Annotated in this window: 99 protein-coding genes, 13 tRNA genes, 1 other RNA gene, 1 pseudogene and 1 riboswitch (2 of these 115 running past the window's edge); of the genes and pseudogenes, 56 read left to right on the top strand and 58 right to left on the bottom strand. The window is 70.8% G+C overall.

The genetic code is table 11. The annotated features are described in order from the left end of the window. A protein-coding gene (locus OG883_RS31025) for a PAS domain-containing protein (RefSeq protein WP_266547681.1) crosses the window boundary here: on the bottom strand, positions 1-2471 show its 5' portion. Its footprint begins 1522 nt before the window's first position; 2471 of the gene's 3993 nt are visible here — the first part of the coding sequence; its start codon is at positions 2469-2471; its stop codon lies beyond the left edge, outside the window. Between the two features lie 169 nt (positions 2472-2640). Beyond that, positions 2641-3090 (bottom strand): SSI family serine proteinase inhibitor, encoded by a 450-nt coding sequence (locus OG883_RS31020; RefSeq protein ID WP_266547679.1) that lies wholly within the window; start codon positions 3088-3090, stop codon positions 2641-2643. 204 nt (positions 3091-3294) lie between these two features. Between OG883_RS31020 and OG883_RS31015 the strand changes: the two genes are divergently transcribed. Together OG883_RS31015 and OG883_RS31010 are read left to right on the top strand one after the other, a co-directional pair. After that, positions 3295-3388 (top strand) — tRNA-Ser (locus OG883_RS31015). A 217-nt stretch (positions 3389-3605) separates the two neighbouring features. Beyond that, a tRNA-Arg gene (locus OG883_RS31010) sits at positions 3606-3678 on the top strand. A 77-nt stretch (positions 3679-3755) separates the two neighbouring features. Here the strand turns inward: OG883_RS31010 and OG883_RS31005 are convergent. The 4 genes from OG883_RS31005 to OG883_RS30990 form a co-directional block, all read right to left on the bottom strand. After that, on the bottom strand, positions 3756-4754 hold the full coding sequence (locus tag OG883_RS31005; RefSeq protein ID WP_266547676.1) for a site-specific integrase: 999 nt from the start codon (positions 4752-4754) through the stop codon (positions 3756-3758). 236 nt (positions 4755-4990) lie between these two features. Next, complete coding sequence (locus OG883_RS31000) at positions 4991-5437, bottom strand: cupin domain-containing protein (protein ID WP_266547673.1); 447 nt, start codon at positions 5435-5437, stop codon at positions 4991-4993. A 30-nt stretch (positions 5438-5467) separates the two neighbouring features. Further along, entirely contained in the window at positions 5468-6199 is a 732-nt protein-coding gene (locus OG883_RS30995; protein WP_266547670.1) for an SDR family oxidoreductase, read from the bottom strand. A gap of 207 nt (positions 6200-6406) precedes the next feature. Beyond that, positions 6407-6613 (bottom strand): hypothetical protein, encoded by a 207-nt coding sequence (locus OG883_RS30990; protein ID WP_266547667.1) that lies wholly within the window; start codon positions 6611-6613, stop codon positions 6407-6409. 483 nt (positions 6614-7096) lie between these two features. On the opposite strand from OG883_RS30990, the gene OG883_RS30985 reads away from it, so the two are divergent. The 10 genes from OG883_RS30985 to OG883_RS30940 all read left to right on the top strand — a co-directional run bounded on the left by OG883_RS30985 (position 7097) and on the right by OG883_RS30940 (position 18801). Continuing rightward, positions 7097-7585: a hypothetical protein gene (locus tag OG883_RS30985; protein ID WP_266547665.1), complete on the top strand. Its 489-nt coding sequence runs from the start codon at positions 7097-7099 to the stop codon at positions 7583-7585. 320 nt (positions 7586-7905) lie between these two features. Beyond that, positions 7906-8775, top strand: coding sequence for a DUF2797 domain-containing protein (locus tag OG883_RS30980; protein ID WP_266547663.1), 870 nt, complete (start codon positions 7906-7908; stop codon positions 8773-8775). 87 nt (positions 8776-8862) lie between these two features. Beyond that, positions 8863-9198 carry an antibiotic biosynthesis monooxygenase gene (locus OG883_RS30975; protein ID WP_266547651.1) on the top strand — a complete coding sequence of 112 codons (336 nt, stop codon included), beginning with the start codon at positions 8863-8865 and terminating at the stop codon, positions 9196-9198. A gap of 124 nt (positions 9199-9322) precedes the next feature. After that, positions 9323-10201 (top strand): amidohydrolase family protein, encoded by an 879-nt coding sequence (locus OG883_RS30970; RefSeq protein WP_266549616.1) that lies wholly within the window; start codon positions 9323-9325, stop codon positions 10199-10201. 66 nt (positions 10202-10267) lie between these two features. Then, on the top strand, positions 10268-11005 hold the full coding sequence (locus tag OG883_RS30965; RefSeq protein ID WP_323181012.1) for a response regulator transcription factor: 738 nt from the start codon (positions 10268-10270) through the stop codon (positions 11003-11005). 1 nt (position 11006) lies between these two features. Next, on the top strand, positions 11007-12524 hold the full coding sequence (locus tag OG883_RS30960; RefSeq protein WP_266547648.1) for a HAMP domain-containing sensor histidine kinase: 1518 nt from the start codon (positions 11007-11009) through the stop codon (positions 12522-12524). Positions 12525-12549: 25 nt separating this feature from the next. Next, positions 12550-14073, top strand: a complete 1524-nt coding sequence (locus OG883_RS30955) for a glycosyltransferase (protein ID WP_266547645.1) — start codon at positions 12550-12552, stop codon at positions 14071-14073. Then, a complete protein-coding gene (locus OG883_RS30950) occupies positions 14070-16355 on the top strand; it encodes a glycosyltransferase family 39 protein (protein WP_266547642.1) in 2286 nt (761 codons plus the stop codon). Before OG883_RS30955 ends, OG883_RS30950 begins: the two co-directional genes overlap by 4 nt. Before the next feature lie 72 nt (positions 16356-16427). Then, entirely contained in the window at positions 16428-17966 is a 1539-nt protein-coding gene (locus OG883_RS30945; protein ID WP_266547639.1) for an MFS transporter, read from the top strand. Between the two features lie 70 nt (positions 17967-18036). Beyond that, positions 18037-18801 carry a TetR/AcrR family transcriptional regulator gene (locus OG883_RS30940; RefSeq protein ID WP_266547636.1) on the top strand — a complete coding sequence of 255 codons (765 nt, stop codon included), beginning with the start codon at positions 18037-18039 and terminating at the stop codon, positions 18799-18801. 386 nt (positions 18802-19187) lie between these two features. Here OG883_RS30940 and OG883_RS30935 read toward each other — a convergent pair whose 3' ends face one another. The 4 genes from OG883_RS30935 to OG883_RS30920 form a co-directional block, all read right to left on the bottom strand. Then, positions 19188-19658: a PPOX class F420-dependent oxidoreductase gene (locus OG883_RS30935; RefSeq protein ID WP_266547633.1), complete on the bottom strand. Its 471-nt coding sequence runs from the start codon at positions 19656-19658 to the stop codon at positions 19188-19190. Between the two features lie 10 nt (positions 19659-19668). Next, positions 19669-20490, bottom strand: coding sequence for a YceI family protein (locus OG883_RS30930; protein ID WP_266549611.1), 822 nt, complete (start codon positions 20488-20490; stop codon positions 19669-19671). Positions 20491-20618: 128 nt separating this feature from the next. Further along, complete coding sequence (locus tag OG883_RS30925) at positions 20619-22976, bottom strand: MFS transporter (protein WP_266547630.1); 2358 nt, start codon at positions 22974-22976, stop codon at positions 20619-20621. Between the two features lie 121 nt (positions 22977-23097). Then, entirely contained in the window at positions 23098-23589 is a 492-nt protein-coding gene (locus OG883_RS30920) for a MarR family winged helix-turn-helix transcriptional regulator (protein ID WP_266547628.1), read from the bottom strand. 225 nt (positions 23590-23814) lie between these two features. On the opposite strand from OG883_RS30920, the gene OG883_RS30915 reads away from it, so the two are divergent. Next, entirely contained in the window at positions 23815-24033 is a 219-nt protein-coding gene (locus OG883_RS30915; protein WP_266547625.1) for a hypothetical protein, read from the top strand. Positions 24034-24085: 52 nt separating this feature from the next. On the opposite strand, the gene OG883_RS30910 is transcribed toward OG883_RS30915, so the two are convergent. From OG883_RS30910 to OG883_RS30870, 9 genes are all read right to left on the bottom strand, one after another. Then, the gene (locus OG883_RS30910) at positions 24086-24886 is read right to left on the bottom strand and encodes a hypothetical protein (RefSeq protein WP_266547623.1); all 801 of its coding nucleotides are present in this window, start codon (positions 24884-24886) and stop codon (positions 24086-24088) included. Between the two features lie 50 nt (positions 24887-24936). Beyond that, a complete protein-coding gene (locus OG883_RS30905) occupies positions 24937-25800 on the bottom strand; it encodes an RNA polymerase sigma factor SigF (protein ID WP_266547621.1) in 864 nt (287 codons plus the stop codon). Positions 25801-26034: 234 nt separating this feature from the next. Then, positions 26035-26877, bottom strand: a complete 843-nt coding sequence (locus tag OG883_RS30900; RefSeq protein WP_266547618.1) for an RNA polymerase sigma factor SigF — start codon at positions 26875-26877, stop codon at positions 26035-26037. A gap of 186 nt (positions 26878-27063) precedes the next feature. Further along, positions 27064-27357, bottom strand: coding sequence for a Dabb family protein (locus OG883_RS30895; protein ID WP_266547615.1), 294 nt, complete (start codon positions 27355-27357; stop codon positions 27064-27066). 8 nt (positions 27358-27365) lie between these two features. Further along, a complete protein-coding gene (locus OG883_RS30890; protein ID WP_266547611.1) occupies positions 27366-27530 on the bottom strand; it encodes a hypothetical protein in 165 nt (54 codons plus the stop codon). Positions 27531-27915: 385 nt separating this feature from the next. Next, positions 27916-28000: transfer RNA gene (locus OG883_RS30885), tRNA-Ser, on the bottom strand. Positions 28001-28060: 60 nt separating this feature from the next. Next, positions 28061-28489, bottom strand: a complete 429-nt coding sequence (gene tadA, locus OG883_RS30880; protein WP_266547608.1) for a tRNA adenosine(34) deaminase TadA — start codon at positions 28487-28489, stop codon at positions 28061-28063. 110 nt (positions 28490-28599) lie between these two features. Next, the gene (locus tag OG883_RS30875) at positions 28600-29139 is read right to left on the bottom strand and encodes a hypothetical protein (RefSeq protein WP_266547605.1); all 540 of its coding nucleotides are present in this window, start codon (positions 29137-29139) and stop codon (positions 28600-28602) included. Between the two features lie 153 nt (positions 29140-29292). Further along, complete coding sequence (locus OG883_RS30870; protein WP_266547602.1) at positions 29293-29475, bottom strand: hypothetical protein; 183 nt, start codon at positions 29473-29475, stop codon at positions 29293-29295. Between the two features lie 119 nt (positions 29476-29594). Here OG883_RS30870 and upp point away from each other — a divergent pair, with 119 nt between their 5' ends. Beyond that, a complete protein-coding gene (gene upp / locus OG883_RS30865; protein ID WP_266547599.1) occupies positions 29595-30230 on the top strand; it encodes a uracil phosphoribosyltransferase in 636 nt (211 codons plus the stop codon). A 61-nt stretch (positions 30231-30291) separates the two neighbouring features. On the opposite strand, the gene OG883_RS30860 is transcribed toward upp, so the two are convergent. Both OG883_RS30860 and OG883_RS30855 read right to left on the bottom strand, forming a co-directional pair. Beyond that, positions 30292-30915 (bottom strand): LytR C-terminal domain-containing protein, encoded by a 624-nt coding sequence (locus OG883_RS30860; protein ID WP_266547597.1) that lies wholly within the window; start codon positions 30913-30915, stop codon positions 30292-30294. Between the two features lie 170 nt (positions 30916-31085). Then, positions 31086-31382 (bottom strand): type II toxin-antitoxin system VapB family antitoxin, encoded by a 297-nt coding sequence (locus OG883_RS30855; RefSeq protein ID WP_003955420.1) that lies wholly within the window; start codon positions 31380-31382, stop codon positions 31086-31088. Between the two features lie 96 nt (positions 31383-31478). Here OG883_RS30855 and OG883_RS30850 point away from each other — a divergent pair, with 96 nt between their 5' ends. Next, positions 31479-33128 (top strand): helicase HerA-like domain-containing protein, encoded by a 1650-nt coding sequence (locus OG883_RS30850; RefSeq protein ID WP_266547595.1) that lies wholly within the window; start codon positions 31479-31481, stop codon positions 33126-33128. Between the two features lie 396 nt (positions 33129-33524). On the opposite strand, the gene OG883_RS30845 is transcribed toward OG883_RS30850, so the two are convergent. The 4 genes from OG883_RS30845 to OG883_RS30830 form a co-directional block, all read right to left on the bottom strand. Further along, positions 33525-35060 (bottom strand): M28 family metallopeptidase, encoded by a 1536-nt coding sequence (locus tag OG883_RS30845; RefSeq protein WP_266549608.1) that lies wholly within the window; start codon positions 35058-35060, stop codon positions 33525-33527. A 165-nt stretch (positions 35061-35225) separates the two neighbouring features. Further along, positions 35226-35813, bottom strand: a complete 588-nt coding sequence (locus OG883_RS30840; RefSeq protein ID WP_266547593.1) for an HhH-GPD-type base excision DNA repair protein — start codon at positions 35811-35813, stop codon at positions 35226-35228. Between the two features lie 61 nt (positions 35814-35874). Then, positions 35875-37416: an MDR family MFS transporter gene (locus OG883_RS30835; protein WP_266547590.1), complete on the bottom strand. Its 1542-nt coding sequence runs from the start codon at positions 37414-37416 to the stop codon at positions 35875-35877. 20 nt (positions 37417-37436) lie between these two features. Then, the gene (locus OG883_RS30830) at positions 37437-38078 is read right to left on the bottom strand and encodes an NADPH-dependent FMN reductase (protein WP_266547588.1); all 642 of its coding nucleotides are present in this window, start codon (positions 38076-38078) and stop codon (positions 37437-37439) included. Between the two features lie 90 nt (positions 38079-38168). Here OG883_RS30830 and OG883_RS30825 point away from each other — a divergent pair, with 90 nt between their 5' ends. From OG883_RS30825 to OG883_RS30810, 4 genes are all read left to right on the top strand, one after another. Beyond that, positions 38169-38897, top strand: a complete 729-nt coding sequence (locus OG883_RS30825) for a TetR/AcrR family transcriptional regulator (protein ID WP_266547587.1) — start codon at positions 38169-38171, stop codon at positions 38895-38897. 247 nt (positions 38898-39144) lie between these two features. Continuing rightward, positions 39145-39357: a hypothetical protein gene (locus OG883_RS30820; RefSeq protein ID WP_266547585.1), complete on the top strand. Its 213-nt coding sequence runs from the start codon at positions 39145-39147 to the stop codon at positions 39355-39357. Next, on the top strand, positions 39354-41672 hold the full coding sequence (locus tag OG883_RS30815) for a cation-translocating P-type ATPase (protein WP_266547582.1): 2319 nt from the start codon (positions 39354-39356) through the stop codon (positions 41670-41672). The genes OG883_RS30820 and OG883_RS30815 overlap by 4 nt, the downstream gene beginning before the upstream one ends. Next, positions 41653-42261: a copper chaperone PCu(A)C gene (locus tag OG883_RS30810; RefSeq protein WP_266547579.1), complete on the top strand. Its 609-nt coding sequence runs from the start codon at positions 41653-41655 to the stop codon at positions 42259-42261. Before OG883_RS30815 ends, OG883_RS30810 begins: the two co-directional genes overlap by 20 nt. 347 nt (positions 42262-42608) lie before the next feature. Here OG883_RS30810 and OG883_RS30805 read toward each other — a convergent pair whose 3' ends face one another. Next, positions 42609-43742, bottom strand: coding sequence for a sulfite oxidase (locus OG883_RS30805; protein ID WP_266547576.1), 1134 nt, complete (start codon positions 43740-43742; stop codon positions 42609-42611). Positions 43743-44130: 388 nt separating this feature from the next. Between OG883_RS30805 and OG883_RS30800 the strand changes: the two genes are divergently transcribed. After that, positions 44131-45513 carry an FAD-binding oxidoreductase gene (locus OG883_RS30800; RefSeq protein WP_266547574.1) on the top strand — a complete coding sequence of 461 codons (1383 nt, stop codon included), beginning with the start codon at positions 44131-44133 and terminating at the stop codon, positions 45511-45513. A gap of 25 nt (positions 45514-45538) precedes the next feature. Here the strand turns inward: OG883_RS30800 and OG883_RS30795 are convergent, their stop codons facing one another. The 6 genes and pseudogenes from OG883_RS30795 to OG883_RS30770 form a co-directional block, all read right to left on the bottom strand. Continuing rightward, positions 45539-46771, bottom strand: a complete 1233-nt coding sequence (locus OG883_RS30795) for an RNA polymerase sigma factor (RefSeq protein WP_266547571.1) — start codon at positions 46769-46771, stop codon at positions 45539-45541. Further along, entirely contained in the window at positions 46768-47181 is a 414-nt protein-coding gene (locus OG883_RS30790) for a YciI family protein (protein ID WP_266547568.1), read from the bottom strand. The genes OG883_RS30795 and OG883_RS30790 overlap by 4 nt, the downstream gene beginning before the upstream one ends. 222 nt (positions 47182-47403) lie before the next feature. Then, positions 47404-47607 carry a hypothetical protein gene (locus OG883_RS30785; protein ID WP_266547565.1) on the bottom strand — a complete coding sequence of 68 codons (204 nt, stop codon included), beginning with the start codon at positions 47605-47607 and terminating at the stop codon, positions 47404-47406. 72 nt (positions 47608-47679) lie between these two features. Continuing rightward, the gene (locus OG883_RS30780; protein WP_266547563.1) at positions 47680-48375 is read right to left on the bottom strand and encodes a L,D-transpeptidase; all 696 of its coding nucleotides are present in this window, start codon (positions 48373-48375) and stop codon (positions 47680-47682) included. Positions 48376-48671: 296 nt separating this feature from the next. After that, positions 48672-49223, bottom strand: a pseudogene (locus OG883_RS30775) (DUF234 domain-containing protein); the annotation flags it as partial. Between the two features lie 732 nt (positions 49224-49955). After that, positions 49956-50043, bottom strand: a tRNA-Ser gene (locus tag OG883_RS30770). Between the two features lie 73 nt (positions 50044-50116). Here OG883_RS30770 and ffs point away from each other — a divergent pair. From ffs to OG883_RS30740, 6 genes are all read left to right on the top strand, one after another. Further along, positions 50117-50211, top strand: an RNA gene (gene ffs / locus OG883_RS30765) — signal recognition particle sRNA small type. A gap of 49 nt (positions 50212-50260) precedes the next feature. After that, a complete protein-coding gene (locus OG883_RS30760; RefSeq protein WP_266547560.1) occupies positions 50261-52504 on the top strand; it encodes a DNA polymerase III subunit gamma and tau in 2244 nt (747 codons plus the stop codon). Positions 52505-52563: 59 nt separating this feature from the next. Beyond that, entirely contained in the window at positions 52564-53814 is a 1251-nt protein-coding gene (purD, locus tag OG883_RS30755) for a phosphoribosylamine--glycine ligase (protein WP_266547557.1), read from the top strand. A gap of 213 nt (positions 53815-54027) precedes the next feature. Then, positions 54028-55722 carry a hypothetical protein gene (locus tag OG883_RS30750; RefSeq protein WP_266547554.1) on the top strand — a complete coding sequence of 565 codons (1695 nt, stop codon included), beginning with the start codon at positions 54028-54030 and terminating at the stop codon, positions 55720-55722. Between the two features lie 219 nt (positions 55723-55941). After that, positions 55942-57402 carry a N,N-dimethylformamidase beta subunit family domain-containing protein gene (locus OG883_RS30745; protein ID WP_266547551.1) on the top strand — a complete coding sequence of 487 codons (1461 nt, stop codon included), beginning with the start codon at positions 55942-55944 and terminating at the stop codon, positions 57400-57402. A 112-nt stretch (positions 57403-57514) separates the two neighbouring features. Then, positions 57515-58414 (top strand): phosphoribosylaminoimidazolesuccinocarboxamide synthase, encoded by a 900-nt coding sequence (locus tag OG883_RS30740; protein ID WP_266547548.1) that lies wholly within the window; start codon positions 57515-57517, stop codon positions 58412-58414. A gap of 47 nt (positions 58415-58461) precedes the next feature. Here the strand turns inward: OG883_RS30740 and OG883_RS30735 are convergent. The 8 genes from OG883_RS30735 to OG883_RS30700 form a co-directional block, all read right to left on the bottom strand. After that, a tRNA-Gly gene (locus tag OG883_RS30735) sits at positions 58462-58534 on the bottom strand. Positions 58535-58556: 22 nt separating this feature from the next. Then, positions 58557-59171, bottom strand: coding sequence for a response regulator transcription factor (locus tag OG883_RS30730; RefSeq protein ID WP_266547545.1), 615 nt, complete (start codon positions 59169-59171; stop codon positions 58557-58559). After that, the gene (locus tag OG883_RS30725) at positions 59168-60550 is read right to left on the bottom strand and encodes a histidine kinase (protein WP_323181009.1); all 1383 of its coding nucleotides are present in this window, start codon (positions 60548-60550) and stop codon (positions 59168-59170) included. The genes OG883_RS30730 and OG883_RS30725 overlap by 4 nt, the downstream gene beginning before the upstream one ends. Next, positions 60523-61359, bottom strand: a complete 837-nt coding sequence (locus OG883_RS30720; RefSeq protein WP_266547542.1) for an ABC transporter permease — start codon at positions 61357-61359, stop codon at positions 60523-60525. The genes OG883_RS30725 and OG883_RS30720 overlap by 28 nt, the downstream gene beginning before the upstream one ends. Further along, the gene (locus tag OG883_RS30715) at positions 61356-62291 is read right to left on the bottom strand and encodes an ABC transporter ATP-binding protein (protein WP_266547540.1); all 936 of its coding nucleotides are present in this window, start codon (positions 62289-62291) and stop codon (positions 61356-61358) included. Before OG883_RS30715 ends, OG883_RS30720 begins: the two co-directional genes overlap by 4 nt. A gap of 162 nt (positions 62292-62453) precedes the next feature. Beyond that, positions 62454-62526 (bottom strand) — tRNA-Gly (locus OG883_RS30710). A gap of 81 nt (positions 62527-62607) precedes the next feature. Continuing rightward, a tRNA-Gly gene (locus OG883_RS30705) sits at positions 62608-62679 on the bottom strand. A 99-nt stretch (positions 62680-62778) separates the two neighbouring features. Beyond that, positions 62779-63114, bottom strand: a complete 336-nt coding sequence (locus tag OG883_RS30700; protein WP_266547537.1) for an Lsr2 family protein — start codon at positions 63112-63114, stop codon at positions 62779-62781. A 279-nt stretch (positions 63115-63393) separates the two neighbouring features. Here OG883_RS30700 and purS point away from each other — a divergent pair, with 279 nt between their 5' ends. The 9 genes from purS to purM all read left to right on the top strand — a co-directional run bounded on the left by purS (position 63394) and on the right by purM (position 73190). Further along, positions 63394-63639, top strand: a complete 246-nt coding sequence (purS, locus tag OG883_RS30695; protein WP_215092426.1) for a phosphoribosylformylglycinamidine synthase subunit PurS — start codon at positions 63394-63396, stop codon at positions 63637-63639. After that, on the top strand, positions 63636-64316 hold the full coding sequence (gene purQ / locus OG883_RS30690) for a phosphoribosylformylglycinamidine synthase subunit PurQ (RefSeq protein ID WP_266547531.1): 681 nt from the start codon (positions 63636-63638) through the stop codon (positions 64314-64316). Before purS ends, purQ begins: the two co-directional genes overlap by 4 nt. Next, on the top strand, positions 64313-66562 hold the full coding sequence (gene purL, locus OG883_RS30685; RefSeq protein ID WP_266547528.1) for a phosphoribosylformylglycinamidine synthase subunit PurL: 2250 nt from the start codon (positions 64313-64315) through the stop codon (positions 66560-66562). The genes purQ and purL overlap by 4 nt, the downstream gene beginning before the upstream one ends. 118 nt (positions 66563-66680) lie before the next feature. Beyond that, positions 66681-67205, top strand: coding sequence for a helix-turn-helix transcriptional regulator (locus OG883_RS30680; RefSeq protein ID WP_266547526.1), 525 nt, complete (start codon positions 66681-66683; stop codon positions 67203-67205). 43 nt (positions 67206-67248) lie between these two features. Next, positions 67249-68136, top strand: coding sequence for a M23 family metallopeptidase (locus tag OG883_RS30675; RefSeq protein WP_266547523.1), 888 nt, complete (start codon positions 67249-67251; stop codon positions 68134-68136). 120 nt (positions 68137-68256) lie between these two features. Continuing rightward, complete coding sequence (locus OG883_RS30670) at positions 68257-69048, top strand: maleylpyruvate isomerase family mycothiol-dependent enzyme (protein ID WP_266547520.1); 792 nt, start codon at positions 68257-68259, stop codon at positions 69046-69048. Between the two features lie 174 nt (positions 69049-69222). Then, positions 69223-70044 (top strand): META domain-containing protein, encoded by an 822-nt coding sequence (locus tag OG883_RS30665; protein ID WP_266549602.1) that lies wholly within the window; start codon positions 69223-69225, stop codon positions 70042-70044. A gap of 501 nt (positions 70045-70545) precedes the next feature. Then, positions 70546-72063, top strand: a complete 1518-nt coding sequence (purF, locus tag OG883_RS30660; RefSeq protein ID WP_266547517.1) for an amidophosphoribosyltransferase — start codon at positions 70546-70548, stop codon at positions 72061-72063. Between the two features lie 32 nt (positions 72064-72095). Next, a complete protein-coding gene (purM, locus tag OG883_RS30655) occupies positions 72096-73190 on the top strand; it encodes a phosphoribosylformylglycinamidine cyclo-ligase (RefSeq protein ID WP_266547516.1) in 1095 nt (364 codons plus the stop codon). A gap of 90 nt (positions 73191-73280) precedes the next feature. Here the strand turns inward: purM and OG883_RS30650 are convergent, their stop codons facing one another. Next, positions 73281-73532, bottom strand: coding sequence for a DUF3073 domain-containing protein (locus tag OG883_RS30650; protein WP_266547513.1), 252 nt, complete (start codon positions 73530-73532; stop codon positions 73281-73283). A 280-nt stretch (positions 73533-73812) separates the two neighbouring features. Then, entirely contained in the window at positions 73813-74913 is a 1101-nt protein-coding gene (locus OG883_RS30645) for a Glu/Leu/Phe/Val dehydrogenase dimerization domain-containing protein (RefSeq protein WP_266547510.1), read from the bottom strand. Between the two features lie 156 nt (positions 74914-75069). Between OG883_RS30645 and OG883_RS30640 the strand changes: the two genes are divergently transcribed. Both OG883_RS30640 and bldC read left to right on the top strand, forming a co-directional pair. Further along, positions 75070-75912: a hypothetical protein gene (locus OG883_RS30640; RefSeq protein ID WP_266547508.1), complete on the top strand. Its 843-nt coding sequence runs from the start codon at positions 75070-75072 to the stop codon at positions 75910-75912. A gap of 580 nt (positions 75913-76492) precedes the next feature. Beyond that, positions 76493-76699: a developmental transcriptional regulator BldC gene (gene bldC, locus OG883_RS30635; protein ID WP_003949541.1), complete on the top strand. Its 207-nt coding sequence runs from the start codon at positions 76493-76495 to the stop codon at positions 76697-76699. Between the two features lie 333 nt (positions 76700-77032). On the opposite strand, the gene OG883_RS30630 is transcribed toward bldC, so the two are convergent. The 3 genes from OG883_RS30630 to hrpA form a co-directional block, all read right to left on the bottom strand. Next, a complete protein-coding gene (locus OG883_RS30630; RefSeq protein ID WP_266547506.1) occupies positions 77033-77278 on the bottom strand; it encodes a DUF6274 family protein in 246 nt (81 codons plus the stop codon). A 301-nt stretch (positions 77279-77579) separates the two neighbouring features. Continuing rightward, a tRNA-Asp gene (locus OG883_RS30625) sits at positions 77580-77654 on the bottom strand. A gap of 94 nt (positions 77655-77748) precedes the next feature. Continuing rightward, positions 77749-81699: an ATP-dependent RNA helicase HrpA gene (gene hrpA / locus OG883_RS30620; protein ID WP_266547504.1), complete on the bottom strand. Its 3951-nt coding sequence runs from the start codon at positions 81697-81699 to the stop codon at positions 77749-77751. Positions 81700-81810: 111 nt separating this feature from the next. Between hrpA and OG883_RS30615 the strand changes: the two genes are divergently transcribed. The 3 genes from OG883_RS30615 to OG883_RS30605 all read left to right on the top strand — a co-directional run bounded on the left by OG883_RS30615 (position 81811) and on the right by OG883_RS30605 (position 84144). Continuing rightward, positions 81811-82263 carry a hypothetical protein gene (locus OG883_RS30615; protein WP_266547501.1) on the top strand — a complete coding sequence of 151 codons (453 nt, stop codon included), beginning with the start codon at positions 81811-81813 and terminating at the stop codon, positions 82261-82263. A 304-nt stretch (positions 82264-82567) separates the two neighbouring features. Beyond that, positions 82568-83323 (top strand): DsbA family protein, encoded by a 756-nt coding sequence (locus tag OG883_RS30610; protein ID WP_266547498.1) that lies wholly within the window; start codon positions 82568-82570, stop codon positions 83321-83323. Continuing rightward, entirely contained in the window at positions 83320-84144 is an 825-nt protein-coding gene (locus tag OG883_RS30605; RefSeq protein WP_266547496.1) for a cytochrome c biogenesis CcdA family protein, read from the top strand. Before OG883_RS30610 ends, OG883_RS30605 begins: the two co-directional genes overlap by 4 nt. A gap of 100 nt (positions 84145-84244) precedes the next feature. On the opposite strand, the gene OG883_RS30600 is transcribed toward OG883_RS30605, so the two are convergent. From OG883_RS30600 to OG883_RS30585, 4 genes are all read right to left on the bottom strand, one after another. Continuing rightward, a tRNA-Phe gene (locus OG883_RS30600) sits at positions 84245-84318 on the bottom strand. A 22-nt stretch (positions 84319-84340) separates the two neighbouring features. Further along, positions 84341-84415: transfer RNA gene (locus OG883_RS30595), tRNA-Asp, on the bottom strand. A 39-nt stretch (positions 84416-84454) separates the two neighbouring features. Continuing rightward, positions 84455-84527 (bottom strand) — tRNA-Glu (locus tag OG883_RS30590). Positions 84528-84607: 80 nt separating this feature from the next. Beyond that, on the bottom strand, positions 84608-86170 hold the full coding sequence (locus OG883_RS30585) for a metallophosphoesterase (protein ID WP_266547493.1): 1563 nt from the start codon (positions 86168-86170) through the stop codon (positions 84608-84610). 95 nt (positions 86171-86265) lie between these two features. Between OG883_RS30585 and OG883_RS30580 the strand changes: the two genes are divergently transcribed. From OG883_RS30580 to OG883_RS30550, 7 genes are all read left to right on the top strand, one after another. Next, positions 86266-86616: a metallopeptidase family protein gene (locus OG883_RS30580; RefSeq protein WP_266547490.1), complete on the top strand. Its 351-nt coding sequence runs from the start codon at positions 86266-86268 to the stop codon at positions 86614-86616. Continuing rightward, positions 86613-87101, top strand: coding sequence for a CrcB family protein (locus tag OG883_RS30575; RefSeq protein WP_266547487.1), 489 nt, complete (start codon positions 86613-86615; stop codon positions 87099-87101). Before OG883_RS30580 ends, OG883_RS30575 begins: the two co-directional genes overlap by 4 nt. Beyond that, complete coding sequence (locus OG883_RS30570) at positions 87098-87475, top strand: CrcB family protein (protein ID WP_266547484.1); 378 nt, start codon at positions 87098-87100, stop codon at positions 87473-87475. The genes OG883_RS30575 and OG883_RS30570 overlap by 4 nt, the downstream gene beginning before the upstream one ends. A gap of 181 nt (positions 87476-87656) precedes the next feature. Further along, a complete protein-coding gene (locus tag OG883_RS30565; RefSeq protein ID WP_266547481.1) occupies positions 87657-88232 on the top strand; it encodes a hypothetical protein in 576 nt (191 codons plus the stop codon). A 207-nt stretch (positions 88233-88439) separates the two neighbouring features. Then, complete coding sequence (locus OG883_RS30560; RefSeq protein ID WP_266547478.1) at positions 88440-90731, top strand: DEAD/DEAH box helicase; 2292 nt, start codon at positions 88440-88442, stop codon at positions 90729-90731. Between the two features lie 276 nt (positions 90732-91007). Then, positions 91008-91080: transfer RNA gene (locus OG883_RS30555), tRNA-Lys, on the top strand. A 480-nt stretch (positions 91081-91560) separates the two neighbouring features. Beyond that, the gene (locus OG883_RS30550; protein ID WP_266547469.1) at positions 91561-91959 is read left to right on the top strand and encodes a hypothetical protein; all 399 of its coding nucleotides are present in this window, start codon (positions 91561-91563) and stop codon (positions 91957-91959) included. On the opposite strand, the gene OG883_RS30545 is transcribed toward OG883_RS30550, so the two are convergent. Continuing rightward, positions 91890-92369: an alpha/beta hydrolase gene (locus OG883_RS30545; RefSeq protein ID WP_266547468.1), complete on the bottom strand. Its 480-nt coding sequence runs from the start codon at positions 92367-92369 to the stop codon at positions 91890-91892. The genes OG883_RS30550 and OG883_RS30545 overlap by 70 nt on opposite strands. Before the next feature lie 146 nt (positions 92370-92515). On the opposite strand from OG883_RS30545, the gene OG883_RS30540 reads away from it, so the two are divergent. Further along, positions 92516-92716 (top strand): DUF5988 family protein, encoded by a 201-nt coding sequence (locus tag OG883_RS30540; protein ID WP_266547465.1) that lies wholly within the window; start codon positions 92516-92518, stop codon positions 92714-92716. Between the two features lie 76 nt (positions 92717-92792). On the opposite strand, the gene OG883_RS30535 is transcribed toward OG883_RS30540, so the two are convergent. Then, a complete protein-coding gene (locus tag OG883_RS30535; protein ID WP_266547462.1) occupies positions 92793-93752 on the bottom strand; it encodes a hypothetical protein in 960 nt (319 codons plus the stop codon). A gap of 99 nt (positions 93753-93851) precedes the next feature. Here OG883_RS30535 and OG883_RS30530 point away from each other — a divergent pair. The 5 genes from OG883_RS30530 (at position 93852) to OG883_RS30510 (ending at position 98327) form a co-directional block, all read left to right on the top strand. After that, positions 93852-93925, top strand: a tRNA-Met gene (locus tag OG883_RS30530). 137 nt (positions 93926-94062) lie between these two features. Then, positions 94063-94227, top strand: coding sequence for a hypothetical protein (locus OG883_RS30525; protein WP_266547460.1), 165 nt, complete (start codon positions 94063-94065; stop codon positions 94225-94227). 273 nt (positions 94228-94500) lie between these two features. Beyond that, positions 94501-95688 carry a PP2C family protein-serine/threonine phosphatase gene (locus OG883_RS30520; RefSeq protein WP_266547458.1) on the top strand — a complete coding sequence of 396 codons (1188 nt, stop codon included), beginning with the start codon at positions 94501-94503 and terminating at the stop codon, positions 95686-95688. 257 nt (positions 95689-95945) lie between these two features. Then, positions 95946-96103: riboswitch (cyclic di-AMP (ydaO/yuaA leader) on the top strand. Positions 96104-96114: 11 nt separating this feature from the next. Beyond that, positions 96115-97176: a M23 family metallopeptidase gene (locus OG883_RS30515; protein WP_266547455.1), complete on the top strand. Its 1062-nt coding sequence runs from the start codon at positions 96115-96117 to the stop codon at positions 97174-97176. Between the two features lie 203 nt (positions 97177-97379). Further along, positions 97380-98327 carry an aldo/keto reductase gene (locus tag OG883_RS30510; protein ID WP_266547452.1) on the top strand — a complete coding sequence of 316 codons (948 nt, stop codon included), beginning with the start codon at positions 97380-97382 and terminating at the stop codon, positions 98325-98327. Positions 98328-98390: 63 nt separating this feature from the next. Here OG883_RS30510 and OG883_RS30505 read toward each other — a convergent pair whose 3' ends face one another. From OG883_RS30505 to OG883_RS30490, 4 genes are all read right to left on the bottom strand, one after another. Beyond that, on the bottom strand, positions 98391-99686 hold the full coding sequence (locus tag OG883_RS30505; RefSeq protein WP_266549600.1) for a PrsW family intramembrane metalloprotease: 1296 nt from the start codon (positions 99684-99686) through the stop codon (positions 98391-98393). A gap of 156 nt (positions 99687-99842) precedes the next feature. Then, on the bottom strand, positions 99843-100706 hold the full coding sequence (gene trmB / locus OG883_RS30500; protein WP_266547449.1) for a tRNA (guanosine(46)-N7)-methyltransferase TrmB: 864 nt from the start codon (positions 100704-100706) through the stop codon (positions 99843-99845). A gap of 180 nt (positions 100707-100886) precedes the next feature. Beyond that, on the bottom strand, positions 100887-102086 hold the full coding sequence (gene lhgO / locus OG883_RS30495) for an L-2-hydroxyglutarate oxidase (RefSeq protein ID WP_266547446.1): 1200 nt from the start codon (positions 102084-102086) through the stop codon (positions 100887-100889). 171 nt (positions 102087-102257) lie between these two features. Further along, entirely contained in the window at positions 102258-103676 is a 1419-nt protein-coding gene (locus OG883_RS30490; protein WP_266547443.1) for an MFS transporter, read from the bottom strand. 854 nt (positions 103677-104530) lie between these two features. On the opposite strand from OG883_RS30490, the gene OG883_RS30485 reads away from it, so the two are divergent. Next, entirely contained in the window at positions 104531-106648 is a 2118-nt protein-coding gene (locus OG883_RS30485) for an asparagine synthase-related protein (protein ID WP_266547441.1), read from the top strand. A 142-nt stretch (positions 106649-106790) separates the two neighbouring features. Here the strand turns inward: OG883_RS30485 and OG883_RS30480 are convergent, their stop codons facing one another. Beyond that, positions 106791-108866 (bottom strand): sigma-70 family RNA polymerase sigma factor, encoded by a 2076-nt coding sequence (locus tag OG883_RS30480; RefSeq protein WP_266547438.1) that lies wholly within the window; start codon positions 108864-108866, stop codon positions 106791-106793. Between the two features lie 211 nt (positions 108867-109077). Next, complete coding sequence (locus OG883_RS30475) at positions 109078-109917, bottom strand: TetR/AcrR family transcriptional regulator (protein ID WP_266547435.1); 840 nt, start codon at positions 109915-109917, stop codon at positions 109078-109080. A 326-nt stretch (positions 109918-110243) separates the two neighbouring features. Between OG883_RS30475 and OG883_RS30470 the strand changes: the two genes are divergently transcribed. Together OG883_RS30470 and OG883_RS30465 are read left to right on the top strand one after the other, a co-directional pair. Further along, the gene (locus OG883_RS30470) at positions 110244-111680 is read left to right on the top strand and encodes an NAD(P)/FAD-dependent oxidoreductase (RefSeq protein ID WP_266547432.1); all 1437 of its coding nucleotides are present in this window, start codon (positions 110244-110246) and stop codon (positions 111678-111680) included. 107 nt (positions 111681-111787) lie between these two features. Then, on the top strand, positions 111788-113437 hold the full coding sequence (locus OG883_RS30465) for an ATP-binding SpoIIE family protein phosphatase (protein ID WP_266547429.1): 1650 nt from the start codon (positions 111788-111790) through the stop codon (positions 113435-113437). Here OG883_RS30465 and OG883_RS30460 read toward each other — a convergent pair. Further along, positions 113431-114551, bottom strand: partial view of an MFS transporter gene (locus OG883_RS30460; RefSeq protein WP_266547426.1) — the 3' portion only. It continues 226 nt past the right edge of the window; only the last 1121 of its 1347 coding nucleotides appear in the window; the start codon falls outside the window, past its right edge — the gene reads right to left on this strand; its stop codon occupies positions 113431-113433. The genes OG883_RS30465 and OG883_RS30460 overlap by 7 nt on opposite strands.

The following is a 114551-nucleotide window of genomic DNA, read 5'->3' as shown; positions in this document are numbered from 1 at the left end:
CCCGGCTCCGTACGTACGGGGTCGTGCTGCCCGGGCAGCGAGGCGTCCGCCTCACCCGCCGTCGGCGGGATCCGGTCGGCCTCGGCCGGCGGGAGCGCGAACGCCGTGCGCCCGCCGCTCTCCATCTCGGCCGGCGCTGCGGCCAGGGCCCGCCTGGCCCGCCGTCCGGACGGCGGCGAGTCGGCCGCAGCCGCAGGCAGCTCGGGCATCCCGCCCTCCGGGCCGCGCCGCGCGCGCCGCCCCGACGGACCCGCACCCTGTGCGTCGACCGGTACGCCCTGCGGCGGCACCGTCTCGCCGAGCGCCGCGCGTCCGGTCGAGGCCGCGCTCTCGGCGGCCGTCACCACGGACCCCTCGGAGAGAGCGGGGGCGGGAGCGGGAGCAGGGGCGGGAGCAGGGGCGGGAGCAGGAGCAGGAGCAGGAGCAGGAGCGGACGCGACAGCGGCCCCAGCCGAACTCGCGGCCCCGGCCGAACCCGCGGCAGCCTGCTCGGCCGGGCTCGGCCGACCGCGCCGACGCCCGGTCCCGCCACTGCCACCGCCGTTGCCCTCGCCCGAATCCTGGGCCGGAATCAGTTCCCGCTGCTGCTCCGGATGGGCGGCGCGCCGCCGCCCGGTCGGCTGCGCGGCGACAGGGTCCTCCATGGCCACGGGGCTCTCCAGGAAGGCATCCGTGGAGGACCGCCGCGCGCGCCGCCGCCCGCCACCGGACGTACCCGGGGACGCAGCGGGCGCAACGGGCGAGGCAGCGGGCGACGCAACAGGGGACGGGGACGTGGCAGGAGACGCCTCGGCGGTCTGCTGCGCGGGCAGCGCGAGCGCCGCGCCCGTGGGCGGCGCGGTCTGCGCCACCGTCCCCGCGCCCTCGCCGAGCGGCAGCTCCAGGACGTACGCGCTGCCGCTCATCCCCGGCACCTCGTGCGTCTGCAGGACACCGCCGTGCGCCCGTACGATCCCGCGCACGATCGGCTCGTGCACCGGGTCTCCGCCGGCGAACGGCCCCCGCACCTCGATCCGTACGACATCACCGCGCTGCGCCGCCGCCACCACGACCGTCGAGTCCACATACCCGCCGCCCGGAACCACCCGGGCCTTGCCGGTCGAGTCGACCCCGGCCACGTCCGCGACCAGATGCGCGAGCGCTGTCGCGAGCCGTGCGCCGTCCACCTCGGCCTCTATCGGCGGCGCGTGCACCGCGAACTGCGCCCGCCCCGGCCCGATCAGCTCGATCGCGCCCTCGACGCCCGCCGCCACGACCCCGTCGAGCAGCACCTTCGCCTTGTCCAGCTCTTCCGCGCCCGTGTCGAGCCGCTGGAAGCCGAGCACATTGTCGACAAGCGTCGTCATCCGGGCGTATCCGGCGGCCAGATGGTGCAGGATCTGGTTGGCCTCGGGCCACAGCTGCCCGGCCGGGTCGGCGGCCAGCGTGCCCAGTTCGGCGCGCAGCTCTTCCAGCGGCCCGCGCAGCGACTCGCCGAGCACGGCGGTCAGCTGGTCGTGCCGGGCGGCCAGCTCCTCGTAACGCTCCGCGCGCCCCTCGAGCTCCGCGGCGTACCGCTCCGTCTTGTCCGCGAGCTCCGCCGTGAGCCGCTCGGTCGTTTCCTCGAGCTCCGTCGTGAGTCGCTCGGTCGTCGCGGCCAGCTCCGCCGCGTGCTGCTCCGCGAGCTCCTCGTACGGCCGCCGGTCGGTGAAGGTCATCACCGCGCCGACGAGCTGGTCCCCGTCCCGAACCGGCGCGGTCGTCAGATCGACGGCGACCTTCGTGCCCTTCTTCGTCCACAGCACCTGCCCGCGCACCCGGTGCTTGCGACCGGACTTGAGGGTGTCCGCGAGCGGCGACCCCTCGTACGGAAAGGGCTCGCCGTCGCCGCGCGAGTGCAGGATCAGCGGGTGCAGCTCCTGGCCGCCCAGGTCACTCGCCCGGAACCCGAGGATCTGCGCGGCGGCCGGATTGACCAGCACGACCCGCCCGTCCGTGTCCGTACCGACGACGCCCTCGGCCGCGGCCCGCAGGATCATTTCGGTCTGCCGCTGCGAACGCGCCAGCTCCGCTTCCGTGTCCACGGTGCCCGAAAGATCCCGTACGACGAGCATCAGCAGCTCGTCCCCGGTGTATCCGCTGTGCGAGGCATAGGCCTCGCGCCCGTCCTCCAGGCTCGCGCTGGTCACCTCGACCGGGAACTCGCTCCCGTCCGTGCGCCGCGCGACCATTCGGGCGGGCTTGGTGCGTCCGCGCTCGTCCGCCGCCTCCGGGCGCCGCATGGAACCGGGGATCAGCCGGGAGTCGAAGCCGGGCAGCAGATCAAGCAGCCCGCGTCCGACGAGTGCGGTGCCTGGTGTCTCGAAGAGTTCGAGGGCGATGGTGTTGGCGTTGACGACCGTGCCGTTGCAGTTGACGAGTACGAGCCCGTCCGGAAGGGCGTCGAGTATGGCTGCGAGGCGAGCAGCGCCTCGGGATGGCCTGCTGCTCACGACGACGCTTCCTCCCTGACCTACTGCATATTGCGGACGGCCGGTCTCATCTTGCCCCTCGGGCCTCAGCCTGTCACTGGAGGGAGTCTAAAGGCAGCGGATATGGGCGCGACGGCGGATGAGGGGGAGCTCTCACCAAGGTTGTGTGCACATGGCGGACGCCGTGGGCCTATGACCTGGCGTTCGGCAGTACCGGCTCCAGGTTCCGCCAGCGCGAGATTTCGCAGCCGTTGCCCTGGCTGAAGGCCGCGTCCACCTGCCGGCCCCGCCATGTTCCGGTGATACGAGCAGTGGCCGGCCCACCGTACTGCTGGGTGCACATCCGGTCCTCGGGCACTGGAGCGAACGGGTCTCTCCCCTCCGCCGCCAACTCCTCCAGCCGGTCGCAGGCGGCCTGCGCCGCAAGGTGCGTCCCGCTCCCGCCCTCGGGCCCGCACTTCAGCTGGTACGAGCCGGTGGTCCGCTTGTTCCCGGTCTCGGAGGCGATCACGGTCAGCTCGTCCGCCGGCGCCAGCAGTGTCAGCGGCAGCGGGAGGGGCGAGGCCGACGCGGCGGCGGGCACGGCGGCGGCCAGCGCGGCGACAGAGGCGGTTGCGGTGAGGACGATGCGGCGCAGCATGGGAGCTCCTGGAGAGTCACGGGTCCGGCCGGGGTGCGGGGTCGCCCCCGGCATCTCTAACGCTCCGCACGCCGCGACGTTGCGCAACCGGAGAGATGCTTTGCTCTGTGGCCCACGTGCCTAGTACCGTGGGCAGCGATTGGTGACACGCCACAGGGCTGTGTCATCATCTGCACGCACCACTCGCGCTCGCGCGGGTGTGCTGGAGGCGTCGCCTAGTCCGGTCTATGGCGCCGCACTGCTAATGCGGTTTGGGTCTTAAAGCCCATCGAGGGTTCAAATCCCTCCGCCTCCGCCAGTTCGATCACTGAAGCCCCGGCCAGACGGCCGGGGCTTCAGTGTTTCCGTGCGGTTCCCGCGTTGTTCCCGCGGTCGCTCCGGTGGCCGCCCCTGCGCTCGTTTCTGCATGTTTTCGCAGGTCAGGGGGGGTTTGGCTAATGGATTTCACCTGACGGCGCAGGTCATGTAATGTTGTTCCCGCAACGCCGACCAGGCAGAAAAGCCCGGAACGCCAAGCACTCGTAGCTTAACGGATAGAGCATCTGACTACGGATCAGAAGGTTGCAGGTTCGAATCCTGCCGAGTGCACACAGTTGAGAGGCCCCTCGGAGAAATCCGGGGGGCCTCTTGCGTTGCCTGTACAGCAGCGAAGTACAGCAACCGTGTCAGCCGGTCTCGCCCATGGCGTCCGACAGCTTGCCGATCGCGGCGCGTACTGCTTCCTCGCTCGCTTCGGCGTATACCTCCATCGTCATGGCGATCTGCGAGTGCCGCAGGATGCGCTGCGCCACCTTCGGGTGGACCTTGAGGGCGACCAGGAGAGAGCTGCAGGTGTGCCGGGTGTTCCGCAGCGGGATCACGCGAAGGCCGGCACGGCGAGCGCGCAGGGCGAACATCCGGGTCGGGTTCCCCGGCTCGATCGGAGTGCCGGCCTTCGTCGTGAAGACCAGGTCGTGACTGTCCTGCCAGAGCTCGCCCGCGGCTTTCCGGTCGCCGAGCTGCTGGGCACGGCGCATCCGTAGGGCCTTGAGACAGAGCGCGGGCAGCGGCAGGAAGTCGTCCGAGTCCTCGGTGTCCTCGGTTTTGGTCTCACGGTGGAGGATCTGACGCCCGGCTCGCTGGATCTGGTGATCCACGTACAGCTCGCCCACCTCGAAGTCGAGGGACTCCCGTGTCAGGCCCAGCACCTCACCCCGGCGGAGGCCCAGGGAGAGCATGAGCATCCAGGCCGCGAAGAGGTGGTCATCCCGGGCGGTGGCATCGGTCAGGAACTGCCCCGCCTCGGCGACGGACCACGGCTTGATCCTGCGGCGACGCGGCTTGGGGACCTTCACCAGAGAGGCGACATTCTTGTTGATCTCCTCTTCGGAGGCCACATGGGTGAGAGCGGCTCGCAGAGCCTCGCGGGAACCTTGGATCACCCGGCGGGACGGGTACGACTCGCAGCAGTCCCCGACCGCGCAGCACTTCCGGCGGGTGGGTGCCCTTTTGGCGTCCTTGCCCTGGGCGCAGCACTGGCAGACGGTTGCCAGCTTGGTCAGCCACTCGCGTACGTCCCGCACACTGAGCTTGTCCAGCCGCTTCGCTCCCAGGTATGGGCCCCAGCCTGAGCCGGGGCCCGGGTGCCTGGGAAGGTGGGAGAAGGCCGTGTGCGGACGCGGCATGTTCCCCACAGCCGTGCCGGATCAGGCGGGGAGTCACGGGGAACTGCGGCGGCTGGCAGGAAGCGCGGCCGGCTTCCGCCGAAGACGCCGACCCGCAGAATCAGGGCCCAACTCGCCGCACTTCGCTCCTTGAAGCGGGTGTCGTGGGTTCGAATCCTGCCCGAGGCACAAGCCGAAACGCCCCGGACCGATCATGGTCCGGGGCGTTTGACATCCAGATACGACACAGCGGCGGGTCAGGTGCCCGGACGGGGAGCTCGCAGGTGTTGACGCTGTGCCAGCTCTTCGTCGTCGACCAGGGTGAGCATGGGCTGACCCGGCGCACACATCATGGTGACGAGGAAGCGGCTCCAGGAGTCCGTCCGGTTGTTCCCGTCCTGGTAGTGGATGACATCGCCGCCCGGCTCCCAGAACGTCTCCCCGGCCTTGATCACACGCTCGGGCTCGCCTTCCAGCTCGAAGAGCATCTCCCCCTCCAGCATGTAGCCGAAGGCGGGTCCCGAGTGCCGGTGGGGAGGGGTACCGGGGTCGCCGGGAGGGAACTCGATCAGGACCGTCATCGCCTCTGCCCCATCCGGAATGGACGGCGGTTTCGCCGACTGCAGCACAGTCAGCGCCGTCTTCCATGCTTCTGAGCGCGGTTGGCTCTCAGCGCTGCCTACTGCCGGCTCATTGTTCGACATGGTGAGGCCTCCGGTGATGGGCTGAGCGGTTCAGGAGAGCCAGTCGCTGTAGTGGGTGGGGGCGATGCGGGCGTCGCCCCTGGCGGTGAGGACATCGCCGTGGACGGCGGCGAACATGCCGGCGGTGTCGTCGGTGACGACCGTGCGGCCGTCGGGGTGGGCGTTCAGGGTGATCCGGCCGAGTTCGTCGAGGGGGAAGACGTCGGGCCCGGCGATGTTGAGGGTGCCGTTCAAGGGGGGACCGGCGGCGACTTCGGCGACGGTGTCGGAGATGTCCTGGGCGGCGATCGGCTGGAGCGGGGTGGTGGGCAGGCGGACGGTGTCGCCCTCGGTGGTCCAGGACATGACGGCGTCGATGAACTCCATGAACTGGGTGGCGAGGACGATCGAGTAGGGGACCGGCCCGGCCTTGAGGATGTCTTCCTGCAGGACCTTGGCCCGGTAGTAGACGAGGTCGGGCACCTGGTCCGCGCCGACGATCGAGAGAATGACGACGTGCCCCACCCCGCCTTTGTGGCTGGCGACCAGGAGGTTGTCCATCGAGGTCTGGAAGAACGCCGGGGACGCGTCGTCGAAGGTCGGGGAATTCGTCAGGTTGACGACCACGTCGGCGCCGGCCAACGCCTCCGTCAGGCCCTGGCCCGTGATCACGTCGACACCTGTGGACAGCGAGTGCGGCACGGCCTCGTGCCCGGCCGCGTTCAGCTTCTTCACGACCTGTGACCCGATCAGGCCGGTACCGCCGATGACTGCGATGTTCATGGGGCACCCTTCGTCGCGCACCGATAGGTCATACGTTCAGATTGCGACTGTGCAGTGCGCGGCGCACGCGGACCGTGCGCTCCTGGGCATCCTGGAGGCGCTGCGTGCTGACGTCAGGAGCCGCTCGGGATCATCCCGTGGGGCTTCTGACGTCAGCGGGTGACGTCAGTACACCCGGCAGCCCACGTCACATGCTGAGTAGATGAGTTAAAGCCCCATCAGGCAGTAGGGCACGACGGCGACTATCAAGAGCACGGCGATAAGGAGCGCGACGGCGACGCAGGCAATGATGCCGGTGGCTGTGGATGTGTCGATCCGCGAGATTCGGCGGGTGACCTTCTGGAGGAGCCAGAACTCGGCGGCACCCAACACGCCTACGAAGAGTGCGCCGATGAAGGAGGACGGATCGCACATGATCGCTCCCGTGCGCACCCCATCCCACGCTCCAGCGGACCACTGGGAATCGCGCGTGTCGATGGGGGACACCGGGCCGTGGGTCTGAGCTTTGACCGTGGAAAGTGAGGGCTCAGCCCGGATGGGAGGCCGGGGGATCTGGATGCCTCAAGCGGGGGCGGCCATTCCGGGGTGTGCGGTCGGGGGCTACGTGCCGCATCCGGTACCCCACCGCCGGTCGGTCACCGCCGACCGGAACGACGACAAGCTGACGGCGGAGGGCATCCGCAAGGCGGTCCGCACGTCCGTCGGCGGGCGGGTCACGGTCGGCCTTCTGGTGGTGGCAGTGCTGCTGCGGGACGCGGCGGCCTGCGGTCGTTTCACCTGGATGGGTAGGCGCGAGTCGCGGAACCGTGTGACCTACATGAGGCTGACCTGGGAATCGGTTACCTCACATGACACATGGTCAGTGAGCCGCCCCCCTTGGTCCCACAGGAGCACAGCGTGCGTCACTTCAAGCATGTCGGTCTGAGCGCGGCCACGGGATTGGCCGCCCTCCTTGCCTGCTCTCACCCGGCATCGGCTGCGAGCAGCACTGATCCCGGGCCTGAGAAAGTCCTCAAGCTGGTCGCGAGGCAGACCCAGGCCAGTGCCATCGATGTGGGGTCGCCCGGGCCCAGCCAAGGGGACGAAATCGTCGTCAGCGGGAATCTCGTCCTTGGCAGCGCCACGGTCGGCAACTTCGGCGAGGTCTGCACAACGACCCGAACCGCCCCCGATGATGAGTTCGACCTGCAGTGCGTGGGCTCCCTTACCCTGACCGAGGGGCAGATCACCTTCCAAGGCCGGTTCACCATTACCGCTGCCGGCCCCGGCGACATCAGCTTCGCGATCACCGGAGGCACGGGGTCCTACCGCACAGCCCGCGGCTCCATCCACGCCCTCAACGTCAGTGCCACGGATACGCAACTCACCGTCCACCTCATCCGCTGACAGGCTGGGAAAAGACACCGCCCCCCCAGTGCGCCGACGGTTTGCCTGGGAAGCGGGAGAGGGCCGTGTGCGGAGGTACAGCAACGCCGTACCGCAACCCCAGCAACCGCCCCCGTCCGGTAGCGTCCCTCTGGGGCCTCGAAGCGGCCGGTACGGCCGTCGCCGACCGTTCTGGCCAGAGCTAGGGATCAGAAGGTTGCAGGTTCGAATCCTGCCGAGTGCACAGCCCGAACAGAGTGCACAGCCCGAAGAAGGCCCCGCGAAGATCGCGGGGCCTTCTTCGTGTTCGGCGTGTTCGGCGTGTTCGGCCGGAGGTGTGTATGGCGTGGCGGTGTGCGGGGATCAGCTGGCCGAGGGGGACGCGGATGCCCGTCCTCGTGTGGGAGGGCGGGCGGGTCAGTCCGCTGGCCTCCGGCAAGGAGCTGGGGTTCCGGGCCGAGGGGGAGCGGCGGTGTGTCGGGGCGCGCGGGAATCCCTGTCCCCCGGCGGCCGTGGTGTCCGGGCGGGCGATGCAGGCGCGGTGCGGCGAGTGTGCGCGGCTGGACCGGGCTCACTCGGTGGCCGCCGACACCATGGCCGACGACCCGCGGACGTACCGCGTGTATCTCGCGTGGTTCGGGCCGGGGATGGTGAAGGTCGGGATCACCGCCGAGGAGCGTGGCGCGGCGCGGCTGCTCGAGCAGGGGGCCGTGGTCTTCAGCTGGCTGGGCCGGGGGCCGCTGATGGCCGCGCGGCGGACCGAGGAACTGCTGCGTACGGCGCTGGGGGTGCCGGACCGGATTCCGTACGCCGCCAAGCGGGCGGTGCGCGCCGAGCTGCCGGGGATGGTGGAGCGTGCCGTGGAGATCGAGGCGCTGCACCGGCGCGCGGTGGCGCTCGACGGGTGGGCCGAGTCGCTGGAACGGGTGGCCTTCGAGGCCGTCGACCACGCGGAGGCGTTCGGGCTCGACGGGCTGCCGACCGCGAGCGGGGTGGTGCGCGAGCTGGTGGACGGCGGGGTGGTCGCCGGGCGGCTGGTGGCGGCCGCCGGGCCCGATCTGCATCTGCGGACCGCAGCGGACGCTCTGGTCGTCCTCGATACGCGGCTGATGACCGGGTGGGGACTGACCGGGGCGGATGCCGGGTCGGGGGTGACCGTCCCCGTCGTCGGCACCGGTGGTGGCGGGGCCGTGCAGGACGGGCTCTTCTGACCGTATGGTCAAGAGTTGGATCCCCTTTGGATCCCGTACGGCAATGAGGCTGGACGCCGCCCTGACCGGGAGCGGAGGGTGAGTGGCATGAGCATCGAACTTGTCGCGGGACTCGAACCGCCTTATTGCGCAGTGGTCTTCACCTCCATCGAGACCGGCGAACTGGAGGGGTACGCCGAGACCGGTGAGCGGATGGAGGAGCTGGTCAGGGAAGTCCCCGGATTCCTCGGGTACGAGTCGGCGCGGACGCCCGGCGGGCTCGGGATATCCGTCGGGTACTTCCGGGACGAGGAAGCCATCTCCGCCTGGCAGCGGAACATGGAGCACCAGACGGCGCAGAGGCGCGGGCGGGCCGAGTGGTACGAGAGGTACAGCATCCATGTCGCCAAGGTCGAGCGGAGTTACGGCTTTGAGCGCGGCTAGCGAGGCCGGCGAGGCCCGGGCGGCCGGTGAGGCCGACGCGGCCGACGCGGCCGACGCGGTGGACGAGGCCGACGCGGTGGACGAGGCCCGCGCGGCGGACAAGGCCGGCGGCGTCGGTGGGGCAATCGACGCTGCGGGCGTGCGGAGCTTCTGGGAGCGGCTCGGGCTGCCCGGGCTCGTCGACGTCCATACGCACTTCATGCCGGAGCAGGTCCTCAAGAAGGTGTGGGCGTACTTCGACGCCGTGGGGCCGCTGACCGGGATGGAGTGGCCGATCACCTATCGGCACGAGGAGGAGCAGCGGGTCGCTCTGCTCCGGGAGTTCGGGGTGCTCTCCTTCACCTCGATGCTCTATCCGCACAAGGCCGGGATGGCCGGCTGGCTGAACGGCTGGGCGGCGGACTTCGCCGCGCGGACGCCGGAGTGCCTGCACACGGCGACCCTCTTCCCCGAGGAGGGCGTGGAGCGGTATGTGCGGAAGGCGGTCGAGAGCGGGGCGCGGGTCTTCAAGTCGCACCTCCAGGTGGGGGCGTACGACCCCAATGACTCCCGGCTCGACCCCGTCTGGGGGCTGCTCGCCGAGGCCGGGATCCCCGTGGTGATGCACTGCGGGTCCGGGCCCGCGCCCGGCAAGTACACCGGGCCCGAGCCGGTAGGGCGGCTGCTCGCGCGGCATCCGCGGCTGCGGCTGGTGGTGGCGCACATGGGGATGCCCGAGTACACCGACTTCCTGGATCTCGCGGAGCGGTACGGCGGGGTGATGCTCGATACGACCATGGCGTTCACGGACTTCAGCGAGCGGTTCACACCGTTCCCGGCGGCGGAGCGGGGGCGGCTGCTGGAGTTGACGGACCGGATTCTGCTCGGGACCGACTTCCCCAACATCCCGTATCCGTACGTCCATCAGCTCGAAGCGCTGGAGCGGCTCGGGCTCGGCGACGACTGGCTGCGCGCCGTCTGCCACGGGAACGGCACCAGGCTGTTCGCGCGGTCCGCCGGATAGCTCTTTCTCAGGGAATTCACAGGAAAGCGCAAGAGCCCTCTCAGGGCGGGGTCGCAGGGTACGAGCATGACCGCGACCTCGCCCCACAGGCATACCGAACTGCTCAGGCCCGACGGCAGTCCCGTCCGGGTCCTCGTCGTGGACGACGAGGCGGCGCTGAGCGAGCTGCTGTCCATGGCCCTGCGCTACGAGGGGTGGGAGGTGCGCAGCGCCGGCGACGGCGCGGGCGCGGTGCGCTCGGCGCGCGAGTTCCGGCCCGACGCGGTGGTGCTCGATGTGATGCTGCCCGACATGGACGGTCTTGCGGTCCTGGGGCGGTTGCGGCGCGAACTGCCCGAGGTGCCGGTGCTCTTCCTGACCGCCAGGGACGCGGTCGAGGACCGCATCGCCGGGCTGACCGCGGGCGGCGACGACTATGTCACCAAGCCGTTCTCCCTGGAGGAGGTCGTGGCCCGGCTGCGCGGGCTGATCCGGCGGTCGGGGACGGCGGCCGTACGGAGCGAGTCGCTGCTCGCGGTCGGGGATCTGACGCTCGACGAGGACAGCCATGAGGTCAGCCGGGGCGGGGACTCCATCCATCTGACGGCGACCGAGTTCGAGCTGCTGCGCTTTCTGATGCGCAATCCGCGGCGGGTGCTGAGCAAGGCGCAGATCCTCGACCGGGTGTGGAGCTATGACTTCGGCGGGCAGGCCAATGTGGTCGAGCTGTACGTCTCGTATCTGCGGAAGAAGATCGATGCGGGGCGGACCCCGATGATTCACACACGGCGCGGGGCCGGGTATCTGATCAAGCCCGGTGCGTAGCGTGCGCCGGGCGACCGGGCGCAGACGGTCGCTGCGGACCCGGCTGGTGGTCTCGGCGGTCGCGCTGATCGCGGTCGTCGCGGCGGTGATCGGCACGGTCACCACCCTTGCCTTCCGCACCTATCTGTACGGACAGCTGGACGCCCAGCTGGGCGCGGTCGCGATGCGGGCCGCGGGCCCGCCGGACGCCGGGAACGGTCCGTCGCCCCTGGAGAAGCTGTCCCGGGGGCCGCTCGACTTCGTCACCGTCGGCGGTACGCCGGTGGGCACCGTCGGCGCCCTGCTCGACGATGACGGCCGGGTCGTCAAGGCGGTCGCCAGCACCGAGCCCGCGACGGACGGGATCGGGCCGCAGGAGGCCCCGCTCACCGAGGCGCAGGCCGCGGCGCTTGCCGCGGTCCCGCGCGACAGTGAGCAGCACAGCGTGGAGCTCCCCGGCCTGGGCAGCTACCGGGTCGAGTACGAAGCCGGAGGCCGGGGCTCCTTCCTCGTCGGGATCCCGACGAAGGACGTGCAGGACGCGCTGAGCACCCTCGTTGTCGTCGAGGTATGCGTCACCGGCGCCGGACTGATCGCCGCCGGGATCGCGGGCGCCGCCCTGGTCGGGGTCGCGCTGCGGCCGCTGCGTCGGGTCGCCTCGACCGCCACCCGGGTCTCCGAACTGACGCTCCACAGCGGCGAGGTGGCCCTCCACGAGCGGGTCCCGGACGCCGAGGCCGATCCGCGGACCGAGGTCGGTCAGGTCGGTGCGGCGCTCAACCGCATGCTGGGACACGTCGGTTCGGCGCTCGCGGTGCGGCACGAGAGCGAGACGCGCGTACGGCAGTTCGTCGCGGACGCCAGTCATGAGCTGCGTACCCCGCTGGCGTCGATCCGGGGGTACGCCGAACTGACGCGGCGCGGCCACGACGAGATCGGCGCCGACACCCGGCACGCGCTGGGGCGGATCGAGGCCGAGGCGACCCGGATGACGGGCCTGGTGGAAGATCTGCTGCTGCTCGCCCGGCTGGATGCCGGACGCCCGCTCTCGTACGAGAGCACAGATCTCTCTCCGCTGGTCGTGGACGCCGTCAGCGATGCGCGGGCGGCCGGCCGGGACCACAAGTGGCGTCTCGAGCTGCCGGCCGAACCGGCGACCGTACGGGCCGACGGAGCCCGCCTCCATCAGGTGCTGGTCAATCTGCTGGCCAACGCCCGTACCCACACCCCACCCGGGACAACCGTCACCGCGCGCGTCGTGTGGACGGAGTCGTACGCCGTGCTCGAGGTCGAGGACGACGGGCCCGGCATCCCGCCCGAGCTGCTCCCCCACGTCTTCGAACGGTTCGCGCGCGGCGACGCGTCCAGATCCCGGCACGCCGGAAGCACCGGTCTCGGCCTGGCGCTCGTGCACGCGATCGTCGTCGCGCACGGCGGCACGGTGGGTGTGCGGTCGGAGCCGGGACAGACCGTCTTCGGTGTACGCCTGCCGGCCGCGCGCGACTCACAGACGGGGCACAGGCTGATCACACAGCCGTGACAGCGCGCCCGTCGAGTGTCGGTGTATGCGAACAGACACCCCAAGAGGGACTCTGCCGGCCCGGGAGCATCTGCTCGCCGACCCGGCCGAGCTGCCCGTACTCGATGTGGTGATCCCGGTCTTCAACGAGGAGGACGACCTCGAACGGTGCGTGCTGCGGCTGCACGAGCATCTCGCGCGCACCTTCCCGTACGGCTTCCGGATCACCATCGCGGACAACGCGAGCACCGACAGCACCCCGGAGGTGGCGGCCCGGCTCGACGGCTCGATCGCCGAGGTGCGGGCGTACCGGCTGGAGCAGAAGGGCCGGGGCCGGGCGCTGCGCACCGCGTGGTCGCACTCCGACGCACCCGTCCTCGCCTATATGGACGTGGATCTGTCCACCGACCTCAACGCCGTGCTGCCGCTGGTCGCGCCACTCATCTCGGGACATTCGGACCTCGCGATCGGGTCCCGGCTCGCGCGTTCGTCACGGGTGGTGCGCGGACCGAAGCGGGAGTTCATCTCGCGGGCGTACAACCTCATTCTCAAGTCGTCGCTGGCGGCCCGGTTCTCCGACGCCCAGTGCGGATTCAAGGCGATACGCCGGGACGTCGCCGAACGCCTGCTGCCGATGGTCGAGGACACCGGGTGGTTCTTCGACACCGAGCTGCTGGTGCTGGCGGAGCGCGCCGGGCTGCGCATCCACGAGGTGCCGGTGGACTGGGTGGACGACCCCCACTCCACGGTGCACATCGTGAGCACGGCGACGGAGGACCTCAAGGGCGTGTGGCGGGTGGGGCGGGCGCTGGCGGTCGGCGCGCTGCCGCTGGACCGGCTGGCACGGCCCTTCGGGGACGACCCGAGGGACCGCGGGCTCAGCGGGGTGCCGGGCGGACTGGCCAGGCAGCTGGTCGGCTTCTGTGTGGTGGGCGCCTTCTCCACACTCCTGTACCTGCTGCTCTATTCGGTCTTCCGGGCGGGAGTCGGATCCCAAGTCGCCAATGGGGGCGCCCTGTTGCTGTCCGCCGTGGCGAACACGGCCGCCAACCGGCGGCTCACCTTCGGGGTACGAGGCAGGGACCGCGCCGTACGCCATCAGGCCCAGGGGCTGGTCGTCTTCGGCATCGGGCTCGCGCTGACGAGCGGCTCGCTGGCGGCCCTGGACGCGGCCGCCGGGGATCCCTCCCACGGTACGGAACTGGCGGTACTGATCGCGGCGAATCTGGCGGCGACGGTGCTGCGGTTCCTGCTCTTCCGGGCGTGGGTCTTCGCGGACCGGCGCGATGTGCCCGCGGCGGGCGGGAGCGATGACGGCGGACCGCCGTCGGTGGCCGCGATTTCGGACCCGTCGCGGTCGGCGCATTCCGTGCACCCCGTGCACTCGGCGTACCCCGTGCACCCCGTGCACCCCGTGCACTCGGCGTACCCCGTGCACCCCGCGCACCCGGCGTACCCCGCGCATTTCGCGCCCGAATTCCGCACCGCCGCGACGGCGGATCACACCTGGGACGCGACGGTGCAGCTGCCCGGCCTCCCGCAGGACGACGACTCGAGGACTGCACGATGACGCCTGCCCGCGACGACCACGCCTACCCGCCTCCGGCCCAGCCACCCGGCACGGATGTGCTGATGACCGGCCCGGCTCCGGGAAGCTCCGGGCACGGCGGACCCCATGAAGCCCTGCGCCCGGCAGGACACACGGAAGGACACACGGCAGGACACGCGGCAGGAGACGCGGCAGGAGACGCGGCCGGAGGACGGACCGTCCGGCTGTGGCGCGGGCGGCAGGAGGACGCCCGCTGGGTGCGCCCCGCCTTCCTCGCCCTCCTGCTGGCCACCGCACTGCTGTACCTCTACAACCTGAGCGCGTCCGGGTACGCCAACTCCTTCTACTCCGCCGCTGCCCAGGCAGGCAGCGAGAGCTGGAAGGCCTTCTTCTTCGGCTCGTCCGACGCCGCGAACTCCATCACCGTCGACAAGCCCCCGGCCGCGCTCTGGCCGATGGCGCTGTCAGTACGGCTCTTCGGGCTCGGCTCCTGGCAGATTCTGCTGCCCGAGGTGCTGATGGGCGTCGCGACGGTGGGCGTGCTCCACGCCGCCGTGCGCCGGCGCTTCACCCCCGCCGCCGGGCTGATCGCGGGCGCGGTGCTGGCGCTGACACCGGTCGCCGCGCTGATGTTCCGCTTCAACAATCCGGACGCGCTGCTCGCGCTGCTGATGACCGTCACCGTGTACTGCGTACTGCGCGCGCTGGACGGCGCGCGGACGACGTGGCTGGTGTGGGCGGGCGTCGCGGTGGGGTTCGCGTTCCTGACGAAGACGCTGCAGGCGTTCTTGATCCTGCCGCCGCTGGCGCTGGTGTACGCGGTGTGTGCGCCGACGCCCCTGCGGCGACGGCTCGGCCAACTCGCCCTGTCGGGGCTGGCAATGATTCTCGCGGGCGGTTGGTGGGTGGCCGTCGTCGAACTGTGGCCGGCCGCCTCGCGTCCGTACATCGGCGGCTCGCAGACCAACAGCTTCCTGGAGCTGACCTTCGGCTACAACGGCCTCGGCCGGATCAACGGCAACGAGACCGGGAGCGTGGGCGGCGGTGGCGGTGGAGGCCGTGGCGGTGGCGGTGGGGGCGGCTGGGGCGAGAGCGGCATCGACCGGATGTTCAGCGGGAACATCGGCGGCCAGATCTCCTGGCTGCTGCCCGCCGCGCTGCTGCTGCTCGTCGCGGGGCTCGTCCTCACCTGGCGAGCCGGGCGGACCGACACCGCGCGCGCGGCGTTCCTGGTCTGGGGCGGCTCGCTGCTGATGACCGCAGGGATCTTCAGCTTCATGGCCGGGATCTTCCACGAGTACTACACGGTGGCGCTGGCGCCGTACATCGCGGCGCTCGTCGGTATGGGCGGCACGGTGCTGTGGGAGGAGCGGACGAAGCTGCTCGGCTCGGCGGCGCTGGGCGGCACGGTCGCGGTGACGGCAGTCTGGTCGTACGTGCTGCTGGGCCGGAGTGCGGACTATCTGCCGTGGCTGCGCTGGGCGGTGCTGATCGGCGGCCTGGCGGCCGCGGCGGGGCTGCTGTTGGCGAGCCGGGTGGGGCGTCGACTGGCCCTCGGAGCGGCCGCGCTGGGGCTTGCGGCATCGCTGGCGGGGCCGCTCGCGTACTCGCTCACCACGGTGGGCGAGGGTCATGCGGGCTCGATCGTGACGGCGGGACCGGCGGTGGCGAGCGGCCGGGGCGGTCCCGGCGGCGGTCCCGGCGGCGGTGGCGGCGATGGCGGGTTCGCCGGCCGGATGCAGCCGCCCGGGCAGCAGGGTCAGAACCAGCAGGGGCAGAACCAGCAGGGGCAGAACCAGCAGGGGCAGAACCAGCGGGGTCAGAACCAGCGGGACGGCGGCATGCCGGCGGGCGGGCCGGGACAGCCCCCGACCGGCAGCCTGATGCCGGGCGGCGACGGCCTGGGCGAACGCGGCGCCGGAGGCGGCGGTGGCGGCATGGGCGGTCTCCTCAACGGCGCGAGCGTCGGCTCCGCCGTCAAGGCCGAGCTGACGCAGAACGCCGGTGCCTACACCTGGGTCGCGGCGGCCATCGGCTCCCAGAACGCCGCGAGCTACCAACTGGCCACCGGGAAGCCGGTCATGGCGATCGGCGGCTTCAACGGCAGTGACCCGTCCCCGACCCTGGCGCAGTTCAAGCAGTACGTGACCGACGGGAAGATCCACTACTTCATCGCCGGTGGCGGCCGGGGCGGCGGCCCCGGCGGCAACTCCAGCTCCGGGATCACCACCTGGGTCGAAGCCACCTTCACCAAGGTCACCGTGGACGGCGCAACTCTCTACGACCTGACCGGAAGGAAGTAACTCCTATACAGCGTATGGGAATACTTGTACGGTGTACGGGAAGACTTCCCGTACACCGTACAAGGAGCGTGCATGACGGCGACGACCGCCGAGACCCACCCGTCCCCCACCGGCCACCCGCAGCGCTGGCTGATCCTCGGGGTCATCTGTCTTGCCCAGCTCACCGTGCTGCTCGACAACACTGTTCTCAGCGTCGCGATCCCCTCCCTCACCCGGGAGCTCGACGCCTCCACCGCCGACATCCAGTGGATGATCAACGCCTATTCGCTGGTCCAGTCGGGCCTGCTGCTCACCGCGGGCAGCGCAGCCGACCGCTACGGCCGCAAGAAGATGCTCGTCGCGGGCCTCGCCCTCTTCGGCGTCGGCTCGCTCGCGGCCGGGCTCGCCCAGTCCGCGAACCAGCTGATCGCCGCCCGCGCAGGCATGGGCATCGGCGGCGCGCTGCTGATGACGACGACCCTCGCCGTCGTCGTCCAGATCTTCGACGACACCGAGCGGGTCAAGGCCATCGGCCTCTGGTCCACCGTCAACTCCCTCGGCTTCGCGGCCGGTCCGCTGATCGGCGGGATCATGCTCGACCACTTCTGGTGGGGCGCGATCTTCCTGATCAACATCCCGGTGGCGGCGATCGGACTGTTCGCGGTGGTCGCGCTCGTGCCGGAGTCGAAGGCTTCGTACTTCCGGGGAACGGCCTCCGGATCCCCAGTTCAGGGCGACCGCCCCGATCTGCTCGGCGCGCTGCTCTCCACGGTCGGTATGACCGCTGTCGTGTACGCGATCATCTCCGGGCCCGAGCACGGCTGGACCTCTCTCCATGTGCTGGCCCCGGCCACCGCCGGCGTACTCGTCCTCGGCGTTTTCGTGCTCTGGGAGCTGCGGATCCCGTACCCCATGCTGGACATGCACTTCTTCCGCAACCAGCGCTTCATCGGCGCGGTGGCGGGCGCGATCCTCGTTGCCTTCGGCATGGGCGGCTCACTCTTTCTGCTCACCCAGCATCTGCAGTTCGTCCTCGGGTACGGGCCGCTGGACGCCGGTCTGCGTACGGCTCCGCTCGCGCTGACCGTCATCGCCCTCAACCTCACGGGTGTGGGGGCGCGGCTGCTGCCGAGGCTCGGCACTCCCGGGACCATTGCCGCCGGAATGACCCTGGTGTCCGCCGGCCTCGCGGCGATCGCGGTGCTCGGCGGCGACGGGTACGGAGGGATGCTGCTCGGACTGGTGGTGATGGGCGCGGGCGTCGCGCTCTCCATGCCGGCCATGGCCAACGCGATCATGAGTGCGATTCCGCCGGAGAAGGCGGGTGTGGGGGCGGGGGTGAACGGCACCCTCGCCGAGTTCGGGAACGGGCTCGGCGTCGCCGTCCTCGGTGCCGTACTGAACTCCCGCTTCACCGCGCTCGTACCGGCGGTGGCGGGGGCGGCCTCGCTTCCCACGGCGCTGGCAGCGGCCGGGGACGCGGGGGAACAGGAGCGGATCTCGGACGCCTTCGCCTCGGGGCTTCAGACCAGCCAGCTGGTCGGCGCGGTGGCGGTGCTGCTCGGCGGACTGCTGGCGGCGATGCTGCTGCGGCGGGCGGAGCAGGCAGACTCACCCAAGGCCGCGGCATAGCATCGGAAGGGGGCGGACCAGCCCGTTCCGGCCCGTCCGCCCGGCCGGCAAGAACCGAGGAGGGTGCGCGATGGTGAGTGCGGCCGACCGCGCGAAGGGTCCCGCGCGGACCAGTGTGTGGCTGGACGGCAAGGCGGACCGCGGCCGAAGGTCGGGCCAGCCGGACGGTCTGGACCGCGACAAGATCATCGAGGCGACGGTCCGGCTGCTGGACGCGGAGGGGGCGGCGAAGTTCTCGATGCGGCGGCTGGCCGCGGAGCTGAACGTCACCGCGATGTCGGTCTACTGGTACGTGGACACCAAGGACGATCTGCTGGAGCTTGCCCTCGATGCGGCCTTCGGTACCTTCCCGCTCCCGGACGTGAGCGCGGAGGGGGACTGGCGGGACCAGCTGCGGGAACTGGCGGGCGGATACCGGGCGTTGCTGGTGCGGCACCCGTGGGTGTCGCCGCTGATCGGTACGTTCCTGAACATCGGCCCGCACTCGATGGGGTTCTCGCTCGCGGTGCAGCAGGTCATGCGGAACACCGGGCTGCCACCGCACGGGCAGATGGGCGGGCTCGCGGCGGTGTTCCAGTTCGTGTACGGGTTCGGAACGATCGAGGGGCACTTCATCGAGCGGTGCGCGACGGCGGGGATGAGCCAGGACGAGTACTTCCACCAGGCGATGGGGACGATCAGCGAGCAGCCGGCGTTCAAGAAGAGCTTCGAGCACGCATCGGAACTGATGGAGGCCCGCGGGGGCGACACGGTGGAGGAGATGCGGGAGAGGGACTTCGGGTTCGCGCTGGACCTGCTGGTGGCGGGCATCGAAGCGATGGTCGCTCGCGCGTAGGTTTCCCGGGGCGCCGGGCCCTGTTGGGCCCCGGGTGACCTGTACCCGGGCCTGTACCCCGGGCCTGTACCCCGGGCCTGTACCCCGGGCCTGTACCCCGGGCCTGTACCCCGGGCCTGTACCCCGGGCCTGTACCCCGGGCCCGTATCCCGGGCCGCCTGTACTCCGGGCGCCTGTACTCCGGGTCCGTACCCCGGGCGCCCGTACCCCGGGCGCCTGTGACCCGTCCGGGCCGAGCCGGGTGCGTGGCGCGGGTTCGTGTCCTCGCGCGGGTTCGTGTCCTGGCGTGGCTGCTTGTCCTGGCGCGGGCTCGGGGGTGTGCCGCCTGCCGGTGTCCGGGCCGTGTGCCGCGGGATCCGGTATCGGTGCGGGCTCCGGGGTCCCGGTCACGCCCCGCCGAGTCTCGCCGGGAAGCCGCCCTTCGCGATCGGCCCCCACCGGTCCGGGGTGATGCGGATGATCGACTTTCCCTGCTTCACCATCGCCTGCCGGTACTCGTCCCAGTCCGGGTGCTCTCCCGAGATGTTGCGGAAGTACTCCACCAGCGGCTCCACCGACTCCGGGGAGTCGATCACCTCCGCCGTGCCGTCGATCTGGACCCATGGGCCGTCCCAGTCGTCGGACAGGACGATCACGCTGACCTGCGGGTCACGCTTCGCGTTGCGGGTCTTGGCGCGCTCGGGGTAGGTGGAGACGACGATCCGGCCCGCGTCGTCGACGCCGCACGTCAGCGGGGAGCCCTGGGGGCCGCCGTCCGAGGCGCGGGCCGTCAGCAGGATCGCACGGTGCCGGGGGCGTACGAACTCCAGCAACCGGTCCAGGTCCACCGTGGTGTTGGTGGCGATATTGGGTGCCATGCGCGGCAGCCTATTCGCCCGTCGGCAAGGACTCGCCCTGCACCGCCTGCATGTCGAGCTCCACCTTCAGCGTCGTGCCGATCGCCGAGATCCCCGCCTGCACCACCTGGTTGTAGTTCATCGCGAAGTCCTCGCGGTGCAGCTCCGCCGTCGCGCGGAACGCCGCCCGCACCCCACCCCACGGATCCGGGCCCGTACCCAAGTAGCCGAGGTCCAGGTCCACTGCGCGTACGACACCGTGCAGCGTGAGTTCACCGCGTACCGTCCAGCGGTCGGGCCCCGCCGGGGTCAGGCCGTGGCTGCGGTACGTGATCTCCGGGAACCGCTCCGCGTCCAGGAAGTCCGGGGACGTGAGGTGCTTGTCCCGCAGGCCGTTGCCGGTGTCGATGGAGGCTGCCCGGATCACCGCGTCGACCCGGGACCGGGCCAGGTCGGCCGCGATCTCGATCCGGCCGCCGAACTCCGTGAAACGGCCGTGCACGCTGGAGATCCCCAGATGCTGGGCGGCCGCCCGTACCGAGGAGTGCGCCGGGTCCAGCGACCACGCCCCCGGCGGTGGCAGTTCCACGCCGCCCCGGCGGGCCAGCACCACCGTGCCCACCTCGGCCCGGCCGCTCGCCGTCACCAGCGCGGTGGAGGCGGCGGGCGCGTACCCGAGCGCCGTCACGATCACCGTGTACGGCCCCGGGGCCAGGGGACCGGCCGTGGTCACCACGCCGTCCCCGTCCGCCGCCGCCCGCAGCATCTGTGCGCCGGTCATGTCGGTCACCGTCACGATCGCGTGCGAGACCGCCCAGCCGTCCCGCGTCCGTACCTGTGCGTGAAGTCCCACGCCACCCATCGCGTTTCTCCTTGCCGAAAAGTCGGGGGCGGCAGGCCGTCCCTGCCTGCCGCCCCCATTCCCGCACCGGGCGGGCGCTCGCCTCCGCTACAGGGCGAACGTCCGGCCCGGGGGCTCAATTACTCGCCGGGGTGGGCGAGTTCGATGTCGTGGCCCTCGATCCCGCGGCCGGCCACCGTCAGCACGCTCGCCACCGGCGGGTACCCGGTCGCGATGACCGTGTACTCCCCCGCGTCCAGGTCGGCGAAGGCGTACGCCCCGTCGTCCCCGGTCCTCGCGGTGGCGGCCACGTTCCCCGCGGCGTCCACCAGCGTCACCCGGGCGTCCGCCAGCGGCTGCCCGCCGATGCCGCCGCTGACGGTGCCCCGGACCAGGGCTCCGGCCTGCAGGACGACCTCGATACGGGTCACACCCTGGCCGCCGATCTCCACGGGCAGGGCCAGCGGCCGGTGGCCGACGGCGTTCAGCGCCACCGTCACCGCACCGGGGACCAGCTCGGCGAAAGCGAACTCGCCCTGCCCGGAGCTCTTCCCGGCGGCCAGCACTTCGCCGCGTACATCCGTGACGACGACCATCGCGCCCTCGACCGGTGTCCCGCCCTCGGCTGCCCGCACGGTCCCGGCGAGTCCGCTCGTGCCGGAGAGGAGGATGTCGTACGCCAGCGGCTCATCGCCGACGATCACCGTGGATGCCTGCGGCTGGAAGCCGTCGGCGGAGGCGATCAGGACGTACGACCCCGGGCCCGGGGCGTCCAGCGCGTAGCTGCCGTCGGCCTGGGCGACCGAGCGGCCGAACTGCCGTCCGGCCGGCGAGATCAGGGTGACAGCGGCCCGGGGCACCGCCGCGCCCTCGGAGCCGCGCACCACGCCCCCTACCGGTGTGCCGCCGGCCGTGGGGAGCGGAACGGTCTCGACGGCCACGGCCGGAACGGGTGCCTCGGCAGCCGCGACAGCCTCCGGCGCCGCCGTCTCCGGCGCCGCGTTGCTCTTCAGCGCGACCTCCTTGATGAACACGGTCACCAGGAACGCGAGCAGCGCGAACGGTGCCGAGTAGAGGAAGACGTCGGCGACACCGTGTCCGTACGCGGTCTCCATCACCGTACGGATCGGAGCGGGCAGCTTGTCCAGGTCGGGGATGCCTCCGCCGCCCGTGCCGCCGTGGCCCAGCGAGGCGCCCTGCGGGCCGAGCTCGGTGAGCCCGTCCTTGACGTAGTGCGTGACCCGGTTGGCCATGACCGCGCCCAGCGCGGAGACGCCGATCGCGCCGCCCAGGGACCGGAAGAAGGTGACGACCGAGCTTGCCGAGCCGAGGTCCTCGGGGGCCACCTGGTTCTGTGTGCAGAGCACCAGGTTCTGCATCATCATGCCGAGGCCGAGGCCCAGGACGGCCATGAAGATCGCGATGCGCCAGTACTCGGTGTCGTACCGCATCGTGCCGAGCAGCCCGAGACCCGCCGTCACCAGCACGCCGCCCACGACCAGCCAGGCCTTCCAGCGGCCCGTCTTGGTGATGACCATGCCCGAGACGGTCGACGAGACGAACAGGCCGCCGATCATCGGGATGGTCATGACGCCGGACATGGTCGGCGACTTGTCGCGCGCCAGCTGGAAGTACTGGCTGAAGAAGACCGTGCCCGCGAACATGGCGACGCCGACGAAGAGCGAGGCCAGCGACGCCAGCGTGATGGTGCGGTTGCGGAACAGCCGCAGCGGGATGATCGGCTCGCTCGCCTTCGACTCCACCAGGAGGAAGAGCGCGCCCAGCACGATCGAGCCGCCGACCATGGCGTACGTCTGCCACGAGATCCAGTCGTACTTGTCGCCCGCGAAGGTCACCCAGACCAGCAGCAGCGAGACCGCCGCGCTGATGAAGAAGGCGCCCGACCAGTCGACCTTGACCTGACGCTTCACGACCGGGAGCTTCAGGGTCTTCTGGAGCACGATCAGCGCGATGATCGCGAAGGGCACGCCGACATAGAAGCACCAGCGCCAGCCGAGCCAGTCGGTGTCGGTGACCACGCCGCCGAGCAGCGGGCCGCCGACGGTCGCGACGGCGAAGGTCGCGCCGAGGTAGCCGCTGTAGCGGCCGCGCTCGCGCGGGGAGATCATCGCGGCCATCACGATCTGCGCGAGGGCGGAGAGACCGCCGACGCCGATGCCCTGGACCACGCGGCAGGCGATCAGCATGCCCGCGCTCTGCGAGAGTCCGGCGACCACCGATCCCAGCACATAGATGACCAGAGCTATCTGGACCAGCAGCTTCTTGGAGAAGAGGTCGGAGAGCTTGCCCCACAGCGGGGTGGTCGCGGTCATCGCGAGCAGCGAGGCCGTCACCACCCAGGTGTAGGCGCTCTGCCCGCCACCGAGGTCGGTGATGATCTCCGGCAGGGCGTTGGAGACGATCGTCGACGACAGGATGGCGACGAACATGCCGAGCAGCAGCCCGGACAACGCCTCCATGATCTGCCGGTGTGTCATCGGCGCGCCGTCCGCGGGGGAGTGGCCTCCATGCTTGACGTGGCCGACCGCACCATCGGCTGGATGGGTCCTCCCCGCCGGAGGCAGGGGACGGGTCGTAGCCATGAACTTCCTTACGTTTCTATGCGGGTGTACGGGTCTGTGCAGGTGTACGGGTCTGTGCGGGTGTACGAGTGGCGTGGGCCCGGCAGTCCCCGACGGATTCCCGGAGGCGGGCCAGCAGCGCGTTGAGCTGTCCGACTTCTTCGTCGGACCAGTCCTTGAGGTAGTGGGCGAACATGTCCGTGGTCCGACGGCTGAGGTCGTCGAGCATGTCCTCGCCCGTGGGGGTGAGCCGCAGGATGCGGGAGCGCCGGTCGTCCGGGTCGGGCGAGCGCTCGATCCAGCCGCGTTCCACGACGTGGGCCACATGCCGGCTGGTCACCGACATGTCGACGGCGAGCAGCTCGGCGAGGCGGCTCATCCGCATCTGGCCGTACCGGTCGACGAGGGCCAGTACGGCGGCGGATCCGGAGGGGCACTCGGCGGGCAGAATCCGCGCGAGGCTCCGTTTCACGGCTCCCACGGCACTGACCTGCCGGGCCAGTTCCTCGTACCCGCTTCGCTCGGCCATGGCCCTCCCCGGCATCTTGTTGCTTAGGGCAACCATAGAAGCCGTTGGTTGCTACAGGCAAACGAAAACGGGTGGAGAGGGGTAAAGGAACCCCAAAGCCTTCCCCCGCGCCCGGTCAATGCGGGTCACGGCCCGGTCATGGCTCGGTTCACGGCCTGCTCGGGAACGGCTTCGCCCGCTGCCCGGGGTTGGGCGGGGGACCCGGGTTCGCTAGGGTCCATCCCCATGGCACACAACCCCCATGCTCCCCAAGGTCAGGGCCCCGAGGGCAACTACGACCCCGCGGGCAGCACCCAGATGTTCCGCGCCTTCGTCGACGAGGCCGCGCCGCAGGGCCGGCAGGCGACTCCCGCCGCCCAGTCGGGCTCGCGGGTCGGACTGATCCTCGGTGTCGTCGCGGCCGTCGCGATTCTCGGCGCGGTGGCCTGGCTCGCCCTCCGCTAGATCGCTCGCCAGACCGCTCGGCAGGATCGCTCGCCCGGTCAGGTCGCGCGGATCACTTCCATGCGGCGGTGACGTCCTGGGTCTCGATATGCATGCCCAGCGGCACCCGCCAGGCGTCCACACACACGGTGTACGCCTTCTTCTCGACCGCTCCCGCGGCGATCGGCGCGGGCAGCGGCCGAGCCGACTCGACGGTCGCCCAGTCGATGCCGAGCGCGCCGATGATGTGCGTGGCGAAGGTGACGGTGCCCGAGGCCACCGGTGAGCCGCCGGTGTTGCGGAACTCCACGGTCACCTTCTCGCACCAGCGCTCGTCGAGCGCCGACCGGACCGGCTCGCCGAGACTGAGCGCGGCGGGTCCCGGGGGCGTGGGCCTGGGTGCCGGAGTGGGCGCGGGGGTGGGCTTCGGCGGAGTGGTGCCGGGCTGGGCAGGGGTGGCGGGGTCTCCGCCGGGGCTGCCCGTACCGCCCGTACCGCCGCCAGGACTTCCCGTACCGCTCGTCCCCTCGCTACCGCTACCGCTACCGCTGGTGCCACCGGGTACGGAAGGCAGACCGGTGCTTCCCGGCGTCTGCGGATCGCCCGGATCGCCCGGATCGCCCGGATCGCCCGGCTTCCCCGACGTCTCCGGTGGCTTCCCCGGGCCTCCGCGGCCGGCCGACGGGCCGCCGTCCAGCGGCACCAGCACGACCTTCCCCTTCGGCGGCATGGCAGCCGTGGGTGCCTCCTCCGGCGTGGACCCGGCGGCGCCGACCGCCACATAGCCGCCGCCGCTGCCGCTTCCGCACGCGGTCAGCGCCCCGCCGAGGCAGAGCGCGACCGCGGCGAGAACTGCTCCCTGACGTCGTCGCATCGCGATAGTGTGTCTGACGCACCGTCAATAAGGAACCCCGCCGCTGCGGTTCAGTCGGCGATCAGGCCCTCCCGCAGCTGCGCGAGCGTACGGGTCAGCAGTCGTGAGACATGCATCTGCGAGATGCCGACCTCCTCGCCGATCTGCGACTGCGTCATGTTGGCGAAGAAGCGGAGCATGATGATCTGCCGTTCCCTGGGCGGGAGTTTGGCCAGCAGGGGCTTGAGCGACTCGCGGTACTCGACGCCCTCCAGGGCCGTGTCCTCGTACCCCAGCCGGTCCGCGAGCGAGCCCTCGCCGCCGTCGTCCTCGGGTGAGGGCGAGTCGAGCGAGGAGGCGGTGTAGGCGTTGCCCACCGCCAGACCGTCGACGACGTCCTCCTCCGACACCCCGAGCACCGCGGCGAGTTCGGGAACGGTCGGCGAGCGGTCGAGCTTCTGGGCCAGCTCGTCGCTGGCCTTGGTGAGCGCGAGCCGCAGCTCCTGGAGCCGGCGCGGCACTCGCACCGACCATGAGGTGTCGCGGAAGAAACGCTTGATCTCGCCGACGACGGTCGGCATCGCGAACGTCGGGAATTCCACGCCCCGTTCGCAGTCGAACCGGTCGATCGCCTTGATCAGGCCGATCGTGCCGACCTGGACGATGTCCTCCATCGGTTCGTTGCGGCTGCGGAACCGGGCCGCGGCGTACCGCACCAGGGGCAGATTGAGCTCGATGAGGGTGTCGCGCACATAGGTGCGCTCCGGGCTGGTGCCCGTTCCCTCGGATCCCTCGGAGTCCAGTGCCCGGAGCCGCAGGAACAGGGAGCGGGACAGAGTACGGGTGTCGATGGCTTCCGAGCTGTCAGGTACGACAGGTGCGGGTGCGCTCTTCGTGAGCGTGAGCACCTTCGAGCTGCCCTGTTCTACGGACATGCCACCCCCTTGAGGTCGCGGACGGTCGCGGCGGCCACGACCATCTGAGGAACGCAGCCTCCACCTGAATACCGGAGGTGGAGCTGCGGCAAACGCGGTTCCAGCAGAATGTCACATGTCGGCAACACGCTGTAGTGACATGTCGATAAGTATCGGGCAAATCTCCGCAGGAGACTGGGGGTGTGCGGCTTTCTGACTGCCCGTAAGGGCCCTGAGGCGGTCTACCCGTTCCAGCTACGCTTCGATCCTATTTGCGGATCGCAGTCGTGCGAAGCTTCTGGCCAGAAGTCTTGACACATGCATCTGGGAGACGCCGAGCTCCTGGCTGATCTGGGACTGCGTCAGATTGTTGTAGTACCGGAGCATCAGGATCCGCTGTTCCCGCTCGGGCAGTTGTACGAGGAGATGGCGTACGAGATCGCGGTGCTCGACACCGGCCAGCGCCGGGTCCTCGTAGCCGAGCCGGTCGAGCAGGCCCGGCAGCCCGTCGCCCTCCTGGGCTGCTTCCAGGGATGTCGCGTGGTACGAGCGGCCCGCCTCGATGCAGGCCAGTACCTCGTCCTCGCCGATCTTCAGCCGCTCGGCGATCTCGGCGGTGGTGGGGGACCGGCCGTGAGCCGTCGTCAGGTCCTCGGTGGCGCCGTTGACCTGGACCCACAGTTCGTGCAGCCGCCGCGGCACATGCACGGTCCTTACGTTGTCGCGGAAGTACCGCTTGATCTCACCGACCACCGTGGGCATCGCGAAGGTCGGGAACTGCACCCCGCGCTCGGGGTCGAACCGGTCGATCGCGTTGATCAGCCCGATCGTGCCGACCTGGACCACGTCCTCCATCGGTTCGTTGCGGCTGCGGAACCGGGCCGCGGCGTATCGCACCAGCGGCAGATTTGCCTCGATCAGCGCCCCACGCACCCGGGAGTGTTCCGGGGTGCCCGGCTCCAGTCCCTTGAGCTCGCCGAAGAGCACCTGGGTCAGTGCCCGGGTGTCCGCGCCCCTGCCCTGCGGTCTCCCCGGGGCCGGGGTGTCGTCCGGCCGCTCGTTCTGGGGCGGCACCTGAGGCGCAGTACTGGCCGGCACGGTCACGCCACCCCTTTGCGGTCAACTTCGGTCAACTCATCCGTCAAAAGCGGTCATAGCATCACAAGACATGTGCACTGTGTGCAAGCACCCGATAACACCGTGTTGAAGGGCAAGTTGGGGTAAACAGCAAAAAGCCCCCCGCCGCAGTGGCGAGGGGCCGGGGCCCGGGGAGGGTGCGGGACGTCAGAACTCGTAGTCGGCGATCACCCACGTGGCGAACTCGCGCCACTTTCCGGCGGCCGCCTGATGGGCCGGATGCTCGAGGTACCGCTTGAGCGCATCCTGGTCGGCCACCGCGGAGTTGATGGCGAAGTCATAGGCGATCGGCCGGTCGGTGATGTTCCAGGCGCACTCCCAGAACTCCAGCTCCGGGACGACTCCCTCGAGCTCCTGGAAGGCCTTCACGCCGGCGGTCACCCGCGGCTCGTCGCGATCGACGCCCTCATTCAGCTTGAACAGGACCAGATGGCGGATCAAGGGGACTCCTACTTGATGAGCTCGGTCATGAACTCTCCGACGCTCTGCGCGGCCGTCGAAATGCCTTCGAAGCCTATCTCGACCAGGTCGGCGGCCTCTTTGGGGGACGTGATGATCGTGTACAGCACGAAGACGACGACGATGTACAGAGCGATCTTCTTCGTTTGTACCATCAGCCCCTATCTCCCCTGCTGTCTCCTGAGCATGCGGTCGCGAGAGTCTAACCGAGCCCTCGGGAGCCGAGGACCCGGCCATCGAGGCCCTCGGAGCGTGATCCGAAGCCTTCCGGGCGAGTTCATCTCCGTTCACGGTGCGGGCTCAGGCACGACCCGGTACCAATGGGGCGGAATCCGAGACGGAGCGCCGAATCTGTACGCATACGGCTTCGGCACACACGGCTGACAGTCATACGAGCAGTCATACGAGCAGTCATGCGACCGGGAGGGGCCACCAGTCCGGATGCGGCCCGGTGGGCAGAGGGCTACCGGTTCGCCCGGTCGGACGGACGGAAGATCGCGAAAGGGCGGCCCCATCGGGACCGCCCTTTCGTTCTGCCAGCGGTAGCGGAGGGATTTGAACCCTCGGTGACTTGCGCCACACTCGCTTTCGAGGCGAGCTCCTTCGGCCGCTCGGACACGCTACCGGGAGAGAGCTTAGCCCAAGGTGGGCCGTGCTTTGAAATCGGTATCCGACGAGGGTTCCCTCACCGGTCGCGGAAGAAGCCCGTCAGCTGTTCCGCGCACTCCTGCTCCAGTACTCCGAGGACGACCTCGGGCCGGTGGTTCAGCCTCCGGTCCCGCAGGACGTCCCACAGCGAACCGGCCGCGCCGGCCTTCTCGTCCCGGGCGCCGTAGACCACCCGGCCCACCCGGGACTGCACGATCGCGCCCGCGCACATCGTGCACGGCTCCAGCGTGACCACGAGCGTGCAGCCGGTCAGCCGCCACTCGCCGAGGCGCGCGGCGGCCCTGCGGATCGCCAGCACCTCGGCGTGCGCCGTCGGGTCGCCCGTCGCCTCACGCTCGTTGTGCCCGGCGGCGAGCACCGTGCCGTCCCCGGCCAGCACGACAGCGCCGACCGGCACATCGCCGGACAGCGCCGCGCGCTCCGCCTCGTCCAGGGCGAGGCGCATCGGCCCCTCCCACCGAGTGCGTACGGGATCGGACGGGGGTGGTGCCGGGGGTGGTACGGATCCGGGTGGTACCGGGAGGGGTGGTACGGGATCGTGCGCCGGGCCGGTCACTAGCGGACGGCCTCCAGCACGTCGGCCGCGCCCAGTGAGTCCGCGATCTCCGGCAGTGCGTCCGTGTCCAGTGCCAGCAGCTCCCTCTCCGACAGGCCCAAGTCCATGAGGATCTGGCGGTCGCCGACCGGTCCCGCCGGCACGAACTCGCCGACCGGTCCGGACTCGCCGTCCGCTTCGTCCTCTTCGTCCTCGTCCGGCTCCCCGTCCTCCGTGCCGTCGAGGTCCAGCGCGTCCAGATCGTCGGCCGGGTCGGGGTCCTCCCCGCCGAGCAGTTCTTTGGTGAGGATCTCCCCGTACGAGGAGCGTGCGGCCGCGGCCGCGTCCGAGACGTAGATACGAGGGTCTTCCTCGCCCTCCACGCGGACGAGGCCGAACCACGCGTCCTCCTGCTCGATGAAGACGAGCACCGTGTCCTCGTCCACCGAGGCTTCGCGGGCCAGGTCGGTCAGATCCGACAGGGTCTCCACATCGTCGAGCTCTGTGTCGCTCGCTTCCCACCCGTCTTGAGTGCGCGCGAGCAGTGCGGCGAAGTACACCGTGACTCTCCCACTGATCAGAGGTGTGACGACCGGCGGTGCGCTTGCTCTGTGCCCCGCCCACTCGGAATCGTGGCAGAAACCAGGCCGTTGCGAGAGGTCTTCCGCCGTTGCGTCGGCCACCAGTTCTCCACCAATTCTCCCGAGGACCGGCTACCAGCGGAAGGTCCGCATGCGCATCTGCTGGCGCATCCGGGCCGCTCGGGCCCGTCGTGGCTGGACGCGGTCGCGCAATGCCTTGGCTTCCTTGAGTTCGCGGAGGAAGTGGGCGCGTCGCCTCCTGCGCTCCTCCTCTGTCTCGATTTCCTCGTCACGCTCCGGCTCCGTTTCCGGCATCGGCCACACACCACCCCACGGCTGAGTCCGTACTCCCCCTCGGCCTTGCGGCCTGGGGGTACCCCCACCACCTTCCCTCCGGATTCTGGCTTGATGCGAGCCGGGCTACTGTTGGGCGCATGCGGATCCATGTCGTCGACCACCCGCTGGTGGCGCACAAACTCACCACGCTGCGCGACAAGCGCACCGACTCCCCGACCTTCCGGCGTCTCGCCGACGAGCTGGTCACTCTGCTCGCGTACGAGGCCACCAGGGACGTGCGCACCGAGCAGGTCGACATCCAGACCCCGGTGACCGGGACGACGGGCGTGAAGCTGTCGTACCCGCGCCCGCTGGTCGTGCCGATCCTGCGGGCAGGCCTGGGCATGCTCGACGGGATGGTCCGGCTGCTGCCGACCGCCGAGGTGGGCTTCCTCGGGATGATCCGCAACGAGGAGACCCTGGAGGCGTCGACGTATGCCACCCGGATGCCGGAGGACCTCTCCGGCCGTCAGGTGTACGTCCTCGACCCGATGCTGGCCACCGGCGGCACCCTGGTCGCGGCGATCCGGGAGCTCATCAAGCGCGGCGCGGACGATGTGACCGCGGTCGTGCTGCTCGCGGCGCCCGAGGGCGTCGAGGTGATGGAGCGCGAGCTGGCGGGCACGCCGGTCACCGTGGTCACCGCCTCGGTCGACGAGCGGCTCAACGAGCACGGCTACATCGTGCCGGGCCTCGGCGACGCGGGCGACCGCATGTACGGCACGGTGGACTAGTCGGTGCACCGCTCCCCGGACGCCCTGAGGACCGTGTGCCTCGGCCTCGGGGGGCGGGGGATCAGCACTTTCCCGCGGACGCCGGTGCGGGCTCGGCCATGACGGCCAGGGCCGCGTCGGCGTTCTTCTTTGCGGCCAGGTTCTTGAAGGCCGTGCCGAGGATCAGGTCGACGTCCGCCGTGTCGCGGGTGTCGTTCTTCAGCTGGGTGCCCCTGAGCTGGGTGGCGAGTACCCGGAAGGCGCCTTCGTTCGCCTCGGGCGCGCCCAGCAGTATTCCGGTGCCCGCGACCTTCTTGTCGTACGCGGCCGGGGCGTTGCCCACCTTGCCGATGGCGAAGCCGCGTTTCTTCAGCTCGTCGGCCGCCGCCTTGGCGAGGCCGCTGCGCGGGGTCGCGTTGTAGACGTTCACCGTGATCTGACGGGGCCTGGGTGGCAGGGGGGCCACGGAAGCCTTGGGGGCGGGTTTGCACTCCCCCTTGCGGCCCGCCGTCGAGGTCTTCTTGCCGTCGCCGGCGAAGACGTCGATGAGCTGCAGTGTTCCCCAGCCGGCGAGGGCGAGGGCGACCACCGCGGCCAGGGCGGCCGATACGCTTCTGCGGCGGTTGCGAGGGCGTCGCATGCGCGGGTACTTGTCGCCCGTGATGCGGTACTTTCCACCCATGCCGGGGGGAGTCAGCATGCTCATGGGCGCAGCGTAGTGCGGCCCGGTGCGGATGCCTACTAGATGATCAATAGATTGCGTCCGTACGGTCCGTAAAGGGTCCGAAAGGGTCAGTTGACGCCCTGTCGCCGGGGGCGGGGCGGCCCGTCACGGAAGCCGCCTCGACGAGCCGTCGCCGGCCCGCGCCGGTGGCCTCAGCCCAGCTCGAGAACGCGGGCGTGCAGCACCTGACGCTGCTGGAGCGCGGCGCGCACGGCGCGGTGCAGACCGTCCTCCAGGTAGAGGTCGCCCTGCCACTTCACGACATGGGCGAAGAGGTCGCCGTAGAACGTGGAGTCCTCCGCGAGCAGCGTCTCGAGATCGAGCTGGCCCTTGGTGGTCACGAGCTGATCGAGGCGGACCGGGCGCGGCGCAACATCCGCCCACTGCCGGGTGCTTTCCCGGCCATGGTCGGGATACGGCCGCCCGTTACCGATGCGCTTGAAGATCACACGGAAAGCCTACCGGGCAAGAGGCTCCGGGCGCAGCCACGGCGGCGCAGTGCGATCCTGGGCAAAATTGCGCATACCAGGAAACAGGGGACCCTCATGAGCGAGAGCGAACAGGCGTCGGCCGCCTCCGTGGCCCCCGAGACCGTCTCCTCGGCGCCCGCACTGCCGCAGCCCGCGCTGGAGATCGCCGCCGGATACGCCCTCACCGGCGCCGCGCTCGACCTGGGCGCCCTGCTCTGGGACGGCCAGTGCTACGCCGACGCCCAGATCCGTATCCCCCTGTCCATGCTCAACCGGCACGGGCTGGTCGCCGGGGCCACCGGCACCGGGAAGACCAAGACGCTCCAGCTGATCGCCGAACAGCTCTCCGCCAACGGTGTGCCCGTCTTCCTCGCCGACATCAAGGGCGATGTCTCCGGCATCTCGGCCCCCGGCGAGGCGGGCGAGAAGGTCCGGGAGCGTGCCGGTCAGGTCGGGCAGGAGTGGGAGGGCAAGGGTTTCCCCTGCGAGTTCTACGGACTCGGCGGCATCGGCCCCGGCATTCCGCTGCGCGCGACGGTCACCAGCTTCGGACCCGTCCTGCTCTCCAAGGTGCTCCAGCTCAACCAGACGCAGGAGCAGTCGCTCGGGCTGATCTTCCACTACGCCGACTCCAAGGGGCTGGAGCTGGTGGATCTGAAGGATCTGCGGGCCGTGGTCGCCTTCCTCGTCTCGGACTCCGGGAAGGCGGAGCTCAGGCGGCTCGGTGGGCTCTCCACGGCCACCGCCGGGGTGATCCTGCGGTCGATCACCGCCTTCGAGCAGCAGGGGGCGGGCGGCTTCTTCGGGGAGCCGGAGTTCGACACCGGTGAGCTGCTGCGTACGGCGCCGGACGGGCGGGGGCTCGTCTCCGTACTGGAACTGCCCGCCGTGCGGGACAAGCCGCAGCTCTTCTCGACCTTCCTGATGTGGCTGCTCGCGGATCTCTTCAACGACCTTCCCGAGGTCGGCGATGTGGAGCAGCCCAAGCTGGTCTTCTTCTTCGACGAAGCGCATCTGCTCTTCAACGGGGCGACCAAGGCGTTCCTGGAGTCGATCACGCAGACCGTACGGCTGATTCGCTCGAAAGGGGTCGGCATCTTCTTCGTCACCCAGACGCCGAAGGACGTGCCGACGGATGTGCTGGCGCAGCTCGGCAACCGGGTGCAGCACGCGCTGCGTGCCTTCACGCCCGACGACGCCAAGGCGCTCAAGGCGACGGTGAAGACCTTCCCGAACTCGCCGTACGACCTGGAGGAGGTGCTCACGCAGCTCGGCACGGGCGAGGCGGTGATCACCGTGCTGAGCGACAAGGGTGCGCCGACGCCGGTCGCGGTGACGCGGCTGGCGGCGCCGCAGTCGCTGATGGGCCCGATCGACGCGGGCTCGCTGGACCGGATGGTGAAGGCTTCGCCGCTGTACTCGCGCTATGCGGAGGCGGTCGACCGGGAGTCGGCGTACGAGAAGCTGACCGCCGAGCAGCAGCGGGCGGAGGCGGCGGCGGTACAGGCGGCGGTGGAGGCGGACCGGGCGAAGGAGGCGGTGCACGAGGCGGCGCACGAGGCCAAGGCCTCGAAGGCGTCGAAGGCCGCGCCCAAGGAGGACGAGTCGCTGGTCGGGCAGGTGATGGGCAGCGGCATCTTCAAGTCGCTGGCACGGTCGGTGGGGACGCAGCTGGGCCGCGAAATCTCCCGCTCGATCTTCGGCACGGCCAGCCGCCGGCGGTAGCGGGGGCGGGGTCCGCCGGGCCTGGTGGTGGGCCTGCTTCGCGGCGCGTACGACCGAGTGGTGTCCGGCGGCCCCACCGTCAACCCCTGCCACGGAGTGGCGCAGAGGACGACGGGATCCCACGCGGGGCTCGTGGTGCGACCGCTTCGAGGTGCGTGCGGTGTGGTCCGCCGGCGGGCTGTAGCGCCTGCTCCGCACGGAGGTGCGGGGGCCTGCTGACCGACCGGGGGCGGGTTTTCTTCGCCACCCCGCGGGCGGGGTGGGCCGAACGCCTGGCGCGAGACGGCTCGGGTGGTTGGCGGGGCGGAATCACCTGCACCGCAGGGCTCTTCGCGGGGCCCGCCCGCCCGCCGCCCGCGGACCGTTGGGGCTCCGCGGGCGGGTGGGACGTGGGTGTTACTCGGTCACCTCGTGGTCGTGGCCGTCGTGCAGGCCGCCGCCGCTGCCCGCGTCGCCGTCCGTGGGGACCGTCACGACCGGCTTGCGCAGCGAGCTCAGGTCGTGGGCGTAGGTGCCCACGGCGTTGGCGATGACGCCGATGTTCACGGCGAACGCCTTCATGTTGATGTTGCTCAGGTTGTCGCCGGCCGCGTGGTAGTTCGGGTCGTACGCGACGCCCGCCGTGCCGCCGAACTTCTTCGCCTGGGCCTCGGTCTTGACGCCCTCCGCGCCGGTGAACGTACCGCCGGAGGGGATGCCGACCTCGATGAACGGCCCGTAGTCGGAGCGTCCGGTGAAGTCCGTGCCCTCGTGCGGGGTGCGCCGCTTGTCGAGGAACTCGTTGATGTCGCGCTCCAGCTGGGCCGAGCCCGCCGGGCCGGGGCCCGAGCCCACGCCGTCGGAGTTGTCGCCGTCGTAGACGAACAGCCCGTAGTTCGGCGAGGCGATCATGTCGAAGTTCAGGTAGAGCTTGATCTCCTTCTTGCCCAGCTCGCTCAGGTTGGCGACGTACGCCTCCGAGCCGAGCAGACCGTTCTCCTCCGCCGACCACCAGGCGAAGCGGACCTTGTTGGGCGGCCGCTTCTCCTTCTTGGCGAGCTCCTCGGCGACCTCGAGCAGACCGGCCGAGCCGGAGCCGTTGTCGTTGATGCCGGGGCCCGCGGTGACCGAGTCGAGGTGCGAGCCGAGCATCACGGTGTTGGCCGCGTTGCCGCCGCGGGTCTCCGCGATGACGTTGTTGGTGACGCGCTTCTGCTGGAGCTGGCGAATCTCGAAGGAGATGTTCACCGCGCCCTTGGCGAGGTCGGCGACGAGCTGCTCGCCCTCGGCCTTGGTGATTCCACCGGTCGGGATCTTGCCGGTGGCCGGGTCGCCCAGCGTGCCGCCGAGCGCGCCCTCGGTGTTGTTGTAGATGATCGCGCCCGTCGCGCCCGCGCCTGCCGCGGCCGCCTGCTTCGCACCGAAGGTGCAGCCGCCGCGCTTGATCAGCGCGACCTTGCCGGTGAAGGTGCCGGAGGCGTAGTCGGCCGGCTCGCAGCCGCTGGTGTCGTCCACCGGCACGGCGGCCAGGTCGGCCTTGATGCCGCCCACCGGAGTGGACTTGGTGTACGTCATGGCCGCGATCTTGATGTCCCGTGGCGCGGGGGAGACCACCGCGAGCTTCTCGGCCTGTGTCTCGGTGTAGACGAACTCGAACTGCTCGTACGACACGTCATAGCCGTACTTCTTCAGCTGCTGGTACACGTACGCCGCGGAGGCGTCGTGCCCGAGCGTACCGGCGGCGCGGTGGCCGCCGGTGGTGTCCGCGATCTGCTGGAACTTCTTCAGGTGCTTGAAGGCGTCCTTGGCGGACGACTTCTCGACCAGCTGCCTGGCCAGCTTCGACGCGTCCTTCGCCGCCTGCTTGGCGGGGTCTTGGCGGTGCGCGACGGAGGGGGAGGCAGATGCCAGCAGGAGCGGGGTCGCGAGTGCGGCTGCGGCCAGGGTGGCCACGGCTCTGCGATGGGATGCGTTCACAGAGGTCCTTCCCGGTGAGGACGAGGGTTGAGGGGAAGCTAGCGATCTCTGAAGGTTTTTTGAACAGTTGTGCCGGAAGTCACTGCGCAATTCATCGCATTGACACGGTGAATCCCACCGTCCGCTTCAACACGCCGCTGATCAGGTCTTTTTCGCGGCCTTCGCGGCTCGTTTCATCTCCTGCTTGTACTCCCGCACCTTGGCCAGCGTCTCGGGCCCGGTGATGTCGGCCGCGGAGCGATAGGAGCCCTTCTCGCCGTACGCGCCGGCGGCCTCTCGCCAGCCCGCCGGCTGTACGCCGAACTGCTTGCCCAGCAGCGCCAGGAAGATCTGCGCCTTCTGCTCGCCGAAGCCGGGCAGTGCCTTCAGCCGCGCCAGCAGCTCCGCACCGGTGGCCACATCCCGCCAGACGGCGCTCGCGTCACCGTCGTACTCGTCGACCAGGTACTGGCACAGCTGCTGGATCCGCTTGGCCATGGACCCCGGATAGCGGTGGACGGCAGGCTTCTCCTTGAGCACCTCGGCGAAGGCGTCGGGGTCGTACGCGGCGATCCGGGCAGCGTCGAGATCGTCGCTGCCCATGCGCTGCGCGACGGTGTACGGGCCGGAGAAGGCCCACTCCATGGGGACCTGCTGGTCGAGCAGCATGCCGACGAGGGCGGCGAGCGGACTGCGGCCGAGCAGTTCGTCGGCCTCGGGCTGCTGGGCGAGATGAATCGGGGTGATCATTCCCCGATGATCACCCCGGGGCAGGCGCACCGCCAGCGAACCGCCACCGCCCGGCGACGGTTCAGGCGGCCGACCGTGTGACGGGAGGGACGGGTGCGGGCTGTGGTTCGGCTTCCGCCCGGGTGCGCAGGGGGACCTCCCGTACGAACCAGGACGCGGCGAAGGCGAGCACCGCGATCACCGCGGAGGCGATCAGAACGGCGTGCAGTCCGCCGGTGACGGCCGCACGGAAGGCTTCGCGGAGGGGCGGCGGCAGCGCGTCGACGAGGGCCGGAGTCAGACCGCCGCCCCCGGTGGCCATCCGGTGCGCGGCCTCCGGGCCGAGCTGTCCGGCGAGACCGGCCTCCATCCGGCCCGTATAGGCCGCGCCCAGCAGGGCGATGCCGAGCGAGCCGCCGATGGTGCGCACCAGGGTGACGGTGCCGCTTGCCGCGCCCATGTCGCGGGGGTCGGCGCTGTTCATCGTGAGAATCATGGTGCTCTGCATCAGCAGGCCCATGCCGATCCCGATCACCAGGGTCAGCCCGGAGGCCAGGGCGGTGGCGGTACGGACGTCGAGCAGCAGCAGGACCAGGGAGCCCAGGGTCAGCGCGGCGCCGCCGAGGATCGGATAGCTGCGGTAGCGGCCGTTTCGGCTGATCAGGTGACCGGTTGTCAGCTGGGCGCCGAGCATGCCGAACATCAGCGGCAGCAGCAGCATCCCGCTCGCCGTCGGCGACATGCCCCGAACGAACTGCATGTACAGCGGAAGGAAGTTGCTCACGCCGAGCATGACCGCACCGGCCAGGAGGGCCAGCAGCTGGGCGAGAGCGAAGTTGCCGTCGCGGAAGAGCCGGGGCGGGATGACCGGCTCCTCGGCCCGCCGCTCGACGCGGATGAAGGCGGCTGCCGCGAGGACGCCGACCGCGGCCAGGGCGAGGATCTGCGGAGAGGTCCAGGCGTAGTGGGTGCCGGCCCAGCCGGCGAGCAGGGTCAGGGCGACGATGGAGACGGTCAGCAGGCCGGCGCCGAGGTAGTCGATACGGGCCTTGATCCGCCGGGTCGGCACCTTGATCCTCAGCGCGACGATCAGCAGGGCGATGGCCCCGACGGGGACGTTGACATAGAACGTCCAGCGCCAGTCGAGACGGTCGGTGAGAAAGCCGCCGAGGAGCGGTCCGCCGATGAAGGCGACCGGCATGATCGCGCCGATCATCGACTGGAGCTTTCCGCTCTCCCGCGGCGACACCAGCACGCCGATGATCGAGAGCGCGCCGACCATCAGCCCGCCGGCGCCGAAGCCCTGCACGGCGCGGAACGCGATGAGCTGGCCCATGGACTGCGCCAGTCCGGCGAGTACGGAGCCGGCCAGGAAGATCACGATTGCGGCCATGAACGTGCCCTTGCGGCCGTACAGATCGCCGAACTTTCCCCAGATGGGGGTGGTCGCCGCGGTGGCGAGGAGGTACGCCGTCACCACCCAGGAGAGCTGGTTGAGGCCGCCGAGGTCGCCCACGATCGTGGGCAGCGCGGTGCCGACGATCAGGCCGTCGAGCATGGCCAGGAACATGCCCAGCAGGAGCCCGAAGGCGCCGAGGCGGCTGAGGCCGCTCGTGGTGTCCATCGGAGTGTTCTCCCTTGCCGTCAGGCGGCGTAGGGACGGACAGCCTTGGCGTCACGCAGCGCGTGTGCCCACCAGGCCAGCTGGTCGAGCATCGTCTTGGCCGCGGCGTCGCTCGCCGGGTCGGTCGCCGCGCCGTCCGTGTCGAACTTCGCCCAGCCGCCCGGGAAGCAGACGGTTTCGCGGATCGTGGTGGCGTTCAACTCGGCGAACACCAGCCGGAGTTGTTCGACCGCCCGCAGGCCGCCCGAGATTCCGCCGTACGAGACGAAGCCGACCGGCTTGGCGTGCCACTCCTTGTTGTGCCAGTCGATGGCGTTCTTCAGCGAGGCCGGGAAGCTGTGGTTGTACTCGGGGGTGACGACGACGAACGCGTCGGCCTCGGCCAGCCGCGGTGACACGGCGGCGAGCAGCTCCTCGGTGCCGGCGGCCGGCGGCTGCCCGAAGGCCGGGAACACGGTGGGCAGCGGGGTCTCCACCAGGTCGACGAGGTCGGCGCTCATGTCCTCGCGCTGCTGGATGTGACCGAGGGTCCACCCGGCCACCACCGGGCCGAAGCGCCCGTCCCGGGTGCTGCCGGCGATGACCGCGATGCGGAGCGGCCGCGCGGAGTGGGCGGAATGAGCGGAGTCGGCACAGTCGGCGGAGTGACGGGTGTCGGGCATGGGGATCCCCCTCGTTGTGTACGTCGTATCCGAAGTAAATACAACGTACACAGCGGTGTGTACGTTGTCCACTGGGGATACGATGTACGCATGACGACGCAGAAGAAGGGCGCCGAGTCCTTGTGGGAGCGGCTGGCCCGCCCCGCGCCCACCCCCCGCACCGCGCTGTCGCCCCAGCGGCTCGCGGTCGCAGCGGTCGCCCTCGCGGACGCGGAGGGCCTCGAGGCCGTCACCATGCGGCGGCTCGCCTCCGGCCTCGGTGTCGCGCCCATGGCGGCGTACCGCTATGTCTCGGGCAAGGAGGATCTGCTGCAGCTGATGATCGACCAGGTCTACGGCGAGCTGGAGTTCCCCGAGAACGTCACCGGCTGGCGCGAGGCCATGCGTGCCCTGGCTCTGGGCACCCGCGCCCTGATGCTGAGGCACCCCTGGCTGGGCCGGCTCTCCTCGCCGCAGTCGGTGCTCGCGCTGACCCCCAACCGGATGGCAGTGGCCGAGCGGGCGCTGACCGCCCTCGACGGACTGGGGCTCGACGCCGACACGGCGATGTCGGTGTTCCGCACGGTCGGGGCGTACGCGTACGGCACTGCCCACGCCGAGGTCGCCTGGCTGCAACTGCTGGAGGGCGAGGGCTGGGGCGGCGGGGACGATGCGCGCCTGGGGATGGCTCCGCAGATGATCTGGCTGATGGGCACCGGCCGTTACCCGCACTTCCAGCGCTATCTGACCGAGGCGGGCCGCAAGGACGACCCGCAGTGGCAGTTCGACAACGGTCTCGAGGCCGTCCTCGACGGGATCGCCGCACGGCTGGGCATCTGACCGGACGGCGTCCGGGCGGCTCCCGAGGTCCCGGCGCTCCTGCGGTCCTTCGGACCCGGTTCTCGAGGGCAGCCGGACGCCCGGTGGAGCGTTCAACCCCCTTGCCGCCGGGGCGCCTTGGGCTGGACGTCGTACGACGGGCCTGCAGTCGCACCGCAGCCCCTGGGGGTTCCCGGCGGGGGTGCCGGTCTTTCTCACAGCGTGTAGGGGTGCGCGGCGCCCCTATACCCCCGTACGGTATGGAGGTATGAGGACTTCAGGGATACCCGTCCCCCCGGCTCTGGTCGGGTTCGTGCTCCTGGTGCTCGCGCTGACGGCCGTCTCGTACGGGGTGGGGCGCGCCGTCGGTCCGGTGGCGCCGGGGCTGCACCGCGTCGAGGACCCGGCGGGCCCCGGCGACGGGGATCCGGGCGGGCCGGGCGGCATGCCGGGCATGCACGGGATGCGGGAGAGCCGATGACGGCGGGGGTGCCGGTGACGGACCTGCTGATCGGCGGTATGACCTGTGCCGCGTGCGTGGCCCGGGTGGAGAAGAAGCTGAACCGGGTCGACGGGGTGAGCGCCACCGTCAACCTGGCGACCGGGCTGGCCAGGATCGCCCATCCGCCCGAGGTGAGCACCGACGTGCTGATCTCCACGGTGGAACGGGCGGGCTACACCGCCGAGTTGCCCCCGCCGCCCGAGCGGGCGCCGCAGACGGAGACGGACGACGAACGGGACGTGGACCGCGACCGGCTGCTGGTCACCGCGTTCCTGGCGGTGCCGGTCCTCGTGCTGTCCATGGTCCCCGCCCTGCAGTTCGACTACTGGCAGTGGCTCTGCTTCACCCTTGCCACCCCCGTCGTCATCTGGAGCTCGCAGCCCTTCCACGCGCGGGCGCTCGCGGGCCTGCGGCACGCCACGGCCACCATGGACACCCTCGTCTCCCTCGGCGTCGCCGCGTCCTACCTCTGGTCCGTGTACGCCCTGTACTTCGGCGGCGCGGGCGAGCCGGGCATGCGCATGCCGTTCAGCTGGCTGCCCAGCGCGGAGGGCGGCGCCGCGCATCTCTATCTGGAGGCCGCGGTCGGCGTGCCGCTGTTCGTGCTCACCGGCCGCTACCTGGAGGCGCGCGCCAAGCACGGCACCGGATCCGCGCTGCGGGCGCTGGCCGAACTCGGCGCGAAGGACGTCGAGGTGAAGGGCAACGACGGCCGGGGGACACGCATCCCGGTCTCCGCGCTGCGCACCGGCCAGGAGTTCATGGTCCGGCCGGGCGAGAAGGTCGCCACGGACGGGGTGGTGACCGAGGGCAGCTCCGCGCTGGATCTCTCGCTGGTCACCGGCGAGTCGACGCCGGTGGAGGTGGGCCCCGGCTTCCCCGTGGTGGGTGCCGCCGTCAACTCCGGCGGGCTGCTCGTCGTCCGCGCCACCGCCGTCGGAGCGGACACCCAACTGGCCCGCATCACCAAGCTGGTGACGGATGCCCAGGCGGGCAAGGCGCGCATCCAGCGGCTCGCCGACTCCGTCGCGGGGGTGTTCGTCCCGGCCATCGTGACCGTGGCGGCCTGTGTGCTCGGCTTCTGGCTCGGCGCCGGTGCCGAGGCGGAGTCGGCCGTCACGGCGGCGGTCGCCGTCCTGGTCGTGGCCTGCCCGTGCGCGCTCGGACTGGCGACGCCCACCGCGTTCCTCGCCGCCACCGGCCGGGGCGCGCAGCTCGGCGTACTCATCAAGGATCCCGGGGCACTGGAGCGGCTGCGCCGCGTCGACACGGCGGTCTTCGACAAGACGGGCACCCTCACCACCGGCCGTATGACCCTGGTGGGGACCGCCGTGACACCCGAGGGCCCGGACGTCGCCACCGTGCTCCGGCTGGCGGGCGCGGTGGAGTACGGCTCCGAACACCCCATCGGCCGGGCGGTGGTGGCCGCCGCGCGGCAGGGGACGGGCGGTGGTGCGCTGCCCGAGGTGACGGACTTCCGGGCGGTGCACGGCGAGGGGGTGCACGGCCGGGTGGCGGGACAGCAGGTCTCCGTACGCAGCCCCCGGGCCGGCGTCCCCCTCCCGGATGCCCTGCACGGCGCGCTGCTGCGCGCCGAACGGGCCGCGCACACGGCCGTCGTCGTGGAACTCGACTCCGCCCCCGTAGCCCTGCTGGCCGTCGGGGACACCCTGCGGCCCTCCAGCGGGGCGGCGGTGACCAAGCTGAAACGCCTGGGCATCGAGCCGATCCTGGTGACCGGTGACGGGCCGGCCGCGGCGCAGGCGGTGGCCCGTGAGCTGAGCATCACCGCCGTGCACGCGGGCGTCACTCCGCAGGGCAAGTCGGAACTGGTCGCCGCCCTGCGCGCCGAGGGGCGGCGGGTCGCGGTCATCGGCGATGGCGTGAACGACGCGGCCGCCCTTGCCGCGGCCGACCTCGGAATCGCCATGGGCAGCGGTACGGACGCGGCGATCGGGGCGGCCGACATCACGCTCGTACGGGAGGACATGGCGGCCGTCGTCGCTGCCGTACTGCTCACCCGCCGCACGCTCACCACGATCCGGGCCAACCTCGTCTGGGCGTTCGGATACAACGCCGTCACCGTGCCGCTGGCCGCTACCGGCTGGCTGAACCCGATGTTCGCGGCGCTGGCCATGTCCGCCAGCTCGGTGCTCGTCGTCGGCAACAGCCTGCGGCTGCGCGCCGACCGGGCGGCTGCCGGGCCGCGCACCCGGACCCTGGGCCACGGCCTGGGGTCCGGCCGTCCCGCCACCGGCTCCTGGAAGGGTTCCGATGACCTCAGCCTCCGCTGACCCCGCCGGTCCCCCTGGTACCGCCGAAGGCCCGGGTGACTCCGGGGATCCGGCCGAGTCCGGGAACGTGGCCGACTCCGGCGACCAGTCCGCGGAGTCCGGGCTGCGCGAGACAAGGAACGCGGCGATGGCTGCCGCCGTACTGGTGCCCGTAGGGGCCTGCGCCGTGACGCTTGCCCTGCTCGTGGCCTATGTGAAGAGCGGTTCGGCGGGCGCGCCCCCGGCGGAGATCACCGTCACCCGCGCCCGGATCGTCCAGCCCCTCGCGGCCAGGGACACGGTGGCCTACCTCGATCTGCGCAACACCGGCGGCACCGACGCCACCCTCGTCTCGGTGGAGGCCCCGGTGCTCGGCACGACCACCATGCTGGCCCGCGATGTGGTGGTCGACGGTGCGGGCCGGATGAAGGCGGTGCCCGCGCTGAAAGTCCCCGCCGGCAGCGACGTGAAGATGTCCCCGGCGGTGGCGGATGTGATGGTCCAGGACCCGCCCGAGCTGAAGCTCGGCGAGAAGGTGGAGTTCCTGCTGCGGTTCCGGGACGGCACCACGGTGACCGCCCTCGCGGTGGTCGTGCTGCCCGGCTCCTGACCCCGGCGGGCCCCGCCGGCCGACGGGGAATCCGAGTGCGCGTGCGATCCGGCGGCTCGTACGCTCCGACCTGCGATCGAAGAGCTCGCCGTCACGCATCCCGCCGAGGCGGACTGGCACGATCACCGGTTCTCCGCCCGGACGCTGTGCGTCGTCGTCCCCGAAGTGCCTGCTGTGGACCGCGAGTTGAGCGAAGCCGCACTCCGTGCCGTACTGCGCGGCGCGCCGCACGAGCCCGGCCCCGGGAAGCAGGCCCGCATCGTCAAGGCGCTGCACCGACGTGCGGATCCCCGGGCTCCTGCGCGCGGCGGCTGTGCGGACGGCCCCCGCACCGGCGAGAAGCCGCATCAGCCGTCCCGCAGGCACAGCACGGAGATCCGCTGGACGAGGTTGTTGGCGAAGCCGCCGCGGTTCCACGGCTGGTCCAGCGGCTGGGTGTGGCCCTCGGCGTCCTCGGCGCGGACGCTGAGCACATGACTGCCGGGCGTGGCGGTCCACGATGCCTGCCAGCGCCGCCAGGCCCAGCCGTGTCCGTCCGGCGCAGCGAGCTCCGCCTCGCTCCAGGAACGGCCGCCGTCGGTGCTCATCCGCACCCGGGTCACCGGGGCGTGGCCGGACCACGCCCGGCCCTCCAGCCGCACCCGGCCGGGGCGTACGACACGGGCCCGGGACATGAAGTCGGGGAACCCGGGCGGGATCATCAGGGCCCGTGGCGCGATCCGGGTGACCGGCTCGCCCGGGTCGTCGGCGCTCTGCCGGCAGCGGTACGCCACCGCCTGCTGGAAGCCGGTGAACGGGCTGTCGGTGAGGGAGATGTCGCGCAGCCACTTCACCTGCGCCATGCCGTACCACCCGGGAACGACCAGCCGCAGGGGATGGCCGTGCTGCGGGGGCAGGGGGCGGCCGTTCATCGCGTACGCCACCAGCACCTCAGGATCGCCGCCCGTGGCGACCGGCAACGGCAGACTGCGCTGGTAGTCCTGCTCGACGCCGCGCTCGACGCCATGGTCGGCTCCGGTGAAGACCGCCTCGACGGCATCCGCCGCCACCCCGGCGTCGGCCAGCAGCGTACGCAGGGGCACTCCGGTCCACTCGGCGGTTCCGACCGCTTCGACCAGCCAGGGCTGGCTCACCGGTCGTGGCGTGAGACGCGCCCGGCCGTTGCCCGCGCACTCCATCGTCACGCGCTGGGTGGCGGCGGGGTAGGACGTCAGCGTCCGCATGCCCAGGGTCAGCGGGGTGCGCACGCGGCCGCGCACGGTGAGCTCCCAGGTGGCGGCGTCGGCGGCGGGGATGTCGTAGTGGACGAGTACGTAGTGGAGGCCGGCCGGGGTGAGGTCGTAGCGCAGAGCCTCCAGCGGCAGCCCGTGGTTACGGGTTGCGAGCGCCAGTTCCTCCAGGCTGATTCCCTCGCCGGACTCCGCGAGGCGCCCCGGCGTGCTGATGTCACCGATGTGTCGGTCACCGATGCCGCCGTCCATGACTTCATGGTGCTCCCCGCGCCCGGCGCGGGCACCTCACGGCGCGGGCACCTCACGGCGCGGGTGGCTCTCGGCGCGAGGTCTGTGACGCCCTCGGAACGCGGAATTGCGCGGGTCGCCGACCGGCGGGACGCTGGACATGTCAGCCCTGCGGCGTGCGATCGAGCGCGGCGACCTGAAAGTGCCCCCAGGGCGAGCCGCCGAGCGGAGTTCTCGTACGCCTGAGAGAGCCCGGGCTTCGCGACGGCTCCGGGCGCAGCCCCCTGCCGACGGCGAGTACCGCGACTACGGGGCAATGGATGTTGCGGCCGGAACGGCCGAAAGCCATGGCGGGTTGGGGTTTGCACCCGCCCCGTTGCGGTCCGCACCCCGTCGAGGAGAGGTCGCCATGGACGGCACCATTCTGGAAGCGATGCGGGCAGCGCTGCGCGGCCCCGTCATCGGACCACAGGACGCGGAATACACCAGGGCCTGCAAGATCTACAACGCAATGATCGACCGGCGCCCGGCTGCCATCGTGCGGTGCGCGGACGTGGCCGACGTCATGAACGCGGTCGATTTCGTCCGCGACCACGGTCTCGAACTCGCCGTCCAGGGCGGCGGACACAGCGGCCCCGGCCTGTGCCTGGTGGACGACGGCGTCACCCTCGACCTGTCGCCGATGCGCTGGACGCGCGTCGACCCCGTCGCGAAGACCGCCCGGGTCGGCGGCGGCAGCCTGCTCCGCGACCTCGACCACGCCACCCACGCCTTCGGCCTGGCCACCCCCGCCGGCATCATGTCCACCACGGGCGTCGGGGGCCTCACCCTCGGCGGCGGGCACGGCCACCTCACCCGCAAGTACGGTCTGACGGTCGACAACCTGCTGGCCGCGGACGTGGTACTGGCCGACGGCAGCTTCGTCACGGCGAGCGAGACCGAGCACCCGGACCTGTTCTGGGCGCTGCGCGGCGGCGGCGGCAACTTCGGCATCGTCACCTCGTTCAGCCTGAGGCAGCACCCGGTGCACACCGTGGGCGTCGCGATCAGCGTGTGGCCGGTCGACAGCACCCGCGAGGTGCTGCGGTGGTACCGCGACTTCCTGCCGCAGGCGCCCGACGATCTGAACGGGTTCTTCGCACTGCTTGCCATACCTCCCGGCCCGCCGTTCCCGGAGGAGATCCACGGGCAGAAGATGTGCGGCGTCATCTGGTGCTGGACAGGGGACCTGGCCCGCCTCGAGGAGACCCTCACGGTCGTGAACGAGCCCGGCCCGCCCTCCTTCCACTTCACCACGCCGATGCCCTACCCCGCGCTGCAGACCATGTTCGACGAGCTGATCCCCACCGGCCTGCAGTGGTACTGGCGCGGGCACTTCTTCGACCGGATCACGGACGAAGCCATCGACGTACACCTGAAGTACGGCGAGAGCCTCCCCACCGCCCTGTCGACCATGCACCTCTACCCGGTCGACGGGGCCGCCGGCCGCGTCGACCCGGACGCCACCGCCTGGGCCTACCGGGACGCCGTCTGGTCCGGTGTCATCGCCGGCATCGACCCCGATCCGGACAACGCCGAGACCATCAGGCAGTGGTGCGCCGACTACTGGGAGGAGCTGCACCCGTACTCCATGGGCGGCGCGTACGTGAACTTCATCGGTGCGGGCGAGGGCCAGGAACGGGTCAGGGCCACCTACCGCGACCGCTACGACCAGCTCGCGGACATCAAGCGGACCTACGACCCGTACAACCTGTTCCACGCCAACCAGAACATCGAGCCCGCCCCGCAGTAGTGACGCCGGGGGCCGGCGAGGGCGCCTAGGGGGTCAGCCGGGCGGCGCGCGTCTGGAGGTAACGCGTCTCGGGGACGCTGAGCGTGCGCCTGGCGGCCGACTGGTAGGCGGCCCGCGCAGCTTCGACGTCCCCCGCCTTCTCCAGCAGATGAGCGCGTACGGCATCGAGCCGGTGGTGGCCCGCCAACCGGTCCTCCAGCTTGGCGACTTCGGCGAGCCCCGCCCGCGGGCCGTGCACCATGGCGACGGCCACGGCCCGGCCGAGTTCGGCCATCGGCTCGGGGGCGAGGCGTACGAGGATGTCGTAGAGGGCGAGGATCTGCGGCCAGTCCGTGTCGTCGGCACGCGCCGCCTCGTCGTGCAGGGCCGCGATCGCCGCCTGCAACTGGTAGGCGCCGGCGGGGCCTTCGGACAGGGCCTCCTCCACCAGGGCGGTGCCCTCGGCGATCGTCTGCGGGTCCCACAGGGTGCGGTCCTGCTCGTCGAGCGGGACCAGTTCGCCGTGCGGTCCGGTGCGCGCCGCGCTGCGGGCCTCGGTGAGCAGCATGAGCGCCAACAGCCCGGTCACCGCACCCTCCTTCGGCAGGAGCCGGCGTACGGCCCGGACCAGCCGGATGGCTTCGCGGGCGAGGTCGGAGCGGTGCAGGGCGCTGCCGGAGGTTGCCGTATAGCCCTCGTTGAAGATCAGGTAGAGCACCTGGAGCACGGCGGCGAGCCGCTGATCGCGGTCCTCGGGCCCCGGCTGCCGGAAGGGCTCCCCCTTGACCTTCTGCTTGGCCCGGCTGATGCGCTGCGCCATCGTCGGCTCGGGCACCAGGTGCGCGCGGGCGATCTCGGCCGTGGTCAGACCGCCGACGGCCCGCAGGGTGAGCGCGATCTGCGCGGCCGGGGCGAGCCCGGGGTGGCAGCACAGAAAAAGCAGGGTGAGGGTGTCGTCCTCGGCCGGGGCGCGGCTCTCACCGGGCGGCGGCGCGGTGAAGGCGTCCCGTGGCGTGAGCGCCGCGGCCGTCTCCTCGCGTCTGCGCCGTGCCCCGTCACTGCGGAGCTGGTCCGTCAGCCGCCGCGATGCGACCTTGATCAGCCACCCGCGCGGATTGTCCGGGAGGCCCTGTTCCGGCCACTGCTGCGCGGCGGCGAGGAGCGCCTCCTGCGCGGCGTCCTCGGCCATGCCGAAGTGTCCGTAGCGGCGTACCAACGCGCCGAGGACCTGCGGCGCGTGCAGGCGCAGCAGGTCCTCGACCTCGGTCGTACGTCTCACACATCGCCTCCGCTGTCGAGGATGGGACGGATGACCACGGGGTAGTCGGGGGCGCCCTCGGGGATCGGGCACTGGGCGACGCGCGCGGCGATCTCGGTCACCCGCTCCAGGCTCTCGCACTCGAGCACCCAGTAACCGGCGAGCAGTTCCTTGGTCTCGCCGTACGGACCGTCCGTGATGACGGGCCGTCCGTCCTTGCCCGCACTCACGCAGCGGGTCTGGGCGGGCTCGGCCAGCCCGTTCCCGTCCACGAGTTCACCGGACTCGGCGAGGTCGTTGTTGACCGCGCCCATGAAGGCGAACATCGCCTGCAGATCCTTCTCGCTCCAGGCCGGGCTGTTCGCGGTGGCTGTGCCGCGCATGGCTTCGTAGTCGGCCTGTGAGCCCTGCACCATCACCAGATACTTCATGACCTCGCTCCTCGGATGCGCAGTCGCCCTTGTGGGCAACTTTCACAGGGGACGTCGTGGCCGTCGACGGATTCTCGACACCTCGCGGAAGATTTCCTCGGAACCACTCTCCGGGACTACGCCGGAGCGGTCCGGTCGCATGGTCACTCCCACCGACGCGTCGCTGCGAAGGAGTGCGACCGCCGGATGCGGAGGGGACCGGAACCGGGACAGTCCCGTCCCTCACAGCGATGTGGCGCTGCCGGCAGCGCGCGTGGAGGCGATCAGAAGTGTCTGGGTCAGTGCGGCGGCCGCCAGGACGCCCGCGGTGAGAGAGAAGCCGGAGGCGAAGGCACCGCCCGGCAGCGGGGCCGCCCCGGAGTGGGCGTGAAGGAGTGCCGCCCCCACAAGTGCCGTGCCGAGCGTTCCGCCGACCTGCAGACACATCTCCACAAGCCCGGACGTCTGCCGGCCGGTCGCCCCCTGGGGCCGCGGCGGCGCCCGCGGCCGGGGTGTGTCTCAGGTTCCGGACTTGCGGCCGTAGACGAAGACGTCGTCGCCGTTGCGGAGCAGGCTCCAGTACGTGGCGGCGTCGCTCTTGGTCATGTTCACGCACCCGTGCGAGCCGGGCGGTGCCCAGACGCTGATGCCGACTGAGTGGAAGGCCTGGCCGCCGTCGAAGAACTGGCTGTACGGCATCGGCACGTCGTACAGGCTGGACACGTGGTCGATGTGGCGCCAGTAGATCTTCTTCAGGCCGGTGCGGGTCTGGTGCCCCTTGCGGCCGGTACGCACCGCGACCGGTCCGTGCACCAGCTTCGTGCCGTCCTGGATCCAGCTGAGCTGGAGCGTCAGGTCGACGCAGGCGATACGGCCCTTGTTCGTCGGGCACGTGCCGGCCTTGTTCGGGTTCTTCCCGACAGCTTTCTGCTTGTTCATGAGATCCATGACGCCCCAGGTGACGGGGCCCGCCAGCCCGGCGTTCGGGGTGATCGAGTGCTTCGTCTGGAAGGCCTGGATCGCCTTGCAGTCGCCGGCCGACTGCTTTCCGTCCACCGGGCGGCCGAGGAACTTCTCGACCTGCTTCTGGTACGCCCCGGTCTGCGTCGTGCAGGAGGCTGCCTGAGCAGTCGTGCTCCCCATGGCCAGAGTGAGCGGGGCCACCAGCGCGGTGATCCCGAGTGCGACGACTCCTCGTCGGCGTATGTCCCCCACGGCTGTCGGCTCCTTGTGCGCAGGTGGTGCGAGTTCCGAGTGGTAGACGGCCAAGGGGAGACAGCAGTTGCGCGCGGAAAGAAGACGGTTCGGTAACGGCCGCCCCAGCAGATGCGGGGAGGCGCGGCGACCCGGTGGGACGGGGGCACCGCGGCCCGAGGGGCACCACTTTTCGCGGCTTCATGACGCACCTCACACCGCGGCGGCCTGTCATCGGCCTGGGCAACCCGGGCCGGGTACTGGCCGAGAACTTCCTCGAGAAGGACCACCTGCAACCGCAGGAGCCCGGCCCCTGCTCATGCCCCGCGCCAGGCGCTGAGCAGTTCCTCGGGGCCGTACGCTGCCTGGAGCCCGGAACAACTGGTCCCGTTGCGGGAGACCGCCACGAGCGGTACCGGCTCGTCGGTGATCGCCGCCCGGTGCTTTTGCAGCGCGGCCAGGTCGTGGTTGTCGAACGCGGATTTCTCCAGCCACTTGACCGACCCCAGAAAGAGCAATTGCCCGGCCACCGGCTGCCGGTCGGCGCCCACCAGGTCGATTTCGACGTCGTTGCTCCGGGTCCAGTACCCGCCGATCGCCGGGGTGGCGGGCAGGAGCCCGTCCGGCAGGAGACGGGCGAGGGATTCCCGGACCACGGGCTCGATCGCGCGGCCCCGCCAGCTCGTCCACTGCTCCTTGATCCGGCTCAGAGTGAGATCTCCCCGCATCCGCTCGATCTCCGCCATGTGCGGATCCAGAAAAGCGAGCCAGAACCGCAGGTAAGGGTCTGCCACTCGGTAGCGGCGTTCCTTCGACGGGTGCAGTGAGAGGGGCAGCTCGGCTGCCACCACCCGTTTCTCGGTCAGGACGGTCGGAGGTCGTGCCCGCCAACAGCTCTTCCGACGAAGCGTCGAGCCCCAGGGGTGCGTCCCATGCCTGCCGCAAGGGTGCGGCCATGCGGAACTTCCCCGCGTCATCCGGCCAGACCAGAGCATGATCGGCCAGTACCTCCAGCGCGGCGTCCAGCTCGCGAGCGGCTTCGTCGTCCGTCGCTCCCAGCAGCTTCGCCAGGGCATCGCGCGACGCGGGTGCCCCGAGCGCCGCCAGCGCCTCGGCCACCTGCAGGTGTGGCAGCGCGAGCCGCGGCAGGGCCAGCGCCACCGACCCCGGGCGCTGAAGACGGTCCGCCAACTCCCCCACCGAGCACGGCTCCGGAGGGGACACAGCGTCCTTCCGCGTCACGAGCACGCGCGCCAGACGAGAGCCGTCGAGGCTGCCCAGCCATGTCGGCAGTGTTGATCGGGACGTCATGTGGGGTGCACCTCGCCAGTCCAGGGAGCGCCGCAGCGGGGCCGGAGCCGGTCCGGCGCCGGGTTCAGGATGGCGCATACCCGCGATCCGAGGGGGCGCACGAGAGCAGCTTCCCCCTGGCGGGCGTCGGCGCCTCGCGGGCTGCATCTACTCGCAGCGCGAGGGAGCCATCTGCTCACCGAAATGCCGGAAATCGTCGCTTATGGATGCAACCGGAAATGCAGCCGGTGCACGCCGAAGGGCCCCACCGCGAACGGTGGGGCCCTTCGACATCGTGCCCGGTGAGGCACTGGCGGAGGATACGAGATTCGAACTCGTGAGGGGTTGCCCCCAACACGCTTTCCAAGCGTGCGCCCTAGGCCACTAGGCGAATCCTCCGCGGCAAACAATACAAGACGTTGAGGAGTGCTCGCGAACTCGTTCCCACCCCCGGCCATCAGGTACCCTGTGCGGAGCCCCTCACGTGGCGCTATCTGACTGAACTCCCCCAGGGCCGGAAGGCAGCAAGGGTAGGTCGGCTCTGGCGGGTGCGTGGGGGGCGCTTTGCGTTTGGCGGCGGCGCCGCTTGTCAGTGGGCCCCGATAACCTCGTAGGCGTGTCGTCCCTTGCGCTGTACCGCCGCTATCGCCCCGAGTCGTTCGCCGAGGTCATTGGGCAGGAGCATGTCACTGACCCGCTGCAGCAGGCCCTGCGGAACAACCGGGTCAATCACGCGTACCTGTTCAGCGGGCCGCGCGGCTGCGGAAAGACGACCAGTGCGCGCATCCTCGCCCGCTGTCTGAACTGCGAGCAGGGGCCCACGCCGACGCCGTGCGGCGAGTGCCAGTCCTGCCGCGACCTCGCGCGCAACGGGCCGGGGTCGATCGACGTCATCGAGATCGACGCCGCCTCGCACGGTGGTGTGGACGATGCCCGTGACCTGCGTGAGAAGGCCTTCTTCGGACCCGCGAGCAGCCGCTACAAGATCTACATCATCGATGAGGCGCACATGGTCACCCCGCAGGGCTTCAACGCTCTGCTGAAGGTGGTCGAGGAGCCCCCGGAGCACCTCAAGTTCATCTTCGCGACGACCGAGCCCGAGAAGGTCATCGGCACCATCCGGTCGCGTACGCACCACTACCCCTTCCGGCTCGTGCCCCCGGGCACGCTGCGCGAGTACCTGGGGGAGGTGTGCGGCAGGGAGCAGATCCCGGTCGCCGACGGTGTGCTGCCGCTCGTCGTGCGGGCCGGCGGAGGGTCCGTGCGTGACTCGATGTCCGTCATGGACCAGCTGCTGGCGGGCGCGACCGAGGAGGGTGTGACGTACGCCATGGCCACCGCCCTCCTCGGCTACACGGACGGGTCGTTGCTCGACTCGATCGTGGACGCCTTCGCGGCGGGCGACGGGGCCGCGGCCTTCGAGGTCGTGAACCAGGTGGTCGAGGGCGGCAACGACCCGCGGCGCTTCGTCGCCGACCTGCTGGAGCGGCTGCGGGACCTGGTGATCCTGGCCGCTGTGCCGGACGCGGGCAGCACGGGTCTGATCGACGCGCCCGCCGATGCGGTCGAGCGGATGCAGGCACAGGCCTCGGTGTTCGGGGCGGCCGAGCTGAGCCGCGCCGCCGATCTCGTCAACACCGGGCTCACGGAGATGCGCGGTGCCACCTCGCCGCGGCTGCAGCTCGAGCTGATCTGTGCGCGGGTGCTGCTGCCGGCCGCCTTCGACGACGAGCGGTCCGTTCAGGCCCGGCTGGACCGGCTGGAGCGGGGCGTGACATTGACGACCGGGGGCCAGGGGCCCGCGATGGGGTACGTCCCCGGGCCCGAGGCCCAGGCGCACGCTCCCGTACCGCCCGCACAGCCCGTGCAGCAGCCCGCACCGCCGGTGGCCCAAGACGGCGGACCCGCGGCGGCCCGCGCGGCCGCCCGGGGCGGGGGCGCGCCCCAGGCCGCTCCGGCTCCCGCGCCCGAGCCTGCCTCCGCTCCCACACCGGCGCCGATGGCCGAGCCCGTGCAGCAGCAGGACCCCGGACAGCGCCCGGGTGCCTGGCCCGCCGCGGCCGGAGCGGAGAACGGGCGGCGTCCCGGCGGCTGGCCCACCGCATCGACGCCGGGACAGGGCACGGGACAGGGCGGCGGACAGCCCGCCGCGCCCCAGCCCCAGGAGGCCGCGCCCGCACCGCCGGCCGGCTCCGCAGCCCCCGGCCAGGCCGCGCCGAGCCCGGGCATGGCGCAGGGCGCGGTCCAGGTGCGGAACATGTGGCCGGACATTCTGGAGGCCGTGAAGAACCGTCGCCGCTTCACCTGGATCCTCCTCAGCCAGAACGCCCAGGTGGCCGGGTTCGACGGGACCACCCTCCAGCTCGGCTTCATCAACGCCGGCGCCCGGGACAACTTCACGAGCAGCGGCAGCGAAGAGGTGCTGAAGCAGGCGCTCGCCGAACAGTTCAACGTGCAGTGGAAGGTCGAGGCGATCGTCGATCCCTCGGGCGGCGTGGGCGGCCCCGGCGGCGGCGCGCAGCCCCCGTCCGGTGGAGGAAGCGCAGGCGGAGGCGGTGGAGGGTACGGCGGCAGGCCCCCCGTATCCCCGGCCCCGGGTCCCTCGGTCCCCGCAGCCCCCGCGCCCCGCCCCGCACAGACGGCTCCGTCCGGCTCCCGGCCCGCACCCGGCCACGGCTCCTCGGCCCCCGCGCCCGAGCCCCCGCGCGCCGCGCAGGTGCACACCCCGCCCCCGGTCGCGCTCGAGGACGATGTTCCGGAGGAGGACGACCCGGATCTCGTCGACTCCGCGCTCTCCGGCGTCGACGTGATCGTGCGCGAGCTCGGCGCCACGGTCGTGGAGGAATACACGAACGAGTAGGGGCCTGCCCCTCGGACACCCGTACAAGGACATCCGCCCCGGCGGCTAGGCTGGCTGCCGTGAAGGTCCTTGTCATCGGCGGCGGCGCCCGCGAACACGCCCTGTGCCGCTCTCTCTCCCTCGATCCCGACGTCACCGCGCTGCACTGCGCCCCCGGAAACGCCGGCATCGGCGAGGTCGCCGAGCTGCACCCGGTGGACGCGCTGGACGGCGCTGCCGTGGCACGGCTCGCCGGCGAGCTGGCGGCCGAGCTCGTCGTCGTCGGCCCGGAGGCGCCGCTCGTCGCCGGGGTCGCCGACGCCGTGCGGGCGGCGGGCATCCCGTGCTTCGGCCCCTCCGGCGAGGCGGCCGTGCTGGAGGGCTCCAAAGCCTTCGCCAAGGACGTGATGGCGGCGGCCGGAGTGCCCACGGCCCGTAGCTATGTCTGTACGACCCCCGAAGAGATCGACGAGGCCCTCGACGCCTTCGGTGCTCCCTACGTGGTCAAGGACGACGGTCTCGCCGCCGGAAAGGGTGTCGTCGTCACCGACGACCTCGCCGCCGCCCGCGAGCACGCGCTGGCCTGCGGCCGGGTCGTCATCGAGGAGTTCCTCGACGGCCCCGAGGTCTCCCTCTTCGCCATCACCGACGGCCGTACGGTCCTTCCGCTGACACCCGCCCAGGACTTCAAGCGCGCCCTCGACGGCGACGAGGGCCCCAACACCGGCGGCATGGGCGCGTACTCCCCGCTCCCGTGGGCCGACCCCCACCTGGTCGACGAGGTCATGGCCGGCGTCCTCCAGCCCACCGTCGACGAGCTGCACCGCCGCGGTACGCCCTTCTCGGGGCTGCTGTACGCGGGTCTGGCGATCACCTCGCGCGGTGTGCGGGTCATCGAGTTCAACGCCCGCTTCGGCGACCCGGAGACCCAGGTGGTCCTGGCCCGTCTGAAGACGCCGCTCGCGGGTGTCCTGCTCAACGCCGCCCAGGGCACCCTGGACGTCCAGGCGCCGCTGCGGTGGCGCGACGAAGCAGCCGTCACCGTGGTCGTCGCCTCGCACAACTACCCGGACACCCCGCGCACCGGCGACCCGATCGAAGGACTGGACGAGGTCACGGCGAAGGATGCCCCCGATGCGTACGTCCTGCATGCCGGAACCAAGCGGGACGGTGACGCGGTCGTGAGTGCCGGCGGCCGGGTGCTGTCGGTCACCGCGACCGGCAAGGACCTCTCGCAGGCCAGGGAGCGGGCGTACCGGGCGGTGGCCCGGATCCGGCTGGACGGTTCGCAGCACCGTACGGACATCGCACGCAAGGCCGCGGGGGAGTGAACCCCTAGGGCCCGGAAACCGTCATCACCTTTACCCAAAGCCATTCCATCGAGTGACGGCTGAGCTATCCGGATGACGCCCGCCGAAGCCCCCAACTAGGGTGCGGCGCAGGCGTTCCGGCACTTGGCCCACCGGCATTGCGATGTCAGTGGTGGGTGCCACAGTGGGGGAGTGAGCAACACCGTCGCAGGGCAGAGGGGGTGAGGTCCGGCTGTGTCCGGTACCGGTATCGGTGAGTCGATGGGCGCGCTGGGCGCGCGCTCACGAGCTCTCGCCGTGCTGCGCATCCGCAGTAGGGCACTGGCCGTGGCACTGCTGCCCGCGGCCGTCGCCGTGGTGCTGCTCGCGGGCGGTGCGACGGGACATATGGCCGGCGGGAGTTGGGATGCGGCGCGCTGGGCCGTGACGGTCTGCGCGGTCGTCGTCCTGCTGCTCGCCGCGGCCGTCTCCGCCGTGATCGTACGAGCCAGTCCGGCGCTCAGCCCGACCGTGGAGCTCGCGGAGCGGGCGGCCCCCGATCTGTACCGGCTGGTGCGGGATCTGGCGGAGCGGCTCGAGGTGCCCGCGCCCTCCGCGCTGGCCCTCACCCCCGACTGCGACAGCTGGCTCGAGGACCGTACGCACCCTGCGCATGCGATACGGGGCGGGCGCCGACGCCGGACGGCCGACGCGCCCGTGCTGGTGATCGGCTCGCCCTTCCTGTGGTGGATGCGGGTGGCGGAGCTGCGGGCGGTGCTCGCGCCGGTCGTCGCCGGGACCGGCCCCTCCGCCCACCCCGACATAGCCGCGGCGCGCCGTTTCGTGCGGGGCCTGGATGCCGCGGTCGCCGACGCCGCCCGCCCCGGGCACGGCTTCATACGCACGCTGGCGTTCGGCTTCGTCGGCCAGGTCACGCGGGTGCTGCTGCGCAGCTGCCAGGTCCATGCCGCCGAGATGGAGCGGGGCGTCGCGGCCGCCGCCTCGGAGCGTGCACAGGCTGTGGATTACGGTCTGCGGATCGTCGCCCAGGAGCAGGTGGGCCTCGCCTACGCCGGCTGGGACCGGCTGCTGACCCGGGTGGCACTGCCCGCCTGGCGCATGGGCCGCTGGCCCTCCCGGCTCGACGCGGGCGTCGTCTCCGCCCTGACCGAGCTCTCCCGCCGCGACCGCCTCGCCGAGGGCTTCACCTCCCGGCTGGGCGAGCGCCCCGCCTGCGATCTCCTCGAGGAGCCGGGCGCGGTCGACGAGGCCGCGTCGCTGCTGGCCGCCCGCCTCTTCCACGGCGGCCCGGCCGATGCGGGCCCCGACTGGTCCCCGGTGGACTGGCAGCAGTATCCGGAAGAGGTCGTCGACCGTAAGTGGCGTACGGAAGCGGCCCGTCTCCACCGGGTCCTGGACGGCATGGGCGTACCTCCGTCGACCAGCCCCGAGGGTCCGACTCTCGCGCGGGTGATGGACCATCTCTCCGCCCGCGGTGTCCTCGGGACGGTTCCGGTCGATGCGAGCGAGGCCCTGGCGGCCGGGATCAGCGCGGAGGTCGCCCGCGAGGAGGCGGCCCGCGAGGCCGCAGCGACCCCCTCCGCCGCGTCACCGGCGGCCCTGGCGGCTCCGACGGACGGCACCGGCGACGTCCTGGCGCTGGGGGGCACGGACCCGCTGCCGCTGTTCCCGCTGCAGCCGCCTCGCACCGGCCGCGAGCTGCTCGCCGACCATGTCACCGCGATGGTCTGCTGCACCGCCGTCGACACCGCGGGCGCGGCCCCCGGCCTCGACTGGCTCGACGGCCCGGCCCTCCTGATCGACGGTGAACGCCGGGGGGACCTGGGCAGCCCGGTCCTGAGCCTGGTCGAGGACGGCAACGCGACCCCGCTGCGCGCCTGGCTGCGCTCCCTGGGCGTCCGCCCGGAGAAGCCCGTCCGCCTGGTGTAGAGCCGGGTCCGCCGCCGGGCGCCCCTCCGGCGGTGCGGACGGGGAACTGCTGCCGGTGCCGGGGCGGCGGATGCCCCGCCCGTGCGGAGTCCAACGTTCCATTCACGTCAATTCGCGACGAACGGTGACGGAGTGCGTGCGTTATGTGATGTGCTGGAGACCGGCGCTGAACAATCGGCGCATCACAGCGGTCCCGGGGACACCGAGGGAGGGCGCAGCATGGGGGCGGAGCAGATCCGGCGATGGGAATCGGGCGCTCTCGCCCACGCGGTCACGGACCCCTTCGGGCAGGGCCCGCTCCCCTGGCTGCGCGGCGGCGAGCACTACTTCGGCGACACCGGCCAGGTCGTCCCCTGGTACGCCGACCCCAACCTGGCCCGGGGCGGCTCCGGCGGACCCCGTACCGCCGACGACGTACGCCGCCAGATCAAGGGCTTCGCGTCCACCGGCGCGGCGGCGCCCGGCGAGTCGATCGACTTCCACATCACCGTGGACCCGCCGCAGCAGTTCTCCGTCGACATCTACCGCATCGGGCACTACGCCGGCGACGGAGCGGCCAAGATCACCACCAGCCCCCGCCTCTCCGGCATCGTCCAGCCGTCCCCGCTCACCGCCGACCGCACCGTCTCCTGCCACCACTGGTGGCTCTCCTGGCGGCTGCAGATCCCCTCCTACTGGTCGATCGGCGCGTATGTCGCCGTGCTCACCACCGGTGACGGCTACCGCTCCCACATCCCCTTCACGGTCCGCGACGACCAGCCCGCCGACCTCCTGCTGCTCCTGCCCGACATCACCTGGCAGGCGTACAACCTCTACCCGGAGGACGGCCGCACCGGCGCCAGCCTCTACCACGCGTGGGACGAAGCCGGCCGGCTCCTGGGCGAGGAGGACGCCGCCATCACGGTCTCCTTCGACCGTCCGTACGCGGGCGCGGGCCTGCCCCTCCATGTCGGCCATGCCTACGACTTCATCCGCTGGGCCGAGCGGTACGGCTACGACGTCGCCTACGCCGACACCCGAGACCTCCACGCCGGCCGCGTCGACCCCACCCGCTACCGCGGACTGGTCTTCCCCGGCCACGACGAGTACTGGTCGGCCCCCATGCGCCGCACCGTCGAGCGCGCCCGCGACCACGGCACCTCACTCGTCTTCCTCTCCGCCAACACCATGTACTGGCAGGTCGAGCTCGGCCCGTCCGCCTCCGGCGTACCCGACCGCCTCCTCACCTGCCGCAAGCGCCGCGGCCCCGGGAAGCCCGCGCTGTGGCGCGAGATCGACCGGGCCGAGCAGCAGTTGCTGGGCATTCAGTACGCGGGACGGGTCCCGGAGCCGCACCCCCTGGTCGTACGGAACGCGGACCACTGGCTCTGGGAGGCGGCCGGCGCAGGCGACGGCGACGAGATCCCCGGGCTGGTCGCGGGCGAGGCCGACCGCTACTTCCCGCGCACCGCGCTCCCCGAGCACCAGGGCCGGATCCTGCTCGCCCACTCGCCCTACCAGGACGGCGACGGCGTCACCCGCCACCAGGAGACCTCGCTCTACCGCGCCCCCTCCGGCGCCCTGGTCTTCGCCTCCGGCACCTTCGCCTGGTCCCCGGCGCTGGACCGGCCCGGCCATATCGACACCCGAGTACAGCGCGCGACCGCCAATCTCCTCGACCGCATCTGCAAGCGGGACTAGAGGCTTCGAGAACGGCGAGAACGGCGAAGAGGCTCCGGGCCCCCCTGGCCGGGCCCGCCCTCCCGGCATACGGGAGAATCGGACCCGTTGGACATAACCACGGGGAGGAACCGTGTCCGGATTCGTCGAAAAGCCCGAGCCGCTTCAGGTGCCGGGCCTGGTACATCTGCACACCGGCAAGGTGCGCGACCTGTACGAGAACGAGGCGGGCGACCTCGTGATGGTCGCCAGCGACCGTATCTCCGCCTACGACTGGGTGCTGCCCACCGAGATCCCCGACAAGGGACGGGTCCTCACCCAGCTCTCGCTCTGGTGGTTCGAGCGCCTCCAGGACCTCGTCCCGAACCACGTCATCTCCACCGAGGTGCCCGCGGGCGCCCCCGCGGACTGGGCGGGCCGCACCCTCGTCTGCAAGTCCCTCCGGATGGTCCCCGTCGAGTGCGTCGCCCGCGGCTATCTCACCGGCTCGGGCCTGGCGGAGTACAACGAGTCCCGTACGGTCTGCGGCCTCGCACTGCCCGAGGGCCTCAGCGACGGCTCCGAGCTCCCCGCCCCGATCTTCACGCCCGCCACCAAGGCGGCCGTCGGTGATCACGACGAGAATGTCAGCTACGAGGAAGTGGCCCGCCAGGTCGGCGCGGAGACCGCCGCCCAGCTGCGCCAGACGACCCTCGCCGTGTACGGCAGGGCTCGCGGCATCGCCCGCGACCGCGGCATCGTCCTCGCCGACACAAAGTTCGAGTTCGGCTTCGAGGGCGACCGGTTGATCATCGCCGACGAGGTGCTGACGCCGGACTCGTCGCGCTTCTGGCCGGCCGCGACCTGGGAGCCGGGCCGCGCCCAGCCGTCGTACGACAAGCAGTACGTCCGTGACTGGCTGACCTCGCCCGCCTCCGGCTGGGACCGCAAGTGCGAGCAGCCGCCGCCCGCCCTCCCGCAGGAGATCACCGACGCGACCCGGGCCAAGTACCTGGAGGCGTACGAGCTCCTCACCGGGAACACCTGGTCATAGAGCACGAAGAAGGCCCCGGTCGCGATGACCGGGGCCTTCTTGCACTGAGCGGACGACCAGGTTCGAACTGGCGACCTCAACCTTGGCAAGGTTGCGCTCTACCAACTGAGCTACGTCCGCATGCGCCGTGGCGCGGAGACCACTATACCCAACCTCGCTCCCGTGCGAGCCGTACTGCCGTATGGCGATTCTCGGCCCCGAGCTTGGAGGCGGCCGAGGAGAGGTAATTCCGTACCGTCCCCTGGGACAGCGACGCCCGCTCCGCGATCTCCGCGACCGGCGCCCCGTCCGCCGCCAGCTCCAGCACCTCCGCCTCCCGGGCGGTCAGCGGAGAGTCCCCTGCCGAGATCGCGTCGGCCGCCAACTCCGGGTCCACATAACGGTTTCCGGCGTGCACCGTGCGGATGATCTCGGCCAGCCGCTGGGCGCTGACCGTCTTCGGTACAAAGCCCCGCACGCCCGCCACCAGCGCCCGTTTGAGATGGCCGGGCAGCCCGTGGCTCGTCACGATCATCGTCTTGCACCCGGGCAGTTCCGCTCTCAGAGATGTGGCCACCCTCACACCGTCCGCGCCGGGCATCTGAAGATCCAGCACCGCCACGTCCGGCCGGTGCGCCCGCGCCATGGCGAGCGCCTCGGGCCCTGTCGCGGCCTCGGCGACCACCACGAGATCGTCCTCGAGCCCGAGCAGCGCCGCCAGCGCGCCCCGGATCAGATGCTCGTCATCGGCGAGCAGTACCCGTACGGGCATGGTCATCGTGCCTCCTGCGGGAGGGGGATCTTCGCGGTCAGCCGGAACAGGCCCTTGTCGGTACGGCCGGCGCCCAGTGTGCCGTCGAGCGCGGCCAGCCGCTCACGCAGTCCCGCGAGCCCCGAACCGGGGGTGCCGGGCGCATCCGCCACCCCGCGCACCCCATCCATCCCATCCGCCGCATCCACCCTGGCCATCCCATCCGCCCCGGTCGCCCCGTCGTCGAGTCCGTCGTCGAGTCCGTCGTTCTCGACGACGAGTGCCACGCGTCCCCCCAGTGCCGCCAGGGAGATGGTGCAGCGCCGGGCGTCCCCGTGCCGCAGCACATTGGTCGTCGCTTCCCGTACGACCCATCCCAGCGCCGACTGGACCGCCTCCGGCAGCTCCCTGCCGTCCCCCTCGATCCGGCAGTCGATGCCCGCCGCCTTCAACACGCTCTGTGCGCCTTCCAGTTCCACCCCGAGCGACGCCTCCCGGTATCCGCGTACCACTTCCCGCAGCTCCTTCTGCGCCTCCCGGGCGATCCGCTGGACCTCCACCATCTGCGCCACCGCCTCGGGCCTCCCGCGCTGGGCCAGCTGCACGGCCAGCTCGCTCTTCAACGCGATCACCGCGAGATTCCGCCCGAGTACGTCGTGCATGTCCCGGCCGAAGCGCAGCCGTTCCTCCGCGACCGCCAGCCGCGCCTGTACGTCCCTGGCCTCCTCCGCCTGCCACATCACCTGCAGACTCCAGGCCCCGGGCCGTACGGTCACCACCGTCAGGAAGCAGCTGAGCAGCAGCATCGGAAGCAGCGCGGCCAGCGCGCCGCCGCGCACTCCGACGGCCGCGAAGACCCCGAAGTGCAGCGCGGCGAACACCACGTACTGCAGCAGGAAGGTCCGGACCGGTACGAGCAGGGAGTACGGAATCGTCAAGGCCAGCGGAATGTCCATCATGAGGAACGCGACCCCGCCGTCCTCGATGCCGTTCACCGCCACCAGTGCCGCCACCAGTGCCACCGCCACGCCCAGCAGCACCAGCGGCGCCACCAGCCGCACACGCGGGAAGACCGATGTGCCGAGATAGTGGTCGAACGCCGGGCCGATGGAGCGGTTGCTGACCACGCACTGCGCGATGTTCACCGCCAACAGCGCCGCGCCGAGGGCCAGGTGCAGCGGCTCGTCCCGGAGGCCTGAGAGGAGCGGGAGTGCGCTCCAGGTCGCCATCAGGAACCAGACCAGGACGCACAGGGTGGCGCGCGAGTAGAGGTCAATCTTCTGCAGCCTGCTGCGCGCCTGCCACCGATCGCGCCAGCGGCGCACCCGTCCGACCACCATCTCCCCGCCCCCGTCTGCCGTCCTGAGTCTCTGCTCCGTCAGCGTCGCGGCTCCCAGCGGAACCACTTGCGCACAGCAAACACGGCGACGATGGTCCAGGCCACCACGACCGCAGCCTGACCGAGGGTCTCGGCCCCGCTCGCCCCGCCCGTCCAGCCGCTCCTGATCAGGCCGATCACCGGGGTCAGCGGCAGCAGTTCACAGGCCGACGCGAGCTTGTCCGGCATCACATCCAGCGGGACGACCATGCCCGAACCCGCCATCGACAGCAGCAGCATGGGCAGCACCGCGATCTGGGCGCCCTCGGCGGACTTGGTCGTCGCCGCGGTCGCCGCCGCCAGCGCGCAGATCATCGCCAACCCCAGCACCAGGCCGGCCAGGGCGAGCCACACCGCTTGGGGAGCGGGGACGTCCATCACGACCGTGCAGCCGACCGCGAGCGCGACGCACTGCACCAGGCCGAGCACCACCGACGGGATCGAGGCACCGGCCAGGATCTCCCGGTCGCGCAGCTCGCCGGTGCGCAGCCGCTTCAGTACGAGCTCCTCGCGCCGTACGACGAACACGCCGACCAGCGTCGAGTAGACGGTGAAGAGGAGCGAGAAGCCGAGCGCACCGGGCAGCAGCACGGTTCCCATCGTCAGCCCGGTGTCCTCCAGTTCCATGCCGTCGACCGCCGAGGACATGGACAGGGTGAGCATCGCGGGCAGGACCAGTGCCGTGAGAAGAGTGGCCTTGTTGCGCCCCAGCAGCGTCAGTTCGGCGCGGGCGAGCGCGGCCATCCGGGTCCCGGCGCTCTTCACCGGCCGCGCGGATGCCGCGGCACCGGCGCCCTCCGTGCCGAGAGTGGCCGGCGCCGTGTCCGTGGTGCTCATCGGGTGGTCTCCTGTTCCCGGGCGATGTGCAGAAAGGCCTCTTCCAGCGAGGCGGAGCGGACATCGAGCCCGCGCAGTTCGACCTGGTTCTCCTGGGCCCACAACAGCAGCCCGGTGGCGGCACGCTGGAGTTCGGAGGTCCGCAGTCGTACGGTCCGCCCTGCCGTTTCGTGGCTGTTGATCCCGAGCGGCGCGAGCGGCGGCAGATCGCCGACGAGGTAGCCGTCGGGCAGCTCGAAGGAGATGTGCGAGGGCTGCGCGGCGACGACCTCGTCGACCCGGCCGCGGGCCGCGATCCGCCCGTTGTGCAGGATCGCGAGCCGGTCGGCCAGCTCCTCGGCCTCCTCCAGATAGTGCGTGGTCAGCAGCACGGTCGTGCCGCTGTCGCGCAGTGTCCGCACCAACTCCCAGGTCTCGCGCCGCCCTTCGGCGTCCAGTCCGGTCGTCGGCTCGTCAAGGAAGAGCACTTCGGGCCGGGAGAGCAGCGCCATGGCCAGGTCCAGCCGGCGCCTCTCGCCCCCGGACAGCTGCTTCACCCGCACGTTCGCGCGCCGCGGAAGCCCCACCATGTCCAGGGCCTCGTCGACCGGCCGTGCGCCACTGGTGCAGCCCGCCCACATCCGTACGGTCTCGGCGACCGTCAGCTCGGAGGAGAACCCGGCCTCCTGGAGCATCACCCCGGTACGGGGCCGTACGGCGGCGCGCTCGGTGTACGGATCGTGGCCGAGTACCCGTACGGTGCCGGCGGTCGGGCGGGCGAGTCCCTCCAGCAGTTCCACTGTGGAGGTCTTGCCCGCGCCGTTCGTACCGAGCAGCGCGAAGAGTTCGCCGCGCGCCACCGAGAACGAGATCCCGGATACGGCCTCGAAGCCCCCGGCGTAGGTACGCCGCAGCTCCTCGACCTCGATCACATCTGCCATGCCTTCAGCCATGACTCCAGCCTTCCGCCGTCGCGGGGCGGGCAGCAGTGCGTGCTGTCACCACTGCTCATGACAAATGTCATCGGAGGGAAAGGCCGGGGATCAGCCGGTCGCACGGGGGCGTGCGCATACGAAGAAGGCCCTGGTCGATTCGACCAGGGCCTTCGTTCTCTGAGCGGACGACGAGATTCGAACTCGCGACCCTCACCTTGGCAAGGTGATGCTCTACCAACTGAGCCACGTCCGCATTGCTGCCGCTCAGCTCTCACTGAACGGTGCGACCACCACTCTACCTGATCCACTTCAGTGGATCGGTAAAGCGATGCAGAGCGGGTGACAGGAATTGCACACTGCGCCTTCCCCCTGGAAGGGGGATGTTCTACTACTGAACTACACCCGCACGCTGCGTGAGGTGGGGCCTTGCGGCCTCGCCCCTCGGCGTGTTCCAGACTTTAGCCGATCAGCAGGGGTGCAGCGCAACTCGGTGCGGCGCGCGACCTCAACTCGCCTCGCGGAAGGCCTCGTAGACCCGCTTGGGGATCCGGCCGCGGGCCGGCACCTCCATCTTGTTGGACTGCGCCCAGGCCCGTACGGCGGCCGGAGCGGGCGCCAGGGCGGTGTGCCGGTACGAGATGCGGGACTTGTCATGCTTGCTGGCGTTTGTCTGCTTTCGCCCGGCCGCCATGTACGGGGCCAGGGCCTTGCGCAGTTTCTTTGCATTGGAGGGATTGAGGTCGATCTCGTACGACTTCCCGTCCAGGGCGAAGGCGACCGTTTCCGCCGCTTCTCCGCCGTCGATGTCGTCGGAGAGCGTGACCACTACTCGCTGAGCCACGGATATCGGTCCTTTCCTGCGGTATCACCGGTTCTGGCATGCGGGGATACCGGCTTTCCGGCTGTTGAGGGGCAATGCTGCTTTCCTCTGTATTCCTTTGTACAGCGGTCGGTGGCGCAGTGGGAAGCCCAGCCAATTACATGCGCGTGTCCCGCGGCAATGGTGGGATGGATTTTTCCCTGAATTTTCCCCGAGTGTTCTCTTGATATCTACCCGCGTAGATTTTTCGGGCGGGTACGCTGAGGGAACCGCCCTCGCAACACACCACCGGGAGTGCCCGTGGCACGCGTCGTAGTTGACGTCATGCTCAAGCCCGAGATCCTCGACCCCCAGGGACAAGCGGTGCAGCGCGCACTGCCCCGTCTCGGATTCGATGGAATCGCGGACGTACGTCAGGGAAAGCGCTTCGAACTGGAGGTGGAGGGGCCGGTCGATGACGCCGCCCTCGCCCGCATCCATGAGATGGCCGAAACGTTCCTCGCCAACACCGTCATCGAGGACTTCGTCGTAAAGGTGGAGTCGTGACCGCTCGTATCGGAGTCGTCACCTTCCCCGGGACGCTGGATGACAAGGACAGCCTTCGGGCTGTCCGGCTGGCGGGCGCCGAGCCCGTTTCGCTCTGGCACCGCGACAAGGACCTGAAGCAGGTCGATGCTGTCGTGCTGGCCGGAGGTTTCTCCTACGGCGACTACCTGCGGGCCGGAGCGATCGCCCGGTTCTCGCCCGTGATGGAAACGATCATCGAGCAGGCCAAGGCCGGTCTGCCGGTCCTCGGTATCTGCAACGGCTTCCAGATCCTCACCGAGTCGCACCTGCTGCCGGGCGCGATGCTCCAGAACAACCACCTCCACTTCATCTGCCGTGAGCAGAAGCTGCGGGTGGAGACGAGCGGGACGGCCTGGACGGCGGACTACACCGCCGGTCAGGAGATCAGGATTCCCCTCAAGAACATGGACGGGCGGTACGTCGCCGACGAGCGCACGCTCGACGAGCTCGAGGCCGAGGGCCGTGTCGCCTTCCGGTATCTCGACTTCAATCCGAACGGCTCGCTCCGTGACATCGCGGGCATCACCAATGCCGCGGGCAATGTGGTGGGTCTGATGCCGCACCCCGAGCACGCCGTGGAGCCGCTGATCGGTACGGGCCGTACCGACGGTCTCGGATTCTTCACCTCGATCCTGAAGAAGCTGGTCAACGCATGACTCTCGACACCGTCAAGCACGCCACCGAGACCCCCGGGGCCGAGCAGCCCTGGAAGGAGCTCGGCCTCAAGCAGGACGAGTACGACCGGATCCGGGTGATCCTGGGCCGCCGTCCGACTGGTGCCGAGCTCGCGATGTACTCGGTGATGTGGTCGGAGCACTGCTCGTACAAGAGCAGCAAGGTGCATCTGAAGCAGTTCGGCGAAAAGGTCCCCGCCAACGACGCGATGCTCGTCGGGATCGGCGAGAACGCCGGTGTGGTGGACGTGGGCCAGGGTTACGCGGTGACCTTCAAGGTCGAGTCGCACAACCACCCCAGCTACATCGAGCCCTACCAGGGTGCGGCCACCGGCGTCGGCGGCATCGTCCGCGACATCCTCGCCATGGGTGCCCGCCCGGTCGCCGTCGTCGACCCCCTGCGCTTCGGTGCGGCCGACCACCCCGACACCAAGCGCGTCCTGCCGGGCGTGGTGGCGGGCATCGGCGGCTACGGCAACTGCCTCGGTCTGCCCAACATCGGCGGCGAAGTCGTCTTCGACGCGTGCTACCAGGGCAACCCGCTGGTCAACGCCGGATGCATCGGTGTGATGAAGCACGAGGACATCCACCTCGCGCAGGCGTCCGGCCCGGGCAACAAGGTCATCCTCTACGGCGCCCGCACGGGCGGCGACGGCATCGGCGGCGTCTCGGTCCTCGCGTCCGAGACCTTCGACTCGACGGGTCCCGCCAAGCGTCCGGCCGTCCAGGTCGGTGACCCGTTCCAGGAGAAGCTCCTCATCGAGTGCACCCTGGAGATCTTCCAGGAGAAGCTGGTCGCCGGTATCCAGGACCTCGGCGGCGCGGGCCTGTCGTGCGCCACGAGCGAGCTGGCGTCCGCCGGCTCCGGCGGTATGCGGGTCGAGCTGGACACGGTGCCGCTGCGCGATGCGACGCTCTCGCCCGAGGAGATCCTCATGAGCGAGTCGCAGGAGCGGATGTGCGCGATCGTCGAGCCGGGCAACGTCGAGCGGTTCATGGAGATCTGCGAGAAGTGGGACGTCATCGCCACCGTCATCGGTGAGGTCACCGAGGGCGAGCGGCTGGAGATCTTCTGGCACGGCGAGCAGATCGTGGACGTACCGCCGCGGTCGGTGGCGCACGAGGGGCCGACGTACCACCGGCCCTACGCCCGCCCCGACTGGCAGGACACGCTCCAGGCCGACGACGCGAACAAGCTTCCCCGGCCGGCCGGCTCGGCCGAGCTGCGGGAGCAGGTGCTGAAGCTGGTCGCGTCGCCGAATCAGGCGTCGAAGGCGTGGATCACCGATCAGTACGACCGGTTCGTGCAGGGCAACACCATCCTGGCGATGCCGGAGGATGCGGGCATGGTCCGCATCGACGCGGAGACGAACCTGGGTGTGGCCATGGCCACCGACGGAAACGGCCGCTACACCAAGCTCGACCCGTACACCGGTGCGCAGCTGGCGCTCGCGGAGGCGTACCGCAATGTCGCCGCCTCCGGGGCCAGGCCGCTCGCGATCTCGGACTGCCTGAACTTCGGTTCGCCCGAGGACCCGGCCGTCATGTGGCAGTTCGCCGAGGTCACCCGTGGTCTCGCGGACGGCTGCCTGCAGCTGGGCACCCCGGTCACCGGCGGCAATGTCTCGCTCTACAACCAGACCGGTGACACCGCGATCCACCCCACCCCCGTGGTGGCGGTCCTCGGTGTGATCGACGACGTCACCCGCCGCACGCCGATCGCGTTCGCCGAGGAGGGCCAGCTCCTCTATCTGCTCGGTGACACGCGGGAGGAGTTCGGCGGCTCGGCCTGGTCCGAGGTCGTCCACGACCACCTCGGCGGGCTTCCGCCGGCGGTGGATCTGGACCGCGAGAAGCTGCTGGGCGAGATCCTGATCTCCGCCTCCCGCGACGGCATGATCGATGCCGCCCACGACCTGTCCGACGGCGGCCTGATCCAGGCAGTCGTCGAGTCCTGTCTGCGTGGCGGCACCGGCGCACGTCTGATCGTCCCCGAGGGGCTGGACGCCTTCACCTTCCTGCTGAGCGAGTCCGCCGGCCGTGCGGTCGTCGCCGTCCCCCGCAGCGAGGAGCTCCGCTTCAACGACATGTGCGGAGCGCGGGGTCTGCCCGTGACCCGTATCGGTGTCGTGGACGGTGACGAGGTCGAGGTCCAGGGCGAGTTCAGTATCCCGCTGACCGAGCTCCGCACTGCCCACGAGGAGACCATCCCCGGTCTGCTGGTCTGACGCACCACGACTGCGGACTGCCGACCACCGACAGCCGACAGAGCCCCTGCCCGCACCCGGGCAGGGGCTCTGTCGTTTTGGGGTTGCATGAGATTACGTAATTACGTAGGTTGGGAACATGGATCTGGAAGAGCGCGTCGCCGAGCTGGAACGCCGGCTCGCGGCGCTGGAGAGTGCGGGGACGGCCGAGGGCACCCCGAAGGCCCCGTCCGCCCCGCAGCTGGGTGACGGCAGGTTCTGGGCGCTCGAAGGCCTGAAGGAGCAGCTCGCCGAAGCCGAGGCGCCCGACGGGGGCGTCCTGTTCACCGGCGCCGTACGACTGCCGACACAGGAGCACTACGAGTGGCAGTACGGCGCGCTCACCGAAGGGCTCCTCGAAGCCGACTGGGCGGAGACCGCCGAGTCCTTCACCGCGCTCGGTCACGAGGTACGGCTGCGGCTGCTGCGCGAGATTCTCGGCGGCCGGCGCACGGCTGCCGAACTGACCGAGCTCGAAGGGCTCGGCACAACCGGCCAGATCTACCACCATCTGCGCCTGCTGACCGGCGCGGGCTGGCTCCACACGCCGAGCCGTGGCCGCTACGAGGTGCCCGGCACCCGGGTCGTGCCGCTGCTCGTGGTCCTGACCGCCGCCCGCCCGTAATCGCGGCATTCACGCTTTCGCGCAATCGAGAAGGGGGAACGACATGTCCGTCCGCAAACTGCTCATGATCCTCTACCGCTGCTGCATCGTGGCCTTCCTCGCTCTGGTCGTCGTCGCCACTCTCACCGAGATGGCCATGGCGTGGGTCTGGCTGCCGGCGGCGATCGTGGTCGCCATCGCGCTCGGCATGAGCCGCAAGGCCCGCGCGGAACAGGCACAGAGGCCGCCGACGGTCGAGGTGGACGCGCCGGTGACCGGCCGCTGGTCGGCGCTGAACAGCCCGGCGGACAAGGTCCCCAGCCATGGCACGCACGCCTACGGGCAGACGTACGCGATCGACATCGTGGCCGACCCGGAGGCGGAGGGCGGTGTCGAGAACGGTGCCGAGAAGGGCGTCGAGGGCGGGGCTGAGAAGGGTGCCGACAATGGTGCGCGTCCGCCTTTCCGGTGGCTGTGGCCGATAGTCCGGCGCAACAGCGACTTCCCGGCCTTCGGCGCCCCGCTGCTCTCGGTGGCCGACGCGACCGTCGTTCACGCGAGCGACAGCCAGCGCGACCACCTCAGCCGGAACTCCCTCCCGGCGCTGGTCTTCATGCTGCTCATCGAGGGGGCCGTACGGGAGATCAGCGGCGCCTCCCGCATCGTGGGCAACCACATCGTTCTCGACCTGGGCGACGGCACGTACGCCATGTACGCGCACGTCCAGCGCGGCTCGCTCGCCGTCCGCGAGGGCGACCGCGTCCTGGCCGGCCAGCAGCTCGCCCGCTGCGGGAACTCCGGCAACTCCAGCGAGCCGCATGTCCACTTCCAGCTGATGGACGGACCGGACTTGGATGCGGCGCGGGGGATCCCGTTCCGGTGGCGGGGCGTCGGCGTCCCGCGCAACGGCGAGGCGTTCACCGCCGGGGAGCAGGCGCTGCCCGCAGTCTGACGGCTTCGGCGGCTGCGCTCACGCCCGGCGGACCGGCGCAGGGACCGGCGGACCGGCGGACCCGCGTAGGGACGGTGAGCGCCCCGCCCGTTGTCGTACCCACCCTTTACTGTCGGTCTCATGCCACCGGCCAAGAAGCGCACCCGCAGTTACGACCCGGCCAAGATCCGCGCCGCCGTGCTCGCCCAGTTCGAGAACGTACGGCAGGCCGTGGGCACCCTCACGCCCGAGCAGCTCACCCTGCCCACCCGCCTCGGGGACTGGTCCGTGCGCGATCTGGCCGCGCATCTCGCCATGTCTGTCGGGGTCGTCAGCCGGAACCTCGCGCTCGTGGAGCCGGAGAAGCAGGAAGTCGCTCTGCTGGACTGGCCGTTCGCGACGGTCACCGTCGCCGGGCAGGTCGACGAGGACACCAGGGCGATCGCGGCGGGCGCGGAGACCGGCGAGCTGTACGCGCGAACGGCCGCCCGTATCCAGGAGTTGCTGCCCGGCGTTCCGGACGCCCGGCTGCTGCCTACCCGGTTCGGTGCCATGCGCCTCGGAGACTTCCTGGTCACCCGAACGGTAGAACTCATCGTCCACACCGACGACCTGAACGACGCGACCGGGCTCGGTATCCCGTACGACCGTCAGGCGCTCGCCGCCTGCACCCGGCTCCTTGCGGACGCCCTCGCGGTGAAGGCGCCCGGAGCCTCCACGGAGGTGCGGATCCCGCCGTTCGCCGTCGTCCAGTGCGTCGAGGGTCCGCGGCACACGCGCGGCACTCCGCCCAATGTCGTCGAGACGGACCCGCTGACCTGGATCCGGCTCGCCACCGGACGTACGGAGTGGAGCGAGGCCATCGAGGCGGCGAAGGTCAGCGCGAGCGGCGAGCGGGCGGATCTCTCGGCACTGCTGCCGATCCTCGGCTGACCTCTGCCGAGCCCCCTGCCCACGCCCCTGCCGAAGCCCCCTGCCCACGCCCCCGCCGAGCCCCCTGCCCACGCCCCCGCCGACGACAGGGGCCCGGCAGCGGCCCGGCAACAGGGCCGACAGCCATCCGGAGCAGCCAGGGAACCGGAGCCCCAGGTGCCCCGTCCCATCGGTATGCGTAACCAGCTGAGCATTCCTGTCACCGCCCTGGCCCTCCTCGCTCTTGCCGCCTGCGGCACGGAATCGGGTTCCGGATCAGGTGACGGCGGCGACGGAGGCGGGTCGGTCACGACCGACCTGCCCGTCACCGGCGTGCACTGGTCCGTGGACAGCGTGACCGTCGACGGCAGGAAGTCCGCGGCACCGGCCGGCGCGAACGTCGAGATCACCACCAAGGGCCGGGCCCAGGGCAACTACGGCTGCAACCACTTCGGAGCCGACGTCGACGTCAAGGGCGACACGATCACCGTGGGCCCGGGCGAGATGACCGAGATGGGCTGCGCCAAGAAGATCCAGGGCTTCGAGGACGCCCTGCGGGCCGCCTTCTCCGGCAAGCTCAAGGCCAGGCTCACCGACGGCAAACTCACCCTGACCACCGAGAAGGGCGATGCGATCGCTCTCACCGCCGAGCGCCCGTCCCCGCTGGTGGGCACCAAGTGGTCCGTGAACTCGCTGCTCTCGGACGAGACCGCGACCTCCCTGCCCGCCGGTACGGAGAAGAAGGCACATCTGACCTTCGGCAAGGACGGTGCGGTACGCGGCAACCTCGGCTGCAACAACTTCACCAGCACCGCGAAGGTCTCCGGCTCCAGCGTCACCTTCGGCCGCATCGCCAGCACCCGGAAGCTGTGCCCGGGCCCCGAGATGGACCTGGAGCGCGAAGTGCTCAAGGTCCTCAAGGGGACGGTGACGTACGAGCTGCAGCACCGCGGCCTGTCCCTCACCGCGGCGAACGGCAAGGGACTGGCGGCGATGGCGGCTCCCGCCGCGAAGTGACGCGGAGTGTCGCGGAGTGTCGCGAAGCGATGAGTGCCGCGAAGTGATCAGCGGGAGCACGGCAGCAGCCCGGCGTCCGTCGCCTCCCACGCGGCCCGCAGCGCGTCGAGCCGCCCCGGCTCGACGCCGGCCGTGTCCGCCTGCTCCCGCGCGTCCTCGGTAAGCCGGAGGCGCGGGGGTGGTTCGTACTGGATCGCGCTCGCGGCACGGACCGGATCGACGTGGCGGCGCTCCGCCAGCGTGACCGTGCGGTCACCAAGGGGCTGAGACGCTGCATGGGTCAGGACCTGTCGAGTCTCCGCGTACCTGTCAACGATCGTCCCGCAATGTGGACGGTCATGTGGACACTCGCCCACCCGGCGCGGCCGCGGTCAACGCCCCGCCGCCCACCTCGTATCCACCCCGCCACGGACCCTCCGTACACCCCGCCCTGTACGCGATTCCCGGCCTTCCGGCATCCCCAATTCGGACCAGTGGTCGATCTCGCCTACACTCGGTGCCGTGCCACGTGGTGACGGACGACTCAACCACGACCTGCTCCCCGGTGAGAAAGGCCCCCAGGACGCTTGCGGCGTCTTCGGTGTCTGGGCTCCGGGTGAAGAGGTCGCGAAGCTCACTTACTTCGGGCTCTACGCCCTCCAACATCGAGGCCAGGAATCCGCGGGAATCGCGGTGAGCAACGGCTCCCAGATCCTCGTCTTCAAGGACATGGGCCTGGTTTCCCAGGTCTTCGACGAGACTTCCCTCGGCTCCCTCCAAGGTCATATCGCGGTCGGTCACGCCCGCTACTCGACCACGGGTGCCTCCGTGTGGGAAAACGCGCAGCCGACCTTCCGGGCCACGGCCCACGGCTCGATCGCGCTCGGCCACAACGGGAACCTCGTCAACACCGCCGAGCTGGCCGAGATGGTCGCCGAGCTCCCCAAGGAAAACGGCCGGGCCACCCAGCTCGCCGCCACCAACGACACGGATCTGGTCACCGCGCTCCTCGCGGGCCAGACCGACGACGACGGCAAGCCGCTCACCGTGGAGGCCGCTGCCGCCAAGGTCCTCCCGGGTGTCCGGGGCGCCTTCTCCCTCGTCTTCATGGACGAGGGCACCCTGTACGCGGCGCGCGACCCGCAGGGCATCCGCCCGCTCGTCCTCGGCCGCCTCGAACGCGGCTGGGTCGTCGCGAGCGAGTCCGCCGCCCTGGACATCTGCGGCGCCAGCTACGTCCGGGAGATCGAGCCGGGCGAGCTCATCGCGATCGACGAGAACGGCCTCCGCACCTCCCGGTTCGCAGAAGCGAAGCCCAAGGGATGTGTCTTCGAGTACGTCTACCTGGCGCGCCCCGACACCGACATCGCCGGCCGGAACGTCTATCTCTCCCGTGTGGAGATGGGCCGCAAGCTCGCCAAAGAAGCCCCGGTCGACGCGGACCTGGTGATAGCGACGCCGGAGTCCGGCACCCCCGCCGCCATCGGTTACGCCGAGGCCAGCGGCATTCCGTACGGCTCCGGCCTGGTGAAGAACGCCTATGTGGGCCGTACCTTCATCCAGCCGTCCCAGACCATCCGCCAGCTGGGCATCCGCCTCAAGCTGAACCCCCTCAAGGAAGTCATCCGGGGCAAGCGCCTGGTGGTCGTGGACGACTCGATCGTCCGCGGCAACACCCAGCGCGCCCTGGTCAAGATGCTCCGCGAGGCCGGCGCCGCCGAGGTCCACATCCGGATCTCGTCCCCGCCGGTGAAGTGGCCCTGCTTCTTCGGCATCGACTTCGCGACCCGTGCCGAGCTGATCGCCAACGGCATGACCGTCGACGAGATCGCCACCTCGATGGGCGCGGACTCCCTCTCGTACATCTCCCTCGAGGGCATGATCGAGGCGACCACGATCGCCAAGCCCAATCTCTGCCGTGCGTGCTTCGACGGCGAGTACCCGATGGACCTTCCCGACCCCGAGCTGCTCGGCAAGCAGCTTCTGGAGACCGAGCTGGCGGGCGGCTCCGATGCCGCCGACGCGCTCCGTCGCCCGTAAGCCCCTGCAGTACGACACGAAAGTTCTCCAGCATGCCTGCTGAATCTTCTGAGCGTGCGCCGCACGCGGGCACCGGTGCCAGCTACGCAGCCGCGGGCGTCGACATCGAAGCGGGCGACCGCGCCGTCGAGCTCATGAAGGAGTGGGTGAAGAAGACGCAGCGCCCCGAGGTCCTCGGCGGCCTCGGCGGTTTCGCCGGCCTCTTCGACGCCTCCGCCCTCAAGCGTTACGAGCGCCCGCTGCTCGCCTCCGCCACCGACGGCGTCGGCACAAAGGTCGATCTCGCCCGCAGGATGGGTGTGTACGACACGATCGGCCACGACCTGGTCGGTATGGTCGTCGACGACCTGGTCGTCTGCGGTGCCGAGCCGCTGTTCATGACCGACTACATCTGTGTCGGCAAGGTCCACCCCGAGCGGGTCGCCGCGATCGTGAAGGGCATCGCCGAGGGCTGTGTCCTGGCCGGCTGCGCGCTGGTCGGCGGCGAGACCGCCGAGCACCCGGGCCTGCTGGGCGAGGACGACTTCGACGTCGCCGGCGCCGGTACGGGTGTGGTGGAGGCAGACCGGCTGCTGGGCGCGGATCGTATCCGTACGGGTGACCTGGTCATCGCGATGGCATCCTCCGGCCTTCACTCCAACGGGTACTCGCTGGTGCGGCATGTGGTCTTCGACCGCGCGGGCATGTCCCTGGACCAGGAGGTCGAGGAGTTCGGCCGGACCCTGGGCGAGGAGCTGCTGGAGCCCACGAAGATCTACTCGCTGGACTGTCTGGCGCTGACCCGGACGACCGAGGTGCATGCGTTCAGCCACATCACCGGCGGCGGTCTTGCCAACAACCTGGCCCGGGTGATCCCGGACGGTCTGCATGCGACGGTCGACCGTTCGACCTGGACGCCGGGCGCGGTCTTCGACCTCGTCGGCAAGGCCGGCCGGGTGGAGCGCCTGGAGCTGGAGAAGACCCTGAACATGGGTGTCGGCATGATGGCCGTCGTCCCCGGCGAGTCGGTCGACGCGGCACTGGCCACCCTGGCCGACCGGGGCGTTGACGCCTGGGTCGCCGGCGAGATCACCGAGCGGGGCGACCACACCACGGGCGCGACCCTGACCGGCGACTACGCAAGCTGAGGCCGAGCCCGCACGGGCAGCGCGAAACCCGGTCCGGGGCGTGGGCCTCGGACCGGGTCACGTGGAAATGCTTTTTGAGGTGTACGTACGTCAAGCGCCGCGGCGCTGCGACGACGGGCCGGACTCTTCGTCCTCGTCATCGTCGTCGTTGTACAGCTCCGCGTACTGTGCGTACGGGTCATCTTCCTCGTCGTCGTCCTCGAACGGCTCAGCGTTCGGTGGTTGACTCGAAGGCGATGCGCCCAGCTCATTGGCCAGACGCGAGAGGTCAGTCCCGCCGCTGTTGTACTTCAGCTGGCGGGCGACCTTCGTCTGCTTGGCCTTGGCCCGGCCGCGCCCCATGGCTCGACCCCCTCGGTGACGGGGCTCGACGGCCCCAGAGTCTTGACACGCGTTCATGATTCAGAACGGGCTCTCCGTGGAGAGACCGGTCCGTAGGGCTTCAACGGTACCTGCTTCCGCGGCCATACGGTACGCCGCCCGCATGACGCGCCACTTCGCAGAACCCTCGAGGCGCCCCGTCCTCGCTGGTCAACTGCGATTTTAACCTCTTCTTGGCGGTCGACCCGCCGACCGGGGTGAGTCTTGTCTCCCCAGGCAGGCGGGCCGGGCCCCGCCCCGGTCAGCGGACGCGGGCGTCCGCCATGCGCTGTTCGGCGATCCGGTCCGCCGCCGCGGCCGGCGGAATACCGTCATCCTTCGCACGTGCGAATATTGCCAGCGTGGTGTCGAAGATCTTCGCAGCCTTCGCCTTGCACCGGTCGAAGTCGAAGCCGTGCAGCTCGTCGGCGACCTGGATCACACCGCCGGCGTTCACCACGTAGTCGGGGGCGTAGAGGATCCCGTGGTCCGCGAGGTCCTTCTCCACACCCGGGTGCGCCAGCTGGTTGTTGGCCGCGCCGCAGACCACGGTCGCCGTGAGAGCGGTGACGGAGTCGTCGTTGAGGGCGCCGCCGAGCGCACAGGGCGCGTAGACGTCCAGGCCCTCGGTGCGGATCAGGGCGTCGGTGTCCGCGGCCGCGGTGACCCTGCCCGGGTGCTTGTCCAGGATCCGGCGTACGGACTCCTCGCGCACATCCGTGATCACGACCTCGGCGCCGTCCTGCAGCAGATGCTCGACCAGGTGGTGCCCGACCTTGCCGACGCCCGCGACGCCGACCTTGCGGCCGCGCAGCGTCGGGTCGCCCCACAAGTGCTGCGCCGAGGCCCGCATGCCCTGGAAAACGCCGAAGGCGGTCAGCACGGACGAGTCGCCCGCGCCGCCGTTCTCGGGGGAGCGGCCGGTCGCCCAGCGTGTCGCGCGCGCCACGACGTCCATGTCCGCGACATACGTGCCGACGTCGCAGGCCGTCACATAGCGGCCACCGAGGGAGTCCACGCAGCGGCCGTAGGCCAGCAGCAGCTCTGTCCGCTGGCGGCCTTCGATCTTCGCGGAGTCACCGATGATCACGGCCTTGCCGCCGCCGTGGTCGAGCCCGGCCATGGCGTTCTTGTACGACATGCCCCGGGAGAGGTTCAGCGCGTCCGCGACGGCCTCTTCCTCGGTGGCGTAGGGGTAAAAGCGGGTGCCGCCCAGGGCCGGGCCCAGGGCGGTCGAGTGGAGGGCGATAACGGCCTTCAGGCCGGAGGCGCGGTCCTGGCACAGCACGACTTGCTCGTGGCCGCCCTGGTCCGACCGGAACAGGGTGTGCAGTACATCAGGAACGCCGGTCACATCGGTCACGGTGGTGACTCCCAAGTACGAAGCGGCGGGGGAAGGCCTTCCTGTGGGTGGGGAAGGCCCGAGTTTGGCAAGAGGGTAAGTCCTACGCGTGCGTAGATCCGAAGCAGTGCTCAGGATCACCCCCTGGCGGAGTACCGGCGTGGAAGGATTCGGGGCATGCCAGCGCTGTCCTCGGTCCTCATCCCGTACGCGTCCTATCTGCGGGTCTACGAGCCGCTGGCTGCCTTTCCGGAGCCCGAACGGAGCCACTGGGCCCGTTATGCCCGCCGGGAGGCCACCCCCACCGCCCAGGACGAACTGAGACGTTCCCTGGCCGACTTGCTGCCCACTCCGCCCGTCCCGGTGCCGGTCCACGAGAGCGGTGACGCCTTCGTCACAGAGGTGGACGAGGTGGTGTGCGTCTGTCCGTGGCGGACCCGGCTGCGCGGCTGGCTGGCGCTGGAGGAGCTGGCGGAGCGGCTGCCCCCCGCGCTGCTGGACGCGGTGCTGCCGCCGGTGGTACGCGGGCAGGCGGCCGCGGACTACGAGCAGTGGCGCGAGCGCAATCCGGACGCACGGCCGTGGATCATGACGTCGCTGTGGCAGGTGCCGGTGCGCTGGTTCGTGCTCTTCGGTGACGAGGAGCGTGAGTACGAGGCCGCGGGGCCGGCCGTGGTGCCGGTGCTGCGCTACCGGACGCCGATGGTGCAGGCCAGGCGGCGGGTGGCCCGGACCCTGAAGACGCTCAGGGAGTCGGTCGACGATGGCCTGCTGGCCGATGGCCTGCTAGAAGTGGGTCGGTGGCTGGAGGAGTTCCATCCGCGCTCCCTGGTCGAGCTGGACTACGGCGGCCTGGTGCACGCCCTTCCCGGGTCGCAGCTCGCCGAGGACCGCTCGGCGGCGGATGTGGCCGAGGGGATCGCGGCGCTGGCGGCCGGAGACGGTGAGGGCGCGGGTGAGGCGTACGGACGGCTCATGGAGCGCTGGCGGACCGTCAGGGACCGTCAGTTCGCGAACTGAGCGCTGCTGCCGGGCGTCGCCCGCGGCCCCCGGACGGCTCTTGGGCCGCGTCTTGGACCGTCTCTCGGGCCGGCTGTCGGGCGGGCTGTCGGGCGGGGCCGGGACCGCACCTGGGGCCATCGCGGCCCTTTGTTCGGGACGTAGGTCCCGATCCGGGCCTTTGTCTCAAGCGTGACGGACGGCACTTACTGGGCCCTTGCGCCCATCACCCACCCTCGTGTCAAAATAGGACAAGGAGTCCGGGGAGGGCTCCTTCCGTCCAACTGTGGGCGGATTACTCTGCATTGCACTCTATGGGGGGTCTGATGACTCCTGATCGCTCTGTGACTGATCGTCACTGTGGTGTGACTGTCCGCTATGGCATGGTCCATCGGACTTCCGCCGCTGATGAACACCTGAGAGGGCAATTCCATCGGTTTGGCCGACGTGGCTGGACAGATGGTGTAGTTGTAGTGCCGAGGACAAGCCGTTCGTCCTATAACCGACTCGGCCCGCGTCCGCCATTTCGGGCAACGCGGGTCAAGGTGCAGAATTTAGAGGAAAGAACCGAGATGGTTCGGTTCTCCCGAGGAGGCCGCTCATGACCGCTCGCACCCCTGATGCCGAGCCGCTGCTGACCCCGGCTGAGGTTGCCACGATGTTCCGCGTGGACCCGAAGACGGTCACCCGTTGGGCAAAGGCTGGCAAGCTCACGTCCATCCGCACGCTCGGTGGACATCGCCGGTACCGCGAGGCAGAGGTCCGCGCACTGCTTGCGGGTATTCCGCAGCAGCGCAGCGAGGCCTGAACACCCCGCTGATCGGGCATTTCCGGGTCCCCCATCCCGGTAGGCCCACCTATAGCTCCACATGACCGGCGTCTGCCCCAACAGACTTCGTCATTGATCGCGTTGGACTCCGCCGAGTCCAGCGCGATCTTTTTTTGTGCCCGTTCGGTGGGGTGGCCGGCGACCGGCGAGGCACTCAAAGAGTCGTGCAATTGCACATATTAAATTGGCTTGTTGTAGGGAGGGGGTAAGTTCCACGGTTCTGGAAACCCGTTCGGTGACACCCGTCACACCGCACGCCTCTTGCCAAATGCGAGGCTGCCACCGAGAAACCGGCACGAAGACGGGCTCGGGTCACTCGGCGATGGGCCCTCTGTCCGTGGCCTCCGTGGCCTCCTCGGCCGGCGCCGGACGCCGGGAGGGCGCGAGGCAGGGTGTGGGGGCGGGGTCGGGATCGGAAGCGGCAGGCTCCATGGCGAGCCGCAGGAGGCGAAGGCAGATGGGGCAGTGCCGCGTGCGATGCCGATAGCCGGATGCGGCCTGCAGATGGGCGCGCAGAAGCGCCCTGGTCTCGTGCTGCCTCGCTACGGTCGCCGCCATGCACGTCACCTCCGGGTGTGTGCCGTCCCCTCATGACTGGGTACCGGTGGCAGATGACGCAGTCAAGACGCCCGCACGAGGAAGCATGCGCCCGCATCCTGGCGGAGCGCCACGGGAGCGCCCTGCCATCGTCTTTGGAGGCCGCGCAGACTGCGCCGACTGCGCCGCGGGCTCGGCCTCCGGCGTACGACGCAGGCTCGCGAGGTGGGGTGCGGGGCGTTGCCGGAGCGGATGTGCCGACGTGGGGCGGGCACACGACGAAGGCCCGCTTCCCTGAGGGAAGCGGGCCTTCGATCTACTGCGGTCCTGACGGGATTTGAACCCGCGGCCTCCACCTTGACAGGGTGGCGAGCACTCCAAGCTGCTCCACAGGACCAGGTTTCGCAGCCGTTGATGTGCGTTGGCTGCGAGTGAGACTGTACAGCAGGTCAGGGCGTGCGGTCGAACTCGATGCACGCAGTCGCGCGGGCTTACGGCGCCGCCGCGTCGATCGCCTTCACGATGCGCTTGTCGGAGACCGGCTGCGCCGTGCCCAGGGCGTGCGCGAAGTAGCTCACCCGCAGCTCCTCGATCATCCAGCGGATGTCCCTGACCTCCTGGGGGACGGGGCGGCCCTGTGGCATCTGCTCCAGCAGCCAGGCGTACTCGTCCTGCATCTCGTGGACCTTCTCCATGCGCGTGGTGTCGCGCTGGACCGCCGTCGGCATCTGCTGGAGGCGGCGGTCCACGGCAACCAGATAGCGCATCAGGTCCGGCAGCCGGCGCAGGCCGGTCCGGGTGACGAAGCCGGGCGGCATCAGCGCCGCCAGCTGCTCCCGTACGTCCTGGACGTTGTTGACCAGGGTCAGGCTGTTCGTGGCCTTCAGCCGGCGCTCACAGGCCTGCCAGGCGGCCAGGATCTGCTCGACCTGGCCGATCGTGCGTACGGTCACGTCCACGAGGTCGGCGCGGACCTTGTCGTACAGCTTCCGGAACGATTCCTCGTCCCAGGCCGGGCCGCCGTGCTCGGCGATCAGCTTGTCCGCCGCGGCCATGGCGCAGTCCTCGAAGAGCGCCTGGATCGAGCCGTGAGGGTTACGGGACAGCGCAAGCTTCTGCTGGTTGGTGAGCTTGTCCGAGGCGAACTTGGCAGGGTTCACCGGGATGTTGAGCAGGATGAGCCTGCGCGTGCCCTGCCACATCGCCTGCTGCTGCTCGGCTTCGGTGTCGAAGAGCCGTACGGAGACTGTGCCCGCCGCGGCTGCCTCGGCGTCGACGAGCGCCGGGTACGCCTTGACCGGCTGGCCCGCCCTGCGGGTCTCGAAGACACGGGGCAGCGTGCCGATCGTCCAGTCCGTCAGGCCCGTGCGCTCGATGCCCTCGCCGCCCGCCGGTCCGGAAGTGGCCGCCGCCGCGGCCTTGGAGAGGGCCTGCCGCGCCTTCGGCTTCAGCTGGAGCTTCAGCGCCTCCAGGTCCTTGTCCTCGGCGAGCTTCCTGCGCCGCTCGTCGACGATCCGGAACGTGATCTTCAGGTGATCCGGGACGCGGGAGAGGTCGAAGTCGTCCGCCGTGACCGGGACGCCCACCATGCGCTGGAGCTCGCGCGCGAGCGTGGCGGGCAGCGGCTCCTGCAGGGGCACGGCCCGCTCCAGGAACGCCTGCGCGTAGTTCGGGGCGGGGACATAGTGCCGGCGGATCGGCTTGGGGAGGGAGCGGATCAGTTCCACCGCCACCTCCTCGCGCAGGCCCGGGATCTGCCAGTCGAAGCCCTCGGAGGTGACCTGGTTCAGCACCTGGAGGGGGACATGGACGGTCACGCCGTCCGCGTCCGCGCCCGGCTCGAACTGGTACGTCACCCGGAACTTCAGCCGGCCCTGGCGCCAGGAGTCCGGATAGTCGTCCTTGGTGACCGTCCCCGCCTTCTCGTTGATGAGCATCTCGCGCTCGAAGTCGAGAAGCTCGGGCTCCTCCTGGCGCTTGTGCTTCCACCAGGAGTCGAAGTGCGCGCCGGACACGATGTGTTCGGGCACCCGCTGGTCGTAGAAGTCGAAGAGCGTCTCGTCGTCCACGAGGATGTCGCGGCGCCGCGCCCGGTGCTCCAGCTCCTCGACCTCGGTGAGAAGCCTGCGGTTGTCGGCGAAGAACTTGTGGTGCGTACGCCAGTCGCCCTCGACCAGCGCGTTGCGGATGAACAGATCGCGGGACGTCTCCGGGTCGATCCGCCCGAAGTTCACCTTGCGCTGGGCGACGATCGGAACGCCGTACAGCGTGACCCGCTCGTACGCCATCACCGCCGCCGCGTCCTTTTCCCAGTGCGGCTCGCTGTAGGTGCGCTTGAGCAGATGCTGGGCGAGCGGCTCGATCCACTCGGGCTCGACCCTGGCGTTGACGCGTGCCCACAGCCGGGACGTCTCGACGAGCTCCGCCGACATGACGAAGCGCGGCGGCTTCTTGAAGAGCGCCGAGCCGGGGAAGACCGCGAACTTGGCGCTGCGGGCACCCAGGTACTCGTTCTTGTCGGTGTCCTTCAGACCGATGTGCGAGAGCAGGCCGGCCAGCAGCGAGGTGTGGACGGCCTGCTCGGGGGCGACCGTGTCCGCCGAGGGCTCCTCGATGTGCAGGCCCATCTGCTTGGCGACCGTACGCAGCTGCGCGTAGATGTCCTGCCATTCGCGGATGCGCAGGAAGTTCAGATACTCCTGCTTGCACATCCGGCGGAAGCTGGAGGAGCCGCGCTCCTTCTGCTGCTCGCGGACATAGCGCCACAGATTGAGGAAGGCGAGGAAGTCGGACGTCTCGTCCTTGAAGCGGGCGTGCTGCTGGTCGGCCTGTGCCTGCTTCTCGGCGGGCCGCTCGCGCGGGTCCTGGATCGAGAGCGCGGCCGCGATGACCATGACTTCGCGTACGCAGCCGTTGCGGTCGGCCTCGATGACCATGCGGGCCAGGCGTGGGTCGACCGGGAGCTGGCTCAGCTTGCGGCCGAGGTCCGTCAGTTTCTTCTTCGGATCCTTCTGCGCCGGATCGAACGCACCCAGCTCCTGGAGAAGCTGGACGCCGTCGCGGATGTTGCGATGGTCCGGCGGGTCGAGGAAGGGGAACTTCTCGATGTCGCCGAGGCCGGCCGCGGTCATCTGCAGAATGACGGAGGCCAGGTTCGTCCGCAGGATCTCGGCGTCCGTGAACTCCGGACGGGAGTCGAAGTCGTCCTCGGAGTACAGACGGATGCAGACGCCGTCGGACGTACGGCCGCAGCGGCCCTTGCGCTGGTTGGCGCTGGCCTGCGAGATCCGCTCGATGGGGAGGCGCTGGACCTTGGTGCGGTGGCTGTAGCGGGAGATACGGGCGGTGCCCGGATCGATGACGTACTTGATGCCGGGGACGGTCAGCGAGGTCTCGGCGACATTCGTGGCGAGGACGATGCGGCGCCCGGTGTGGGGCTGGAAGACGCGGTGCTGCTCGGCGTGCGACAGCCGTGCGTACAGCGGAAGCACTTCGGTGAATCTGTACTGCTTCTTGTTGAGCGCGTCCGCGGTGTCGCGGATCTCCCGCTCGCCCGAGAGGAAGACCAGGATGTCGCCCTTGCCCTCACCCTGGAGCTCCTCGACGGCGTCGCAGATCGCGGTGATCTGGTCGCGGTCGGACTCCTCGGATTCGTCCTCGAGGAGGGGGCGGTAGCGGACCTCGACCGGGTACGTACGGCCGCTGACCTCGACGATCGGTGCGTCCCCGAAGTGGCGGGAGAAGCGCTCCGGGTCGATCGTCGCGGAGGTGATCACGACCTTCAGGTCCGGGCGTCTGGGCAGCAGCTGCGCGAGATAGCCGAGCAGGAAGTCGATGTTGAGGGACCGCTCATGGGCCTCGTCGATGATGATCGTGTCGTACGCGCGCAGCTCGCGGTCCGTCTGGATCTCCGCGAGCAGGATGCCGTCCGTCATCAGCTTGACGAAGGTCGCGTCCTGGTTGACCTGGTCCGTGAAGCGGACCTTCCAGCCGACCGCCTCGCCGAGGGGTGTCTTCAGCTCGTCCGCGACGCGTTCGGCGACGGTGCGCGCGGCGATACGGCGGGGCTGGGTGTGCCCGATCATCCCGCGGACGCCCCGGCCCAGCTCCAGACAGATCTTGGGAATCTGCGTGGTCTTGCCCGAGCCGGTCTCGCCGGCGACGATCACGACCTGGTGGTCCCGTATCGCCTCGAGAATCTCGTCCCGTTTCTGGCTGACGGGCAGCTGCTCGGGGTACGAGATCTCGGGCACCCGGTCGGCGCGGCGCGCGATGCGGGCAGCGGACCTCTCGGCCTCGGCGGCGATCTCGTCCAGCACGGCCTGCCGCGCCTCGGGCTTACGGATGCGGCGGGCGCCTTCGAGACGGCGGCCGAGCCGGTGGGCGTCGCGCAGCGACGCCCCGGCCAGCAGGGTCTGAAGGGCGGCGAAGGAAGTAGACATACGGATCCCAGGATCGCACCCCCGGGAAAGAGCTGGCGAACGCATTTCCCTCGCGGACTGGTGCAGTATGGAGCGGATCCGTTCGGATTCCCAGGAAGGGAACGCGTCTTCATGCTGCTCAGCCGCGACCGCCGGTGCCGCGTTCCGGCCGCCGCGACCGTGCTGCTGAGCCTGCTGCTCGCGCTGCTCGTCTGCTCGAGCGCGAGCGCGATTGCCGCCGGTGCCGCCGGTGGTGGCGGTGGTGGCGGTGCGGGTGACGGTGCGCGTACGGGCGTGAGTACGGCCCCGACGGGCGATCCGGTCGCTGTCGCTGTCGCGGCCGGCGAGCAGGACCGGGCACCCGGCTGCGGCAGGGGCGCCGAGGACGACGACAACACGTCGCACCCCGCGACCCCGCCGCGCGGCGGCTCCTGCGGCGAACTGCTCCCCGCCCTGCACGACGCACACGGCGCGTCCGGCTCCGCCTGGAGCGTGGCCGGGGCGGTCGTGGATCTCACACCGGAGCGTGGCCCGCCGCCGCTCGACCCGCCCTCTCCCGTGGATCTGTCCATCCTGCGCGTGTAGGGAGCGTCTTTCGGATCTTGCTGGGCTCGCGTGCCCTGGCACGGCACCTCGCTGCGTTGTCGTCAGTCGCCGACGCTCCGCGTGGACTCCCTCCTCCGCCTTGCGCTGCTCCCCCGTAGCCCTTCGTGCACGGGAGGTGCCCCCATCACCAGACCCCGCTCACTGATCCAGCCTGATCCAAAAGACACCCCCTTAGGCCGCCTGCCGGCGCGCGCTTCGGCGTTGCGCCCGCTCTCCGCACCTTTCCCGGCCTTCCCGGCCTCTTCCGGCTTTCTTGCCGTTCGCTCAGGAGCACCGACCCACCATGTCTTCTTCCTCCGTCTCCTCCGCCCGCAAGCCGCTCGTCATCGGCGCGGGCGTGGCCGTCGCCGCGCTGCTGCTCGGCCTCGCCTCGTACACCGCCACCAAGCCGGAATCGCCGTCGGGCCCGACGGCTGCCGCCGGAGCCTCGTCCGCCCCGCAGGCCGGCACCTACCCCGAGCTGGAGAAGCTCGCCCGGCGCGACGCCAAGGACCCGCTCGCCGTGGGCCGCGCCGACGCGCCCGTCGTGATGGTCGAGTACGCCGACTTCAAGTGCGGCTACTGCGGGAAGTTCGCCCGTGACACCGAGCCCGAACTGGTGAAGAAGTACGTCGACGAGGGCACCCTGCGCATCGAGTGGCGCAATTTCCCGATCTTCGGCGAGGAGTCGGAGTCGGCGGCCCGCGCCGCCTGGGCGGCCGGCCGGCAGGGCCGCTTCTGGCAGTTCCACGCCGCCGCGTACGCAGAGGGCGCCAAGGAGCAGGGCTTCGCCGAGGACCGCCTGGAGGCCCTCGCCCGCGACGCCGGTGTGAAGGACCTCGACCGCTTCCTGCGCGACCTGGACAGCGACGGCGCGCGGCAGGCCGTGAAGAAGGACCAGGACGAGGCGTACGGAATCGGTGCCACCTCCACTCCTTCCTTCCTGATCAACGGGCGTCCCATCGCCGGAGCCCAGCCCATGGAGACCTTCACCGAGGCCGTCGAGGCGGCGAAGACGGCTGCCGGGAAGAAGGCCGCCGGGAAGAAGGCGGCCGAGTGACGGACATCGGATATCTGGCTGCCTTTCTCGGTGGCCTGCTCGCTCTGATCAGCCCCTGCAGCGCGCTGCTGCTCCCGGCGTTCTTCGCGTACTCCATCGACTCGGCCGGCAAGCTGCTGGCCCGTACCGGCATCTTCTACGCGGGCTTGGCCACCACTCTCGTCCCGCTGGGCGCCGCGGGCTCCTTCGCCGGGCGGCTCTTCTACGGCCACCGCGATCTGCTCGTCTCCGCCGGCGGCTGGCTGATCATCGCGCTCGGCGTGGCGCAGATCCTGGGGATGGGCTTCGCCTCCCGCCGTATCGCCGCGATGTCCGGCCGGATCCGCCCGACGACCGCCGTCTCGGTCTACGCCCTCGGTCTGGTCTACGGCCTCGCCGGCTTCTGCGCGGGTCCGATCCTCGGCAGCGTCCTGACGGTGGCAGCGCTCAGCGGCAGCCCGGTCTACGGCGGCCTGCTGCTCGCGGTCTACGCCCTGGGCATGGCCGTCCCGCTCTTGCTGCTCGCGCTGCTGTGGGAACGCTTCGACCTGGGCAAACGCCAGTGGCTGCGCGGCCGTTCACTGCGCCTGGGCCGCTTCGAGCTGCATACGTCGTCGTTGCTGTCCGGCCTCTTCTTCATCCTTCTGGGCACGGTCTTCCTGGCCTTCGACGGCACGACGGCTCTGCCCGGTCTGCTCTCGGTGGACGACTCGTTCGCGGCGGAGGAGTGGGCGAGCGGCATCGGCAGGGCGGTCCCGGACTGGGTGCTGCTGATCGTGGCGGTGGCGGTGGCCGCGGTGGTGCTCGGCGTACGGGGCCGGCGCCGCCGGGAAAGCGCGTAACGAACGAAGGGCCCCGTCCGGGCGGGCGGGGCCCTTCGCTGCTGCCGGGCGCGTACGAAGAAGCCCCCGTCGAGGATCTCGACGGGGGCTTCTCGAATTGTGGCTGGGGCCGGGGTCGAACCGGCGACCTATCGCTTTTCAGGCGATCGCTCGTACCAACTGAGCTACCCAGCCACGCAGCTCTTGCGAGCTGCAGCGGTCCTGACGGGATTTGAACCCGCGGCCTCCACCTTGACAGGGTGGCGAGCACTCCAAGCTGCTCCACAGGACCAAGCAATGTGCGAGCACAAGTCTCGCACACAGTTTTGCGTGCCCCCAACGGGATTCGAACCCGTGCTACCGCCTTGAAAGGGCGGCGTCCTGGGCCACTAGACGATGAGGGCTAAGGGCCCACCTGGGCGCTTTGCAGCGCGTCGGGGACGTGAGAAGCATATGGGATCCGGGGAGCTATCGCCAAAACGGTTTACGGGGTGGGGGCGGAGGCGGGTGACGGACCGCTCGGGGACGGGGTCGCTCCGGGGCTGTTCTCCTCCGGGAGATGGCGGCTGACCTCGGCCGTCGTCAGGCCCAGACCGCCCAGCGTGATCTCGTCCCACGCCTGCAGCCGTCTGGTCGTACGGTCCAGATAGAGCACCGATGTCCGCACCTTCTCCGGCTTGTCGTTCTGCACCGCGCGCAGGCCGCCGCCGCCCGTCGAGCCCTCGATCTTGAGGCGGGTGCCGTGTTCGAGGACCTCCGTCCTGCGCTGGTGGACATGGCCCGCCAGGACGAGCGGAACCTCGCCGTCGGTCTCGCGGGCGGCCACCGGGTTGTGGGCGACCGCGATGTCGACGGGGGTGCCGGCGCGTTCCTGGTCGCGCAGAGCGGAGGCGAGGCGGATTCCCGTCATGCGTTCGGCCGGGTCGCCCTGGGCGACCACCGAGCGGTCGGGGGTGAACTGGGGGTCGCCGCTGCCCGCGATGCGCAGGCCGGCCACGGTCACGGCCTTTCCGTCGTCGAGGACGTGCACGTTCTTGAGGCGGGAGAGGTACGCCTGGGTGGTGAGGGAGTCGTGGTTGCCGCGGACCCAGACATAGGGCGCGCCGAGGTCGGGGATCGGGTCGAGGAAGCCGTTCTCGGCGGCGGTGCCATGGTCCATCGTGTCGCCGGAGTCGATGATCACGTCGATGTCGTACTGCTCGACGAGCGAGCCGATGATGTGCCACGCCGCCGGGTTGAGATGGATGTCGGAGACGTGCAGCACGCGCATCGTGGCGGGGTCGGGCTGGTACGCGGGGAGGGTGGAGGCCGCGTCGTACAGCTTGGTCACGTTGGTGACCAGGCGCGCCAACTCCTGCTGGTAGACGTCGAATTCGGTGACGATGGAGCGCGCGTTGCCGACGACCGAGGGGGCACTCGACAGGAGCCCGGAGAATCTGGGCTCCAGGACGGACTTCGGGTTCCAGGTGGCGTAGGCGGAGATGCCGGAGGCCGTGAGCAGGGCCAGGGCGAGGCCGCCTGCCGCGAGGGCGCGGCGAGGGCGGCGGTAGACGGCGAGGCCGAGGGCGGTAGCGCCGGAGACGACGGCGACGCAGGAGCGGACGGCCAGCTCGGTGGTGCCGTCCGCCACGTCGCGGGCCACCTCGTCCTGGAGGCCGGAGAGTCGCTCGGGGTGTTCGACCAGGGCCTGGGAGCGGGCCGGGTCGAGCTGGTCGACGTCGACGTCGAGACGGATGGGCGCGACATGGGAGTCGAGCTCCAGGGCGCCCAGCGGGGAGACGTTGATCTTTGTGCCGCCGCTGAGGGAGGGGCGCAGGGTCATGCTGGTGTCCATCGGGCCCACCGGCGTACGGACGCTGCCGACGATCAGGAGCCCGAGCCAGGCGCCGAGCGCGACCACTGCCGTCATGCCCAGGACGCGTGCCCACGGGTGGGGGGTGTGGACCAGGGTGCTGGTGGGGCCGGTGTCGCGTGAGCGGTAGTGACGCCGGAGCCGGGTGAGCGCGGCGCGGATCGAGGGGATCGGTTCCGGGGCTTCGCGGGCCATTGGTCCCGTATGCCCAAAGGCGCGGGCGGCCATGCGGCGGCTTCGCGACCCGTGCCCGGGGCGACCGCCCGCACGGCGTACGTGACAATGGCCACGTGCTGGAGATGACGCGCGAGGAGTTCGAGGAACTGGTCGCCGAGGCGCTGGACAGGATCCCGCCGGAGCTGACGCGACTGATGGACAACGTCGCGGTGTTCGTGGAGGACGAACCGGCCGCGGACGATCCCGAGCTGCTCGGGCTCTACGAGGGAACTCCGCTGACCGATCGCGGGGAGTGGTACGCGGGCGTGCTGCCGGACCGGATCACGATCTACCGGGGGCCGACACTCCGGATCTGCGAGACCCGCGAGGACGTGGTCGCGGAAACCGAGATCACCGTGGTACACGAAATCGCCCATCACTTCGGTATCGACGACGAACGGCTGCACGCCCTGGGGTACGGGTGACCTCGCCCGTCCCCCAGGACGGCGTTCCGGAAGCGATCGACCCGGATGTCGATCTGCATGTGCCCGCCCAGCGCGCGGAGACCGCGGGAGCCAGGAAGTGGCCGGTGCTCGCCGCGATCTCGGCGGGCGGTGTGGCCGGGGCTCTGGCGCGGTACGCGGCGTCCCTGCGATGGCCCGCCGCCGAGGGCGCGTTCCCGTGGGCGACCCTCTGGGTCAATGTGCTGGGCTGCGCGCTGATCGGTGTGCTGATGGTGCTGGTGGGCGAGGGCGGCCGGTCCGCGTCCGCGCACCCGCTGGCGCGGCCGTTCCTCGGGGTGGGCGTGCTGGGCGGGTTCACGACTTTCTCGACGTACGCACTGGACGTCACCGAGCTGCTGGCGCATACGGAGGCGGGCATGGCGCTGGCGTACGCCGGCGGGACGCTCGCCGGAGCCATGGGCGCGGTGTGGCTCGCGGCCTCCGCGACCCGGGCGGCCCTGAAGTGAACTGGCTGCTCGTGGCGTTGGGAGCCGCGGTGGGCGCGCCCCTGCGCTATCTGACGGACCGTGCGGTGCAGGCGCGGCACGATTCCCTGTTTCCGTGGGGGACCTTCGTCGTCAACGCCGCCGGGTCCTTGGTGCTGGGGGTGCTCGCGGGGGCGGGGGTGGGGGCGACCGGGACCTCGGCGGGCGTGTATGCGCTGCTGGGTACGGGCCTGTGCGGTGCACTGACGACGTACTCGACCTTCTCGTACGAGACATTGCGGCTGGCTGAGCGTGGCCGGCGGTTCCTGGCCGGGGCGAACGTCGCGGCGTCGCTGCTGGTGGGGCTCGGAGCGGTGTTCCTGGGCGCGGAGCTGGCGCGCGGCCTGGTCGGGTGAGGGCGCGCGGCCCGAGCGTGCACGGCGCGCGGAGCCGGTCGCGCCAGGAGCGCTGGAGGCCGTACGAGGGCCCGTACGAGGGTCGTTGCGGGGGTGCGTCCGGGCGCGTCCGGGCGTGTCCCTTGTGGGGTACAGGGAGTTGGGCAGGGAAACCATGTCATGTGCCCCGGAGGTGCCGCCCGTGCGCCAGTTGCCTGCCCGCTTGCCCGTCCCCGGCCGTTTGGCTGTCTGGATCGCCGCCTCGCTGGCCGTCGCGGCCTCGGCAGGCTGCATGAGCGTGAGCGACGACGAGGGCAAGAAGCCCGCGCCCAGTTCCTCCACGGACCGGCGTGGGGCGGTGGCCGAGCCGGACGGCGGACAGGCAGTGTCCGGCGGGCGCCAGGTCCGCGACGCCAAGGGCGGGTCGGACAAGAAGAGCAAGAAGAAGGCGAAGGACCGCCCGGATGCCTCGCCGAGTGCGAGCGGTTCCGGGCCCGCCGCGGCGAAGCCCACGCGGGGCGGGCAGCGGCCGCAGCCCCCGAAGGAGCCCGCCCCGACCCGCGGCGGGACCTCACCGTCCGTGCAGCCTTCGGTACCGCAGGAGCCGACCGAGCCGACCGAGCCGCCGCCGGTGAGTCCAACGCCACAGCCGAGCGAGCCGACCGATCCGCCGACCGCCTCGTCCGCTCCCGAGGTGCACGCGGGGGCGATGCGACTGGCGGACGGACAGGGCATGCTCGCCGAGCCGACGGCATCACCGCAGGTGGGGCCCGTGTAACGGGTGTCACTTCGGGCGAGGTTTGCCATCCGTGGGGGAGGGTGCGTATGGTGGTAGATCGTTTGATCCCATTGCCCGGCGCCGACACAGAAGAGCGCCGCGTGGCGCGTACTCTCCCTAGCCGTGGCTGACCGCATTGAGGCGGTCGAATTGCGAAATCACGGAGTTTGGGCGCGTGCCGAGACTCCGGAAGGTTTCGCATTTCGCATGTCCATTTTCAGTTCTGACCACGCCGTCATGCCCGAGAACGACGAGAACGCGGAGGCCGTAGCGGTCGCCGAGAGCGTCGAGTCCATCGAGGCGACCGAGTCCGTCGACGAGACCGTAGAGATCGTCGAGATTGTCGAGACCGGCGGCGCCAAGGCTCCCGAGGAGCCCCAGACCACGTTCGCCGACCTGGGCCTGCCCGAGGGCATCGTCCGCAAGCTCGCGCAGAACGGCGTCACCAGCCCCTTCCCGATCCAGGCCGCGACCATCCCGGACGCCCTGGCAGGCAAGGACATCCTGGGCCGCGGCCGTACCGGCTCCGGCAAGACCCTCTCCTTCGGTCTGCCGCTGCTGGCCTCGCTGGCCGGTGGCCACACCGACAAGAAGAAGCCCCGCGGCATCATCCTCACGCCGACCCGTGAGCTCGCGATGCAGGTCGCGGACGCCCTCCAGCCGTACGGCGACGTGCTCGGCCTCAAGATGAAGGTCGTCTGCGGCGGTACGTCCATGGGCAACCAGATCTACGCGCTCGAGCGCGGCGTCGACGTCCTCGTCGCCACCCCGGGCCGACTGCGCGACATCATCAACCGCGGCGCCTGCTCGCTCGAAAAGGTCCAGGTCGCCGTCCTCGACGAGGCCGACCAGATGTCCGACCTGGGCTTCCTGCCCGAGGTCACCGAGCTTCTCGACCAGATCCCGGCCGGCGGCCAGCGGATGCTCTTCTCCGCCACCATGGAGAACGAGATCGGCACGCTGGTGCGCCGCTACCTCGTCGACCCGGTCAGCCACGAGGTCGACAGCGCCCAGGGCAACGTCACGACCATGACGCACCACGTGCTCGTCGTGAAGCCGAAGGACAAGGCGCCGGTCACGGCTGCCATCGCCGCCCGCAAGGGCCGCACCATCATCTTCGTCCGCACCCAGCTGGGCGCCGACCGCATCGCGGAGCAGCTGTGCGAGTCGGGCGTGAAGGCCGACGCGCTGCACGGCGGCATGACGCAGGGCGCCCGTACCCGCGTCCTCGAGGACTTCAAGAAGGGCTACGTCAACGCGCTCGTCGCGACTGACGTCGCCGCCCGCGGTATTCACGTCGACGGCATCGACCTGGTCCTGAACGTGGACCCGGCGGGCGACCACAAGGACTACCTGCACCGCTCGGGCCGTACCGCCCGCGCCGGCAAGTCCGGCACGGTCGTCTCGCTGTCCCTGCCGCACCAGCGCCGCCAGATCTTCCGGCTGATGGAGGACGCGGGCGTCGACGCCTCGCGTCACATCGTCGGCGGAGCGGGCGCGTTCGACCCGGAGGTCGCCGAGATCACCGGCGCCCGTTCGCTGACCGAGGTCCAGGCCGACTCCGCGAACAACGCCGCCAAGCAGGCGGAGCGCGAGGTCGTCGACCTGACCAAGCAGCTGGAGCGCATCCAGCGCCGTGCGGCCGAACTCCGCGAGGAGGCCGACCGCCTGGTGGCGCGCGCCGCGCGCGAGCGGGGCGACGACCCGGAGACCGCGATCGCCGAGGTGACCGAGGCCGCGGAGGCCGAGGTCGAGGCTGCGGTCGCGGCGGCGTCCGTGCCGGAGCAGCCGGAGCGTCGCGAGGAGCAGCGTCGCGACGAGCGGGGCAACTACGAGCGCCGTGGCAACGACCGTGGCGACCGTGGTGGCTTCCGCCGTGACGACCGTCGCGACGGTGACCGCGGTGGCGACCGTGGTGGCTTCCGCCGGGACAACGACCGCGGTGGCTTCAACCGCGACCGTGACGACCGTGGTGGCCGTTCCTTCGAGCGTCGCGACAACGACCGTGGCGGGTTCCGTCGTGACAACGACCGTCCGTCGGGCGGCTTCCGCCGTGACGACCGTCGTGACAACGACCGTCCGGCCTCCGGTGGTTTCCGTCGTGACAACGACCGTCCGGCCTCCGGTGGTTTCCGTCGTGACAACGACCGTCCGTCGTCCGGTGGTTTCCGCTCCGGTGGCAACGACCGCCCGTCCGGTGGTTTCCGCTCCGGTGGCAGCGACCGCCGTGACAACGACCGTGGTGGCTTCAACCGCGACGACCGCCCGGCGTCCGGTGGCTTCCGTCGTGACGACCGCCCGACCGGCGGCCACCGTGGCAGCGACCGCCCGTTCAACCGCGACCGCCGCGACGACCGCCCCTCCGGCGGCTTCCGCTCCGGTGGCGGCGACCGTCCGCACGCCCGTCGTGACGACCACCGCGGCGGAACCGGCACCGGTACGAACACCGGTACCTTCGGCCGCCGTGACGACAAGCCGCGCTGGAAGCGCAACGGCTGATCGCACGTCAGTGCGCCTGATCGCCTGATCGCCTGATCGCCTGACGGCAGGGCCCGTACGACACCTCGGTGTCGTACGGGCCCTGCCGCGTTCCGAACGACTGGCCTGTTACTGCTCCGGGTGCTGCGAGGGCTGGGTGCACCCACCACTGCACCCGGCAGGCCCGTCTCCCATCGGTCCGTCGCGAGCCACCTGCGCCGTCCGGAGGGTGATGATCGATACCCGATCGGCTCCCGGGCTCTGTCCCGGCTATGCTGCGGGGGTGCCTCTTGCCGAGGGCCGTTAGCTCAATTGGCAGAGCAGCGGACTTTTAATCCGTTGGTTGTGGGTTCGAGTCCCACACGGCCTACATCTCAGCCCCGGGTCAGACAGTGTCTGACCTGGGGCTGATCTTGTCTCTCGGGCTGATTCCGGTGTTTGCCGGCCCGCTGTCGGCTGCCGGCCCGAGCGGCGGACGATCAAGGCAGTTACATACATCGATGTGGCCTTGGTCCCCGATGCGCGTGAACTCCCCGCCCACTCGCATCAAATGAGCCGAGCGGGCCGTACTTCAATTCGACTGCAGCGGCCGGTAGGCGTTGGCAACCTGGTCCTCCGACGTCGCCGTCAGCTGGATCAGCGGCGTCCGCCACGGCGCGGCCGGCGAACAGCACGGGCCGCTCGCTTCGGCCGCGGAAGTGCGCCTCTGTCTTGCATCCGTGCGCCCCTACTTCACTGCTGTGCCTGACTTGGTCCGGAACATCCGCCAGGCGTAGGCGGTAGAACCATTTGTAGTAAGCGTGCTGTCGCCGGAGGGGCGGCGTGCCCGCGCGGCGCGGGAAGGTGAACCGTGATCGACATCGGCTCTGTCGTGGCCCGCAGGGTCAAGAAAGAACACGTGATTTCTGCTGCGGCTGCAGCCATCTGCGCTGGGGTGCCCACAGCTGTGGGCGCGGCCATGGGAGGGCCTCCTGGAGCGGCCGCAGGTGTAGCGGTGGGGGCTGCGGCGCAGAGCTTGGCGAAAGGTGTCGTCGAGGAGTTGTTGACCGAGGCGGTCGACGGCTTCGTTGAGGCGGTCGACGGCGCCGTAGAGACCTACTACGAATTCGCCAAGCTCTACGAAGTATTGGGCGATGCCCCCCACTACGCGAAGCTGGCGGTCACCAAGGGGTTGCAGTCCTACGAGGACGCTTTGCCGGATGGGCCTCGTAAGCAGGCATGTCGAGCCATGCGTGTGATCGTCCTGTGAGCGCCGTCTGAAATGAATCGAAGGCCCCCGCCAGATGAGTGGTCAGGGCCTTCATGAGGCCTGATCAGTCGGCCACGCAGGTCGAAACCGTCCTCGGCGCCCATCATGGTGGCGGCATCGGCGTGGTCCTTCCGGCCGTTCATGAGCCACGGCGGCCCCTTGAGCAGCATCCGGCCGATCACCGACTCGGTGAGCATCTCGGCCGGCGCGGGACTCGGACGCTCGCCCCGGCGTGCGCGCTCGATGTAGGCGCGCTGCGCCCGCTTGCCGACCGGTCCGAGAGCGCAGGCCGTACCACCCAGGACCAGACGGTCGACCAGCTCGGGGCTGTCGGAGGCGAGCTGGAGGGCGAGGGACCCGCCTGTGGAGAGGCCCAGCACGTTCAGCGGGCCCTCGAAGGTCTCCCGCATCGCGTCGGCGTAGACAGTGGTGAGGACGGCCGGACCTGGTCGGTCAGCTGTCCCAGTGCCCGAAGGGTTTGCTGCGCCGGCCGCCCCGCGTACCCCGTCCGCCGGTCCGACGTGCGCGCGGGCCCCGTGGGTGGCAAGACTGGGGTATGGCAAACAAGGCAGTCCTCGAGGGTGGTCCGGACGATCTGCCCGAGCGGATCGTTCCGATCACCCCTCCCGGACAAGAGCTGAAGATTCCGCACCGCGGCGGGTACGAGCACTTCAAGGTCACCGCGCGGCATCAGGAGGGCCCGGAGGGACGGCTGCCTGTCTACGAGTGGTGGGAACGGACAGAGATCGCCGAATAGCGCGGGCGAGCGACCAGCGCGGGCGAGCCGGGCGGCGCGACCTCACCCCGCCGGGTGAGCCGGCGGCCGGCGACCCTCACTCGCGCAGAACCCGCAACAGCTCGTCGTCCGTCGCCGGACGCGCCGCCGCGAGGGCGGCGCGCAACTCCGGTACGCCCAGTCCCGGGGCCGTACGCGCCGCCAACAGCAGCCCGCCGCGACGCAGATGGACGTACGACCACACATCCCCGTCGTCGTGTCGCTGGGTGACCACGGTGAAACCGTCACCGACGTCCTCGCAGCTGATCCGGCCGGGCAGGTCCTCGGGGCAGTCGCCGTCCCGGCGTTCGGTGACCTGGTAGGGGAATCCGGGAGACGCGCCCTGTCCGCCGCCCGCCGTGAAGTGGACGCGGAAATCGGTCGGGCCGAGGGTGCCGCTGTCCTCCTCGAACTCGTAGTCGCCGGGCGGGTCGATGAGCAGGCGCTGTTCGCGGGAGAGTGGGTCGCCCGCGAGGAGTTCGTTCAACGTGTCGCGTTCACGCGCCTGGTGGAGGGTGTACGCGGCGAAGGCCAGGGTCCCGGCGAGCGCGGCCGCCGAGGTGAGGCGTACGGCCCGGCCCGGGACGAAGAACGCGGCGGTCAGCGCATACGGGATGCCGCTCAGCGGAATGAGCACCTCGGCGCTGCCCCTGCCGAATTCCTCCGTCGTCCACGCGGCCGCCCCGGCGATCGCACCCAGCGTGCCGCCTGCGAAGACGGTCACCGCCCAGCCGATGAGGCCGCCTGTCGTCGCGCAGAGCGGCACCATGCCGCGTGCGAGCCGGCCCAGCGCGGCCAGCGCCGCGACCGCGACCGGCCCGCCGACGAGCAGGGTGATCAGCGCTGCGGGCATGCCGCCGCCCCACCCGGCGCCGACTATCGCGAAACCCAGGGCGGGCGCCACCGCCGAACCGAAGAACCAGACGAGCAGCAGATGTCCCGCAGTCAGGGCCCAGGTCTTCTCGCCCCGCTCACCCTGCTGGCTCTGCTCCCTGCTCTCCCTCACGATTTCCCCCATGCGGAGCATGGTGGCGGAGTGGCAGGAGGGGCGACAGAGCGTTCGTACTCATCAATGGTGTGGATCTTGCTCCGGATGGCGTAAGGTTGTGTTTACCGACGCGGGGTGGAGCAGCTCGGTAGCTCGCTGGGCTCATAACCCAGAGGTCGCAGGTTCAAATCCTGTCCCCGCTACTTGCAGGCTACGGCCCGGCACTCGATGAGAGTGCCGGGCCGTTGTCGTATGCCGTCCCGTGAATGCGTGGAGTAGTGTCGCGTGCGCTATGAGTGATCAATGCGTTCGGGATGTTCGGCGTGATCAGGATGGTGAGGTGGCGGCCCGGACGGCTTCTGCCGTCGCGGCGCTGCTCGCCCTCTGCGCCCTGCTGATCGGTGTCTGGCAGGGCGCCGGCGGCGGTGGCGGTGGCGGCGACGGGCGCGTGCTCGCGCCCGCCGGCCTGGTCGGGGTCATTGCCCTCGGGGTGGACCGCGGCTGACTGCAGCTGACCGGTGCCGACGGGGCCGATCGGAGCCGACCGGAGTCGGCTGGGCGCCGTGCTCCGTGCGCTCCGGCCCTGGCCCGTACGCGCTCGTCTGCTCCCGTACGCCCCAGGCTGCCCCCCCGTACGCTTCCGTCCGTCCCCATCTCCTGTCGCCCACTTGGCCGAAGGCGAGTCGCCGCCCGGCGCCGCTGCGGCCAGCCTGGGTAGGGCGAAGGGCGCGGTTCCGTCCGCAGCCGTGGCCGTGGGTGGACTGGCAGGAGAACAGCGGTGGGGCAGCGAGACAAGGCCGGCATCAACAAGGCTCGCCGCTTCGTCCGGGCGCTGCCCACACTCTTGATCATCGGCGGGCTGGTCTACGACCTCGCGACCCCGCCCCAGTTCACGGCCGCGCCGCTCTTCTCGGCCGCTCCGCTGATCGCCGCCCCCTTCTTCTCCTGGCGCACCACCCTGCTGACCGGCATCGCGGCGGTCGCGGCCGTGCTCGGCCTGCACATCTACAACGGCACCATCGGCCGCGTCCCGGCGTACACCGAGCTGTTCACCGTGCTGACCGTCGCCGGGTTCGCGCTGCTCATCAACAGGGTCGTGATGCGCAGCGGCGAGCGGCTCGCCTCCGCCCGCGTCATCGCCGAGACCGCCCAGCGTGCCGTGCTGCCCACCCCCGTCGACCGGATCGGCGGGTTGCAGGTCGCCGCGCGGTACGAGGCGGCGCAGGCGGACGCGTTCATCGGCGGCGACCTCTTCGCCGTACAGGACACCCCGTACGGCGTGCGGCTGGTCGTGGGCGACGTCCGCGGCAAGGGGATGGAGGCAGTCGAGGCGGTGGCCGTCGTCATCGGGGCGTTCCGGGAGGCCGCCGAGCAGGAGAGGTCGCTGGAGGGCGTTGCCGAGCGACTGGAGCGTGCCCTGGCCCGTGAGGGGACACGGCGGGACACCCTTGACATCTTCGAGGGGTTCACCACGGCCGTACTCGCCGAGGTCCCGCGCGGCGGGGGCGTGGTGCGGGTGGTGAACCGGGGGCATCCGCAGCCGCTGATGCTGTACGCGGACGGGGACCTGGACATGCTGGAGCCGACCGTGGCCGCGCTGCCGCTGGGGATGGGCGACCTGGGGATGCTGCCGGACCGGGCCGAGGAGCATCCGTACCCCGCCGGGGCCACGCTGCTCCTCTACACGGACGGGCTCTCCGAGGCGCGCGACGCGGACGGCGTCTTCTACGACCCCGCCGGGCGGCTCGGCGGCCGGATCTTTCCCGGGCCGGAGGAGCTGCTGGACGCGCTGGTCGCCGACGTGCGCCGGTACACGGGTGGCCGGTCCACGGACGACATGGCGCTGCTGGCGGTCAGCCGCCCCGCGGAAGGGCAGCAGGACCGCCGCAGGACCGTGCCGGTCGTCAAAGCCGAAACGACCGTCCGGGTCGGCACGGCGGACAGGGCCGAGGAGCGGGAGACCTGAGGATCAGCAGACCTGAGGATCAGCAGATCCGCACGGTGCGTAGTCGGAAGATACCCCTCCGCATAGCATGTGATGCACCGTCAGATACGGAGCCTGCCTGAGGGGCGATCAAGTCGCCCGCTTCCGGCCCCTTGTGTCCCGGTAAGTCGTGATCAAAGTCGTTAATGATCACTCGGAACAGCTTGGAATCCGGCCCCCGAGTCTATTAACGTTCGATAACGCAGCGCGGTCGTCCCAGTCGTCGCAAGAGACGGCACCGTGCGCACGCGCCGAATCCCGCAAGGGAACCGGGGAACCACCAATTGGGGTGAATCGGGCATTCTTTGCCGCTTTTTTTCGGCGGCCGAGGCGCTCGTAGGAGACCTTCCTGCTCCGAACCCGTCAGCTAACCCGGTAGGCGAGAAGGAAGGAAAGGAGCACGCCTCCGTGGCGTCCAACAAACCTGCCCCCGAAGCACCCTTCGCGACTGACTACTTCGGTGACGAGGGAGCGGAGCGGACTTGGGAGGAATGGAACCCCACCGAGGACTCCGTCCGTCCGGTGCGCGGTCGGCACCGTGTCCTGAAGCAGCGCGGCGGACTCGCGCGTAGCTCCACGGTCCTCGGCGTCGGTGTGATCGCAGCGGTCGGCGCGGGCGGCATCGCCACCGCGCAGGACAAGCCTGCGGTCTCCATCTCGCTTCCCGACTCGATCTCGGACAACCTCCCCGACGCCAAGTCCCTGCCGGGCGTGGGCTCCCTGATGTCCGACGACGCCGACGGCGATGCGGGGATCGCGAACGCCGCCCCGCTCACCGCCATGACGGTTGCCGCCGACACCGGCTCGGGCACCACGGGCGTAGCGGACCAAGGCTCGAGCAGCGCGGGTGAGGCACTGCGCGCCCGCATCCTCCAGCAGGCCGAGCAGCAGCAGGCCGAGGCGGACGCCGAAGCGAAGGCAGCCGCTGAGAAGCTCGCCGCCGAGAAAGCCGCGTCCGAGGCGAGGAAGCAGCAGAGCGAGGCGGAGGCCAAGGTCGAGGCCGAGAAGCGGAAGGCCGAGGAGGCCGCGGCGGCCAAGGCCGAGGCTGATCGGCTCGCCGAGCTTGCCAAGAGCTACGCCGTCCCGCTCTCCTCGTACACGATCACCTCTACCTTCGGTCAGTCCGGTTCGATGTGGTCCTCCGGGTATCACACGGGTCTCGACTTCGCCGCCCCGACGGGCACGCCACTCAAGGCCGTGCACGGTGGCACCGTCAAGTCGGCGGGCTGGTCCGGCTCGTACGGCTACCACACGGTGCTGGAGCTCGAGGACGGTACGGAGGTCTCGTACAGCCACCAGTCCTCAATCGCCGTCAGCGTCGGGCAGAAGGTCGGCACCGGCGATGTCATCGGTCGCGTGGGCGCCACCGGCAATGTGACAGGGCCGCACCTCCACCTGGAGGTTCACACGGCGTCCGGCGACGGCGTCGACCCGATGGCGTGGCTGCGCGGCATGGGCCTCTCCGTCTGAGTCCCTGTCCCTGCCCGGGGACTTGTCCGAGTACCTGTCTCCACGGCATGTGAGCACTCCGGCACTACGGCAGCCTTCGTGGTGCCGCGCGCAGCTCTCGTATTCCCCGGCAGCCCTGGCGTACACCCCCGACGCCAGGGCTGCCGGGCTGTGCGGGCCCGCCGGCCGGAATAGCCCGCCCTGGTACGGCCGTTGATCAACGCATGATGTCACTCCGTACCCTCGGCTCCTCCGACCTCGCCGTGTTCCCGCTCGCCCTCGGCGGCAACGTTTTCGGCTGGACGGCCGACCAGGCGCAGTCCTTCGCCGTACTCGACGCCTACACCGCCGCGGGCGGCAACTTCATCGACACCGCCGACAGCTACTCCTCGTGGGTGCCGGGCAACGCAGGTGGCGAGTCCGAGACCGTCATCGGCGACTGGCTGGCCGCGCGTGGCAACCGCTCCGAGATCGTTGTCGCCACCAAGGTCGGCGCCCACCCCCAGTACAGGGGCCTCTCCGCCACGACGATCAAGGCCGCGGCCGAGGCGTCGCTGAGCCGGCTCCGTACCGACCGCATCGACCTGTTCTACACGCACTTCGACGACCCGTCCGTCCCGGTCGAGGAGATCATCATCGCCCTCGACCAGCTGGTGAGGGAGGGCAAGGTGCGCGCCATAGCCGCCTCCAACCTCAGTGCCGAACGGCTGCAGGCGTCGCTGGACTTCTCGGAGCGCGAGGGGCTCGCTCGCTACGTCGCGCTGCAGCCGCACTACAACCTCGTCTCCCGGGAGACCTACGAGGGGGAGCTCCAGGACACGGCCGCCCGCGCCGGACTCGCCGCCGTCCCCTACTACGCGCTCGCGTCCGGTTTCCTCACCGGCAAATACCGGCCGGATACGTCGGTGGACAGCCCGCGGGCCGGGAGTGCGGCCAGGCACCTGCAGACGGATCGGGGCCTCAAGGTGCTCGCCGCGCTCGACACCGTGGCCGGGGCGCGCGGCGCCGAGATCGCGACTGTTGCGCTGGCCTGGCTGGCCGCGCAGCCGACGGTCGCCGCGCCGATCGCCTCGGCCCGCAGGGTGGAGCAGCTGCCCGCCCTGCTGGCCGTCGCGGACCTGGAGCTGACGGCGGAGGAGCTGGCCGAGCTGACGGCGGCCGCTGCCCCGTAGCGGGCGGGACGGGGCGACGGGCGGGACGGGGCGTAGTGGCCGTACGGGCCGGGTCGGGAGTAGCTAGTAGCGGTACGGGTTGTGGCCGCTGTAGTCGCGGTGCGGCGGCGGCACCCGCACCCGGCCCGTCGCCCGCGCCGCGTACGTGAGCGCCGGACCGGCCGCCTCCTTGCGCTGCCACAGGTGGTGCAGCAGTTCCTGCTCGCGCGCCATGAAGTCCGGGCCCGCCGCACCCCGGCGGGCCCGATGGCGCAGAAACGCCAGGGAGGTCGCGAACCGCTCGTACTCCGACACGGTGTGCGCGGCGGCCGGTCCGTACCTGTGCCGGGCGAAGTCGCGCGCCATCGTGCGCGCCCGCATGGAGGAGAGGGCGCGCGGCTCCGCATCCGTCAGCCAGCCGGCCGCGGCGTACGCGGGCAGTTCGGTGGATATCGTGTGCAGTTCGCGCTGCCGCGTCCAGATCGCCAGCCAGGTCAGCAGGCCGAAGGCGGGGACCATGAACGCCCCGTACACGGCGTAGAACCCCCACGGGCCGAAGAGTGACGCCGAGGCGTTCCACAGGGCGTGCATGCCCATCGCGAGGGCGAGTCCCAGCAGCGGCAGGACGACCCGGCGGATCCTCTGGCGCTGCGCGGCGAGCGCGGCGATCCCGAAGCCGATACCCGTGAGCACGGTGAAGAGCGGATGCGCGAACGGTGACATGACGATCCGTACGAAGAAGGTCGCGGCGGTCACCGAGGCGAGGCCCGAGGTGCCGATCTCCTGGTCCTCGCCGAAGGCACTGCCCAGGTAGAGGATGTTCTCGGTGAAGGCGAAGCCGGTCGCGGTGATGCCGGCCACGACCACGCCGTCGACGATCCCGGTGAAGTCCCGTCTGCGGAAAATGAAGATCAGCAGGACTGCCACGGCCTTTGCGCTCTCCTCGACGACCGGAGCTATGACGGTCGCGCCGAGGGTGTCCGCGCTCGCCGGATCGGCGGTGGCGGTGGCTATCCAGCGGGTCGCGAAGGTGTTCGCGATGATCGCGACCAGGGCTGCGGCGCAGGCGCCCCAGGCGAAGGCGAAGAGCAGATTCCGCCAGGGGCCGGGCTCGACCCGGTCGAGCCACCGGAAGGCGGCCACCAGAAGCGGGACGGGCAGGGTCGCAAGACCGAGGCCGACCAGGAAGCCGTGGGTGCCGGTCTGTTCGCGGACGAGCGCGAGGATCATCAGACCGGAGAGGGCGAGGAGCGTGATCAGCACCCCGGCCCGTACCGCCTTGCTGCGCCAGAGCCGGGACGCGCGGCGGGGTTTGTAGCGCCAGTGGGCACGCTCCGGCACGGCGTCGAACAGCGGCTGCTGCTCGCACGCCGGAACCACCGGATGCGGTGGGGAGTGGTGCGGGGGCGAATCGGACACCCAATGACCCTAACGAGGCGCACTGACAACTGGCGATGACGTCCGCGGTACTACTGGGGGTTACACGTCGAATGGTGTGTCGAGTGGTGCGTCTTGTGTGTCGAGTGGTGCGTCGGGTTATGCGCCGAGTGGTGCGTCCCGGTGTGCTTCGGGGGATATGTCGTGGTGTGCGTCGGTTTGACCGTCGGGGGGCGTGTCCCGCAACGGGCGGCGGAACAACAGGTCGTGGACCTTGTGCCCCTTGTCCAGGCCCTGCCCCTCGAAGCGGGTCAGGGGGCGGAAGCCGGGACGGGGAGCGTAACCGCCGTCCTCCTGGGTGTTCTCGAAGTCCGGGTGCGCGGAGAGGACCTCGAGCATCTGCTCGGCGTACGGCTCCCAGTCGGTGGCGCAGTGGATGACCGCGCCGGGCTTCATGCGCTGTGCCGCGAGGGTGAGGAACTCGGGCTGGATCAGCCGCCGCTTGTGGTGCCGCTTCTTGGGCCAGGGGTCGGGGAAGTAGACCCGCAGCCCGTCGAGCGAGCGGGGCGCGAGCATCTCCCGGAGCAGGATGATCGCGTCGCCGTTGGCCACCCGGATGTTGGACAGTCCGTTCCGCTCCGCGAGACCGAGCAGATTGCCCTGGCCGGGGGTGTGGACGTCGACGGCCAGAATCCCGGTGCCGGGGTCGTCGGCGGCCATCTGCGCGGTGGCCTCGCCCATCCCGAATCCGATCTCGAGGACGACGGGCAGCCCGCCGAACATCTTCTCCAGATCAAGGACGCGGTGCCCGTCGATGTCCATGCCCCAGGTCGGCCACAGTCGCTGCAGCGCATCGGCCTGACCGACGGTCACACGGCTGCGCCGCGGCTGGAAGCTGCGGATGCGCCGCTCATGATGCGACCCGGCCGGATCGGCGGCGGGCCCCCCGGGAAAACGGGGCTCGCCCTTGGCGCGGACAGGGGGCTGGGGGGCGTCGGGGGTGGAGTTACGGAGCTCAGACACAATGCCCTGATTCTACGGCGCCGGGCCGAGCCCTCTCCTCGGCCGGGGCGGCCATGGGCGGCCATGAGTGGCCTTGGGTGGCCATGCGGACGGACGGACGGGCGGACCTGCGGAGGGGCGGGCGGAGGGGCGGAGGAACGGGCGGACGGGCGGCGCGGGCCGGGGATCCGCGCTCGCCCGCTATCTCCCGGCCCGCGCCCGCTGTCCGTCCGCCAGGGCCGTCAGAGCCCTGCGCGCCACCTCCCTGCCGATCGGGAGAGACGCCGTCGCCGCCGGGGACGGGGCGTTCAGCACATGCACCGTCCGTGGGGCCTCGCGGATCAGGAAGTCGTCCGCCAGCGTTCCGTCCCGCAGTACCGCCTGCGCCCGTACGCCCGCCGGGGCCGGTCGCAGATCGTCCTCCGTCACGGCCGGCAGCAGTCTGCGCACCGCCGTCGTGAAAGCGCGCTTCGACAGCGAGCGGTGCAGCTCCCCGGCGCCGTACCGCCAGTGCCTGCGGGCTATCCGCCACGAGCCCGGCCAGCCCAGCGTCTGAGCCATTTCCCGGGGGCGGACCGCCGACCAGCTGTAGCCCTCGCGGGCCAGCGCCGGGACGGCGTTCGGCCCTACGTGGACGCCGCCGTCGATGCCGCGCGTCAGATGCACACCCAGGAACGGGAAGGCGGGGTCGGGGACCGGGTAGACCAGTCCGCGTACGAGATCGGGGCGGGCCAGGTCGTAGTACTCGCCACGGAAGGGGACGATCCGCATCCCTGGGTCGTCGCCCGCCAGCCGGGCAACCCGGTCGCAGTGCAGACCCGCGCAGTTGACCAGCACCCGCGCCCTGACCACCGTCCCGGACGCCGTGCGCACCGCGACACCCCAGGTCCTGCGATCGACCGCGGTGACCTCCTCGCCGTACCGGACGTCCGCGTCGGAGGCGGTCGCGAGCTGCGCCGCCACCGCCCCGAAGTCGCACACCCCGGTCGTCCCGACCTGGATCGCAGCGAGGCCCCGCACCTGCGGTTCGTACTCCGTGATCTGCGCCGGACCCAGCTCCCGCACCGGAATGCCGTTCTCGCGGCCGCGCTGGACCAGAGCGTGCAGTCGCGGCAGCTCGTCCCGCCCGGTCGCCACGATCAGCTTCCCGGTGACCTTGTGCTCGATGCCGTACTCCGCGCAGAACTTGACCATCTCGGCCGCGCCCCGCACCGCGAACCGCGCCTTCAGCGACCCCGGCCGGTAGTAGACGCCGCTGTGGATCACTCCGCTGTTCCGCCCGGTCTGGTGCCTGGCCGGGCCCGGTTCCTTCTCCAGGACGGTGACCCGTGTCCCGGGAGCCGCACGCGTGAGCGCATACGCCGTCGACAGGCCGACGATCCCGCCGCCGATCACCAGCACGTCACAGTCGAAGTCGTGCCCGTAGCCATGCCGCGAGCTATGCCCAGAGTCATACCCGGAGCCATGTCCCGAGCCATGCCCGAACGCCGTCACCGCGTCACCTCCCACCCCGATAGTGCACTGGCCCACTGACAATGCCCTTAAACCAGATGAACCAGGGGGGCGCGCGCCTTATGCCGGGGCGACCAGGAGCGGCCGGGCCCGCTCCCGCAGTTCCACGACCCTCGGCTCGTCGCCGTACGGCTCGAGGCGGTGGAGCAGATCCCGTACGTACTCGGTGGTGCGCGCCGAGGAGATCCGGCCCGCGACCTCCACCGCGCGCGTACCTGCCGCGCAGGCCGCGTCCAGGTTCCCCGACTCCAGTTCGGCTACGGCCGACACCACGAGCCGCAGCCCGTGCGAGCGTACGAACTCCTCCGTCGGCCGGGAGAGCGCCTGCTCCGTGAAGCGGCGTACCTGGCGCGGTGCCTTCAGATCGCGGTAGCACTCGGCGGCGTCCGCCGCGAACCGGTCGTAGGAGTAGAAACCCAGCCAGGACGGGTCCGCATCGCCCTCCCGCGAGCGCTCGAGCCAGCCCTCCGCCGCCTTCAGTGCCGCTCCGGCAGCCACCGCGTCGCTCGCCTTCGCATGCGCCCGCGCCTCCACCAGCCGGAAGAAGCTCATGGTGCGGGCCGTGGCGAGACCGCGGTTGCGCTCCAGCGCCGCCTGCGCCAGGTCCACGCCCTCGTCCGCGAAGCCCCGGTACGTTGCCTGCAGCGACATCGAAGCGAGCACATACCCCCCTAACGGGACGTCCGCGGCCGCACGGGCCAGGCGCAGCGCCTGGATGTAGTACCGCTGCGCCGCCTCCTGCTGCCCGGTGTCGAAGGCCATCCACCCGGCGAGGCGCGTCAGTTCGGCCGTTGCCCCGAAGAGCGCCCGGCCCACCTCGTCGGAGTAGGAGGCGAGGAGCAGCGGGGCCGCGTCCACCCGCAGACACTCCGGCACCATCGACGAACGCCAGTCCCCACCGCCGTACTTGGAGTCCCAGCGGCGCGCATCCTCCGCCGCCTCGCGCAGTTTTGCCACATCGCTGTGGCCCACGCGTGCGGGAGTGTCGTCCGCGGTGTCCACCGAGCGCTCTACCGAGGAGTCGGCGGGGGTTATCAGCCAGCGCGACGCGGGCGTCGCATAAGCGCTCACTGCGAAGGATCCGGCCAGCGACTGCCAGATGCCGCCCCCGCCGGCCCGCCGCCCCGCCAGGTCCAGGCGGTACAGCTCAGTGGCTGATTTCACTGCCTCGCCCACATCGCGCGGGAAGGCGAGCCCGACCTCGGGGGCCGGGTCGGCGTCCGCCAGACCGATCTCGTGCAGCGGCACCGGACGGCCGAGCTTGGCGCCGATGGCGGCGGCGATGAGATGGGGCGCGGCGCCTTGCGGCACCATGCCCTTGGACACCCACCTCGCGACCGACGTCTTGTCGTAGCGAAGGGTCAGACCGCGCTGCGCACCTAGGTCGTTGACCCGCCGGGCGAGGCCGGCGTTGCTGATTCCCGCGAGGGCGAGAACGGTGCCGAGCTTTTCGTTCGGCCCGCGTTGCTCCCTGGACATGCGCCACCCCTCGACACACAGACGGCCGCCGCGTCGCGCCTGGGCGCACGGCATTCGTGCCGTGTCCTCCCCGGTGAACAGCTCCTGGATCCCGGTTGCAAAAGCATGTGGCCGAGCCCCTCGGAATATGCCCCCCGCGGAGAACATCAGTAAACACAGCGTAGTTCGCCGCATCCCGACCGTTAAGGGGCGGTGTTCCGTATGGCGGGATTGTTGTGCGATCGGGTGGATGGCCGGCCGTGGACGCGTCGCCATTGTGCTCCGGCTGTGTGGCCGTGCGCCCGTCCGTGCGCTCTGGCCCGGCTGAAGGGGGGGCGCTTGCATGAGTGCTGCGTGGGTCGGCCCACTGCGTACTGGAACCAGTGGGCTGGGGGATCCCGTCGTCTCAATCCCCGCGGGCGGCGGACCGGTCCGGGAGGCGAACAGCGCCTCCCGGACTGTGCGTGCAGACGGGTGAGGGACAGCTGTGCGATCGTTGCGGTGTTCGGAGAATGGCTGAATACTGCCTGTCCCCCGGGTCCCTTTTGCGCCCGTGTGGGCGTTCGCCGGACTCCCCGCTTCCCTCCCGACCGTCGTCAAATCGCCATTGCCAGGGGCGTGTTCCCTTTTTGCGGGCGCTACCCGGAGCCCCTCCTGTGCGCCGCCTTCGTGGCAGCATGTTCCCGAACGGCCACGGTAGGCCGAGATCCGGGGTCCAAGGTCTGGCGTGCCCAAGGTCTGGCGTGCCCAAGGTCTGGCGCGCCCAAGGTCTGACGGGCCCAGGGTCTGACGGGTCGGGGTCCGGTGTGCCCGGGATCCCCGGCAGGTCCGAGGTTCGGCGGGCCAGGGTTTGTCCACAGCCTGTGGAGGCGGCGATGCGGTGGTTGGTGGGCTGGAGCAGTATCGCCGCGCACTTTGGTACGGCAGGGGCTGTAGGTGCGTCCGGGGAAGCCCACACCGTCCACCCCGTCGGCGCACAACTGCTGTGGGGCGACCCGGATCCGCTCTGGGCGGTCGGCGACTGGCGCCCCGACGAGGTACGTGTCGTCACCGTCGACTCCTTCACCAAGCTCGCCGTCCTCGGCTGCTGCGCGGCCAGCGACGAGGAGCTGCGGGTGGGACTGTTCGCCGCGCGCGGCGGGGCGCTGCGGCATCTGACCGCGTGGGCCGGCAGCTATACGGCCGTCGTGCAGGTCGGCCGACGGGTCACCGTCGCCGGTGACCTGGCCGGGGCGAGACCCGTGTTCTACACCCCGTGGGCGAACGGCACCGCGTACGCAACCGCCGCGCTTCCGCTCGCCGACCTCATCGAAGCCCAGCTGGACATCGGGCACTTGGCGGCGCTGCTCGCCTGCCCGGAGACGCCGGAGGCGCTGCGCGACTCGACCCCGTACGACGGTGTGAAGCGCATCCCGCCCGGGCACGCGCTGATCCTGCGCGAGGGCTCGCGTGAAGTCACCGGGTACGAGCCGGTGGCGTCGCTCGCCGTCGCGGGGCCGCAGATCGAGGCGGAGCGCGCCATCGACGGCGTACGCGACGCGCTGATCGAGGCGGTACGGGCCAGGCTCACCGCTCCCCGGCACGCGCCCGAGACCCTGCCGCCGGACCCGGGCCCCGTGCCGGGGATGGGGCCCGCTGACCGGCGTGCCGCGCGGGGCGGGCGCGCCGGCCCCGTGCCCGGGATCGGCGCGGACCTGTCGGGCGGCAGCGCGTCGGGCACGCTCGCGCTGCTGGCGGCAGGGCTGCCCGGCGCACCCGGCACGGTCCTCGGCCACGGCACGGGCGCGGGCGAACGGCTGCTCGCCGTCACCTTCAACGATCTGACCACCGGCGGGCGCGAGGCCGAACTGGAGAGGGCGCGCGCGATCGCCTCGAACCCGCGGCTGCACCATGTGGTCGTCGCGGCGCACGAGGAGGGCCTGCCGTACGCGGGCCTGGACGCCGGGCCGTTGACGGATGAGCCGGCTCCGTCGCTGGTTGTGGCCGAACGTCACCGCGGACGGCTGGCCGCGGGGAGCGCCGATCACTTCACGGGAGCGGGGGCGCGGCAGGTTCTGGACGCGCATCCGGCGCGGCTTGCGGACCTGTTGCTGGACCGGCGGCGGCGTCATCTGCTGCGTCCCGTCGCGGCGTTGGCCCGGGCCGAGGGCGCCTCGCCGCAGTCGCTGTTCATTCCGCTGACGGTGTACCGGGCGGCGCGGCGGCTGGCCCGGATGCCGTACCGCACCGGCCTGGAGGTGGCGGCGGACCGGCTGCTGGAGGCCAACCGCCCCGGCGGCGGCCTGCTGAACGGTTCGCGCGGCGGCCCGCTGGGGGCGTCGCTCGCCGCTCTGACCTGGTCCCGGCCGGGACCCGCGGCGCGCTGGCTCACCGGCGAGGCGCTGGCTGAAGTATCGGTTCGCCTGACGGAGGCGGCGATGCGTCCTACGTCCGTGCAGCGGCCGGGGGAGGCCCGGGCACGGGCGGCGCTGGCCCGCCAGGCGACGGGCCAGCGGATTCTGGAACAGGCCGCGGAGATCCGAAGCCAGCGTCTGCACGCGCCCTTTCTCGACAATCAGGTCGTACGGGCCTGTCGCGACCTCCCCGAATCGCTGCGGGTCCGGCCGGGCGCCCGCGCGGAGATCCTCCGCACGGTCCTCGCGGGCGCGGGCATCCACGACCTGCCCCCGGGCTGGGGCGCGACGACCCAAGCATCGTCGACGGCGGCGGCCCGGGCGGGCCTGCGTGTCTCGCTCCCGCACCTGATGGCCCTCTTCGACGCGCCGCTGCTGGCGGACGCGGGCCTGGTGGAGGCGCGGGTGGTCCGCAAGGCGCTACGCGCCGCGGCAGAGGGCGAACCGGTCCCGCTGGACGGCCTCGCGGACCTGATCTCGACGGAACTGTGGCTGCGGAGGCTGCTCTCGCGAAGGGGCACGTGCTGGACAGGCACGGCGGCACCCCGCCAGCGGGCGGTGGCGGGAGGGGTCCCCCCGAGGCCGACGCTCCGGCCATAGCAGCTGCAGCTGCCTGCGGCTGCGGCTGCGGTGGGGCGGGGCGGGGCGAGGCGGGCGGGGATAGGGAACGGGGCCCTCGGCCCCCGGGCCAGGGGAACGGCGCCCTCGGCCCCCGGGGCATCAGCTGATCCGGAGGTCCGGGTCAGCCGCAGCTGATGCGGGACTGCGCCCAGTCCCCGAGCGCCGGCGAGTCGAAGGCCGTGTGCGGCTCCACGACCAGCCGGATGGTCTTCCGGCCCGCGATCGGGACATGCACCGGCACGGCCGCGTCCCCGCCGCGCATCACGGGGGACCGCCACAGCCGCCCGCCGTCCCCGTACACCGAGAACCGCACGGCCCCCCTGCCCAGCGTCAGGTCGTCGACGCCGACCAGGGCGTCGTAGGCGGAGCACTGACGGTTGAGGTCGATGGTGACGGAGGACTTGCCGCGCATGGTCACCCCGTGCCCGTACCGCGTGCCGCCGATCGACATGCCCCAGCGCCGCCAGAGCCAGCCGCTCTCGCCCAGGCGCACCTCGGGGGCGGTGTGGTCTCCGAACACGCCGTACTCGAGCCGGTTCACCTGGTAGACCTTCGGGGCCGGGGCCGGGGCCGGGGCCGGGGCCGGGGGCGGGGGCGGTGGAGGCGGTGGGGTGGGTGTCGGCTTCGGCTCGGGCGCGGGCTGCGCCGGAGGCGTGGGCTTCGGTGGCACCGGCTTCGCTGTCGGGGCGGGTACCGGGATGGGTGCCGGGGCGGATGTCGGGGCGTGCGCCCGGGCCGGTGTCGGTGTCGGGGTGCCCTTGGGCGAGGACTTCTTCGGCTGCGGCGGGGTGGGGTCCGCCTCAGGCGCAGCCGGAGGCTTCGGCGTCGGGGCAGGCTTCAGCGGTACGACAGGGTCCGCGGCCGGCGGCCTGGCCTCGGGCCTCGACGCGGGCTCGGGATCACCGGCAAATGCCCACACCAGCCCGGCCGCCGCCGCAACGGCCACCGCCGATGCGATCCCGGCCTTTGCCGACGCGATCCCGGCTTTCGCCGACGTGCCAAGGCCCTCCGTCGCGGCGCCGCCCGCCACGCCTCCGGAGGCTCCCGACGCGCCGCCCGTCGCAGCGGCGGCAACGCCCGCCCCCGCGGCGCCGCCGGCCACGATCCCGGCGGCCTTGAGTGAGTATCCGGCGGCGAACCAGCCGATGACCGCGACCGGCAGCAGCGCCGGAATCCCGGCGTTGACATGCGCCAGCTCGCCCGCGGCCAGCCGGCACTTGGCGCACTCCTCCAGGTGCTTGCGCAGACCCCGTTCGGCCCGCATCCGCAGACCCCCACGGGCGTACGCCCCCAGTCGGTCGGCGTACCGGGCGCAGTCGCCGCCGGAGGTGAGCGCGGAGCTCACATGGGCCTGCAGATAGGCCTGTTTGAGGCCCTCGCGCGCTCGGCCGGCCAGCACCGCCGTGGCATTGGCGGTCAGTCCGAACAGCGGCGCCACCTCGCTCGGTGACTCTTCCTCGACGGTGGTGTGCCAGAGCACCGCCTGCCAACGCTCCGGCAGGGAACGGAAGGCCTGCAGGGCGAGCGACTGCTCGGCCTCGTGCATCGCGCGCACGTCCGCGCCCAGATCGAAGGTGTCGTCCGAGACGTCCGAACTGCGGGCGGCCTCTCCCGCGAACACCGCGAAATCCTCGACCAGTTGTTCCCGCTTGGCGGTTTTTGTCCAGGCTGCCGCCACCCGCCGTACCGTGGTGAGCAGATAGGCCCGCACGGCCTGCTCGGGCCCCGCACCCCCGCGCACCGCCTGCAACGTCCGCGCGAACACCTCGGCCGTCAGGTCGTCGGCGGTGTGCGCGTCCCGGCAGCAGGTCTGTGCGTACCGCCGGACCGAGTTCGAGTGGCGGCGGAACAGCTCCTCGTACGCGCTGTCGTCGCCCTCCCGCATGCGCTGGATCAACTCGAGGTCGGACGTGGGCAGCTCGCGGGGCGGCGGCAGTACGGAGTCGAGACCACCACCCTCGCGCTGCTGCGGCACGGCGTGCTCGCCCGAGCGCCCCGCGCCCGCGCCCATACCCGTACCGGGACCGGGACCGAGTGGTCCGGTGGGACCGTGCGCCCTGCCAGGGCGGGGAGCTCCGGACGAGCCTGCGGGCCCGCCCTGGCTCGGCACCTGTGGAGAGGGCAGACCGGCCGACCCCGAACCGCCGCCCACGCCGTCCGTACCGCCGAGTGACTCGTCCCGACCGTCACCGCTCATCGCGGAAGCCCCCGTAAGCACCTTCAGACCCCAACACCGGGCCAGAGTGCCACAGAGCGGCAGCCGGTCGAACCCTCATGCCCGGCAACCACTCATCCGGGGAGACTTCCCGAATCCGGGCACACCCATCACCCGTTCGGGAAGGCGTTCGGGAAGGCGCAAGCGCCCCTGCCCCAGCGGTCAGTTGGTGTGCCGGCAGGTGCGGGTCGGTTCACGCCGTACGCGATCGCAGCCCCTCCAGCAGGATGTCCAACAGCCGTGCCGAGGCGGCCGCCTGGTGCGCGGCGTCCGGCAGAGACGGCGCGGCCGTGGCTATCACCAGCAGGACGTCCGCCACGGTCACATCGCCGCGCAGCTCACCCGCCGCCCGCGCCCGGTCGACCAGCTGTCCCACGACCTCCAGCAGCTCCGCGGCGCCCGAGTCGTCCTGCTCCTCCGCCGGCACCGGACGCTGCCCGACGACCCGCAGATCGGGCTGTGCGCCCACCCGTTGCTGCGGAACCCGCACCTCGTCCCGTACAACGACCGAAGAGTCGTCGGCTTCCACGCCCACCCGCAGCACCTGGGGCGGCAGCAGCCGGCCCGCACCTGACGCCACCGATGTGCGCAGGAAGCGGGAGAGCGCCGACCACGGCTCCTCCTCCTGTCCCAGAGCCGTACGCGCCTGCTCGGTCAGCCGGGAGGTCTCCTCCTCGGCTATCCGGCGTACCAGGACGTCCTTGCTCGGAAAGCGCCGGTATACGGTCCCGACTCCCACCCTGGCCCGGCGCGCCACGTCCTCCATCGGCGCTCCGTAGCCGAGCTCGCCGAACACCTCGCGAGCGGCCCGCAGTACATGCTCGAGATTGCGCTGGGCGTCCACACGCAGCGGCGCCGAGCGGCTGGTCCCGCCCGATCCCGTCCGTCCGTTCCCACCGTTCCCGAGGCCGATGGTCCCGTGGTCGACGGTCCCGTTCCCGCTGCCGTCCGCTGCCGTGCCCGTACCCGTGGCCGTGACGACGACAGCCTGCAAATGCGAATCCTGAATGTGCATAAGTGTTCCCCCGGTCATGATGTCTCCCCCTGGAATGTCTCCCCCCGGAGACCTTCCCGCCCTGACTGCCGGACGTGCCTAGGCCTGACACGCCGACGAAGTACGAACATAGTTGAGCCAGGGTCAATTCAGAAGAGGGTAGTTCCGCACAGAGCGCCCCCCGATCGGAGCAAGGGCCGGAAGGTTCCCTATTCCGCCCCCTCGCACCACCCCCCTGGCAGCCCCTGACCTGCGCACCTTTCCCTCCATCCGGTGACCCGCCCGCGCCGGCCCGCCGACACCTTCCGGTCACACAATTTGTCGGGCCTGTGGACAAACGACTGAGCCCGTTGCGTCATGGGGTGGTGAAGGAACCTGCGCGCATTCTCGTTGTCGGCGGCGGCTACGTCGGGATGTACACCGCGCTGCGCCTGCAGCGGAAGCTGAAGCCCGAGCTGGCCCGGGGCGAGGTGGAGATCGTGGTGGTCACGCCCGAGCCCTACATGACGTATCAGCCCTTCCTCCCGGAGGCCGCGGCCGGCTCCATCTCTCCACGGCATGTCGTGGTTCCCCTCCGCCGCGTGCTCGGCAGATGCAAGATCGTCATTGGTCAGGCCAAGGCCGTCGACCACGCCAAGCGCACCGCGACCGTCGCCACCCTCGCCACCGTGGAGGAGGGCACCGGCCCCATCGAGATGACGTACGACGAACTCGTCATCGCGCCGGGTTCGATCTCCCGTACCCTCCCGATTCCCGGCCTCGCCGACTACGGCATCGGATTCAAGACCGTCGAGGAGGCCATCGGTCTGCGTAACCACGTCATCGAGCAGATGGACATCGCCTCCTCCACACGCGATCCGGCCATTCGCGACGCCGCCCTCACCTTCGTCTTCGTCGGCGGCGGCTACGCAGGCGTCGAGGCTCTCGCCGAGCTGGAGGACATGGCTCGCTACACCGCGCGCTACTACCACAACGTCAAGGCCGAGGACCTGAAGTGGATCCTCGTCGAGGCCGCCGGCCGGATCCTGCCCGAAGTCGGCGAGGCGATGGGCAAGTACGCCATCCGCGAGCTGCGCGCGCGCAATATCGACGTACGCCTCGAAACACGGCTGGACTCCTGCGAGGGCCGCGTCGCCGTGCTGAGCGACGGCACCCGCTTCCCGACCCGCACCGTCGTCTGGACGGCAGGCGTCAGGCCCGCACCCCTCCTCGCCGCCACCGACCTGCCCCTCAACGAGCGCGGCCGCCTCAAGTGCACCGCGCAGCTCACCGTCGCCGGCGTCGAACATGCCTGGGCGGCCGGTGATGCAGCCGCCGTACCCGATGTCACCTCGGACCAGTCGGGCGCGGAGTGCGCGCCCAACGCCCAGCACGCCGTGCGCCAGACCAAGGTGCTCGCCGAGAACATCGTGGCGTCGCTGCGCGGGGAGCCGTTCAAGGAGTACGCCCACAAGTACGTCGGCTCGGTCGCCTCCCTCGGTCTGCACAAGGGCGTCGCCCATGTCTACGGCCGTAAGCTCAAGGGCTATCCGGCCTGGCTGATGCACCGCGCGTACCACCTCAGCCGCGTCCCCACCTTCAACCGCAAGGCCCGTGTGCTCGCCGAGTGGACCCTCTCCGGACTCTTCAAACGCGAGATCGTCTCGCTGGGCTCGCTCGAACATCCGCGCGCCGAATTCGAACTCGCCGCAGGCGGAAGACGCCACGGCATCGGAGACGGCGGCGGACCCGGGAAGAGCCCGCAGAACGGGCTGGAGAAAGGGCCGAAGGGCGGATCGCAGGGCGGTCCCGGAGACAGCTAGACAACGACGACTGTCAGTCCGGTCGGTCACACTGGACGTGTGACCATAGGTGGGCTCACACCTGCACAGAGTGACCCTTGGCGACAACCATTGAGGCTAGAAAGTCAGTGAACTTCACGCGTTGGAGCCCAAGGCTCCCCGGTACGCAGCGTCGCGCCGCAGCGCGGAGGACCGACCACGGGACCTCCCCGGCGCAGCGAGGGGAAGGCTCGGTGCCCGCGGCCCGCGGCGAGTACGAGCAGCAGCCGGAGCCCCTGCCCGACGTCCCCGCCCTCGAGGGCTTCTCCGTACGCGAGATCCTCGGCCGTCTCCCCGCCCTGGTCGCCGTCGTCTACGGCCCCGAGCACCGCGTCGCGTATGTCAACGACGCCTACGCCGCGGCCTTCGGACACCGCACGCCCGGCACCCACGCCGCCGACAGCTGCCCCGAGCTCGGCGAACTGGGGCTGTTCCCCCTCATGGACCAGGTGCTGCGCAGCGGCAAGCCCCGCACGGTCAAGTCCCGCAAGGTCCTGGGCTCGGGGTCGTACACCGTCACCTGCCTGCCCGCCGAGAGCCCCAAGGAGGGCGGGGGAGTCCTCGTCTTCGCGGCCGACGTCACCGACCACGCCGAGGCCGCCGAGCGGCTGCGCGCCAGCGAGCGCCGGCACCGCGAGACCGCGGTCACGCTCCAGAGGTCCCTGCTCCCGCAGGAGTTGGAGCAGCCCGACGATCTGCGGATCGCCGCCACCTACCAACCGGGCGGGACGGACGCGGCGGTCGGCGGGGACTGGTACGACGTCATCACGCTCGGCGCGGGCCGCACCGCGCTCGTCATCGGCGACGTCATGGGCCGGGGGGTGCGTGCGGCCGCGGTCATGGGCCAGCTCCGTACCGCCGTACGCGCCTACGCCCGTCTCGATCTTCCCCCGCACGAGGTGCTCCAGCTGCTCGACGGCCTTGCCTCCGAGATCGACGCCAGCCAGATCGCCACCTGCGTCTACGCCGTTCACGACCCGAACGAGGGCCGGCTCGTCTACGCCTCGGCAGGTCACCTCCCCATCCTGGTCCGCGACGAGGACGGCACGATCCGCCGGGCGGAGGAGCCGACAGGACCCCCGCTCGGCACCGGCGGATGGCTCCACACCTCGGGCACGATCGCCCTGCCGCCCGGATCCAGCGCTGTCCTCTATACGGACGGTCTGGTCGAGCGCCGCGGCGAGGACATCGACGAGGGAGTCGCCGCCCTGGAGCGCGCACTCTCCGGAGCCACCGGAGCCCCGCAGGTCGTCTGCGACCGTCTGATCCGCTCCCTCGGCGTGACCGCGGAGCACGACGACGATGTCGCCGTTCTCGTCGTCCAGCACCCGACGCGTACGGGCCCGACCGCCGAGCTGTTCCACAACGCCGCCCTCGACCTGCTGGGCGGCACCGAGGCGGCACCGCGCGCCCGCGCCTTCGCCTCCGGAGTCCTCGCCTCCTGGCGTTTCTCCCCGGAGCTGCACGACCTGGGGGTCCTGGCCGCCAGCGAACTGGTCGCCAACTCCCTCCAGCACGGCACCCCGCCCATGCGCCTCGGACTCCGCCGCACCGACCGCCGCCTGATCATCGAGGTGACGGACGGCGACGACCATCTGCCGCGCCGCCGCCGAGCGGAAACGGAGGACGAGGCGGGCCGCGGGATCTCCATCGTCGCGACGATCGCCTCGTCCTGGGGGAGCCGCCGCACGCCGGGCGGCGGCAAAGCGGTCTGGTGCGAGTTCGCCCTGCCTCAGTGAGCTGAGGCGACGCGCTGCGCGGCCACGGCCTGCTTGCTCCCGGTCTGCTCGGCCTCGGCCCCGTCCCCGTCCCCGGCCTCGGTCTCGGGCTTGTGCATGACCACCACACGCGACTTCCCCACGGTCGCGAGCGAGGGCTGGTCCTGTACGGGAGTGAGCTGCTTGCCCAGCCGCAGTGCCAGCACGGTGATGCCGAGCGAGAAGAGTGCGAACGTCACGACGTACGGCCCGTGCAGCGCGGCCCCCATCGGCCCGCCCACAGCCGGACCGACCGCCAGTGCGAGCTGCTTCACGAGGGCGAAAGCGGCGTTGTACTGCCCGACCATCGACTCCGGCGCCAGATCGGCGACCAGCGGGGCAACGGTCGGCGACAGCATGGCCTCGCCGAGTCCGAAGAGCGCGTACGTCGAGATGAACGCGGCCGTGGCCATCGCCTGGCTGCCGTGGCCGAGACCCGCGTACCCCGCCGCGATCCAGGCCACGGCCCAGATCAGACCGACAGCGGCGATCACCCGGCTGCGCCTGCGCCGCTCCACGAACCTGAGTACCAGGAACTGCGCGGCCACGATCACCGCGGTGTTGGCGGCCAGCGCCGTCCCCAGAGTCGCGGGCTCGATCCCGGCGGCCTCGGTGCCGTACGCCGCCAGACCCGACTCGAACTGTCCATAGCAGGCAAAGAAGAGGACAAAGCCCAGCACGCACAGCTGGACCATGGCCTTGTGCCGGAACAGGGCGCGCATCCCGCCCTTTGCTTTGGCCTCGGCGTTCTCGGGCATCGCGTCCTGCAGGGAGAGCGAACGCGGCAGCCGCACAGTGAGCGTGATCCCCGCGAGCACCAGGAACATCGCGGCCTCGATGCCGAACAGCAGAGTGAAGCTCGCCGGCCGGCTCTCGTCGACGATGTGCCCGCCGATCAGCCCGCCGATGCCGAGTCCCAGGTTCTGTAGAAAGAACTGCATGGCGAAGGCACGCGTACGGGTCGAGGTGTCCGAGCACCAGACGATCATCGTCGCGAGCGCCGGCTGCATCACGGCGGTCCCCGCTCCGAGCAGCGCGGCGGAGAGCACGACGGCCGGCACGCTGCTCGACAGCCCCATGCCCGCCGCACCCACGG

Origin of the sequence: Streptomyces sp. NBC_01142 (assembly GCF_026341125.1) — a bacterium.
GTDB lineage: Bacteria > Actinomycetota > Actinomycetes > Streptomycetales > Streptomycetaceae > Streptomyces.
This window is presented reverse-complemented; position numbering and strand designations above follow the sequence as displayed.

Bases quoted from the DNA above. Each gene is read 5' to 3' on its own strand.
- tadA (WP_266547608.1), bottom strand. From the start codon at position 28,489: ATGCGCCTCGCCCTGGACGAGGCGGAGCGCGCGGCGCTGTCCGGCGAT.
- upp (WP_266547599.1), top strand. From the start codon at position 29,595: ATGCGGATCCATGTCGTCGACCACCCGCTGGTGGCGCACAAACTCACC.
- OG883_RS30890 (WP_266547611.1), bottom strand. From the start codon at position 27,530: ATGGTACAAACGAAGAAGATCGCTCTGTACATCGTCGTCGTCTTCGTG.
- OG883_RS30675 (WP_266547523.1), top strand. From the start codon at position 67,249: ATGTCCGTCCGCAAACTGCTCATGATCCTCTACCGCTGCTGCATCGTG.
- OG883_RS30860 (WP_266547597.1), bottom strand. From the start codon at position 30,915: ATGAGCATGCTGACTCCCCCCGGCATGGGTGGAAAGTACCGCATCACG.
- OG883_RS30940 (WP_266547636.1), top strand. From the start codon at position 18,037: ATGGTGAGTGCGGCCGACCGCGCGAAGGGTCCCGCGCGGACCAGTGTG.
- OG883_RS30800 (WP_266547574.1), top strand. From the start codon at position 44,131: ATGGACGGCACCATTCTGGAAGCGATGCGGGCAGCGCTGCGCGGCCCC.
- OG883_RS30630 (WP_266547506.1), bottom strand. From the start codon at position 77,278: ATGGCGGCGACCGTAGCGAGGCAGCACGAGACCAGGGCGCTTCTGCGC.
- OG883_RS30825 (WP_266547587.1), top strand. From the start codon at position 38,169: ATGACGACGCAGAAGAAGGGCGCCGAGTCCTTGTGGGAGCGGCTGGCC.
- OG883_RS30850 (WP_266547595.1), top strand. From the start codon at position 31,479: ATGAGCGAGAGCGAACAGGCGTCGGCCGCCTCCGTGGCCCCCGAGACC.
- OG883_RS30905 (WP_266547621.1), bottom strand. From the start codon at position 25,800: ATGTCCGTAGAACAGGGCAGCTCGAAGGTGCTCACGCTCACGAAGAGC.
- OG883_RS30560 (WP_266547478.1), top strand. From the start codon at position 88,440: ATGTCCATTTTCAGTTCTGACCACGCCGTCATGCCCGAGAACGACGAG.
- OG883_RS31005 (WP_266547676.1), bottom strand. From the start codon at position 4,754: ATGCCGCGTCCGCACACGGCCTTCTCCCACCTTCCCAGGCACCCGGGC.
- OG883_RS30920 (WP_266547628.1), bottom strand. From the start codon at position 23,589: ATGGCCGAGCGAAGCGGGTACGAGGAACTGGCCCGGCAGGTCAGTGCC.
- OG883_RS30840 (WP_266547593.1), bottom strand. From the start codon at position 35,813: ATGATCACCCCGATTCATCTCGCCCAGCAGCCCGAGGCCGACGAACTG.
- OG883_RS30980 (WP_266547663.1), top strand. From the start codon at position 7,906: ATGGCGTGGCGGTGTGCGGGGATCAGCTGGCCGAGGGGGACGCGGATG.
- OG883_RS30730 (WP_266547545.1), bottom strand. From the start codon at position 59,171: ATGACCATGCCCGTACGGGTACTGCTCGCCGATGACGAGCATCTGATC.
- OG883_RS30950 (WP_266547642.1), top strand. From the start codon at position 14,070: ATGACGCCTGCCCGCGACGACCACGCCTACCCGCCTCCGGCCCAGCCA.
- OG883_RS30510 (WP_266547452.1), top strand. From the start codon at position 97,380: ATGATGTCACTCCGTACCCTCGGCTCCTCCGACCTCGCCGTGTTCCCG.
- OG883_RS30830 (WP_266547588.1), bottom strand. From the start codon at position 38,078: ATGCCCGACACCCGTCACTCCGCCGACTGTGCCGACTCCGCTCATTCC.
- OG883_RS30955 (WP_266547645.1), top strand. From the start codon at position 12,550: ATGCGAACAGACACCCCAAGAGGGACTCTGCCGGCCCGGGAGCATCTG.
- OG883_RS30835 (WP_266547590.1), bottom strand. From the start codon at position 37,416: ATGGACACCACGAGCGGCCTCAGCCGCCTCGGCGCCTTCGGGCTCCTG.
- OG883_RS30935 (WP_266547633.1), bottom strand. From the start codon at position 19,658: ATGGCACCCAATATCGCCACCAACACCACGGTGGACCTGGACCGGTTG.
- hrpA (WP_266547504.1), bottom strand. From the start codon at position 81,699: ATGTCTACTTCCTTCGCCGCCCTTCAGACCCTGCTGGCCGGGGCGTCG.
- OG883_RS31020 (WP_266547679.1), bottom strand. From the start codon at position 3,090: ATGCTGCGCCGCATCGTCCTCACCGCAACCGCCTCTGTCGCCGCGCTG.
- OG883_RS30535 (WP_266547462.1), bottom strand. From the start codon at position 93,752: ATGGGGGAAATCGTGAGGGAGAGCAGGGAGCAGAGCCAGCAGGGTGAG.
- OG883_RS30870 (WP_266547602.1), bottom strand. From the start codon at position 29,475: ATGCCGGAAACGGAGCCGGAGCGTGACGAGGAAATCGAGACAGAGGAG.
- OG883_RS30815 (WP_266547582.1), top strand. From the start codon at position 39,354: ATGACGGCGGGGGTGCCGGTGACGGACCTGCTGATCGGCGGTATGACC.
- OG883_RS30480 (WP_266547438.1), bottom strand. From the start codon at position 108,866: ATGAGCGGTGACGGTCGGGACGAGTCACTCGGCGGTACGGACGGCGTG.
- OG883_RS30680 (WP_266547526.1), top strand. From the start codon at position 66,681: ATGGATCTGGAAGAGCGCGTCGCCGAGCTGGAACGCCGGCTCGCGGCG.
- OG883_RS30975 (WP_266547651.1), top strand. From the start codon at position 8,863: ATGAGCATCGAACTTGTCGCGGGACTCGAACCGCCTTATTGCGCAGTG.
- OG883_RS30745 (WP_266547551.1), top strand. From the start codon at position 55,942: ATGGGGGCGGAGCAGATCCGGCGATGGGAATCGGGCGCTCTCGCCCAC.
- OG883_RS30910 (WP_266547623.1), bottom strand. From the start codon at position 24,886: ATGCGACGACGTCAGGGAGCAGTTCTCGCCGCGGTCGCGCTCTGCCTC.
- OG883_RS30665 (WP_266549602.1), top strand. From the start codon at position 69,223: ATGCGTAACCAGCTGAGCATTCCTGTCACCGCCCTGGCCCTCCTCGCT.
- OG883_RS30715 (WP_266547540.1), bottom strand. From the start codon at position 62,291: ATGGCTGAAGGCATGGCAGATGTGATCGAGGTCGAGGAGCTGCGGCGT.
- OG883_RS30485 (WP_266547441.1), top strand. From the start codon at position 104,531: ATGCGGTGGTTGGTGGGCTGGAGCAGTATCGCCGCGCACTTTGGTACG.
- OG883_RS30670 (WP_266547520.1), top strand. From the start codon at position 68,257: ATGCCACCGGCCAAGAAGCGCACCCGCAGTTACGACCCGGCCAAGATC.
- OG883_RS30585 (WP_266547493.1), bottom strand. From the start codon at position 86,170: ATGGCCCGCGAAGCCCCGGAACCGATCCCCTCGATCCGCGCCGCGCTC.
- OG883_RS30650 (WP_266547513.1), bottom strand. From the start codon at position 73,532: ATGGGGCGCGGCCGGGCCAAGGCCAAGCAGACGAAGGTCGCCCGCCAG.
- OG883_RS30925 (WP_266547630.1), bottom strand. From the start codon at position 22,976: ATGACACACCGGCAGATCATGGAGGCGTTGTCCGGGCTGCTGCTCGGC.
- OG883_RS30540 (WP_266547465.1), top strand. From the start codon at position 92,516: ATGGCAAACAAGGCAGTCCTCGAGGGTGGTCCGGACGATCTGCCCGAG.
- OG883_RS30790 (WP_266547568.1), bottom strand. From the start codon at position 47,181: ATGAAGTATCTGGTGATGGTGCAGGGCTCACAGGCCGACTACGAAGCC.
- OG883_RS30915 (WP_266547625.1), top strand. From the start codon at position 23,815: ATGGCACACAACCCCCATGCTCCCCAAGGTCAGGGCCCCGAGGGCAAC.
- OG883_RS30945 (WP_266547639.1), top strand. From the start codon at position 16,428: ATGACGGCGACGACCGCCGAGACCCACCCGTCCCCCACCGGCCACCCG.
- OG883_RS30820 (WP_266547585.1), top strand. From the start codon at position 39,145: ATGAGGACTTCAGGGATACCCGTCCCCCCGGCTCTGGTCGGGTTCGTG.
- OG883_RS31000 (WP_266547673.1), bottom strand. From the start codon at position 5,437: ATGTCGAACAATGAGCCGGCAGTAGGCAGCGCTGAGAGCCAACCGCGC.
- purM (WP_266547516.1), top strand. From the start codon at position 72,096: ATGCCTGCTGAATCTTCTGAGCGTGCGCCGCACGCGGGCACCGGTGCC.
- OG883_RS30720 (WP_266547542.1), bottom strand. From the start codon at position 61,359: ATGAGCACCACGGACACGGCGCCGGCCACTCTCGGCACGGAGGGCGCC.
- OG883_RS30995 (WP_266547670.1), bottom strand. From the start codon at position 6,199: ATGAACATCGCAGTCATCGGCGGTACCGGCCTGATCGGGTCACAGGTC.
- OG883_RS30640 (WP_266547508.1), top strand. From the start codon at position 75,070: ATGCCAGCGCTGTCCTCGGTCCTCATCCCGTACGCGTCCTATCTGCGG.
- OG883_RS30615 (WP_266547501.1), top strand. From the start codon at position 81,811: ATGCTGCTCAGCCGCGACCGCCGGTGCCGCGTTCCGGCCGCCGCGACC.
- OG883_RS30490 (WP_266547443.1), bottom strand. From the start codon at position 103,676: ATGTCCAGGGAGCAACGCGGGCCGAACGAAAAGCTCGGCACCGTTCTC.
- OG883_RS30965 (WP_323181012.1), top strand. From the start codon at position 10,268: ATGACCGCGACCTCGCCCCACAGGCATACCGAACTGCTCAGGCCCGAC.
- OG883_RS30810 (WP_266547579.1), top strand. From the start codon at position 41,653: ATGACCTCAGCCTCCGCTGACCCCGCCGGTCCCCCTGGTACCGCCGAA.
- OG883_RS30805 (WP_266547576.1), bottom strand. From the start codon at position 43,742: ATGGACGGCGGCATCGGTGACCGACACATCGGTGACATCAGCACGCCG.
- OG883_RS30545 (WP_266547468.1), bottom strand. From the start codon at position 92,369: ATGCGGGAGACCTTCGAGGGCCCGCTGAACGTGCTGGGCCTCTCCACA.
- bldC (WP_003949541.1), top strand. From the start codon at position 76,493: ATGACCGCTCGCACCCCTGATGCCGAGCCGCTGCTGACCCCGGCTGAG.
- OG883_RS30475 (WP_266547435.1), bottom strand. From the start codon at position 109,917: ATGACCGGGGGAACACTTATGCACATTCAGGATTCGCATTTGCAGGCT.
- OG883_RS30610 (WP_266547498.1), top strand. From the start codon at position 82,568: ATGTCTTCTTCCTCCGTCTCCTCCGCCCGCAAGCCGCTCGTCATCGGC.
- OG883_RS30785 (WP_266547565.1), bottom strand. From the start codon at position 47,607: ATGTGTCTGCAGGTCGGCGGAACGCTCGGCACGGCACTTGTGGGGGCG.
- OG883_RS30990 (WP_266547667.1), bottom strand. From the start codon at position 6,613: ATGTGCGATCCGTCCTCCTTCATCGGCGCACTCTTCGTAGGCGTGTTG.
- purL (WP_266547528.1), top strand. From the start codon at position 64,313: ATGACTCTCGACACCGTCAAGCACGCCACCGAGACCCCCGGGGCCGAG.